The organism is Pseudoalteromonas prydzensis (genome assembly GCF_001661495.1).
GTDB classification, from domain to species: domain Bacteria; phylum Pseudomonadota; class Gammaproteobacteria; order Enterobacterales; family Alteromonadaceae; genus Pseudoalteromonas; species Pseudoalteromonas prydzensis.
In genome coordinates, this window is sequence record NZ_BDDT01000011.1 from 1 (window position 1) to 115,343 (window position 115,343).

Genomic DNA, 115,343 nt, shown 5'->3' on the forward strand with positions numbered 1-115,343 from the left:
TCTTCGTTTCGCTATCCGTGAAGGTGGCCGTACTGTAGGTGCTGGTGTAGTAGCAACTATCGTAGAGTAATAATTAACTTTTAAGTTAATTGTTAGAAAAAGGTCACTTCGGTGGCCTTTTTTAATGGCTTTAGAAAAGTTAGCGAGAGTAAAGTTAGCGAGCTGCTCGGTGTGAATTCAAACGCCATAGCTTGGGTTGAGTTTCGCTAAACCCCACCCAAGTAAGGTGTTGTTTAAAATTTATTTGTCATTTTGTTCTTTTAATTTCGAAATTAACTCAATAATGAGATTTTTGGGTGTTTCAGAATAGTTATTCACTTCCATTACGTTCAGTACATTTTCCCAGTCAGCTACCTTATTGGAATTAACTCCTTCTAAAATGGCTTTAGTGACAATTGGCAGTTCACTTAAGGCATTCTGAGAATTAAGTGAATTGATAAATTGGTCCAAGTCGCTTGCCTCATAAGTATCAACGACCATCCTTAGTGTTTTATTGTTGCGCATCTCAAAATACTCGAAACCAAAGTTATTAGTTATTACGAAAGCATTTCTATCATCTATCCTAATTGCTGTATTTGCTTTATTACCACGAGTATAAAGAGATTTTGTGGTAATCATAATAGATTGCTTTATGAGGGTATTCATTTCTTCTGGCGTGGTTATATTGCAATTAACATCATCAGGTGTAACAGATAGGCTCTCTTTAATTATTTCAAAAACAGTATCCGGGAATGGTGGTGGGAATTTTTCCTCAGCGCTTTGTGAGAGTAGTGAGTTGAAAAAGAGTATTTGAGATTTAAAAGCATCTTCGTCATCACCTTCATCCCGCTCCATTATGGTTAAGTTTGGGGAGTTACTGCCATATAAAGCACTATATTCTACGTTTTCAGTAACAATAATAGGTACTTCAAAGCAATTCATTTGAATTTTTTCAATAGCCATTAATTTACTCGTAGAGTAGTCACCCCAAACTAAATTGGCATTATTTTTCGCTTTTAGGATATTTATAAGTTCATGACATTGGGCTTTATAGTCATTTGCCATTGCAATAGTAGGAAAAATAATTAGTAGCTTTAGGATCAAATTGCAAAGTTTCATGTGCTTCTTCTATTTTTTGATTTTTATATAGCTTTAACAATGGTTGTATTTTGATCTTATATGCATCGCAAAGCAACTCTGAAGGTGTAATTTAAGGTACTGCTATTACAGTTACGTGCAACTATTTGTTTTTTAACTTTTTCTGTACGCGCTTTTGTTCTGCTTTTTTAACTACCGCCGGTTGCGTGCTTTTGCAGCATCTGTAACTTTTTTTGACTGCCAAATGCTTCATTAAGTAACGTTTTAACATCATTATCAGTGGGGTTGTTATATAAGCTTAAAAGATGCTGCGCTACTTGCTGGGTGTAGTCACTTTGGCCATTTTGTGCTTGATAGTATTGCATCACTAAACCTTGTACAGCTAAGCGGCGGACATAGTCGTTGTTATCGGTTTCTAATAATTGCGTAAACTTTTCGACAATCCGGTAATCGAGCACAGGTGTTTGTGCTACTGACTCGATTGCTTGTATTTTAAAATTACCATCTGTGCTATTGATTGCTAAATTAAAAACACTCTCAACAATTGCAAAGTCATATTCTGGCATGCTCTGCTTATTCAAGATATTCATACTTAGTTGCAGTTGATTTAGTGCTGCTAAACGTTCATCATCACTTTTATTTGGGTTAAGAATTTGCTCTCTTAACTGAGTTGCCATTTTTTGAGCATAGTGTGGATCTGATTTTATACGTAATTCATAGTCCTCTGGTAATTCAGAGTAAAATGCATGATAAGGGTTACTCGCTCGCATTTTAGCTTGCACTTGTTGCTCTTTTTCAGCAAGTACAGCTAATACGAGTTGTTTCAAGTCGCCTTGCTTATCTATGTAATTAGAAACCGTAAGTCGCTGCTGCTTTAACTCCATAACTTGCTGCTGTAGTTGGGTAACATTCTGTTGTAACTGATTAATTAACTCATCGTCAGCGGGTGCGTCGGCGCTCATGAATTGCGACTTTTGCACCGTCTTTGTACCATTCGCGGTTAATTTATTGATGATAACTAGGTTATAAATTGATATTGCCAGCGCACTTGCAGCTAGCAGGATAGTAACAGAACTTTTATTGATAGACATAAGCATACACTCCTTGTGCAAAATGCCAATTTATCTATTTTAGGTATAAAAGTCTGTTACAAGATGTAATTTTCGATGCGATGTTGGCTGCGTTTCGCTCAAGTCCACGCAGCTTAATGAAATTAGTTAACATACTCGTGTTGCTAATCGAACGATTTTTAACTGCCGCCCTCTGCGTATTTTTGCAGCTCAGCAAGCATGTTTTCATTACCAATCATTTCGTTTAATACCGAATAAACGTTAACGTCGGCTGAGTCTTGATATAGCGATAGAATATGTTGTGCAATTTGTTGGCTATAGTCGCTCCTCTCGCTCTGAGCTTGATAGAATTGAGTAACTAAACCTTGGCCAGCTAAGCGACGAATATACTCGTTAGAATCTTGCTCTAGCAGTGCTGTAAAACGCTCAGCTAAACGATAATCAAGCACTGGCGATTGAGTTGTAATTTCTATGGCTTGAATTTTAAATTTATCATCATGACTATTATCGGCCAGATCTAATACATTTTTAAAAACTTCATAATCATACTCAGGTATGTTGGCTTGATTTAAAATATATAAGTTCATTTGTAATTGAGCTAGCGCTGCTAATCTATCAATATCACTGACATTTTGGTCAAGAATGCGCTCACGTAATTGTACCGCCATATTTTCAGCATAGGCTGGTTCTGATTTTAAACGTAACTCATAATCTTTTGGCAGCTCAGCATAAAAATCATATAAAGGGTTACTTTTACGCATATCCTCTATTTCTTGTTGTTCTTTTTCATTGAGTACCGCAATTACCAGTTCTTTAAAATCGTCGTTATTAGCTGTTTCTGCAAGTGCCGGATTTTGTATTTTTAGATTAGCGAGTTGTAACTCTAACGCGGTAATCTTTTTATTTAATAGATCAATTGATAGCTCATTATAATCGGTATTTAATGGGATGTTAGTAACCACTATTTCCGAGCCATTTTGGTGTATAGCGTTTTGTTTTGTATGTGGGGTTACTATATGTTCTGCGAAAAAAGTACCGTAACACGATATAGCAATGGCAATTGTGGCGATAACAATTGCTACAGAGCCCTTATTGATAGGCATTAAAAATGTGCTCCAAAGATAAAACGCTAATTTACCTCTTTTGGCGAAAAAGTTCTGTTAAAAGGTGTAAGAAGGTAGGTACAAAAATGCATTTTTTAGTGGATAGGGCATAAGCTCCAGTTGCCCAGAGCTTAAAATTTACGGATTAGTGCTTTTTCGCATACTCTTCAGCTTGCTGCCATACGCGTAATACATTACCACTTAATATTTTTTTGATATCAGTGTCGCTGTAGCCTCTATCCATCAAGCCTTGTACAAGGTTAGGGTAGCTAGATACATCTTTTAAGCCTATCGGTAACGAATCGCCTACACCGTCATAGTCAGAGCCAATACCAACGTAATCGATACCAATAAGCTCAACAACGTGATCAATATGATCTAGCACTTGCTCAAGGCTGGCAAACGGGAATGGGTTTTTAGCACGATACGCGGCATCAAAATCTTTACTTAGTTTAACGCCTTGCTTTTTAGCATCGTCTTTTTTGTTATTGAGTTGGTCGTACCAACTGCGCGAGCTCGATGTAACAAAGCTTGAACCAAAGTTAATTTGAATAACACCGCCATTCTTTTTCAGTGCGAGCAGCATATCGTCATCCATATTACGCTCAAAGCCCGGCGTGTATTTACGTAGCGATGAGTGTGAGGCGATCACCGGCGTTTTAGATAGTTCTATTACTTGATAAAACGCATCATCTGAAATATGTGAAACATCAATCAGCATGCCGATGTTGTTCATCTCAGTAACCAGCTTTTTACCAAATGGGCTTAGGCCTTTCCATTTGCGGCGAATATCATACGACGAATCTGCAATATGGTTGCTTTGTGAGTGAGCTAGGGTGATATAGCGCACACCACGGTCAAAAAAGTGTTGTAGGTTTTTCATATCGCCTTCAATGGGCGAGCCGTTTTCCATACCCATGGCAAGTGACATTTTACCTTGCTTAAATTGCGCTTTAATATCAGCGGTGGAGCTTGCAATAGCAAACTTGTCTGGAGCACGTTGTGCAATCGCTTCCATGCTATCAATGAGTTGATTTGCTAATTGGTAGCTTTTACCTTTTCCTTCAAACTCTAAATGAGCTGGAATATAAATCGACATAAACGGCGCGTTCAAGCCACCTTGTACTGCGCGTGGGTAGTCAAAATCACCGTCATCAGTGGCTTTAGTCACATCAGCCCATTTCGCATGAATACGGTACGGCACATCGATATGAGTATCGATCAAAATAGTTTCTTGGGTGAGTTTGATTGCTTTAGCTGAGGGGGTAATTTCCGTAGCTTGTGCCCCTGCAACAGTAAGTGCAATGGCGCCAAGTGCTAAACGTATCTTCATGTTCTTACCTATCTTATTATAATAATGTCCTTGATTGTAACAACAATTGATTCGTCCTGCCTACTATCCGCTTATCCTCTTTTTTAGCCATTAATCATTTATTACCCTTTTACATCAAGAGTGCTCGTTATAGTCCTAGTCAACAAAACTCAGTATGCATGTAAAGCATATGACTACTTTAAAGGAGCAATACAATGCAGTTTACGACCGCAAATAAACACAGCAAGCTATTCATTAAACCGGTATTAGCAACATTATTATTAGGTATTTCATCAATCAGTTACGCTGATGAAATAGATCAAATCGACTCAGTACTTACATTTCAAGAAGGGTTTTCTATTGATTTTCAAACAGCAAAAATAAAAGGCGTGTTTGATGGTAATGGTGTCGGTATTAATTATCAGGCCTCATTAAGTGAGCTTGCTGAAGAGCAGCGTAATGGCAAAGTTGACCTTTATGGGCGTCTGCAGTATCAAATAAATGAAGATGGTCACAAAGCTAATTTAACTCAAACTGAAATCACCCTTGGTGTTAATTGGGCATATTCAGGTAAGACGTATTTTTACATTGAAAGTGCATTAATGAAGCAACAGCTTGATGTAAATAACAGCACTGATTCCCAAACATTTGATATAACTCGTGTGGGTGGTAAATATAATTTTTACAAAGATTTTGTGGTGAATGCAGCGTTAGAGCACCGCAAAGCGCTAAAAAGCGATACCGGCTATAAGCTTGCGCTTGAAACAACGAATATTAAATATGCTTTATTTAGCGCGGGTTATCTTAGCGTTGGTAATAACCAATCAATGTTTATTACTTTGATATCAAAGTTTTGAGTAGCAAACTAACAGAGCTTGAGTACAATACTGTTTATTATCAAAGGAGTGTGCTCATGCGAAATTATTGGCTTTGCCAGTTGTTGGTTTTTATTAGTATCGTATTTATAAATTATAGCTTAGGTGTTGCGTTATTAAATACATCAACAGATCACCACACTCATTTGTTTTTACGGACTATCTCGCATGCAAGTGTGTTTGTGCTATTAACGCATTTTATTCTTTATACCCTGGGCAATTGGCTGTGCGGTAAATTAAAAATAACACGGCTCAATATTTTTTTGCTAAGCGTATTATCTATTCTGCTAGCTATAATACAGACTCTAAATGTGGTTTATTTTACGCCTTTTATTTTACCTGATAGTGCCTCTAGTATGAGTATACAAATGTACAAAGAGACAACGGTTGATTTAGAAAATCAACAAGTTACTGGAATTATTTCAAGCTTTTTCAATGTCTTCGTAATGAGTTTAGTATGGAGTGGTTGCTATTTAGCAGTGGTATCACGAAGGGAGAAAAAGCTTATAATGAGTCAGCTAAAGGAGCAACAGCTGGAAAGTCTTAAAAACCAAATCAATCCCCATTTTTTATTTAATGCATTAAATTCGATTCGTGGCATGATTTATCAAGATCAAGATAAGGCAGCTGATATCGTCACTCAGCTTTCTGAGCTATTTAGATATAACCTAACCACAGACTTGCGAACCCATGTTAATTTTGAGCAAGAGTGGGCAATATGCGAGCATTATTTAGCGATAGAAAAAGTTAGGTTTGGTAAGCGGCTTTTAGTCTCAATGCAATGCGATGATTCATTAAAAAAAGTCGTGCTTCCAAGTATGGCTTTGTTAACACTGATCGAAAACGCAACCAAACATGGCATTGCCAATTTAGAAAGTGGTGGAGAAATAACAGTTAATGTAGTGAGAGTGGGTGAAACAGTGTCTATTACAGTTAGTAATCCTTTTGATGAAAAACAACTTAAGACCGGCACCCAATTAGGATTACAGAATATTCATTCAAGGCTTGAACTGATGTTTGCGCAAAGGGGGAAGTTGCTCATTCAAAAGCAGAACAGTCAGTTCAACGCAACTTTGGAGGTGCCATATGCTACATAGTAGGCCTAACATAACAGCATTAATTGTAGATGACGAAGTGCTTGCTCGAAATGAATTGACTCGGTTATTAAAGTCGCACAAACACGTAAATATAATCGCTGAAGCTGAAAATATTAGTCAAGCCAAGGAGTTAATAGAAAAACATAATCCAGATGTTATTTTTCTTGATATTGAAATGCCTGGAGGAACAGGTATTGAACTTGCAGAGCAGCTAGGTGGTGAAACTCATATTATATTTTGCACAGCATATAACGAGTTTGCTGTAGATGCTTTTAGTTTGAATGCTGTTGATTATTTATTGAAGCCCATTGTTAAAAATCGCTTAGAAAGCACATTAGCAAAGCTGGCAGGACTGCTGACGAAGCGTCCTGTTAGTTACTTGGAAGATGACTTTAAATTGATGGTTAAATTTTCTGATAATATGAAAATTATCCAACTGGCTGATATTTTACGATTTGAAAGTATTGGTAATCACGCGGCGATTTATACCGCCTTCGGGAAGGCTTATATTCACAGTTCTCTAAGTAAAATCGAAGCTCGCTTAAATCCTGATTATTTCTTACGAGCTAGCCGTAGTGACATAATACGACTAGACGCAATCACTGAACTTGAAGAAACAATAAATTATGGACTATTGGCAAAGCTAAGTAATGGTGCTGAGGTTGAAATATCTCGTCGCCAAGCAAGTAAATTAAAGCAGCAATTGAGCTTTAATTTATAGCTATTGTTGATGTTGCTCTTCACTTTGCAGTGCTTTAAATTCGCTCTTCGAAATAATAGTGACCGATTCGTGTAGTTCAGAGAAAAACACCAGCGCTTCGCCAGTGGTTAATTGCTGCTTTACTTGCGCCACTTTACTTTCAATGCTGAATTCTTGCTCACCGTAATCGGTGCCTTCACGCAAAACATAGCTTTCAATAAGGTTATACAATGTGTCTTTATCGAGTTGTTGGTGTGGAATGATCATAACGGCTCTTTTTTAACGATCTGATTGAAGTACTCAGGCACGATTTGCTCTAACCAGTAAACAGGTTTAAATGGGTTACTACCCGTTATAAAACCAACATGGCCGCCTTTTTCTGAGATACGCAGCGTAACATGCTCACTCACATCTTGCCTACTAGGTACGGCTTTAATCGACAGCATTGGGTCATCTTTAGCGTGAATAATTAAAGTCGGTGTGGCGATGTGTTTTAAATATGCCTTGGCACTGGCTTGCTGGTAATAGTCTTCAGCGCCATTAAAGCCATGCAGTGGTGCTGTGAGGTGTTCATCAAACAGCCATAAATCATCAATGGCCAGTAATTGCTCTGGCGTTAAATTAATTTGTTGCTTGATTTGCGGTAGTTTACGATGCATGGACTTCTTCATCCGATCGAGCAAATACTTCTGATAAATTTTTGCTAAGCTTTTACGTATTACTTGGCATGATGCCGATAAATCATAAGGTGCAGATACAACCGCTGCGCCATTAAGTAAACATTGCGACCCTTGTTCACCTAAATATTTTGCCAGTACGTTACCACCGAGTGAAAAACCAACTGCCAGCAAAGGTCGATCTGGAAACTGCTGTTTGAGCTGTTTTATAAAAAAATCAAGGTCGCCAGTTTCACCACTGTGATAAGCACGGGGTAGGCGGTTAGCTTCAGTAGAGCAGTTACGAAAGTGCATTAATACAACGCTAAAACCACTTTTTTTCAGGGCTTTCATCATACCTTTGGCATAAAAGCTATTTATGTTGCCCTCAAGGCCGTGCAGCACAATAGCCAGCGGGGCATCGTCATTTTTTGGTAGCGACCAAGCAAGCTCTAAAAAATCACCGTCTGGGGTATCAAGCTGTTCTAATTGGTAACGTGTATTATGAAAAGGGCGAAAAAAACGCGGCATAATTGTTTGCACATGACGATTACTCATCCACCACGCAGGCTTGAAATTTGTAAGCATAATTTAAAACATGTTTAGCTATTTGAATTGCTAGTGTAACAAATTTTAATAAAAAGCCCCTAATCAAACAACTTGATAAGGGGCTTTGCGCGTCGTGCTTAATTCTAATTGGGTGTTTGGTCGTCATGCACTTTCTTGATAAAAAAGTACACAAAGAAAAGGCATAAACTGATCACGACACCCAGAAAACCGAATGATAAAAATAGTACTGGGTCACTAAAAAAGTCTCTGAAGAATACGTCCATAAATGCCTCCTAATGTCTATGGGTTCATCATAGTGCGAGTTGGCAGAGGCTGATATGATCCAGATCAAGCTACTTTGTTGATTATAAAAAGCGTGATTGAGAAGTTGATTTGGATCAACAAAGTTAAGTCAAGTGGCGGAGTGACTGGTAAGGGGGTAGGCAAAGTAAAGTAAAACAAACTTGAAGTAAAAAAAGTTTGACATGTTTAAAAAATAGCCTTAACTTAGTTGGTGTCAAAAATATTTTACTTGGAGTTAATTGTATATGACTCGTTCAGAACAGTTGAAAGAGCTTTTACAAAGTATAAGCTTTAGAGAGCTTACGCTTAGTATCGATTTATTGGTCAGCGTATATATTTCGTTTTTTTATGTAGACAGCTTAATTAACGCAACTACAGAGCAGCTCGCTTCGGTCTCTTGGCTGTCAGGGTTACTGCTACAGGTATTAACTTACTCTGTGGTACTTATGGTATTGAGCTATTTATTGCTCGCATTCATTAGTGATAACGAGTTAAAACAGCCACTTGATGTTAGGGAAAAACAAATAAATTTAATTGGTTATAAGTATAAAGCGGTAATTTTACAAGTGGGTATTTGTATTGCTATTTTTCAATATCAAATTGAAGCGAATGGTTGGGGGCCTGCTATTGAATACAACATTCCTTATTTACCTATGCATGTGATGGTAGGTGCTTTTTTAATTGCTGAAATAACGAACTACATAGCGCAGTTATATAAAGGTAGAACGGGTGATATCTATGAGTGAATATGCAATCAGTAACTCTATTCGGACATTACGGTTTTTATACAATGAAATGACCCAAAAGCAACTCGCCGATGCTATTGGGGTAACGCGTCAGACTGTGATGGCGATTGAGGCAAATAAGTACTCACCGTCATTAGAAGTCGCCTTTAAAATTGCAGCCGTCTTTAAGTTACCTTTAGAGGAGGTATTTCAATATCGGGCGACCAATACGTAGCATGATATACGATATTAAAGTGGGGTTTAATGATAGGGGTTTACTGACTCTTCTATAAAGTACAGTGTCTACTTTATCTTTATCTGAGTTCGACGGCGCTGAGTTAATGATAGAAAAGCAGTTACAAGGTAATAAATTTCTGTAGGTCGTCATTTATGGCGATAATTTTTTTGAAGTAAAGTGATAAGCTAAATCATGGCTTTGCTTTACTCTTAAGCGAAGCGCCTCTAAATCTTTTTGTGAATAAGTTACTTAAGATCTTTTTGCACAAAGAGAAGAGAATGAGAAGTAAATGAGGGGAATGCAAAATTTATTTGCAGTAAAGTTGGCTCTGAGAAGCTTGTTAGAAATAGCATCTGTTTGGGCTTATAATTTCAACTTTATTTTTTATACCTAGTAATAATGGTGGTAGACATTGAAAATTACACGGATAGTTAAATATACTTTAGTGATTATGCTGCTGCAAATTGCTTTATCGACATTACTCAATATTGTTGCTGGTTTTGAGCGCGATGCATCATCGAGGCTTGACGATTATATTCTTATTGCAATCATCCCATCCAGTGTCTTATCTTTTTTACTATATAGTGTAATGGCATATCGCAGTGATAATTATGCTTGGCGATATGCATTTTATGTTTGTTTTTTAGGCTTTTTTCTTGGTGCAATAACTGTCTCATTGATCTTGCAAGAGTTTTACTTTTTCTCAAAAACTTCCATTATCGAGTTGCCCGTTTCATTGTTAGTTATTATTTTAGCAACCCTGACAGGGTTGAAATTGCAAAGAAAAACGAGCGCTTAAAGCTCACCAATATATAGTATTACATTAATGGTCTTGGAATCAGGCTCTAATGTTAATGTGTTAATTTTTTCCACCAGCACCTGCTGTTGTTGCTTTTTCAAGTTTGATCTCTTTACTGAGTTAATAATAAAGAAGTAGTTACAAGGTAATGAATTGCTGTAGGTCGTCATTTATGGCGACAATTTTTGCTGTAAGTCATTTAAAGGTCTTTTTGCACTAAGAGAAGAGCATGAGAAGTAAATGAGGGTGAATTTAAAGTTTATTCGCAGCTAAAGCTGGCTCCTACAAGATTTGGTTACCCGTAGGAAATGGCTTTAGCCATGAATTATTTTTGTTATTAGGATTGTCGCGCTAAAGCACGACCTACATGAGAGTTTTTACAAATATAACGATGTGTTATTTGGCGTGCTGCAAGGTGTTAGCGCAAAGCTATTAATTGTGGTTATTAACATCTGTTGTTGTTGTTTTTCTAGCTTTAACTCGGCGCTGAGTAGGTCTTTACGAATTGCAGCATAATCTGCAATTTCGGTGTGATTGGCTTTTAAATAGGCGCGGGAAGTACGTAGGGGCTTTAAAACCTGTTGATCAAATGCACTAATACATTGTTCAAGTTTGCTTAGCTGTGCTTGACTAATTGCTAGATTGAGAGAATCTAAATAGTACAGTAGCAGGCACAGGTTAACGTTTTTACCTTGCTGATTTTGGTAAGCCAACAGGCGTGCTTGCATATCACCTTCACTATAAAGCTGACATGCAAATTGCCAAAAATCGTTGCTGTTAAGCAAGTTCATCGGCAAACGCTTGTTCTTTTTCTTCCATCTCTTCAAGGGCCATGAGTAGCTCTTCTTCGATGTCATTTACTTTTGGCGTTAATGTCGCTTGCTTTGCTATTAGTTCTTTTAACTTTGTTTTGTTGTCATCGTTATAAAGGGTGTTATCGCCAAGTGCTGCTTCGATTTCTGCTAATTCAGCTGAATGTTTATCAAGTTGTTTTTCAAGCTTTTCAATCTGCTTTTTGAGTGGTTGAACCGCTTTTCTAAATTCGGCCTCTAGGCGCTTTTGCTCTTTACGATTTACTTGTGAGTTTGCTTTTGGTTCATCGTCAGCTTGAGTGGCTTTTGCCGCTTCTTTGTTGGCGTTGAGTAGCCATTGATAGTATTCGTCTAAGTCGTAGCCAAACTGGGTTACTTCACCGTTATCGACTAAGTAGTATTCGTCAGCGGTGTTTTTTAGCATATGTCGATCATGAGATACCGTTACCATCGCGCCTTCAAAGCCTTGCAGTGCCATAACCAGGGCATGACGCATCTCTAAATCAAGGTGGTTAGTAGGCTCATCCAGTAGCAGTAGGTTCGGTTTTTGATAAACCAGCATGGCTAAAACTAGGCGGGCTTTTTCGCCACCAGAAAACGGCGCAACTGGCTCCAGAGCTTTATCACCAATAAAGGCAAAACCACCTAAAAAGTCGCGTAGCGATTGCTCGCTGGCTTTTGGATTTAGGCGCTGTAAATGAGTGACTGCGCTGGCTTTTAAATCCAGCGACTCTAACTGATGCTGGGCAAAGTAACCAATGTTTAAACCCTGATGTTGGAACACTTCACCGGCTTGCGGTTGTAACTCACCTGATAGCAATTTGATTAACGTAGATTTACCCGCGCCATTACGACCAAGTAGGGCAATACGGCTACCCGGCACTAAGTTAAGTTTAATGCTGTGTAATATGGTGGTGTCGCCATAACCTGCTTGCGCTTTATCTAGCGTCATCAAAGGGTTTGGCAGCGCGATTGGCTCGGCAAATTCAAAGTCAAACGGTGAGTCGGCGTGAGCGGGGGCGAGTTTTTCCATACGTTCAAGCGCTTTAACACGGCTTTGTGCTTGCTTAGCTTTACTGGCTTTGGCTTTAAAGCGGGTAATAAACTGCTCAAGGTGGGCAATTTGTTCTTGTTGTTTTTCAAACATGGCTTGGTGCTGTAATAAGCGTTCTGCTTTTTGGCGTTCAAACTGCGAGTAATTACCTTTGTAGACATTGATCAGCTGCTTATCAATATGCCAAATTTGATCAACTACCGCGTCTAAAAACTCACGGTCATGCGATATTAATACCAGTGTACCTGTGTAGGCGCGTAAAAAGCGTTCTAGCCAATACACGGCATCTAAATCTAAATGGTTGGTTGGCTCATCCAGTAATAATAAATCCGCGTCGCGAATAAGTGCTTGGGCAAGATTTAAGCGCATCCGCCAACCACCGGAAAAATCACTCACTGGGTTTTCGATTTGGTTATTGGCAAACCCTAAACCATGCAGCAGTTCACCGGCTTTGGCTTCAATGCTGTAGCCTTTGATGTTTTCTAACTGGATATGAACTTTGGCTTGCGTGTCGCCATCGTTATTCTGTTCAGCCTCGCGCAGGGCAATACGCAAGGCGTAATAATCTGGGTGGCCTTGTAATACATAATCTATGGCGCTGATCTCAAGTGCAGGGGTTTCTTGCTTTACCGAGGCAATCGACCAATCTTTAGGAATGCTGCAATTACCTGCATCAAGCTGTAGCTCAGATTTTAATAAGCTAAACAGTGTCGACTTACCGCAACCATTTGCACCAACGAGGCCGACTTTGTGCTCTGGAAATAACGTTGCCGATGCATCTTTAAGCAGTGCTTTACCGCCGCGGAGTAATTCAATTTCTGAGATCTGGATCATGTATTATGCGCTTTACTGTGCCTGTGTGAACTTGGCGCTATCATAGCACGGAAGCTGGGCTATATTTCAATTGCTAGCGTATCAACTGAACAGTTATTGGGTTAAAATGCGGCGAGTTTCTTTTCTAACTGTGAGTAAGCGTAGTGAAGCAGAAAAAACGATTTATTGCAGGAGCAACCTGCCCAGAATGTAAAACAATGGATATGATGATGCTTTATAAAGAGCATGACGTAGAAAAAGTTGAATGCATGCAATGCGGCCATAAAATGGCGCAGCCAGAACAGGCAGTGCAAGCATCAACACGCCAATTTGAGCAAGTTATTGGCGTGTTTAAACCAGGCGATTAAGCCACTGCAATTAATAATGCGGTGGTGGTGGCTCTGGCATATTAGACATCATCGACGGTGATGATTGCGACTCTTTAATTTTTTCGGCCAGTAGCTCTGTTTGGCGTTTCATTTTCGCTAACAGCTGCTGGTGAACCTTAATTTCGTCATTTAAAATTTCAATCGTTTCATCTTGAAAGGCTATTTTAGCTTCAAGTTCTGTTAAGCGATGTTCAATTGTGTTCATTTTTATCTCGTCTAATAAAGCGCTCAGCTATTCCGCTGGAGCTTTCGGTTAACAACCTTGTATCGTTGTCAGTAAAAGCAACATCTAGCACCACCGCCGATTTAGGTCTGCTGCTTTCGCGCGGGGTGACATGCCAACTTTGAATTTTTTCACCGGTATCTAATTGCCATAACTCAACTAAGCGATTAGGCGAGCCGGTAGCAAGTAAGGTGCCTGCGTCATTAAAGCGTACCGCAGTGAAAATTTTCTGTCGGGCAATATACGCCAGTTTACTAACAAGATCACCTGTTGTCAGCTGCCATACATGTGCTTGTGCCATACTGTCTGCGGTAAATGCATAGCGACCTTGTGGATCAAGGGCCACTTGAGTCACTCTGGTTGGGTGATTAAAGCGATGGATCACTTGCCCTGTTCGCGTGTCCCAAAAGTAGGCGACGTAGTCGTTAGAGCCACTGAGGGCAAAATGTCCATTAGGGGATAAATCCACCGCGTTAATTTTTTCTTGGTGGCCAAGGAACTCTATGCGTCTACCGGTCTCTAACTCGAGATATACGACCACGCCATCGCTACGGCCGTATAAAACGCTGCGACCTTGGTTGCTAATAGCGATATCTCGAATGGTGGCGGTTTTGATTTTGTAATAGCCGGTATTTTTACCGCTAGCAATATCCCAAACTGCAAAAGTGGTTTTTTCTGCGGTGACAGCATGGCTATTGTCATACGCAATGGCGACAGTGTGGACTAAGCTATCTTGAGCTCGCTGCTGAAACCATTGGTATTTTAGTACTTGCTGTTGATTATCCCACAGGGCGACCCCATGGTGTATGGATGAGATCAGGCTGTATTTGCCATCATGGGATACCGCTGAGGCAAACGCACCTCTAGCTGCATGCTCATAGCTTGCAGTCGCTTGGTCTTTTTGTTCTGAGCAGGCAATTAGTAAGGTGCAGCACAGAAGATACAAAAAAGTACGAAATATCGACATATTACAGGTATTTCCCCTTAACTCTTAGTGATTGAGAGGTTAGACTAGGGCACGTTAAAGGCCAAGGTTGTTTATCTAATAACTTGAAAGTGAGCGGTAGCTTGCAATCAGCAATTAGATAAGTAGCCTATCATGGGCCGTTAATCATTAACTAGTAATAATACAATAAATGACATCTGCAAAGTGTGTCGGAGATTTAAAATGAAAAAGACGATTAAATTGTCATTGATTGCAGCGTCAGTTTTTGCGCTAACAGCTTGTAATCAAGAAGCAAAACAAGAACAAGCACCTGTTAAACTAGATACTGAAGCACAGCAACAAGCATACGGCATCGGTGCATCTGTTGGTAACTTCTTAAATAAAGATTTAGCTGACAAAAAAGAGTTAGGTATTGAGCTTGACCAAACGCTATTAATTCGTGGTTTTGAAGACGCCCTTGCTGGTGAAGCAAAAATTGATGAAGAAAAAATTCGTGAAGTATTAACTGCATTAGATACATCAGTGCGAACTAAACAAGAAGCTCAGGCTAAAATTGAAGCTGAAAAGAGCCAAGCTGCAGGTGTTAAATACCTAGCTGATAACGCTAAGAAAGAAGGTGTTACAGTTACTGAATCTGGCCTACAGTATGAAGTGATCACGCAAGGTGATGGCGAAAAACCAGTTGCTACCGATGTAGTAAAAGTACATTACAAAGGTACTTTATTGGACGGCACTGAATTTGACAGCTCTTATTCACGTAACGAGCCAACAACTTTCCCACTTAACCGCGTAATCGCTGGTTGGACTGAAGGTTTACAACTTATGCCTGTTGGCTCTAAGTACAAGTTCACTATTCCTGCTGAGCTTGCTTACGGCGACCGTGACTTAGGTAAAATTCCAGCTAACTCAACGCTTGTTTTTGAAGTAGAACTACTTGAAATTCAAGACGAAGAGAAGTCAGCTGCTGCAGAGTAATTAGTTATTCTGTATTGAAAAGGGGCTAATTAGCCCCTTTTTTGTTGCTAAATTTTAGCTAAATGCGGCTTCTTTCATGGTTAACGTACCCGCATCGGCATTAAGCTCAATTTGCGTACCGACGGGTAAAATAAATTGCCGTTTAATATGGCCAATCATCGCGCCGCGATAAGCAGGAATGCCCAGCGGTTTAATGTAATCTGCAAAAATCTCATCAAGGGTTAGTGAGCCATACCCTCTACCAGGCTTACAGTCATTACAATCACCAAATACAAAACCTGCTATTTTATCAAGTGCACCCATTAGCTTTAAAGTGCTAAGCATACGGTCAATGCGATAAGGTGCTTCATCAATATCTTCTAAAAATAAAATTGCCCCGTCAAAATCGGGTAAATAAGCTGAACCTGCCAAAGCTGTGAGTACCGTTAAGTTACCACCAATTAGTTGCCCTGTAGCTTTACCTGGCGTAATGGTTTGGGTGAGATACTGGCTATTAACTAGTTCGTCTTCAGCCTTAGGTAAGTTACTAAAATGCATGCGTGTTTGTTGTTCAAACATCTGTTTAAACTGCTTAACATGAAATGGGTTCCAGCTACTTGATGCATTGGGGCCATGAAAACTAACAATGCCAGCCTTTGCAAGCAGCGCATTGTGAAGTGCCGTAATATCAGAGTAGCCCATCAGTGGCTTGGCATTAGCACGGATCATGGCGTAGTCGAGTAACGGTAATATACGTGCAGCCCCAGAGCCACCTCGTAAGCAAAATATAGCATCAACGCTGCTGTCTCTAAACAGCGCATTAAGATCGTCAGCACGCTGTGTGTCAGTTCCAGCTAGGTGGCCACGTCTGGCCATAATATTGGGAGCTAACTTAGCTTGGTAACCGAGTGCCTCTATAACTTGCTTAGCTAAAATAATATCTTTTTGATTTGCTGTTGCCGCGGATGGGCTAGCCACACCAATTGTGCCTCTTCTTGGTAAGGCGTTCGGCTTTTTTAAACTCAACGCGGTTTGGCTTGATAGGTTAGCTGCTTGAACACTATTGCCAGCGAGTAATCCAGCACTGATGAGTGATAAAGACTTTAAAAATGTACGTTTATTCATAGCGAGCCTTTGTTATTTTTATACACAATAGCGCTATCATTACATTATGGAAATATAAATTTCAATTATTTGGGGTGATTTGGAATATTTAATTTTTATCGGTTGGGCTTAGGTTTAAAAACAAACAAGGAGCGGGGCTCCTTGTTGCATCGAAACTGTGCTAGTTAGGTATGATTAGAATACAAGTTATCGATTAACTCATCTTCTAACTCAAAGCGCAGCTCAAGTGCTTCGCCAAGTTTTGATAAGTCATCATCAAAATCTTTAAGTAAATCTTCTTTATCCACTTCCGCATATTTATCATTAAAATCAAGTGCAATATCGGTGGTTTCTGAAATTCGCGGATAAAGTTCACTTGCAAGCTGCTGGCTACTCGGGCCTTTTTGCTCGCATGCTTTGGCAATGTCGTCATACACTTCAAAATGCCCAGCAGATAAGTAATCCATCAAAATTTGACAAAAATTTTGGATCTGTAATTGATCTGGTAAAGCGTGGTCTTTTTGATCATACGGTGAAAAGCCAGCAATACGACAATATAAAACTAACAGCTCTTGACGTTCTGTAAGCCATTTATCGATAACGGTGTGGCTACCACCCCATTTTTGTTGAGCTTTTTCCAAACGCGTCAGCATTATCATTCTCCTTAGCTGGGTTGGTTTCTTCTATAACAATGAAATATGCAGTAAAGATCAACACATTTTTTAAATAATTTAGTAATAAAAGCTTAATGTATTGATATTTATGTAGTTATTATTACTACTTTGCAATTGTTTCAGGCAAGAAAAAACCACCATAAATGGTGGTTTAATTTCTTTTTCCGTGACCTGTTAAAACAAGCTTTCTTATTGTTATGGGAAGATTTTTATTTTTGTTGTTATTAAATTTTTATTGTTTTTATTGTTAACGCGGAACAAGTTATACCAAGCTTTTTACAATGTTGCAAACATATTAATAAAAAATTTCAAATGTTACTGCGTGTTGCTCGGTTTTTAAGCGAAAAATAAAACCCATGATCTATATCTATCCAAGTGCGTTTTGCTGTTATAGCGATAGAGCGCTGTGCGATATGGTGATACAATCTGCGCAATTTCATAAAAGCTTTAGGATCACTTACGCATGAGCGAATTAAAAAACGACCGTTATTTACGTGCATTACAAAAACAACCAGTTGATGTAACTCCGGTATGGATGATGCGCCAAGCAGGGCGTTATTTACCTGAATACCGCGCAACACGTGCACAAGCGGGCGATTTTATGAGCCTGTGTAAAAATGCTGAGCTAGCGTGCGAAGTGACACTTCAGCCACTGCGACGCTACCCATTAGATGCCGCTATTTTATTTAGTGACATTTTAACTATCCCTGATGCAATGGGTTTAGGCTTGTACTTTGAAACGGGTGAAGGCCCTAAGTTTGAGCGCCCGATTTCATCATTAGCTGATGTTAAAAAGATTCCAAAGTTAGACCCAACTGATGAACTTGGTTATGTAATGAATGCGGTGAGCACTATTCGCCGTGAGTTGAAAGGTGAAGTGCCGTTAATTGGTTTTTCAGGTTCGCCTTGGACTCTTGCGACTTACATGGTTGAAGGTGGTAGCAGCAAGGTCTTCGGTAAAATAAAAAAAATGGCATTTGCAGAGCCACAAACACTGCACTTATTGCTTGATAAGCTAGCCGACTCTGTGATCGATTACCTAAATGCGCAAATTAAAGCGGGTGCACAGTCACTCATGGTATTTGACTCATGGGGTGGCGTTTTAAGCCCACGTGATTACAACGAGTTTTCATTACAATATATGCATAAGATTGTTGATGGCTTAATTCGTGAATACGATGGCCGTAAAGTGCCTGTAACGCTGTTTACTAAAAATGGCGGCCAATGGATAGAAGCAATTGCTGCAACTGGCTGTGATGCCGTAGGCCTTGATTGGACTATAAATATTGGCGATGCCAAACGACGTGTTGGCGATAAAGTGGCGCTACAGGGTAATATGGACCCGTCAATGCTTCATGGCACACCAGAACGTATTCGCGAAGAAGTAGCAACAATTCTTAAGGATTTTGGTACCGGTAATGGTCATGTATTTAATTTAGGCCACGGTATTACCCCAGATGTAGATCCTGAAAATGCAGGTGTATTCATAAACGCAGTGCATGAATTTAGCGCGCAATACCATAAGTAATAATATGTTAAGTAACGAGTAATTAGTTATTTTTGTCATTAAAAAAGCCCGCTTAAAGTTAAGCGGGCTTTTTGTTGTCTTTTAAAGCTTCTTATTTAAACAAGCGATTCAAACCATTTAACGCCGCAACACGGTAGGCTTCAGCCATCGTTGGGTAGTTAAAAGTGGTATTTACAAAGTAATCAATATTATTACCGCCATTTTTTTGTTCCATAATGGCTTGGCCAATGTGCACGATTTCAGAAGCACGCTCGCCAAAACAATGCACACCTAGTACTTCTTTGGTTTCAGTGTGGAATAATATTTTTAAACTACCTACTTCGGTACCGGCAATCTGTGCTCGCGCTAAGTGTTTAAACTGCGCACGACCTACTTCATAGGGGATTTTAGCAGCAGTAAGCTGTTGCTCGGTTTTACCCACAGAGCTCATTTCAGGAATGGTATAAATACCTGCCGGAATATCAATAATGAGTTTTTCATCGCAGTTGCCACAGGCAATCGCATCGGCTGCAATGCGGCCTTGATCAAACGCCGCACTGGCAAGGCTAGGGTAGCCAATGACATCGCCCACCGCATAAATATTATCGATTTCAGTTTGGTAAGTTTCATTAACTTTTAACTGCCCACGGCCATCGGCTTTTAAGCCAACCGCTTCAAGGTTCAAGCCATCAGTGTTACCAGTACGGCCATTAGCAAATAAAATACAGTCAGCTTTTACGCGCTTGCCCGATTTTAAATGCATGACCACGCAGTCATCGCGGGTCTCAACACGATCAAACTCTTCGTTATGGCGAATAACAATACCGCTATTCCAAAAGTGATAGCTTAACGCATCTGAGATTTCAGCATCCATAAAAGCTAATAAGCGGTCGCGAGTATTAACTAAATCTACCTTTGCACCTAAACCCTTAAAGATCGAAGCGTATTCACAACCAATTACACCTGCACCGTAAATTAACACGCGATGAGGGTCATGCTCTAGCCCTAAAATAGTATCGCTGTCGTAAATACGTGAATGGCTAAAGTCGACTTCAGGTGGACGATATGGGCGAGAACCTGTAGCAATCACAATGGTTTTAGCTGTTAGTCGTTCGGTTGAACCATCAAGACGTTTAATTTCAATCGTGTGCTTATCAACAAAGCTGGCATCACCTTGAAACATATGAATGCGGTTACGGTCGTAAAAGCTACTGCGTAAATTTGATTGCTTAGAAATAACCGAGCTGGCGTGGCGCAAAATATCAGGAAACGTTAACCGACTAGGGCGCTCACCAACATTGAATAATGGGTTTGCTTTGTATTCTATATAGCGGCTAACAGAGTGACGTAGTGCTTTTGAAGGGATAGTACCCCAATGTACGCAACCACCACCAACGGCAGCTTGACGTTCGATAACGGCCACTTTTTTGTTGCTTTTAGACAGGTTCATGGCGGTACCTTCACCGCCAGGACCTGTGCCTATAATAATCGCATCATATTGAAATGATGGTTGTTCTTTCTTTACTTGTTGTTTGGCCACAGCCACTCCTACATTAACTAAAAGAGGCTTTTAATAACCTCGCATTGAGTGTAAGCCACGCCTGTTTTTGGTTTTCCCAGGCTGCTTCCAACTCATGATATTGTGTCATTAAAGCTGATTTTTCGCATTGTTGCAGCATGTTATTCTTTTTAACTTCTAATACCTGCTTTTTTAGTGCGCAATAGTGTTGTAGCTTTTTCAGCAATAAATCGTACTCTTGCTGCAATAATGTAAGCTTATCTTGGGCTAAAGGCAATTTCGCTAGGCGATTTTGCGTTCTATTCATTAACGTTTCGGCTTTAGCTTTTTCGATGCGCTCAACCGGTGTACGCTTTAATTTTTTAGCAAGACCAACAGCTGCAAAAGCGCGGATCATCCACTTTGTGGGATCATAATGAAACCATTTTATGCCATTACGATAGTCACTGGCAAAAATATGATGAAAATTATGGTAACCCTCACCATAAGTAAATAAGGCTAAAAAGCCGTTATCACGGGCGGTATTTTTTTCAGTGTAAGGACGAGAGCCCCAAATATGTGCTACTGAATTAATAAAAAAGGTAAAGTGCTGGCTCAGTACTAAGCGCAATAATCCTGCTAATAATAGCATGCCAATTACATCACCAATTACTAACCCCAGTAACAGTGGAATGCCAATATTAGTCGCTAACACTAATTTCATATAATGGCGGTGTTGCCACATCACTATTTTATTGCGTTGTAAATCACGACAATTACTGTAATCACCATAGCTGTCGCCTTGGTAATCACGAAGCATCCAGCCGATGTGGCTATACCAAAAGCCATTAGTTGCAGCATAAGGGTCTTTTACAGGGTCATCAACTTGGCCATGATGAACGCGGTGATCGCTACTCCAGTGCAGAGCACTATTTTGCAGTGCAAAAGCACCACCTAAAGCAAAAAAAGCTTCTACAACAGGATGAGCGTCGTAAGTTTTATGGGCCCACAAGCGATGGTAGCCAGCGGTAATCGACATACCGGCATAAAACATACAAGCAACGAAGGCAATCCAATGCGCGCTAGTAAACCCGTAGGTAATTCCATACCAAGGTACTAAGATGGCGGCTGCCAAAAAGGTAATGCTAAAAAACAGGACATTGGTCCAAATAATCGGTGGTTTTTTCATCTGTTCAAATCTGAGCGTACACTTGTAAGCTAAAATAATATTTCATTCTCCTGCCGTCAAGTATTAGACTGGGGAATTAAGATAAAAATCACCATAAATTGATTTAAATTAAATCAAGGAGTAGTTCATGTCGGGTGTTCGCGCGCAACAGAAACAAAAAACACGACAAGCTTTAATTGAGGCGGCATTTAATCAATTAAGTGCTGATCATAGTTTTTCTAACCTCAGTTTACGTGAAGTAGCTCGTGAAGCCGGTATCGCGCCAACCTCATTTTACCGCCACTTTAAAGACATGAATGAACTGGGTTTAACCATGGTGGATGAAGCTGGTCTAACACTGCGCCAATTAATGCGCCAAGCACGCCGACGTATAGCCAGTGGCGGCAGTATTATTACCACCTCAGTGGTAACATTTATGGAGTTTATCGATAATTCTAGTAACCAATTTAGGCTACTACTACGGGAACGTTCCGGCACTTCTAAAGCATTTCGTGCCGCTGTAGCCCGTGAAATTAAACACTTTATTTTAGAGCTTGCTCATTATCTTGAAAGCGAAACCCCGTGCGATGCAACTCATGCGTATATTCAAGCAGAGGCTATGGTCACGCTAGTATTTAATGCCGGTGCTGAAGCCCTTGATATTGAAGGCCAACAACGAGAAGAGTTAGTCGAGCGCTTAATTTGGCAATTACGCTACATTACTCGTGGCGCTAGCAATTATGTACGAGATGGGAATAAAGAGTAAAAAATAACAAAGAGTTAATCTAGGCGAAGGCTGTAAGCTGATTAGTTTAATAGACTTCTATTTTTGGTTTTTTGTATTTTTTTATGCTTTAAATTTATTTTTTTGGATTATTATTTCTTTTTATATGGTGTTAAATTCCTTTTCTTGGAAATATTATGCTTGCATGCACAGTTTTGAAGTGTTAAAAATAGGCTTCACTGAACACACACATTTAGTAAAGACGATGCAAAACACTCATTTAATTACATTAAAACTAAACCTCTTACTGCTAGCGCACGTGAGCGGGGATTAGTGTATTTGCATTAAGTAAACACAAAAAACCCCGCAATATGCGGGGTTTTTTTTATCTCGCAACCAGGGCAGCTGAGAATTAAGGGTAGATTATGCAAGAACAAGATAAAGTATGGATTTTCGACACCACCTTACGTGATGGTGAGCAAGCGCTGAAAGCAAGCCTGACTGAAGAAGATAAAATCCAACTGGCGCATACTATTAGCCGCCTAAATGTGGATGTGATGGAAGTGGGTTTTCCGGTTTCGAGCCCCGCCGATTTTCGTTCAGTACAACGTATTGCCACAGAAGTAAAAGGCCCGATTATTTGTGGTTTAGCACGCGCTGTTGCTAAAGACATTGAAGCTTGTGGCGAGGCACTTCGCAGCGCACAGCAAAGTCGAATTCATACTTTTATTGCTACTAGCCCGTTGCATTTAGAACACAAATTACGCATGAGCTTAGATGACGCCACAGCTATGGCAGTTAAATCAATTAAGCTTGCCCGTAATTATACCGATGATGTGGAGTTTTCATGCGAAGACGCAGGCCGTACCCCACATTGGGATTTATGCAGAATCGTTGAGCAGGCCATTAATGCTGGTGCATCAACGATTAACTTACCGGATACCGTTGGTTTTGTAACACCAGACGAATACGCTGCAATGATCCGCCATTTAATGAATAACGTGCCAAACATTGATAAAGCGCGGTTAAGTGTGCATTGCCATAACGATTTAGGTTTAGCCGTTGCCAATTCAATTGCTGCGGTACAAGCCGGTGCACGACAAATTGAATGTACCATTAATGGTATTGGAGAACGTGCAGGTAACTGTTCACTTGAAGAAGTGGCAATGATCATGAAAATGCGTAAAGACCATTTAAATGTGTTTACCGATATTCGTAGTGAAGAAATCTATCGCGCCTCACGCCAAGTGGCGAAAATTTGTAATATGCCAGTGCAACCTAACAAAGCGATTGTTGGCGAGAATGCGTTTGCCCATAGTTCAGGTATTCATCAAGACGGTGTATTAAAAGCCCAAAACACCTATGAAATTATGTCACCAGAAAGTGTCGGCGTGCCAAATAACCAACTAAACATGACCTCTCGTTCAGGACGTCATGTTATTGAGCACCGCCTTGAAGAATTAGGCTATCAAAAGTCTGATTATGATATGGATAGCCTATATGAAAGCTTCTTAACCCTTGCCGATCAAAAAGGTACTGTGTACGACTACGATCTTGAAGCGATGATTTATTTTAATCAAATCAGTGATAAAGACGAAAAGTACCAATTAGAGTTTGTTAACTCAACGTCTAACTCGCAGTCGGTTGCCAGCTCAACGATTGGGATGACGATTGGCGGAGAGTCAAAGCAAGAAGCGGCTACCGGTAATGGCCCTGTAGAAGCGTCATTCTTAGCGATTGAGCGCTTAACAGGCATGGCTGTTGAGATGATTGAATTTAATTTAGAGGCGACCGGTGAAGGTGCCAGTTCACTTGGCCAAGTCAATATTATAGCGAAATACGATGGCCGCCCTTATCACGGTGCAGGTATCGCGGCGGATGTGGTTGAGGCGTCAGTACGCGCCATGATCCGTGTTTATAACTTAATTTATCGCGCACAAAAAGTGTCAGATTTAAAACAACAAAGGAAAGCAGGATGAGTCAATCAAATTATAGCGTTGCCGTTTTAGCAGGCGACGGTATCGGCCCAGAGGTAATGGCAGCAGCAGAGCAAGTATTGGATGCTGTAAGCAGTAAATTTGGTTTTACTTTGACTCGCCACCCACATGCGATTGGTGGTGCTGCTATCGATGAATTTGGTAAAGCATTACCTGATACTACCTTAGCGGCATGTGAAAGCGCCGATGCAATTTTGTTTGGCTCTGTGGGTGGCCCTAAGTGGGAAAACTTACCGCCAAATGAGCAACCAGAGCGCGCCTCATTATTACCTTTGCGCAAGCATTTTGGCTTGTTTTGTAATTTACGCCCAGCTCAGCTATTACCAGCTTTAAGTGCTGCGTCGCCATTGCGTGCAGATATTAGCGCGCAGGGCTTTGATATTTTATGTGTACGTGAACTTACCGGTGGCATTTACTTTGGTGAAAAAGGTCGCAGTGGTGAAGGCGCAGATGAAGCCGCTTTTGATACGCAAACCTATTCGCGTAAAGAAATTGAACGTATCGCACGCTTTGCTTTTGAAGCAGCAAAATTACGCAACAATCATGTTACCTCGGTTGATAAAGCCAATGTACTCGCATCAAGCGTATTATGGCGCGAAGTGGTTACAGAGGTAAGCAAAGACTACCCAGAAGTGAGCCTAGATTATATTTACGTTGATAACGCTGCAATGCAACTAGTTAAACAACCAAGTCAGTTTGACGTATTACTGTGCGACAACCTATTTGGTGATATTTTGTCTGATGAATGCGCAATGATCACAGGTTCTATGGGCTTATTACCATCAGCTAGCTTAAATCAATCAGGCTTTGGCTTGTACGAACCTGCTGGTGGCTCTGCACCAGATATCGCGGGTAAAGGGATTGCTAATCCTATTGCGCAAATTTTAAGTGCAGCGTTAATGCTACGTTATTCACTTGGCCAAGATGAAGCCGCACGTAGCATTGAAAAAGCCGTTGCTGAAGCGGTCGAAGCAGGTGTTGGTACACCAGATATTTACCCAAATGCGGGTTATACCACCCAAGATGTTGCTGCTGCGATTGTCGCGAGAATATAAAACAGCAGGATTTAAACAATTATTCGCTCGCTGCACCGTCACGCAGCGGGTCAAACCAATTAGGGGATCAGCAAGTGGCCCAAACCTTATACGATAAAATTTGGCAAGCGCATGTCGTTGCTAGTATTAATGAGCAAACCGACTTACTTTATATTGACCGTCATTTAGTTCATGAAGTGACATCACCGCAAGCATTTGCAGGCCTACGTGAAAAAAACCGTACAGTACGTTGTCCTGAAAAAACCATCGCAACCATGGATCATAATGTATCGACCAAAAGCCGCTCATTAGATGCCGCAAGCGAAGTATCAAAAAATCAATTAATGGCGCTTGATGCCAACTGTAAAGAATTTGGCATTACGCTTTATGATTTAAACTCAATTAACCAAGGCATAGTACATGTCATGGGGCCTGAGCAAGGGATCACTTTACCTGGTACTACCATTGTTTGTGGCGATAGCCATACCTCTACTCACGGTGCATTTGGTGCACTTGCCCATGGTATTGGTACCTCTGAAGTTGAACATGTTTTAGCAACGCAAACCCTACAACAGAAAAAAGCCAAGTCATTAAAAATTCAAATTAATGGTGTATTACGACCAACTGTGACGGCCAAAGATTTGATCATGGCGGTGATTGGTAAACTAGGTACCGCCGGTGGAACTGGATATGTAGCTGAGTTTTGTGGTGAAGGCATTGCAGCACTGTCAATGGAAGCGCGTATGACATTGTGTAACATGAGTATTGAAATGGGCGCAAAAGCAGGTTTAATCGCACCGGATCAAATTACTTATGATTACTTAAAAGGTCGCCCGTTTGCACCGAAAGGCACAGATTTTGATGCCGCAGTTGCCTACTGGGAAACGCTAAAAACTGACGAAGGCGCACAGTTTGATCTAGTTGTTGAGCTAGAAGCGAGCAGCATTCAGCCGCAAATTACTTGGGGCACCAGCCCTGAGCAAGTTATTGGTGTTGATGAGTGTATTCCTGATCCAGATAAAGAGCCTGATTTAATTAAAGCTGATGCGATCCGCAGTGCACTTAAATATATGGGCTTAAACGCTGGTGATAAGTTATCGTCAGCGATGGTAGATACGGTATTTATTGGTTCATGCACCAACAGCCGTATTGAAGATTTACGCGCTGCAGCACAAATTGTTGAAGGTAAAAAAGTGGCTGCTGGTGTTGAGGCGTTAATCGTACCAGGCTCTGGTTTGGTAAAAAAACAAGCTGAAGATGAAGGCCTAGCTGATATTTTCAAAGCTGCTGGTTTTGAGTGGCGTGAACCGGGTTGCTCAATGTGCTTAGCGATGAACGATGACCGCTTAGGTGCAGGCAAGCGCTGTGCATCTACGTCTAACCGTAACTTTGAAGGCCGCCAAGGCCGTGGTGGTCGCACCCATTTAGTGAGTCCTGCAATGGCCGCAGCGGCAGCTATTCATGGTCGCTTTGTTGATATTAGAGGAGAAGCCTAATGAGCATTTTTTTTAGTGGCTTAATGGCCCCGCTTGATAAAAACAACGTCGATACTGACCAAATCATTCCCAAGCAGTTTTTAACTTCAACCAGCCGTGATGGCTTTGATGCGGCGTTATTTTATGATTGGCGCTATTTAGATAACGGCGAGCCAAACCCTGCGTTTATTTTAAACCGACCATGTTACCAAGGCGCGCAAATATTACTAACCCGTGATAACTTTGGCTGTGGCTCATCACGTGAACATGCACCATGGGCACTTAAGCAATATGGTTTTGAAGTGATTTTAGCGGAAAGCTTTGCCGATATATTCTTTAATAACTGCGGCAATAACCAGATGCTAGCTATTGCACTGCCCGCGCAAACATTGGAAGAGTTATTTGTACTGAGCGAGCAGCACGACGATATTCATATCGACATTGATCTTGAAAATCAGGTGCTTACCAGTAACAAGTTTGCGCCAATCAGCTTTGATATTCGCAAAGACGTAAAAGAGCGTTTATTAAGTGGCTTAGATTTTATCGGTGTAACCGAAACGCTAAATCCGCAAATCGACGCCTTTGAAGCAAAGCTTAACGCCGAGCGCCCTTGGCAATAAAGGTTTAAAAGTAACTAGTTAATGAAACGCGGCTAAGGCCGCGTTTACTACGTTAGTATGGTGGAAAACAAACTATTTGTCTTACATCACCGTCACCGCTATTGGTAATAACAACCTTGCATTGGTATCGCTTACTTCTGGCATACCGTTCGATTGCAGCTTCAATTTCTCTTACTCTTTCCCAGCGGTCCATTTCAGAAACTTTACTAATTTCAAAACCAAATTGACTGCCTCCTAAAGACATTGCGGATACGTCGTTCATGGTATCACATGATGATTGAGTTATTAAGCATAGACCAACGGGCTTTCTGTCGTTGCCGACAGTGATCACTTGAAATTGACTTGATTCACTTGTTTGATTTTGTGTAGCGGCATCAAAAACAGCATTAACACTTCTACTGCCTAAATTATTAGCAATACTTTCTAAAAGAGTATTGGCTAGGTCTTGCTTGCTTTTTATTGTTCTACGTTCTACAACAGGCTCATTACGAGAAAGTAATTTACTATTTTCTGTATTATCATTTTCTTCAAATGAGTAGTTTTCGTGACAATCAAAACATGGCCTCAGCTCAAAGTATTCGTAGTTTTCTTGATTCATTGTTGAATATACAAAATCGTAAAAAGCGTTATGCGGGTTCGTATTTTCGGGAACGGTGAAAGTATACTGTATAACCCCTGCGGTATCCCTTTTTGCAATTGCTTTAATTTCATCGCCATTAGCTGAGTTGAAATAAAATACTCTCGCCTCATTCGCCATTAGCTTATGAGGGAGTAATACCAACATGATAATGATAGCAAATAAAAATTTAATCATTTTTTATCCTTAACTTAATTTAAATAGTGATATCCTTTTGCTTGATTTTTGAGCGTAACTTTTTTGTTCCCATGTGTCAACTTTGGGTGCAATCGCTTTAGCACTATTGAGAAGTTCTTTGACACGACTATAGCTATTTGTTAAATCACAAGCTCAGGTTTAACTCGTATGGAGGCATTCAACGTTATCTGTGTTATGCGCCTTTGATCTATTAAATTTCCTTTATCAATGAGAAACCGCTAAGCTGCTCTTTTATATTTTTTGGAACATGCTATGAAATTATTAACTGCGGCGACCTTATTACTGGCATCCACTGCTGCATTTGCACGCCCAGCGCCTTTGGTGTCTATTCCAAGCCATGATGGCTTTTTTGATAATATTGCTGCTCACTGCGGTAAGGCGTATGAAGGAACTGTAACGGTTGATAATGCCACAGGACCAAGTTCGTTTGCCGGTAAAAAATTAGTCATGCATGTTCGTAAATGCACTGATAGCGAGTTACAAGTGCCGTTTCATGTTGGTGATGATGCGTCACGTACATGGATCATCACCAAAACAGGCAGTGGCTTGAGCTTAAAACACGATCATCGTCATAAAGATGGCACTGATGATATATCTACTATGTATGGCGGCCATACAATTGATGCGGGTTTTGAGAGCGTGCAGTCTTTCCCTGCAGATCAATATTCAAAAGAGTTGTTTGTCAGCCAAGGTATTCCACAGTCGATTGGTAATACGTGGCAAATGTATATCTACCCAGAAAAATTCACTTACCGTTTAATTCGCCAAGGTCGCGAGTTTCGCGTTGATTTTGATTTAACTAAACCAATTACACCGCCAGCAGCACCTTGGGGCTATAAAGACTAAAAAAGCAAAGGCTAGTCTTTTGTCGGTTCAGTCTCACATTGTAGTAATACTGTTAAAGGTGGCTGATATTTGCGGGGTTTGGTTGGGAAACGATCATACTCTTGTACACCATCAGTCACTTTTAGCATAAACGGATTTCCGCGACATAAACGATCAGCATGGCGCAGTAAAAACACGCTTTGGTTTTTAAAATGCTGATAGTCGTCAGACTGAATTTCTAGATGATAGTTATTATCGTCAATTTTAGTTTGGTAATAATGTACTTTTTCATCGAAATCATAGAGTTTTTCGGTCTCGCCTTTTTCAGCTAATGCAACATTACAACCTACAAGCAGCGCGAGTATGGTGGTAATTGTTAGGCTATTTAGCATTTTTCCTTTCATAAACCTTGAACTCCATTATTGTATTGCACCCTTGATTTAACTACAGTGGTGCCTCAGTTATGATTTAAGTCTAACACCCAAAAAGGGAAAATGTGATGTTCAAACAAATTAAACAGCTTTTTTCGTCATTTAGTGAACAGCCATCAATAATGCAAGAGCATGATCTGAAAACGGCGATAGCGGCACTATTGATTGAGGTGATGCGTGCTGATAGTGAGCAGCAAGCAGATGAACTCCAAACGTTAGCATTAACTTTAAAAAAATATTTTAATTTAAGCGATGAAGACGTTGCACAATTAACAGAGCAGGCCGGCGAAAGTTTAGATGAAGCGATTGATTATTTTCAGTTCTCTAAACAAATCAATGCTCAATGTAGTGCCGAGCAGCGCATTGAAATAATTGAATTGCTGTGGCGTTTAGCCTATGCAGATGGTGAACTTGATCCGCAAGAAGAATATGTCATTCGTCGGGTTGCTAGTTTATTGTATGTAACTCATGAAGACTTTATCGCCGCCAAATTGGCAGCGACAAAACTTTCATAAGCGGTTTATTTATTTAATTTGCTGGCTACGCCGACTAGTTGTTGGGCAAGACCTGCAACACGTTCCGCTGTCACAGGATCGCTAATGCGGCCATTTTCATCTAGCACGGTATGAATCGCGGGTACCGCTAATTGGTCGGCAAGTACTAGGCTACCAATACCTGATAAAATATCGCGAACGTGATTCAAGCCGCGTAGGCCGCCTAATCCACCAGGTGATGAGGCATATAACGCTGTTACCTTGTTACGAAATACAGGAACAGCACCTTGCTCTGTGCGTGATGCCCAATCAATGGCATTTTTAAGTACCGCGGTGATTGAACCGTTGTATTCAGGGCTTGCCAGTAAAATACCATCAGCAGCGCGAAGTTTGTCTTTTAGCAACTGTGCACCAACGGGTGTGCCTTGCGCTTCAATGTCTTCGTCAAACATGGGTAAGTTTAAATCAGCCAGTTTGATCACTTCTACTTCCGCACCGCTTTCTAATGCAAAGCGGGCTGCTTCATTGATCAATTTTTGGTTAAAGCTGTCTTTACGTAAGCTGCCTGCTAAGGCAATAATTTTTGGTGCAGTCATGATGTTCGCCTTAATTAATCTAGTTAGTTTGTCTGTTACGTACTTTAGCAAATATTTACTTGCAGAAAAGCCAAATAAACGCAAAACTTATGTGCATATACGCACACTGAAGGTTAAGGGTAAGTATGGCGATTCAATTTGATGACTGGCAAGACGTAAAAGTAGCCTATGAAGTTGCGCGGTTGGGTACGTTAACCGCAGCGGCTGAAAAGCTCAATGTCCATCACAGTACCGTACTTAGGCGGATTAATAATTTAGAACAAAGCTTAAATGCGCGTTTATTTCATCGCCACGCTCGGGGGTATAAGGTCACTGAGATTGGCGCTAAACTCTTTACAGCAGCACAGTCTATTAATAGTGAGCTTGAGCGCTTACACAACGATATTATTGCCGCAGATAGTACCTTGCGCGGCAGTTTATTGCTCACTACAGTCAGTGGTTTTATCGATGTGCTAAGTGACGTATGTGAGCAATTTCAAAGCCTGCATCCACAAGTACAGCTGGAAGTAATACTCGATCAAAATCGTTTACGTCTCGACCACGGTCAAGCACACATTGCGGTGCGCGCCGGCCCTCGTCCGGATGAAGGTGATTACATTGCTCAACACTTAGCGCACTTGTCATCGGGGTTTTATGCCTCTAAGCGTTATATTGATAAGCACGGTATGCCAAAAACCCTCAAGCAACTGCCACTGCATAATTTTGTGTCTGGAGTTGCGGGTTATAATGGCAAAGTGCCATATTTTGCCTGGGTAGATGAAAATATCCCCGCAGAGCAAGTAAAGCTGAGGGTTTCTGAAACCTCGGAAGCAACTAGAGCAATCGTTAAAGGCTTAGGGATTGGTGGTTTGCAGCATGATGTAGCAGCGCAATATCCAGATCTTATCCCCGTACTGAATAGTGAGCTGAGTTGGCCAACAGACTTATGGTTAGTGACGCATCATTTAGTGCACCGCACAGCAAAAGTGCAAGCGTTTAGCCAATTGCTCAAAGCATATTTTAAAGAATATAAGTTAGCTTAATGTGGCATTATAAAAACCTTGGTGATGCGATGTTGGCAGGCCCAGAGCTGAATCAAATAAAGCACAGTGCTGGTGCTAATCTGCGGCTATTTGTGCGTTATATCACGAAATATGGTTTGTATTGTGAAGTTATCGTGTATTTCCCGCCAGAAGCGAAAAGCGTGGCTAAACAATGTTTAGCCACGCCCTGTGTAGCGCCAAATGAAAGTGATTTAACGACCCTTTAAATTACGCATGTCTTTTTGACTGCAATCCCCAAACGCTTAGCGAGCCTGACTAGGTTTGCTCGATCAACCTGTAAAGTGCGTGCAGTTGCAGCCCAATTAAATTCATGTTGTTCTAGCTGTTGGCTGATTAAATGCTGTGTAAATGTATCCGTTGCTTGTTTGAGCGAGAGATTTTGGCTATTTATCTTATCGTTATCGGCAGTTGAAATTGCGACTGATGCAGGATTACTGGTACTGAGGTTAAGCTCACAATGTACTGGTTCAATAGTAATTATTGCTTGCTGCCACTGACTTTGCTTGGCTTTTAATGCAGCACGGCTGATCACATGTTCAAGCTCGCGTACGTTACCTGGCCAATTGTACTGGGTGAGTAGTAGTTGTGTTTCAACACTGAGTTTTAATTGTTTGATAGCCAGCTTGCGGGCGGTTTGTTCTACAAAGTAGCCTGCCAGTAAAATAACATCATTTTCACGCTGTTTAAGTGGCGCAACGTTGAGCGGATAAACACTTAAGCGATGATATAAATCGGCGCGAAAGCGTCCTTCGGCTACTTCATTTTTTAAGTTGCGGTTAGTGGCCGCAATAACCCGTACATCAACGTACTTTACTTCATCTTCGCCCACGGTTTGAATTTCACCACTTTGTAAGACGCGCAATAATTTACTTTGCATAGCCAGTGGTAGTTCGCCTATTTCATCTAAAAACAGCGTGCCACCATCTGCCAGCTGAAACTTGCCTTGACGTGCATTATGGGCGCCGGTGAAGGCTCCTTTGGCGTGGCCAAAAAATTCACTTTCAGCGAGGTTCTCTGGTAATGACGCACAGTTTAAGTGAATTAGCGGCTGTTCACTCCGTTTGGAGTGAAGGTGGATGTTGCGTGCAACCAGCTCTTTACCCACTCCTGTATCACCTTGTATCAACACGCTAAACTCAGAAGCCGCAACGAGTTTGATGTCGTTTTTAAGGGTTTGCATTGCAGGGCTTTGGCCGATAATTTCTATGCCATCACGGGTTAGTGCTTCACGGTTCAGCTCTTGTACTAAGGCACTGCTATGTTGCGCGTGGTTTTGATATTGCTGTAATTGCAGTGTGGTTTGTAAATGTGCAGCACACAACGCTCCTAGTTGCGATAAATCCGCTAGATTTAAATCGTCAAAGGCCTTGGCATCAAGGCTATCTAGGGTGATAACCCCAAGTAAGGCATTCGCATCGTTTAGCAGCGGTATTCCTAGGCAAGCATGCACAGGAATGTCTCCGGTTTTGCTTGATAGTAGGCCATCATAAGGATCGGGAATAGGGCAATCGTGGGCAAACTGCAGCGGTTGTTTGGCATTACAAATAGCGTGCAACCGAGGGTGATCATTAATCGAAAAGCGTCGCCCCAAGGTGTCGGGCATCAGACCATGAATGGCTTGCGGCTTTAATACATCGCCTTGCAGGGTCAGTAATGCAATCGCGTCACTTGGGATCAGTTGTTGAATGCAATCTATAAGTTGCTGAAAAGGCTGTGCTTGAGTATTAACTTGAGCAAGCGTAACGGCAGTATTCAATAAGCTTTGATTATCTATCATGTCAAAATGACTCAAACGTGTTTATTTGTCTTTTTTGATGCTGGGTCATAAAGACTTATCTGTCAAACGTTAAATAGTTAATCTATTGAATTTTATAGTTTTTAAATGTTGGCTTGGTCTGTGCAATAGCTAGTTATTCGATTCAATAGGTGAGTTAATTAAGCGAATGCAACCAATCAATTTAACCGAACTACTACCAGAAAAAATACGCTTATATCATGTGAGCCAATGGCCGTTATGGCTGTTGGCGTTTAGACCCTATTTTTTAGCAGCAGGATTATTAGCTGTATTGTCGATTGGCTATTGGTTAATGATCTTAACTGGCCATGCAAGCTGGACCCTAAATATGCCAGCAATGCTTTGGCATGCGCATGAAATGATGTTTGGTTTCGCAGGCGTTGTTGCGGTGGGGTTTTTACTAACGGCTGCACAAACTTGGACTGGGGTTGCGAGTATTAGTGGTAATAAATTGCTATGGCTAAGCGTAGTGTGGTTAGCGGCGCGAGGTGCATTTTTTATAACTGGTACTGGTATTGATAACTTTAATTTATATGCGGTGATCTTTTGTCAGTTATTTTGGTGGTTAGGAGCAATTACGGCCTTGGCTAATATGTTGCTTAAAGCAAACAACAAGAATAACTATCAATTTCTGCCGATTTTAAGTGCGCTGTGTTCGTTAAATATTATTTATTTATGGTTGTCTATTGAACAAAATATATTGTTGGCGCTTGCTGTTGTTGATACCGCTGTACTAGTAATGACCCTACTTGTAGGTGTGGTTGCAGGCAGAGTGCTACCCTTTTTTACTGCTCGTGGTTTAAGTTTAGCTGAGCAAGTTCGTACTCCGCGTTTAGATAAAATACTGCTTTACAGCTCGTTGTTTACTGTCGCGCTTTATTTTATTAGCCAGTTATTCATATCTAGTATTAATCCGGGGTGGGCTTTAGCTGTTGTTGCTGTATTGCATTTAAGCCGCTCATTGTTGTGGTGGAATTATAAAATGTTCAATGTTCCCCTGCTATGGTCGTTGCACTTTTCGTATCTAGCACTTGGGCTTGGACTAGCATTGGTTTCACTGAGTTTTTACAGCTCTGTTATTTTGTTTAAAGACGCATTGCATATGATCACCATAGGCACGATTGGGTTGATGATTTTAGCCATGATGACGCGGATATCTCATGGTCATACCGGGCGTCCTTTAACTATTCCTCACTTTATGGCAGTGGCATTTGCACTCGTGCTTGTGGCTGCCATTGTTCGTTCGTTATTACCTTTTATTATTGGGCCACACATCGCATGGCAGCTGAGTGCTGTACTGTGGATTGTGGCATTTTCGTTGTTCTTACTCCACTGTCTTCCAATATTAACGCGGCGTCGTGTTGATGGGCGTCGTGGTTAAAGGAAGTTGTATGTTATCTGATAAAACCATTGAAATAGTTAAAAGTACCGTGCCGTTATTAGCAGAGGCGGGTACGGTCGTTACTGAGCATTTTTATAGCCGATTGTTTAGCCATAATCCTGAGTTGCAGGATATTTTTAATATGACTAATCAGCGCAGTGGCCGTCAGCAATTTGCATTGTTTAATGCATTGGCCGCTTATGCACAAAATATTGATAATTTAGCCGTATTAAAAGAAGCGCTGGCGCGTATTAACCATAAACATGCCAGCATGCATATTTTACCTGAGCATTATCCGATTGTGGGTGGTCATTTAATAGGTACTTTAAAAGAGCTGCTTCCTGAACAATTTACAGCTGAAGTTGAATACGCATGGCGTGAGGCATACGCACTACTTGCTGATATTTGTATCACCGAAGAGGCGGCTCTATATGAGCACAGTAAAAATAACCACGGTGGTTGGGCGGGGACTCGTGAGTTTGTGATTGCTAACAAACACAGTGAGTCAGAGTTAGTAACCAGTTTTACTTTAGCTCCAGTTGATGGCAAAGCCGTAATAGCGCATAAACCAGGTCAATATTTAGGCATTAAAGTGAAACCCGATGATGCGCAATACAGTGAAATTCGTCAGTATTCAATTTCTCAACAAAGCAATGGTGAGAACTACCGCATTAGCGTGAAAAAAGAGTTATTGCCAGCTGCAGGGATTGTATCTAATTACTTGCATTCACTTGATGAGGGCCGTGTTGTGGAGCTTTACCCGCCAGCAGGAGACTTCTTTTTGCGCGCAAATAATAAACCTGCTGTATTAATTTCTGCGGGCGTTGGCCAAACACCTATGCTGGCAATGCTACAAACATTATTAAGCGATACATCGAATCAAGCGGTCACTTATTTACATGCGTGTGAAAATACCCAGCAACATTCATTTAGTCAGTTTTTGGCGGAGCAAGCCGCGGCTCATACTCGGTTAAATCATTATACTTGGTTGAATCAAGGTGGTGAGGGCGATGACTTTACTGGTTTGATGGATGTTAACGTTGTTGCAGAGCAATTACCGCTCACACAAGGTGATTTTTATATTTGTGGCCCAACTGGTTTTATGGCTGCCATTAAACAGCAACTACTAGGCCTTGGCGTGGATACCGCACGTATTCATTATGAGGTGTTTGGTCCACACCAAGATATTTAATAACAAAGTTAAATACAGATTTTAAGTAACAGGCGCGCAATGCGCCTTTTTATACTTTTTGGCTATTTAAAGTACAGTATTACTGCCTTTCGCCGCTAACGCTTGATTTTTCCATGCGGTGAATAGCTTTTGCTGTTTATCAGATATTTTTAAACCATAGGTTTTTTGCATATAAAAGTAGGCATCAGCGATACGTTTTCGGGCATGAAATGGCGGTTCTACTAGGCGTTGCTTAAAATCGACTTTCACTTGGCAGCGGCCATATTGGTTCGCATCACCTGTAATCATACCAAACCGATAGTTAGATCTATCGGCGTTTATCTCACCTATTGCTGGCGCCAAATTATTAATATCGGCTTCCATTTTACGAAACTGCTCACTGGTTTTAACGCAGTTTTTACGGCCGCCATTTTGCCAACACTGCAGCTGGTGGCCAAATTCCCAAGCTGGAACTATGTGTTCCCATTCAATCCGAACGGCACGAGCATTGGGCTTGCCTGAGCGGGTTACGGCGTTACGTGGTACATAACCGCACGCATTTGGATCGGGTATTAGCTTTTTACCTTGGCGTTTAATATTACAGCCACAATAGAGGCTGGTGGCGTTATCAGGAAGGGTTTTGATGAGGTGTTTTTTGGCGCTTGAGAAACTCGTAAATTGCTCTGCGTAAAGGTTAAAACTCAGGCAAAAAAAAGCGAGCGCAAGAAGAAAATGCGGCATATCCAATCACTTTAGTGAACTACAGGAAGCGCTATTTTAGAGTGATTATTCAAACGGGTAAATCAGTTGAATGGAGTATGTTGAGAGAAATGCAATGATACAACAGGCAAGGCACTTATAATGCCTTGCTACAATTTAAAGCTTACGGCGGCGTAGGCGTACATTTTGTAGTAAAAGTAGCATACCAGTGATGCAAAACAGTACGCTAGTCGCTGAAAAACTGATCAGTAAAGGATTGTTAAAGTCTTCACGCTCATCGTAATCCATAATATGTAACATCCAGAAAAAGTCGAATATGCGCCATATTGTGCTGCGAACGGTAATAACTTGGCCATTAAGTGCAGATAAATATAAAGTTGTGCTCCACAGATCATCAAATTGCACTTGCCATAAATTTGCTTTGTAGCCCACTTCTCTGGGGCCAACGTCAAGTTGCGTGATGTGTTTTACAGTTGCATCAATTAGCAGGTGGGCTTTGGCATTCGCAATGATGTTTTGTTGTGTTGGCGCAGCTAATAGCTGACCTGTGCGGCCATTAAAACTCGATTCTCCTTGTGCGGACGTTACTACAATAGTCGGGGTTGTTAAAAAATGACGATAGCTTATTTGCTGCGGTTCATTTATTTGCGCAACAATGCTATCGAGTGAAGCTGAGTAGTCTTGCTGTTTAAATGGGTTATCTAATTGACGTGCTGCCAAATGCTTTCCGTGTACTTTTTCAAGTGGTATTGCGCTCATCACTAAGCCGCCAAGCAACCATGCGAAAATTTGTAGTGCTAGTAGGTAACCTAGCCACTTGTGGAGTTTACGCGCATGTTTGAAAATGCGTTTATTCATTACTACTACCTGTTTATTATTATTAGTGCGCTATTGTATAAATTATATCGAGTTTGCCAATGTGGCAAATTGTCGCAGATAATAAAATCCACAGTTGATTTGGTATAAATGTAAAATTAGGTTAAAGTTTGCGTTGTTATTAACGCAGGGTAAAAATGAAACAATGTCGGAAATTCAATTTTTAAATGTAGATCTAGAACTGGAATCAAAGCAAGATATTAGTCTGCTAGTTGCGGACTTAAAAAAGAGTGCTGTAGTTTTGCATTATGATAAAGATGAGTACCGTCAACTTGCACGTATTGAGTCTAAAGAAGACGTTACCTCGCCAGATAAAGCCATTAACCATTTATGCGAATTGATTGAGTCTTGCTCGCGCAATGCATTAAAACAGTGGTTATCATGCTCAAGACGTACCTTTGATATTGGCTTTGAATCAGGCACTTCGCCAAAATGCTTTAATCAAGCGCTCAGTGCCGATACGTTATTGCGTATTTCAGCAATTGGTGCGGGCATTGAAATTACAATTTATCCACTCGAAAGTTAACCTTTACGCTCGACAACAGCTGCGGTCATTCTCGATACGCAGCATAGCTCTGCGCGACTATTAGTAATTTTTACTTCCCAGACTGACGTCCGTTTGCCTATATGCAGTGGTTTTGCGATTGCCGTTAAGGTGCCGTTGCGTGACGCTTTTAAATGGTTCGCGTTGATCTCTTGGCCAACACAATAAAACTTCGTAAAATCAACTACAAAGTTTGCTGCATAGCTGGCTACGGTTTCGGCAAGCACCACGTTTGCACCGCCATGTACCATGCCCATAGGATTATGGTGAGCTGGGATTGCAGGCATAGTGGCTGCTAAATAGTCATCGCCAATTTCACTAATTTCAATGCCCATGGTTTTCATTAAAGTGCCTTGGCCATTAATTCCTTCATCAAGTGCTTTGCACTGCGCTAGGGTTATCGGTTGGTACCAAATACTCATTACTTTACCTCATAAAATTATTTCTTAAATCAGTCTACACTTTTAAACACTTTTCTACAGTTAAGATCATAAAAATAGCTAAAATGTACCTTTATTATGTATTTGTTAATAGGCTTAAGGATGAAGTTAGGCGTATATAGATTGAGTGCAATGCTACTTGCGAGTGTATTTGTTCAGGCTCCAGTGGCAGCTGCTACACAGCATCAACTCGATATTGGTTTTACCGATTTGGGTGGTTTAGATGAATCATTTTTAGGGGCACGTTATCGCTATTTTGCTGAAGATCTTGAGCCTAAAACTGGACCATATGAACTTAGAGCCTATTTAAATCGAGTGAATAACTATGCCGTAGGTGGGTTTTCGAATGGTGATTTTAGCTATTTAAATATTGATGCTGCTGTTTATGGCCCTGAGGGGCTAGTTATGCAAGCCAGCCTGCAAAGAATTTCAGATGATAACAAATATTGGCAAGATACCGATTATTTAGCCAGTGCCGCGCTTGGTAAGCAGATGAATGAACAGCTTCAGCTTGGTTTTAATGCTTATTATAGTCGCGCTGAAAGCGACTATAATAACGGTAAGCAAAGTACTGAGCATGTGTCAGTAGAGTGGACTTATGCGCCGTATGTACGCTGGACTGATATTGATAATAACCAAGGCTGGGATTTAGAGTTAAAACAATTGGCGGGACGTTATCGCTATGTGCAAGGGCGGGCCATTTATTATGTAAATCAAGCTTGGTCAGTAGGGTTTATTGCCAATATCCGTAATACCGATAACCTCAGTGACAACTATGAACTGCAAACTCAATATTGGTTTAATAAACATGCCGCATTAAAGTTTGGGTTAGGCTCAGCGCTTGATTCTGGCAGTGGTTTAAATAGTATGAGTTTGTTATTAACAATGCGTTTATAAGCTAACTAAACTGAAATAGGTAAGCACACTTGTGCTTACCTGACGAGGGTTTACTGGTAACTAGCAGTAAGGCTTACGTTACTAAAAGCAGTATAACCTTTCACCATAATATAATAGCCACCAGAGCGGTTATCGCTACAACTTTCGTTATTGCCATTTTTATAAGGGCGACAGTCATAGTTGTTGCTTGAGGCTGCACCATTATACTTTACATATAAGTCTAGATCGCCCGTACCACCGGAGGTTGTAATAGTCACTTGCTGAGTACCGCTTGGCGCCGTAAAAGTAAATAGCTGTTCACTATTTTTTGCACCGTTTACAGTAATCGGCTGATTATTTTGTAGCTCATTACCACTTGGCGGTGGGGTGGTAGTTCCTGATCTGAAGTTAGCAATGGTTGGGTTGGTTAAGTTCAATACCCGAGCATTATCATGTTGTGTTGCAGTGCCCATCACCGCGCCGTTGTATGATTTGTTTGGATTTGACCAATAATTTATACGGGTGCAGTTGCTATTGCAATTATACGCCATAACTGAGCGCCATTGCGATTGAGGGTGCTGATAACCGTGGCCAAATGCATAAGGAGATGTTGATGGGTCATTTTCTGGATTATGGCGAGCACCCTGCAAATGACCAATTTCATGACCAAAAGAGTAATAGCCTGTCGCACAGTCATAATCGACCATTGCAAATGCAGTGCTTGCATTTGCGCCAATTGCATTCGCTTGACCGCAATAGCCATTTACATCATTGACTAAGATAACCACGTCAGCACCATATTGATCGCGCAAAGTATGTGCTTCATCCATATAACCATCATTTTTTGCGGCTAAACGATTTAAGTCCGTTGCTGAGTTTGCTGCCTCAGTGTAATTCACTTGGGCGACATGCGCTAAGCTCACTACAGCGTTTACGTCAGAGTTTTGGTAGCCTTGATTGGTTTCAACGATCGCAAGGTCTATTAAGCTATTAATATCCGCTGATTTTTGTGCAGCTGCCGCGGTGTACAAAACTAATAGAGTAATATTACTTTGTGCATTTGTAGCCAGTGCCGTTTGATAGTTTTGTGCTGTTAATATTTGCTCACTCACTGACAAACTTGGGCTTGACGGTTGATATCCTGGTGCATGTTCGTCGGGCTGGTTAGCAGGATCAAGTTCAATGAAGTTATGACCGGCGCGTTTGTTAGGTTGTAATTTATATACACGAGAATCTACCTTAACTGTGCCAGAGATGCCTTTTGTTGATTTTATCAAGGTGATCTCATCACCATCTAAGCTTTTACCAACCCAGATCAGATTACCCGTTGATGATGTGCTTGCAGTGCTTTTAATAAACTCGATATCGTTGCCTTGCACAGGTAAAAAGAAGCTAGCGGTATCAGTGTTAAGTTCAAAAAGTGGTTGCCCGAATTGAGTTTGGGCGACTGCTTGTGCGCTTTTTAATTGCACAAAGTTGCTTTGCTGCGCTTCAAAGAGGGGCACCTGAGCATAACTGTAACCGCTAAATAATAAGCTTAAAAATAGTGGTGTCATTTTTTTCATTTATAAATCCTTCTGTATTTAATTTGAGTACAGGTACAGATTTTCACATAAACAAATTATTATCAAGTTATTTACATTTAATATTCATTTAAGGTTCATCGATTGCGCTGGCTTTGTAAAAAATTAACTACAAAAAAAGAATTTATGTAATCAGCACCTATAGTTAACGGCCGACATTTAACTTTGTCAGTGTTACTACAAAATTTTTATAAGAAAAAACGGGCTTAATTATTCGGATTCATTTTTACAGTATTAATATTTGCGATTTTCAGATAACTGTATATACTCACAGTTAAATGTACTGTATGGAAAACCAGTTGTATGCGCCCATTAACGAATCGCCAAGCTCAAATTCTCGAACTTATAAAAGTATTTATTAAAGATACCGGTATGCCGCCAACCCGTGCTGAGATTGCGCAAACGTTAGGTTTTAAAAGTGCTAATGCAGCGGAAGAACATTTAAAAGCACTGGCTAAAAAGGGCGTAATTAAAATGAAGCCTGGCGCTAGCCGTGGTATCCAATTGGTTGAAGAAGAAGAGCCTGAGCAACTTGGTTTACCGCTAATTGGTCGGGTTGCTGCTGGAGAGCCAATTTTGGCAGAGCAGCATGTTGAGAGCCATTGCCAAGTTGACCCCTTATTATTTAAACCCGCAGCCGACTTTTTATTACGAGTGCAAGGCATGAGTATGAAAGATATTGGCATTATGGATGGTGATTTACTGGCAGTACACAGCACGCAAGTTGCTGAAAATGGCCAAGTGGTTGTTGCCCGTGTTGATGATGATGTAACAGTAAAGCGCCTTGAAAAAGCAGGTAAAAAAGTTTTTTTACATGCTGAAAATGATGAATTTGCACCTATTGAAGTCGATCTTGAGCATGAGTCTTTCAATATTGAAGGGTTGGCGGTTGGGGTGATCCGCAACGCAGACTGGATGTAAACCTATTTTGCACCAAACTGGTGAAGTTTGGTGCTTTGATTTTTTTTACCCCTTTAATGGCTAAATTTCATACTTAGCTATGCCTCTCAAGCCCTCGTAAACTCTACTTTTACGTTACTTTTGCCCTACTGTAGCTATCCTTGATAACAAAATAACGCGCTGATTTTTAGTTATTATTTATGCACCAAAAGAGAAATAAATTACTCCTAAAACTTGCTAATTGTTCGTTTTTTAACTAATTGGTTAATACACTGTGTTAACAACTGTCTTTAAAAGTTGCGATTTTTTGCGCAAAAACACTTTTCTGAGACTGAGTTAATGACCAGTTACAATAAAAAATAACGAATTGGCGTGAAAAAAGCAGTGCCGCCTTTTCGCTTTGCATCTTGCAATAGCATCAAAAGGAGCCGTCACATGGGTAAACTGAGCACTACCTTGTGGCTTATATTACTTATGCTTCCGCAGCATTTGTTGGCTAATAGCCGATTTAATATGCGCGAAGGCGTAACAGATATAAGTAATAATGTTTATCAATTACACATGACTATATTCATTATTTGTTGTGTGATCGGGGTGATTGTATTTGCCGCTATGTTTTGGGCGTTACTTCGTCACCGCAAATCAAAAGGGGCTATTCCAGCTCAATTCCACGAAAGCACTAAAGTTGAAATACTTTGGACTGCTATTCCATTTGTTATTCTCATCGCAATGGCTGTGCCTGCGACTAAAACGTTGATTGCGATGGAAGATGCAAGTAAGGCTGATCTGACTATTAAAATTACCGGGTCACAATGGAAATGGCACTATGAGTATATGGGCGAAGATGTTGCTTTTTACTCTATTTTATCGACTCCGCAAGAACAAATAACTAATCAAGCGGATAAAACAAGTACTTACCTACTTGAAGTAGACAAACCTTTAGTCTTACCGATCAATAAAAAAGTACGCTTTTTAATGACCTCAGATGATGTGATCCACTCTTGGTGGGTACCTGATTTTGCAGTTAAAAAAGATGCCAATCCAGGCTTCATCAATGAAACATGGACGAAAATAAATGAAGAAGGCATTTATCGTGGGCAATGCGCTGAGTTATGCGGCAAAGATCACGGCTTTATGCCTGTGGTGGTGGAAGCTAAATCTGAACAAGATTTTGCTGATTGGTTAGCCGATGCTAAACAAGCGAAGCAAAAAGCAGCCGCTGCGGATGCCGCTTTACTCGATCAAACATTACCGAAAGAAGAGTTAATGACACTTGGCGAGCAAGTATATATGGCCAGTTGTGCAGCATGTCATCAACCTACAGGGATGGGCTTACCAGGTGTGTTTCCTGCGCTTAAAGGTAATCCTGTGGTGCTTGGTGATATTAAAGATCATATTGATGTTGTGCTACATGGTCGTCCAGGTACTGCGATGCAAGCGTTTGCTAAGCAGTTATCAATTAAGCAGTTAGCAGCGGTTATTACTTACAAACGAAACGCGTGGGGTAACGATACCGGTGATGTTATTCAACCGAGTCAGATCCAAGCTGAGCTTGATGCAACATCGGAGGCTAAATAATGAGTAGCGTAACACAGCAACATGATAATACAGCTGCACATCATGATGATGGGCATCATCACCCAGCAAAAGGATTTAAGCGCTGGTTATATACAACCAACCACAAAGACATAGGTAGTTTATATTTAATTTTTTCGCTCACCATGTTTTTAATTGGCGGTGCGATGGCAATGGTGATCCGCGCTGAATTGTTCCAGCCGGGACTGCAGTTAGTCGATCCGCACTTTTTTAACCAAATGACCACAGTCCATGGTTTGATCATGGTGTTTGGTGCGGTTATGCCGGCCTTTACAGGACTGGCAAACTGGATGGTGCCCTTGATGATTGGTGCACCAGACATGGCATTACCACGAATGAACAATTGGAGTTTTTGGATTTTACCGTTTGCGTTTTTAATTCTATTAGCGTCATTGTTTATGCCCGGTGGCGGACCTGCATTTGGCTGGACATTCTATGCTCCGCTTTCTACCACTTACAGTAATGATAACACTGCGTTATTTGTGTTTGCCGTGCACATTATGGGTATCAGCTCAATTATGGGGGCAATTAATGTGATTGTGACCATAGTGAATATGCGCGCACCAGGTATGACGTGGATGAAACTGCCGCTATTTGTCTGGACTTGGCTAATTACCGCATTCTTATTAATTGCGGTTATGCCAGTGCTCGCAGGTGCGGTGACTATGGTACTCACTGATAAATACTTTGCTACTAGCTTTTTTGATGCCGCTGGTGGTGGCGATCCAGTGATGTTCCAACATATCTTTTGGTTCTTTGGTCATCCTGAAGTGTATATTATGATTTTGCCAGCTTTCGGTATTATCTCAACCATAGTGCCGACTTTCTCTCGTAAGAAATTATTTGGTTATGCCTCCATGGTATACGCCACCTCCTCGATTGCCTTACTAAGCTTTATTGTTTGGGCGCATCACATGTTTACTACGGGTATGCCGGTAGCTGCTGAGTTGTTTTTTATGTACGCAACTATGCTTATATCGGTGCCAACGGGAGTGAAAGTATTTAACTGGGTAGCTACTATGTGGCGCGGGTCAATTAGTTTTGAAGTACCAATGTTATTCAGTATTGCCTTTATCGTGTTGTTTACCTTAGGCGGTTTTTCCGGCTTGATGTTGGCGATCACCCCTGCTGATTTTCAGTATCATGATACCTACTTTGTGGTGGCGCATTTTCATTATGTATTAGTCACAGGCGCGGTATTTTCAATCATGGCAGGTGCCTATTATTGGCTGCCGAAATGGACGGGCAATATGTTTAATATCACCTTAGCGAAATGGCATTTTTGGCTATCTTTGGTGAGTGTGAACGTCTTGTTCTTCCCGATGCACTTTGTAGGACTTGCCGGTATGCCACGTCGTATCCCTGATTATGCGCTGCAATTTGCTGACTTTAACGCCATTATTAGTCTTGGTGGGTTTGCCTTTGGCTTATCGCAATTGTTATTTGTGGTAGTGGTATTTAAGTGCGCAAGAGGTGGCGATAAAGTGCCAGCGAAGGTGTGGGATGGCGCCGAGGGGCTGGAGTGGGAAGTGGATTCGCCAGCGCCATATCATACCTTTGAAACACCGCCGGAGATCAAGTAATGAGTCACGCACCACTGCTTAAGCGCTTAGTGTTGATATGCCTAGGCATGTTTGCTTTTGCCTTTGCCTTGGTGCCGCTCTATGACGTCTTTTGTGATGTAACAGGACTTAATGGCAAACCATCCTTAGAGCAAGCAAAGCAAAGCACCAGCATTAATGAAACACGCGAGGTGGATGTGAGTTTTACTACCCATGCACAAAGTGGTGCACCGTTTGCGGTGCAATCAGCTGAATACAGTGTTTCAGTGCAACCCGGAGCAATGCGCGAGGTACTGTTTAAAGCAAAAAACCTCAGCAATGAAGATAAAGTTATGCAGGCGGTACCTTCAGTGTCGCCGGGCAAAGCAGCCAAATATTTACATAAAATGGCCTGTTTTTGTTTTGATCAACAGCCATTGAAAGCCGGTGAAGAGGTAGAGTTCAAATTACTTTTTTACGTCGATACAGAATTACCAGACGATGTAGAAGAGCTGACTTTATCTTATACCGTGTTTGATATTAGTAGTCAGTTAGTGGCTAGTAATTAGGAGCAAGTGAGATGAATCAAAAATACGAAAAATACTACGTGCCGGCACAAAGCCCATGGCCAATAGTTGGCGCGTTTGCAATGTTTTTTATTGCTGTAGGCGCAGGCCTTACAGTTATGCAAGCACGTAGTGGCGGTGGTGCGGGTCATTATTTGTTGTATGCTGGAATTGGCGTACTGATATATATGCTATTTCGTTGGTTTAAAAATGTCATTGAAGAGTCTGACCAAGGGTTATATTCAGCACAAATGGATCGCTCGTTCCGCCAAGGCATGAGCTGGTTTATTTTCTCTGAAGTGATGTTTTTTATGGCCTTTTTTGGCGCCTTGTTTTATGCGCGAATGATTTCTGTACCTTGGCTTGGTGGCGCGGGTAATAACGCCATGACCAACGAAGTTTTATGGCCAACCTTTGAAGCAATGTGGCCGTTAGTCACAACTCCAGGCGGGGGCACTACGCAAGCCATGGGTTGGCAAGGTTTACCATTAATAAACACATTAATCCTACTTGCCTCATCGGTGACTTTACATTTTGCTCATGTCGCGATGGAGAATAATAAGCGTGGGCCATTAAAAGTATTTATGGCACTGACAATAGCACTAGGCGTGGTTTTTTTAGGGCTGCAAGTTTTAGAGTATATGCATGCCTACCAAGATTTGGGGCTGACCCTAGATGCCGGAGTATATGGCAATACGTTCTTCTTATTAACTGGCTTTCACGGTATGCATGTAACTTTAGGGACCATTTTACTACTAGTCATGCTTATCCGCATTTTAAAAGGTCACTTTAGCCCAGATAAACACTTTGCTTTTCAAGCAGCTGCTTGGTACTGGCACTTTGTTGATGTGGTGTGGCTATGTTTGTTTGTGTTTGTATATGTGTTGTAGGGTTGGCATTAGGGGAGATGTATCCTAACTTCAGCGCCGCAATAACAACAACGAGCACCACTACAGAAAACAACACGCGGCGGCCTAAATAGTGTGACATTGGCCGCCCATTATCTCGACCTGAAACCATAATAAATAATGCTCTAAACAAGTTAAAAAGTATAAATAATAACAACAGTACAATAATAATTTTTATAATCACTGGGTTCACCTTTATGCAGTTAATTTTATGGCGTAAACAAAAGCTTAGCTCAATTTTCATCGTTTGCGTGGTGATTGTTGTGGTATTGGTGTGTTTACGTTTAGGTTATTGGCAACTGCAACGAGCAGAAGCTAAAACACAGCAACTTGCCCATATCGCCAGCGTGCAAGCGCAAGGTGTAATGCAATGGCCGCAAGTGCAGGCACTGCCTAGTGATTGGAATAAAACCGGCGTTCAGGCGACTTTAACGGGCACGATAGACACTGATCACTACTGGTTGTTAGATAATCAAGTTTATCAAGGGCAGGTTGGTTACGATGTGTTAACGCTGTTTAAACCTGCAACCAGCAATAAACCGCTGTTAATTAATCTCGGTTGGGTTAAAGCTCCGATTTCACGCGAGCAGTTACCTTCTATCGAACTACCGAATAAACCCATTACAATCGATGTACAACTCAAGCAGGGTAAACTCAGTGGTTTCACCCTAGATAACACCTCATTAAACAAGCTCGAGGATGACAGTTGGCCCAAGCGGGTGCAAACCATCGATTTACAGTTATTCACTCAACAAGCAAAGCAGGCAATGGTTGATTTTATTGGCTATCGTCAAGGTGCTGGTGATGAACTCGGGATACCGCATTACCAAGCTGTGGTGATGAGTCCACAAAAACATTATGGCTATGCTGTGCAATGGTTATTAATTGCTTTGGCATGTGTTGTGGTGGCTATTTTTGCCAGTAAAAGAAGGAATTAAAATGAAAAATAAACCTATGGTAATTTTTATCGGTTGCTGTTTAGTGCCTTTAATGCTGGCTTATTTAGCATTAAAGTTAGATTGGATACCCTCTGCAGCGACCAATAATGGTGAGTTTTTAACAACAGAAGTAAAAGTTAAAGACTGGAAAAATACAGAACATAAACAATGGACTATTGCTTTAAACCATCCTGAGCAATGTCAGCAAGCATGTGCTCAGCAGTTGCTTGCACTTGATAACTTATATGTTGCTTTGGGTAAAAACCAAGGCAAGGTTGATATGGTTATCTTAGGTGCAGCTGGGCAAACAACGTCTGCTTGGCCGCAGCTAGCGAGTATTGATGAGCTTACACCAGCCAGCTTATATTTAATCGATCATATGGGCTTAGTGGTATTGCAATACCCCTATCATGAGGAGCCTCAACAAAATCGATTAACGCAAAAAGGCCTGCTTCAAGATTTAAAAAAATTACTTAATTATTCGCGTTCTAGCTGAGCAAAGGAGTGTTAACTATGTATAAAAATTATAAGCACTTAGTGTTAGCCACTTTTCTGTTATCCATTTTGGTTGTTGGCTTAGGCGCCTATACGCGCTTAAGTGATGCCGGTTTAGGCTGTCCTGATTGGCCCGGTTGTTATGGCTTTTTAACCGTACCAAAACATGCGGCTGATTTAGCTCATGTAGAGCAAAGCTATCCAGATATGATGTTTGAAACCGCCAAAGCGTGGAAAGAAATGATCCATCGCTACTTTGCCGGCACACTCGGCTTACTTATTTTGGCGCTATTTATTTTTGCTTTTATAAAGCGTCAGCATCCAGTCATGCCCGTTAAATTACCGTTTTTGTTACTTGCCTTAGTTATTTTTCAAGCTGCGCTAGGGATGTGGACGGTCACTATGAACTTGCAGCCATTAATCGTAATGGGCCACTTACTAGGTGGGTTCAGTATTTTATCATTGATTACATTACTGTATCTGCGGCTGACGGCTAAACCCATTTATGGTGGTGATACACCTGCACGGCGTTATTTCAAACTTAGCTTAGTGGCTTTAGCTGTATTGGTTATGCAAATTGCGCTCGGTGGCTGGCTTGCTGCTAATTACGCTGCACCACATTGCAATGGATTACCACTGTGTAGCTACGGTCAGCCGTTTTCACTGAGCAGCGTGTTTCAATTGCCGTTAGAGCACAGCACGTATGAATATGGAGTGTTATCGCAACAAGCCAGAATGTCGATTCATTTACTGCATCGTATTTGGGCGTTAGTTACTTGTGTGGTGTTAGCACTGATCATGTGGCGCATTTATAGCCGTGCAATTTCACGAAAAATTAAACAGTGCTGCGTTGCAGTATTGGTCGCACTACTGTGCCAAATTTGTTTAGGCTTGGCGGTTGTGCATTGGCATTTTCCACTAGGCATAGCACTGGCGCATAACTTAATGGCTGCCATACTATTATTAACGGTAGTTCGTTTATGTTTTTACTTAAAAGCACGTACTTAGGGGCAGTTATGACACAATTAATAGCAATAACAAAGTTAGCACCTCGCCAAATTAGCGGCTTAATAAATGATTATTTAGCGATTAGTAAGTTCAAAGTAGTGGCCATGTTAGTGTTAACTGCCTGGGTCGGCTTAGCACTGGCGCCCGATGTTGGCCGCGGTATTGGCGTACAATTTATTAGTTTATTGGGGATTGGTTTATTGTCTGCGGCAGCGGCTGTGATCAATCATGTAGTCGACAGTGAAATAGATAGCAAAATGGCACGAACTCGCCATCGCCCAGTGGCTAAAGGTCGGTTATCAAAATTGCATGCATTAAGTTTTGCCGCAGTCATTGGAGTGAGTGGGTTTCTAATGCTGATGATCTGGGCTAATACTTTAACTGCCATATTAACCCTATTTGCTTTAGTCGGTTATGCGTTTATTTATACGTCGTTTTTAAAGCGCGCAACACCGCAAAATATTGTGATTGGTGGGCTTGCTGGTGCAATGCCGCCCTTATTAGGTTGGGTGTCTGAAACTGGGCAAATGGCGGCCGCGCCTTGGTTATTGGTGATGATTATATTTACTTGGACTCCACCGCATTTTTGGGCATTGGCGATTGCCCGCAAAAGTGATTATGAGCGGGCCAAAATACCTATGTTACCTGTTACTCATGGTATCGACTTTTGTAAAACCTGTGTAGTTGCCTATTCAGTATTGCTTACCTTAGTGTGCGTGCTGCCTTATTTGATTGGCATGTCGGGAATTATCTATTTGATAGCTGCTACTTTGCTAAATAGTATGTTTACGTATAAAGCAGTTAAACTAAAATTGGCAGGAAATGACGAGACTGCAATGGACTTATTTCGTTTTTCGATTGTCCATTTAATGTTACTCTTTGTCGCCTTATTTATCGATAAATGGTTTCTGATATGAATAACTTAGCAGTTAAGTGTCGACCAGTGTGGTTGGCGCTGGGGTTACTGTTATTAACGGCATGCAGCGATAGCGCTATGCCTGAAGTGGAGGCTTTAGTATACGAACAAGCGCGGCCGTTAAGTGACTTTTCCTTGCAGGACCAAAATGCTCAGCCAGTGACGAAGCAAACATTACTCGGACAGTGGAATTTAGTGTTTTTAGGGTATACCAGTTGCCCTGATATCTGCCCGCTGACATTAGCTAAACTAAAGAGTGTTTATAACGCATTACACGCTGATTACCCCCTGCAAATCTGGTTTTTAGCGGTTGATCCCAAGCGCGATACCACAGCTAAACGCAAAGCCTATATTGATTATTTTAACCCTGATTTCTTAGCCGTTTCGGGAGAGCATAAAGACTTATTCCCACTGGTTCGAGAGCTGGGACTCATTTACGCCATTAGCAACAGTGATGAGCCTGAATATGCCGTTGACCACAGTGCTTCAATTGCAATGGTTGATCCACAAGGGGCGGTAAGAGCGATATTTAAACCTGAATTTAAACAAGGCAGTGTGCCATTAATTAATGCTAAATTATTAATCACAGAATTTAAGCAGATCGCCGATTATTACCAATAACTCAGCCAGAACATGTATTTTCGAAGAATATAGCGGGGCGTTAGCCCCCTTTTTTTGCTTTTCTTTTATCCTCTATAAATAAATTTGCTCTTTTTTCAACGCATTTATGGCATTTTTACTAACTCAGTCTAAGCTTTTGTTATGAATTGGTTAAACATGGAAAGTGCTAAGAATATGTTGAAGCTTCCCGCTGAATTAGCAATCACCCAAGTTGAAAATTTACACCAAGATTTATTACAAGAATTACATAGCAATGATGATGTGTGCCTAGATATAAGTGAGGTTGCACGCGCAGACACCGCTTCAATTCAACTATTGTGCGCTTTGCAGAAACATTTGTTATGTGTACAGCATAAAATTATTTGGGTTGGGCAAAGTGAGCCTTTAAAAAATGCCATTAATCGCTTAGGTCTAAGTGAATATTTAATACTTGAGAATGCAGAATAAGGGGTTCGTATGAAAAGAATTTTAGCCGTAGATGATTCTGCGTCGATGCGTCAAATGGTGGGGTTTACACTTAAAAAAGCGGGCTTTGATGTTACTGAAGCTAAAGATGGCAGTGAAGCACTTAATATAGCTAAACAGCAAGGTTTTGATGCTGTTATATCCGACGTCAATATGCCAGTAATGGATGGCATTACTTTGATCCGAGAGCTGAGAACCTTACCCAACTATAAATTTACCCCATTGCTAATGTTAACTACCGAATCAGGAATGGACAAAAAAGTAGAAGGCAAGGCGGCAGGAGCTACGGGCTGGATAGTTAAACCTTTTAATCCTGAGCAGTTATTAGCGGTATTAAAAAAAGTAATTCGCTAATTTGGGAGACGGGGTATGAGTATAGATTTAAGTCAGTTTTTTGAAGTGTTCTTTGAAGAAAGCTTTGAAGGCTTGGATGCTATGGAAGCTGAGTTATTAAACTTAGTTCCCGGCGAAGAAGATTTAGAAACAATTAATACTATTTTTCGTGCCGCACACTCAATCAAAGGAGGCAGTGGAACATTTGGTTTTAATTCTGTATCTGACTTTACCCATGTGCTAGAAACCCTGTTAGATCAAATACGCGAGGGTAAACGAGAACTTACGGCAGAGCATGTTAACTTATTACTTAAAGCTGTTGATTGCTTACGAGCTTTACTCAGTGCCCTGCAAGCAGAGCAAGATCCTAATTTAGAAGACGCGATTGCTCTGAGAATTAAATTTGAAGAAATTTTAGGGGTAAACCAAAGCGGTGCCACTAAAGTTGCGGCAGAAAAGCAACCAGCGCAACCTGAATTTAATACCTATCAAATTGACTTTAAGCCCCATCACCACTTATTTAAAACCGGTAACGAGCCCTTGTATATGATCAGCGAGCTTGCTGAACTGGGCGATTTAGAGACGCTGGCTTTTCATAATGAGCTCCCTGATATTACGGACTTAAGTGCCGATGATTGCTTTTTATCATGGCGATTCTTTTTAAATACAGTAAAAGACGAAAGCGCAATTCGAGAAATTTTTGAGTGGGTTGAAGATGATGCAGATATCAGTATCACGCTCTGTGGAGGCTTATTTGCAGAACAACAGCAGGCTACGATAGAGGAACCCGCTGTAGAAAATATCGAATCAAGCCCTGAAGTTGCTGAGGTTGCAGAAGTTGTCGCGGTTAATCCGAGTAAAAAAGCAGCTACAGCCAAAGTAACGACACCTGCCGCAGCGGAATCAACTTCAATTAGGGTGGGTATCGATAAGGTTGATTCATTAATCAATATGGTGGGTGAGCTGGTGATAACTCAAGCCATGTTGAGCCAAATTGGCGAACAAGAGATAACCGAAACGACTATTGCTTCTTTGCAAGAAGGTTTAGCGCAATTAGCACACAATACCCGAGATTTACAAGAAAGTGTAATGCGTATTCGCATGTTACCGATTAGCTTCGTATTTAGCCGATTCCCGCGTTTGGTAAGAGATATATCGCAAAAGTTGAATAAACAAGTTGAGTTAAAACTGCTCGGAGAGCAGACCGAACTTGATAAAACTGTGATGGAAAAAATCTCAGATCCTATGGTGCACTTAGTGCGAAACTCTCTAGATCATGGTTTAGAGACCGTTGAGCAGCGCATTGCTGCTGGTAAAGATCCAGTTGGTAAGGTAACCCTTAATGCGTTTCATCAAGGTGGCAATATTGTTATCGAAATCATGGATGACGGGCAAGGTCTGAATACCGAAAAAATAAAGAAAAAAGCCATTGCTAATGGGTTAGTAACTGAAGCAGACGAACTCGATGCTGATGAAATTAATGAGTTGATATTTATGCCTGGTTTTTCAACCGCAGATGAGGTGAGCGATATTTCAGGGCGCGGTGTGGGGATGGATGTAGTTAGACGTAATATCCAATCACTTAATGGTTCTGTTGAGGTGTCATCTGCCGCCGGTGTTGGCTCTACATTTACCATAAGACTACCTCTAACATTGGCTATTTTAGATGGCCAGTTAGTTCGAGTTGCGAAGCACACCTATATTATTCCACTCATTTCCATTGTTGAGTCCTTGCAGATTGATATCAGTAAGGTGAGTCGAGTAGGCAAAGACTTAGATGTGCTTAGGCTACGAGATGAATATATCCCGATCTTACGTTTATACACTATTTTTAATCATCAAGGGGCAATAGAAACGCTCGATAAAACGTTGTTGGTGGTGGTCGAAAGCGACAATCAAAAAATAGGTTTATTAGTTGATGATTTACTATCGCAACAACAAGTGGTGATCAAAAGTTTAGAAGCAAATTACCAAAAAGTAGATGGTGTTTCCGGTGCGACTATTTTAGGGGATGGGCGAGTATCCTTGATTGTCGATATTAGTGGCTTAATTAAATTATCAGGGCTTAGAAAACCAGGAAGCCAAGAGCTAATTATTGAATCGAAAGCAAGTTTGGAGGCGTCATGATCTCTGCGCATAGTGAAGTAGATAGCAAAATAATGCTAGAACAGGCGCAAGGAGTTAAGCAGTTTTTAACCTTTTTTATGGCTGATGAAGAATATGGCGTTGATATTTTAACGGTTCAAGAAATTCGTAGCTGGGAAGAAATCACTGAAATTCCCAATGCCCCTGATTATCTCAAAGGGGTCATTAATCTACGTGGCACGATAGTGCCAATTTTAGATTTAAGGTTACGTTTCGGCTTATCGGCGATTGATTATGGGCCACTGACTGTGGTGATTGTGGTGAAAGTCTATTTTGAGCAAAACAGTAAAATTATGGGCGTGGTCGTTGATGCTGTGTCGGATGTTTACAGCATCGCAGAACACGATGCGAAAACAGTGCCCAATTTTACAGATTCAGAGAACTCTGAATTTGTGGCGGGGTTGGTTAACGTTGGTGAGAAAATGGTCGCGTTACTTGATCTGAAAAAAACAATGGATATTTAGTGTCTTCACTAAATGAGCAAATGTAAATAAACAAAAAGGTGAAGGGCATGGGGTGGTTTAGCAATTCTAAAAATTCAAAATCGGACAACGATTTGGTGGTTGAGGCCTTAAATAAGTCGCTCGCAGTCATTGAGTTTGAGCCAAGCGGCGTCATTTTAACTGCTAATGATAATTTTTTAACGGTTATGGGGTATCGGCTTGAAGAAGTTCAAGGTCAACATCATGCAATTTTTGTTGCTGATGATGAATCGAAAAGTGCCGAATACCAAGCATTCTGGCAACGTTTACGTGCTGGTGAATTTATCTCTGATGAATTCAAGCGTGTTGATAAAAATGGCCGCAACGTGTGGATACAAGCAACCTATAACCCGGTGTTGGATGCGAACGGTAATGTGATTAAGGTGGTTAAGTTTGCCAGTGATATTACCGCCCAAAAAAATAAAGCTTATGAGATTGCTGGGCAAATTGAAGCTATTGGTAAGTCGCAAGCGGTCATTGAGTTTGAGCTAGATGGCACGATTATTTCGGCTAACGAAAACTTTCTCAACACGTTAGGTTATCAACTCGATGAAATTGTAGGCAAACATCACAGTATGTTTGTTGAATCAACACATGCGCAAAGTAAAGAATATCAAGCGTTTTGGCAAAAACTTGGTTGCGGCGAGTTTGATTCTGGCGAATATTTACGAATTGCAAAGGATGGCTCTACAGTTTGGATCCAAGCTTCTTATAATCCAATTTTTGATTTAACTGGCAAGCCCTACAAAGTGGTGAAATATGCCTCAGATATTACTGCGCAAAAGCAAGCCGAGGTCAAATCGTTACATGACGCGCAATTGTCTAGAGCACTGCAAGTGTGCCAAGCCAACGTGATGATCGCAGATAACAATTTAGAAATTGTGTATGTTAATGAGCAAGTGCAGCGTATGTTAAAAGCCCGTGAAGGGGCGCTTAAAACTGCATTGCCAAATTTTTCTGTAGCAAGCTTGGTTGGTACCTGTGTCGATGATTTTCATAAAAAACCAGAGCATCAAAGAAAACTACTCGCTGAGTTGCAACAACCACACAAAGCGCAATTACGCTTAGCAGGGCTTATTTTTAGTTTGATTGCGACTCCTTGGCTTGGCACTGATGGCGAGCGGCTTGGCACTATTGTTGAATGGGAAGATATTACTGATGAGGTAACGCGAGCGGAGCAAGAAAAGCTCGAAGCAGAAGAAAACTTGCGGGTGCGTCGTGCCCTTGATCGGGTTGCGACTAATACGATGATCGCTGATGCCAGTAATGACATTATATACATGAACGAAGCTGTGCTAAAAATGATGCAGGTAGCTGAGTCTGATTTACGTAAAGATTTACCCAACTTCGATAGTAGCCAGTTAATGGGGCAAAACATTGATGTGTTCCATAAAAATCCAGCCCATCAACGTAATATGTTGGCCAAGTTAGAGAAGACTTACAAAACAGAAATCCTTGTCGGTGGCAGAACATTTGGTTTGATTGCTAACCCTATTTTTACCCCTGAAAAAACACGCATTGGTACTGTTGTAGAGTGGACTGACCGTACCGCGGAAGTGGCAATCGAACAAGAGATGGCTGATTTAGTGAGTGCTGCGGGTAATGGTGAGTTGCAAGCTAGGGTCAAGGAAGGAGATAAAAAAGGCTTTTTCTTACGCTTAGCGCAAGGATTAAATAGTCTTGTTTCAATTGTAGATGCCGCGGTGTCTGATACGGCAACTATGCTAGATGCATTAGCAAATGGTGATCTATCGATTCGTATTGAAAAAGATTACCAAGGCTCATTTAATAAATTAAAACAGGATGCGAATGCAACCGCAGATAAATTGACGGAAGTGATCAACCGCATTAATACCTCCGCTACTTTAGTAGCCAGTGGGGCTGAAGAAATATCGCAAGGTAATGCTGATTTGAGTCAGCGTACTGAAGAGCAAGCCTCATCGTTAGAAGAAACCGCATCAAGTATGGAGCAGATGACCAGTACGGTCAGACAAAATGCCGATAATGCAAAAGTGGCGAATCAGCTTGCCGAAGAAACACAAAGTAAAGCGCAGTTAGGTGGTGAAGTTGTTAACCGTGCTGTGACCAGCATGTCAGCAATCAATGAGTCGAGTAAGAAAATTGCAGACATTATTAGTGTGATTGATGAAATTGCTTTCCAAACTAATTTACTTGCGCTCAATGCGGCTGTTGAAGCGGCCAGAGCTGGTGAGCAAGGTCGAGGGTTTGCTGTGGTGGCGGGTGAAGTGCGTAATTTAGCACAGCGCTCTGCAGGGGCTGCGAAAGAAATTAAAGAGTTGATCCGGGATAGTGTTGGTAAAGTTGAAGACGGCACATTGTTAGTGAATGAATCGGGTGCAACTTTGAAAGAAATAGTGATTGCGGTACAAAAAGTAACTGAAATGATTTCGGACATTGCACAAGCATCAGAAGAGCAAAGCTCTGGAATTGAGCAAGTAAATAAAGCGATATCGCAAATGGATGAAATGACTCAACAAAACGCAGCATTAGTAGAGGAAGCCTCTGCGGCAGGCGAGTCGATGGCAGAGCAAGCAAATGATATGCGTCGCTTACTTAACTTTTTCACTATAAATCAGCAAGAAGAGTTAACAACGATAACGCCAGCTAAAGCGACTACTGCACCAGCGCGTAGTACTAACATTCGTAGCAAAGCACGAGGCAACAACTTTGCTGATTCAGCAGATGAATGGGAGGAGTTTTAAGGCTGAGTTAACAATCACGCAAGTAAAGGCTCTATGTTATGCAACGTGAGAGCCTTTAGTTTGCAATTGTTTTAATGTCCAAGCGAATCCCTAACGTGCCTCTTATGAGTATTTGTAATGAAAGAGTTTTTATTAACGGACAGTGATTTTAAACAAATAGCAGCTATCGTTTATCAGGCGTGCGGTATTGTTTTGGGTGAACATAAACGCGAAATGGTGTATTCACGCCTTGCTCGTCGCATCCGAGTACTGGAGCTTACAACGTTTAAGCAGTATTTAACTTATTTAGACAATCACAAAGAGCAAGAGTTTAGCGATTTTATTAATGCACTAACCACCAATTTGACTTCTTTCTTTCGAGAACCACATCACTTTGAGTACTTGAAATCACATATTGTTCCTAAGTTGTTAGTATCCAATAAAAGTACCCGCCGAGTGCGAATATGGTCTGCTGGTTGCTCAACAGGCGAAGAACCTTACTCTGTTGCTATGACTTTGCATGGTTTATTCCCCGCTGATTGGGATGTGAAAATTCTTGCAACCGATTTAGATTCAAATGTATTAGCGAAGGCGCAGTCGGGCACTTATACGGCTGCGAATGTTAACGGGCTTGAGCCAAGGCAATTACAACGTTGGTTTTTAAAAAGTAAAGATGGCGCGCAGTTCAAAGTTAAACCTGAGTTACAGCAAGGGATCCACTTTAAACGATTGAATTTATTGCAAGATTGGCCAATGAAAGGGCCTTTTGACGTGATTTTTTGTCGTAATGTGGTGATCTACTTTGATAAAGAAACGAAAGATCAGCTGTTTACTCGTTACTACAATATTTTGTTCGAACAAGGGTATTTATTATTAGGTCACTCTGAAACGATAGGCAAGGAACATAGTGAGTTTAAAAACTTAGGTAAAACTATGTACCTTAAGGTGAGCTATGGAATGTAATTTTAAGCCTGTACTGCATGGCTTTGAGCATATCAAACGGTTTTGGGATTCAGGGCAACAGCGAGTTGTAGCTAAAGTCTTACCCGGTGAATTCTATGTATCAAAACATGATGAAGTAATTTCCACGGTACTGGGTTCGTGTATCGCAGCTTGTATTTATGATGACAAACTGGGGATTGGCGGCATGAATCATTTTATGCTTCCTATTGAAAGAGGTACAGAGCCTACCAGCGCGCATAGTTTAAATTGTCGCTATGGTAATTGGGCAATGGAGTTTTTAATTAATGAGGTGCTTAAAAACGGTGCTTCGAGGCAAAACTTAAAAATAAAATTATTTGGCGGTGGCAAGATTATTCGCTCGATGACCGATATTGGTCTTGGTAATATCCGCTTTGCCCATTCTTATGTGCAAGAGGAGGGGTTAAATTTGGTATCTCATGATGTGGGCGGTCCTTGGCCTCGCAAGGTTAACTTTAATCCGCAAACAGGCAAGGTACAGGTTAAGAAACTACGTGAGATGCACAGCGAAGCGATCGAAAAACGCGAAATCAATTACTTACATGATATCGAAAAACAAGATTCAAAAACCGATATCGAGTTATTTTAAGGGGCTAACTATGATCAAGGTGCTAGTGATTGATGACTCGCCATTAATACGGCGAGTATTAACGGAAATTTTGCATCAAGCAGATGATATTGAAGTAGTAGGAAGTGCAGAAGACCCTTATCAAGCACGGGAGATGATTAAGCAGCTTAACCCTGATGTGCTGACCTTAGACATTGAAATGCCAAAAATGGATGGCATTAGCTTTTTGAAAAATTTAATGCGCCTGCGGCCCATGCCAGTGGTGATGATCTCAACGTTGACCCAAAAAGGCTCGCCTATTACTTTGGAAGCATTAGAGCTAGGGGCGGTTGATTTTATTGCCAAGCCGAGCGTTAATGTCTCTGAGCAATTTACTCAGTACGCAAAAGTTGTGCAACAAAAGGTGCGTACTGCCGCAACTGCTCGGGTTCGTTCCTTTAAGCCCAGTGAGGTTAAGCCGCTGGAAACATTGCAGGGTGCCAAGTTTAGCCACAATAAAGTTCTGGCTATTGGCGCGTCCACGGGTGGTACAGAAGCAATCAAAGAAGTATTAATACGAATGCCAGAAAATTGCCCGCCAATTGTGATCACTCAGCATATCCCACCAGTGTTTAGTAGCTCATTTGCACAACGAATGGATCGCACCTGTACTATCAATGTTAAAGAAGCTGAGCATGGCGATAAGCTAGCAACGGGGTGGGCGTATATTGCACCTGGAGATCAGCATTTAAGGGTGATACAACAAGGCGGCAGTTTATACTGCCAACTTGATCAGAGTGAGCCGGTCAACCGTCATCGTCCAGCCGTTGATGTATTATTTAATTCGCTGGTTGAAGTATGCCCTAAAAACACTATTGCAGCCCTACTAACGGGTATGGGCAGTGATGGCGCTAAGGGATTACTAGCATTAAAACAGCATGCAGCGTATACCGTAGCGCAAGATGAGTTATCGTCAGTGGTATGGGGAATGCCTAAAGCCGCAATTGAACTTGGTGCGGCAATAGATGTTGTCTCTCTAGATAAGATTGCTCAGCAGTTATTGAGTCAAGCTGTTAAGTATTAATCAACAATAACCCACGGTTGTGAAAACCAATAATAGCTGCCCTTGTGATTGATTGATGGCGCTGTGCAGTTAAATCGAGAGCGGCCTTGAGCTAATGGCTTAGGTGAGTTTATAGTCACGGTATCAGTTGCTGACCAGTCTAGTTTTGCCTGACCAATGCCCGATACATAGCACGCTAGCTGACTTTTATGAAAGCCACCCATATTAAATTTAATGCTGATCTGAGGTGGGTTCTGGCTGGTCACGCTATCGATATAAGTAAGCTTTTGGATCGAAAACGCGCGCGAGTTAAGTTTAGTCACTAACGTATCAAGCTTGCTATAAAAACCAGAAGCTGGGAAGCGCGGCAAACGGCTAAAGTCAGAATCCTTGTTAACGGCCCCAGAATGCTGGCCAATCCCGATAAACCCCAGCTCTTTTACTAAACTTTGTAATTGATTGCTAAATTCACCATAGGGATATGCTAAGTATTTATAGTCATGACCAACTTCTTCTTTAATTCGCTGTTGTGATGACAAAATATCTTGCTTAATACGTGCTTGCCATTCGCTGGTGGTTTCATTGGCTAATTTACGGTGAAGATAATCATGTTGCGCACTGTGATTGCTGATCAGTGCGCCTTTTTTGGCAAGTTCTCTAAGTTTGTCCCAACCCATTACATAGCCTTTACCTTCATCAATCAATTTTGGATTAACAAAAATGGTGTAAGGATAATTAAATTTCTCTAAAATCGGTGCGGCTTGTTCATAATTATTGTTGTACCCATCATCAAAGGTAATCGCCACCGTTTTATCTGGTAAACTTTGCCCTTGCTGCAAGCTTGTAAGCAAATCATTTAATGCGATGACGTTAAAATCATGTTCTTTTAAATAGTTAAGGTGTTCAGTGAAGGTTTTAGCACTAACACTTGTGACGGCCGGTAGGGTTTCACTGACATGATGGTACTGTAAAATAACTGCACTGTGAGCAGGTAAAGATAGCCAAAATAGGATTGATAATACACTGTGAAAAAGTTTCTTAGTCGTCATAAAGCACACCATAAAAGCTTGCTGTTGTTAGCTGGTCCAATGATATTATCAAATATAACTGTGCCACTGTTAGGATTAGTTGATACCGCTGTAATTGGCCATCTCGGCAGCGCTCATTTCCTAGCTGGCATAGCATTAGGTGCCACCGTGATTTCGCTATTATTTTGGCTTGCGGGCTTTTTACGCATGAGCACTACAGGGTTAGTTGCCCAAGCTTATGGTAAAAAAGATTATCATCAATTAGCCGGGTTATTAAAACGCAGTTTAGTTTTAGCGCTACTCGTAGCCTTTACTTTAATTGCTTTATCGCCTTTGATCAAACATGTCATGGCGTATCTTTCGGGTTCGAGTAGCGAGGTACTTGCACAAGCCTATCGCTATTTTGAAATTCGTATTTTTAGTGCCCCAGCGGCACTTTGTAATTTGGTGTTATTAGCCTGGATGCTAGGGGTTCATTACGGCAAAGGGCCTTTTTATTTATTACTTGTCACCAACCTTACCAATATTGCTTTAGATATTTATTTTGTGGTGTTTTTAGATTGGCAAGTGGCTGGTGCCGCATGGGCATCAGTTATTGCTGATTATATTGCTTTTATCTTTGCGTTATTTTTAGTGCTTAAATTAGCTAAAAATATGGCTGTTCCACTGCTTGTGGGGGGCTGGTTCAGTGCACAAAAAATGTGGGCCTTGTTAAGTCTTAATCGTGATATTTTTATTCGCTCTTTAATATTGCAACTGTGTTTTAGCTTTATGACCTTTTATGGCGCACGGATCGGCGATATTACTTTGGCAGTTAATGCAGTCTTGTTGAATTTTTTAATGTTAGTGAGTTTTGCTTTAGATGGTATTGCCTATGCCAGCGAAGCAAAAGTGGGGCAAGCGAAAGGCCAGGGCAGTGTTCGACGTATCCACTTGTGGGTAAAAATAAGTGTATTCTGGGGAGCGCTTTTTGCGCTAGCTTACTGCGTGTTTTTTGCTTTACTAGGTTCGCAGATAATTACTTTATTAACGGATGTACCACAAGTGGTTAGTGCAGCAAATCGCTATCTGCCGTGGTTGATTTTTATGCCCCTTGCAGCAATGAGTTGCTTTTTGTTTGATGGTATTTTTGTTGGCTTAACACGTGCGAAAGATATGCGTAATACTATGGTGTTTTCAGCTTTAGTTGGCTTTTTTGGGGTGTTTTGGGTGTTTAGTAGTTGGCAAAATCACGGTTTATGGTTAGCGATGAGCTGCTTTATGTTGCTAAGAGGGGTAACCTTAATTGCCCGGTATTGGCAGTTGCGACAAACGAATCAATTGCTAAATTAAATAGATTATTTAATTCTATCGGTACATTTTACTAATTACGTGTGTTAATTTTTAGTTTCGACTATTCTTATCCTTTATGCAGAAGTTTGAAATAAAGGTAGAGAAAAAACATGTTGTATCGGCTGTTAGTGTTAGTTTGTATTTTTTGCTTTGTACGATGTGAAAATACCCAAGCAGCATTTCAACATTACGGCATAGAAGAAGGCCTATCACAAAGTGTGGTGTTTAATATTCAGCAAGACCAACAAGGGTTTATGTGGTTTGCTACTCAAGATGGCTTAAATCGGTTCGATGGCAATCATTTTGAAGTATTTAAAACGTCGACGAAAAACTCTAACTCACTGACTAATAATTATATTTATCCTTTGTTAGTAGATAGCCAAAATCAACTGTTTATAGGCACTCGCCATGGTGGCGTGAATCAGTTAAATTTATTTAATTATCAGTTTGCCCGCCCGCAGCTCGAAAATAAACGAATTACCGCATTACTAGCGTATAAACAGTGGCTGATAGTAGGCACTTTTGACGGCATGGTTTATCGACTTAACCAAGACTCCGGCGAGGTTAAGCGCATTGCCAATAAATTACTCAAGCCGGTGTATGCACTCACCAAAGTGAACAATGTGATTTGGATTGGTACACATGGTAACGGACTGCATCACTTTGATTTAAATACAAACCAGTTAGTACCAGACTATTTAGCTAAGGTGTTTGGTAGCGCACAAATTCCCGCCAGTATTTTTGCTATTAAACAAAGTAACGACTCCCATATTTGGTTGGCTACTCAAGGCAGTGGCTTGTATGAAATTAACTTGGCCAAAAGTAGCTATCAAAATTGGCGGCATCAGCCAAGTAATGCAAACTCTTTATCAAGTGACCAAATACGAGATATTGAATTTGATCAACAAGGGCGAGTTTGGCTGGCAACCCGTGGTGGGGGAGTCAATATCTATGATCGACAAAGCAAACAGTTTAGCCGTTTAGAGCACGATCCATTTGATCGTTATAGTCTTGCACACAATAGGGTGTATAGCGTGTTTCAGGACCAAACAGGGATTATGTGGTTTGGCACCGCCAATGGTATTAGTAAGCTTGATCCAACGACTCTCAACTTTAATAAATTGAAAAAGCCCAGCCCTCTTACCAGCAATGATGCATGGGCATTGTATGAAGACCCACAACAACAAATTTGGTACGGCAGTTGGGGTGGTGGCATTGATATATTAGACCGTCAATTTAACCGGGTGAAGCATTTAGATAAACAGTCGCAACCGTTGGCATTATCAAGTAATGCAATCAAGGCAATTACCCAAGATCAACAAGGCAATACTTGGATTGGCACTTGGGCTGATGGTATTGACGTGATCACTAAACAAGGTCAGCTGATCTCTTATAAAGCAGGCGTTGGTGAGCATGGCTTGACTGAAAATAGCATTTATTGCTTGTTAGTTGATAAGCACAATGATGTATGGGTGGGAACAAATGGCGGAGGGTTATTTCGTTTTGATAGCACGAGCAAGCAATTTATCAGTTATGCAACTAAGCAAGGCGACTCAAACTTAATAATAACGGCACCAAGAGTTACAAAAATTTACCAAGATAACGAGCAGCAATTATGGTTTGCCACTGATGGTGAGGGAGCTTACCGTTATGATTTTATTAGTAATGAATTAACCAATTACGCTAAACAAGAAAATGGCTTGGGGCTGAGTCATAACACAGTGCGAGCATTTTTACGCCGCGCTAATAATGATATGTGGTTGGCGACCTCTGATGGAATTAATATCATCACCGCAAGCTCAGGAGAAGTTATTCATTTAGGCCTTGAGCAAGGGTTACCCAATCAAGTTGTTTACGGTTTGATCAGTGATAAACAGCACAATATCTGGCTCAGTACTAACAATGGCTTAGTCAAAATAGACGGTCGGAGCATGCAAATAACTCACTTTCAAGCTAAAGATGGTTTACAAGGAAATGAATTTAACGCAGGTGCTTATTTAAAAAATAAAGTGGGTCAGATTTTTTTTGGTGGTACGCAAGGGGTGAGCGTGTTTCAGCCAGCAGAGCAAACACAAAATCAGGGTAGTGCAAAGTTAGCAGTGACAGAACTTAGTTTTGACGATAACGCATTAGTTAATCGATATAACAGCACGCTAGGTATGCATTATGAAGTCGAGAAAAATCGTCAGCTAGAGATTGCCGCCGATGTGCAGCGGGTGTCGCTAACGATTAATTACTTACATTATTTAGAGCCTGAAAAAAACCAGTATCGCTATCGTTTAACAGGGTTTGAGCAACAGTGGCGTACCGCACAGGGCAGCCATTTAAAAATTGATTACACCAATTTACCGCCGGGTCAGTATCAATTAATTGTCGAGGCATTCTCTAAAGCAGGGGTACCAGCATTAGCACCGGTACTCATTAATTTTCATGTGCTTACGCCTTGGTGGCGTTCTTGGGTATTTTATATTGGCTGCATTGTTGTTGGGATCGCGTTTATTTGGCTGTGCATAGTTTTATGGACACGTCGATTAAGGAAACAAAAAGCTGAACTGGAAGCGTTTGTTGCACTGCGCACCCAAGAAATAGCGCAGCAAAAAGAACTTATTGAACAGCAGGCTAATGCTCTTAGTGATACGTTAGAGAATAAAGTGCGTTTCTTTACCCATGCTTCCCATGAATTAAGAACTCCCCTGAGTTTGCTGGTCGCGCCGTTGCAAGCGTTGCTTGCCAATGAAAGTAGCGATAAAAAAAGGCATAACCTAAACTTAGCATTACGTAACTCTAAGCGATTGGAAAATCTAGTAGATAAGTTATTAACCCTAACGCGGTTTGATGAAAGCAGTGCTGATGAGGTTAAGTATATTTCGCTGTCGGCAATAGCCCGAGAAATCGCTGCTCAATTTAATGTATTGGGTGAGCAGCAATTACAATTTGACTATCAAATAGATGATGGCTTGTATGTGAATGCCAGTCGTGAAGGTTTGATTACTATTTTTAGCAACCTACTAAGCAATGCTTTTAAATACACCATAGAAGGTGAAATTGAGTTTATTGTTTCGCGACAAGCACAGCAGGCGAAAATTACAGTTCGTGATACTGGGCGCGGGATAGCAGAGGTCGAAAGAGATAAAGTTTATGACTTATTTTATCGCGCTAGTGGCCATTCTAATATAGAGGGCAGTGGCGTGGGGTTATCAATTGTAAAGCGCCTTATTGATAAATATAAAGGGTCTATAACACTCACGAGTACACTTTTAAAAGGCACTGAATTTACTGTGTTGCTAGATTTAGTTACACCATTGCCTAACCAATCAACAGCATCGTTGCAATATTTTACCCCCGAAGTAAGTGACGCAACCAGTAATAACATGGCAACTATTTTGATTGTTGAAGATAATGATGATCTACGTAATTATTTACATAGCGAGCTTAGTATTAAATACAAAGTACTGATCGCTGAAAATGGTAAAGTGGCGATGGAGTTACTACTTGAGTATGTGCCAGATCTAATCATTACGGACTTGATGATGCCTGAAATGGATGGTTTTAGTTTGTTACAGGAGTTACACCAATCGCATGTAACCTGTCATATACCCGCTATAATCTTAACAGCCAAAGGGGATCACGATAGTAAATTAAAAGGTTTAAATCATTATGCAATGGATGTAATAACGAAACCATTTGAGCGTGCCGAATTGCTACTGAAAGTAGATAACTGGGTGGCTTGGGTTGCTAAATACCACCAACAAAGAACAACGCAGAGCACTAATTCGCAGCTGGATACGGCAAGCGCGATCACCGATCCAAAAGATGCACAGCTATTAACAAACATCGATGCATTTTTAGCAGAAAACTACCACCGTCCCGAACTAACAGTACCGATGTGCGCAAAACAACTTGCCTTAAGTGAACGACAATTACAGCGTAAACTAAAGGTGCTGGTTAACCTATCTCCCACAGAATATATCCGTGATTACCGGCTAACAAAAGCGGCGGAGTTAATTCGCACTGGTCAGCAGATTAATTTAGTAATAGAAAATGTTGGTTTTACCTCACGCTCTCATTTTTCAAAAATATTTAAGGCTAAATATAATATGACAGCCAAAGAATTTCAGTGCTCTAATTAATTGAAATTTAATTAGTTGTCGTTAAAGAGAACATTTTAGTCGCAATAGAGAGCAGACTTTTTTTGAGTCTATTCTATGATGGTTGGTAGCGCAGCTAGAATATGTTGCGTTTATTAGTATCCGTTATTTTTGTATATGAAATTTCTCCTTAGGCAGAGGTTGGAGAGTAGGCCCGACCTTTGCCATTTTCGAGTTAAACCCATCACCATAGTTATCACATATTTAAGCCATAATTGCCTTAAATCAACTGTAAAAGTAACTACCTTCAGCAGAATAACAAAAAAATATTTTATTTTTTTAACATTTGTAACTCATTTAAATTATTGATATTTAATGGGTTGTCGCCAGTCGGCTCATTTTGGTCGTATATAAGCACCTTTATTTTATTAAATTAATCTACCCTATTTAATTAGCGCAAACCATTAAGGCATAAAAAACATTAAGCTCTTAGAGAACGGTTGTACAAGGATGTTCATAATTGCTGAACACCACTATTTTCTTCCTTGTATTTTCGTAACTGCTATTGCTGCCGCTGAAATGAACTGCACTGACCTAATGAAATAGACACATGCAGGCTGGTGAATCAAATATTGATGATGTGGACTGGTCCTGCTTTAAATAAAGGAAAATATAATGTACTCACAAAGCAGAATTAAAACGCTGGGAGTGGCGGCGCTGTTAGCCAGCTCACTTCACCTTGCTGGATGTGGCGGTAGTGATGATGATGACTCGCCAACTCCGCAACCAGCGAGTAATAATAAACCCACTGTGACTATTAGTAGTGATGCAGAGGTTACAGAAGGCAGCGATTTTAGCCTCACAGCAACGGCTACAGATAGTGATGGTAGTATTGCCAGCTATGCCTGGAAGTATATTTCAGGACCCCAAGTTGAGCTTTCAGGCACAGATGACAAACAAGTAAGCTTTACTGCGCCTGATATTGAAGTAGATGAACAATTGGTACTCGAAGTAACAGTCACGGATGACAAGGGCGCGACAGCAACCGCAACAGTGACAATCAATATCAAACGTAAAGTATTGAGCGTAACCATTACAGGTATTGTTACGGATGAGCCGATTGCCTCACCGAATGTTGTTGTGAAGATTGGCGATGAAGAGTTTCAAATCATTGCAGATGACAGTGGTAAATACAGCATTGAAATTGAAGTTGATGATTCGTATGCCAATAAGCTCGTGAAATTGGTTGCACTGGGCAATAACTCTATTAACCCAGAAGTTGAATTTATTTCTCAATTGCGTTCAGTGGCCACTTTAGTATCGCAAGCGGGGGATGATGGAAAACTGACTAAAGATGAAAATTTTGGCGTTAACATTACTAATGTGACTACGGCTGAGTTTGCTTTGATCAAACGTGATAATGGCGATGTCGAGGATGAGCAGGCGTTAAATAACGCACTGTTAGCCATTGATGCAGATGAAAAATTATTGTTAGCCGCACTGATTAAAATTGTCGTGGATAATGATAATTATGAGTTGCCAGAGGGAGTTGAATCGACATTAACACTTATTTCAAACGCTGAAGATATTGATAACTTTACGAATACAGTGCAAAGCCAAGATCCTGACTTAATCGAAGCAATCAAAGAAACGATTAAAGAAGATGGTGAGCTCGTAGATGAAACTGTCAGTGATGTTACTGGCGAATATATTCTTATGATGCCGCAATATTACCGAGCATCGGTTGGGCAATTAACCTTTAATGATGATGGCAGTGGTTATGTAAGTTTCGCTGATGTTGATGCAGGTTTTACTTGGCAACAACAAGGTCCGAGTGTTGATATTTCCTTAACAGATCCAGCTGTTGTGAATTGCGGATTTTATACAGATGAGAGCAATGAGCAACAAGAGCAATGTAACTATCTGGTTGATCTAAGCATGAGTATTTTGCTTGAAAACGATGCCAATAGAGCGGTTGAGTTGTACAGTAAATATGAAGATCGCTGGATGGCTTCGCAAGAAGTCGTAAATACTTCAGAATCTACCAGTAACTTTAGCTTAATAGATAAACAACAAACTATTGCTGTAACAGCTGAAGAGCTCGTGGGAACTTGGGTTATCGATGGCGGTAGTGATTTTTACGGCTTTAGTAATGCGGTTTCTTTTGACCTAGCAGCAGGTGGCACAGGTACTTTAAGAGATAATGATAAAGACCCTGTTAGTGTAACTTGGGAGCTAGCTGGTAATCGTTTATTAATTACTAGTACGGCAGAAACAGTTAATTTTGATTACGAGATTTGGTTAATTAAGAATGTGCAAGTGGGTTATCAATTTGCCGCTTCACTTAATGCTAAGTCTGACTCGGCTACACGCACTGCAACGGGTTTAATGGTAAAAGATAACATGCTTACATTCAGCAAAGCTGATTTACTAGGTAAGTGGACCGTTTATCAAGGTTACAATTCACCACAAACAGACTTGCATTATGATGTATATGATGATGGCTTAATGAATTTTAATTTAAATCAAAACTACCGCTCATGGCAAGTGAGTAATGATGGCGTATTCCTACGTTATAATTACTTTACTGATAATGGCATACAGCCTATTTGTCCACAAGGGCAAACTTGTCAGCCGTATAGTGAGTTCTCACAACGTTTGTTAGCAACCAATGATGGGCAAAACTTTACATACCGTAAATACCGGTTCTTCAATCCGGATGGCAGCGAGCGCTTTGAAGATTACTCTTCGCATTTACGTAACTTCTCGGTTGCTGACACTTATGGTGTGACACGTTTTGCACCTTATTGGTTAGAAGAAAACTCAGGTTTTGATCAGAATGGTTTCCCAACGAGTGCCAGCTTTATTGAACTCTATAACCCGAAAGGAAAAGGGGTAGAGGCAATTAAAATCGCTACTAATTATAATGAGGATACACAGCAAAATGAGTATCTGATTACATTTAGTTATCTTGGCGTAGCAACTAGTTATGAATATAGCTTAGCAGCAGGCAAGCTGTTGTTTAATGGCATGCAAACAGAAGTAACAGACTTTGATCGTGATTTCTTAACTGTATGCACTTACTCGCAAGGTGGCGTGTGCAACGAAGCTAATCAGCAGACTTGGTATTTCAATGAAGCAAAGGCTAGTGAACAAATCGAATTGGTTCGCCCTGAACCTGCCCACCCATTAGATGGTGCATGGCAGTTAGCTGATGAACCGGATGTGGTTGTTGTCTTGCGCGATGGTAAATGGGTGATGGCACAAACTATGTTTGATGAAGGTGTGGACGATGGTTTCCCTGGTTATGAATTTGGTGACTTTACATGGAATGCTGAAACTGGTGAGTTTACAGTTGATCTGGCAGAAGACACCAATGGCTCCTTTGGTTTAAGTGATACAGGAGGAATAACAGCAAACGTAAATGGCGATGTCATGACCTTGAATATCGAAGGTGAAGGCGAGATTATGTTTACTCGAATTTATGATCCAAGCAATCCGTTAGTAGGGGCATACATAGAAGGCTCTATTAGTGGCGGTGACTTCTTTATGGCAGTATTTAAAGAAGATGGTTATTTTATTGAGCTTGAACATACGCAAGAGTATGACCCAGGTATTACAGGAAGTACTTATACCGTTGCAAGTGATCCAAGTGGCGATCCTAGCACTTTGAGTGTCACTGTTGATTACTTTACTAACCAACTTGATGATCTCAGTGAAATTGACCCTTACTTTGTGGTACAGCCACTGGGTAATAAAATCATTTGGCATGATGGTGATGAGTTTGGCGTTATGCAGCGGGTAACTGATGTCGATGCAAACGAAATTGAGTTTACTGAAGCTGATGTTATTGGTGAGCACGTTCTTCGTTACATTACCGATGATGGTACAGGCACCATTGATTTAGTGTTAAGTGTAAATAGTGATAATTCTGCCAGCTTCTTTATCAATGGTGAGCAAAGAACTGTTGAGTGGTCACTTGAGCTGGGGCAGTTAAAGCTATATAGCCCATTAGAGCTTGAAGGCGATTCTGCTTATGGAGTAATGATTTCACCCCAAGCTGTGATAAATGAAGATGAAGGATTTGCAGTTTCGGCATTTGGCTTTGAAGCGCCAGATAATCATCCAGATAAAGAAGACCCTGAGTTGTTTATCAGTGTTATGGGCAGCATGCTCAAGCAATAATATAACCTTGATGTGCTAACTTCTGTGTTAGCACATCAATACCTAATTACCTTTTTAGCCCTTCCTCAAAATACCGCGGTTATTGTTCTTATAACGCTCTAGTAAATCTTTGCTTAAATGTTGTTTTAGAGTGTGTTACAAAGCAGTAACTTTATTTCTTTTTTAAATACCACTATGACAGAACTTTACCATTGGTTTGATCTAATAGGCATCGCAGTATTTGCAATGTCAGGTACTTTAATTGCCTATGATAAAAAAATGGACGGTTTTGGTGTCGTTGTATTGGCAACTGTCACTGCGATAGGTGGGGGAACAATCCGAGATTTAATTTTGGATGTACCTGTGTTCTGGTTGCACGATCAAAGTTATTTTATTGCTATTTTTGCTTCTGTATTTGTTACCGCTCGTTTGATTAACAAACAAAAATCAATTCCGCTTTACCATTTACAGGTTGCTGATGCGTTCGGTTTAGCATTTTTTGCTGTAATGGGCGCACAAAAAGCACTGCTTGCAGGTATGCCGGCAACAACCGCTATTATTATGGGAGTTGTCACTGGCTGTTTTGGTGGCGTTACTCGCGATGTACTTGCGGGTAATATTCCCATGCTGTTAAAAGGTGAGTTGTATGCTATTACCTGTATTGCTGGTGGTATCGTCTACACCCAAGGTATTGCCTTTAACGTGGCAACAGAAATGGCGATGATTTTAGCAATGTTAACTACTTTATTATTGCGCCTTGCAGCAATGAAATGGCAACTAACACTACACGTTTTTAAATATCCTGACTAAACTGTAAAGAATATAACGTTACAGGGACAAAGGATGTCATTAGCTCGGATTTATTCGCGTGCCCAAGTGGGTATTCAAGCACCTGAAGTGATCGTTGAAGTACATTTAGGCAATGGTTTACCGGCATTTCATATTGTTGGCTTGCCTGAAGCGTCTGTGAAAGAAGCCAAAGATAGGGTTCGCAGTGCATTAGAAAACTCTAAATTTGGCTTTCCTGATCAACGTATAACTGTAAATTTAGCGCCTGCCGATTTGCCTAAAGATGGCGGGCGTTTTGATCTTGCAATTGCGATTGGTATTTTAGTGGCATCAGGGCAAATCGTTTGCACAGATATTGAAAAGTATGAATTTTACGGCGAATTGGCTCTTAACGGCGAAGTACGTGGCGTGAATGCGATACTTCCTTCGGTGTTGGCTGCTAAAGCACAAGGGCGTTGCTGCTTTTTACCATTAGTCAATGATAGTTTAGCAAGCTTGGTGAATGGTGTTGAGCGTAAAGCTATCTCTTCTATTCAAGATGTGTGGAGTGATTTACTAAATCAACAGCCGTTACCGCTTAATATTAGCTACCCTGAACAGCAGCATAGCGGTGTTGAATTTTTAATTGATTTAAGTGATGTAAAAGGCCAAGCAGGTGCCAAAAGAGTGCTAGAGATCGCAGCCGCTGGTGGCCATAATTTATTATTTTTAGGACCTCCAGGAACTGGTAAGTCGATGTTGGCGCAACGTATGCCAACCATAATGCCTGGCATGTCTGATGATGAAGCGCTGGCTACCGCGGCGTTGTATTCGATTATAGGGCAAAGTGTTGATTTAACTAATTGGCGCAAACGCCCCTTTCGTAATCCTCATCACACTTGCTCTGCTGTGGCATTAGTTGGCGGCTCTTCAAATCCAAAACCAGGGGAAATTTCCTTGGCGCACAATGGTGTTCTGTTTCTTGATGAATTACCGGAGTTTGAGCGCAAAGTGCTTGATTCATTGCGCGAACCAATGGAAACCGGCACCGTCACTATCTCAAGAGCGGCGCGGCAAATGGAGTTCCCAGCTCAATTCCAACTCATAGCGGCACTCAATCCCAGCCCCACTGGCTGCCACAATGATAAACGCGCAACGCCAGATCAAGTAATGCGTTATTTATCACGGGTATCTGGGCCCTTTATTGACCGCATTGATCTGCAAATAGAGCTACCACGGTTAAACAGCACACAGCTGCAAAGTACCGACGCTGAAGAAACTAGTGCGCAAGTAAAAGCGCGTGTTGAGGCGGCATATAATTTACAACTAAATCGGCAAGGTAAAGTGAATGCACGGCTTAATAATAAAGAAATGAGTGTGCATTGTGCGCTGGCGCCCGCCGAATTGCAGTTTTTAGCCAAAGCTAGTGAGAAGTTAGCCCTGTCACCACGCTCTTATCATAGAGTCATTAAAGTTGCGCGCACGATAAGCGATTTAAAAGGGCAAACACATATTACCCTGAGCGAATTAAAAGAGGCGTTGAATTATCGCGCATTTGAGCGGTTACTCGCGCAATTGAGTCAATATTAGATGGATAACATATAGCCTTTACCACGTACGGTAACAATGCGTTTTTGGTCTTTTTCATCATTAAGTTTTTTACGCAGGCGACCAATCAGCACATCAACGGTGCGATCGTTCGGGCTCCAATCAGGCTGGCCAATTTCTTCTGATATTTTTTCACGAGAGGTTGCTTTACCCGCGTTACTGATCAAGCAAATTAGCACTTTATGTTCTGCTTCGGTCAAACGAGACTCAACCCCAGCGGCTGTAATTAGCGTACGGTTATCAGGATGTAGTTTAAAGTCAGCGTATTCAATAAACTCTTCACTTTCATCGTGGTTATTATTGCTTTTTAAGCGCTTATAAAGCGCTCGCATACGCAGTTCTAGCTCTAATAAATCAACCGGTTTGCAAATGTAATCATCAGCGCCTTGGGCAAGGCCTGCAATACGGTCGGCTTGAGAATCACGGCTTGAAAGCATGATCACACCGATATCGGTAAGCGTATTGAGCTCTTTTGCTAAATGAAGACCATCACGTTTAGGTAGCACTATGTCCACAACCGCTAATGAGATAGCATCAGGGTTATTTGCACGCGATTGCACTATGGCTAAGGCATCAGCGCCAGTAGCATCATTTTCAATGCGAAACTCAGTCCCTGTAAAATGATTGATTATACGTTTAACTAATAGCTCGTCATCTTCAACTAATAAAACATGAATAGTCATAGTATCTTAATTACCTTTAATGATGCCGCTATGTTATCACTCATTCGTAAATGGTGAGAAGGATGATTTTTAGTATTTATACACTATTTAGACGATTATTTGATAATTAACAATAGGCAAACCGAGCGGGTTTGCCTATTGCTTGCTGTTAAACTATTTTTCAGGGTATAAATACTGCCACCACTGCGGCTGCTCTTTTAAGTGTTTATCAAAGTATGCCAGCATCGTGTCCCACCAATTAAAGCGTTGATCTCGGGCGAATATTTGATGATCAGCTCCTTTGTATTCAATCAGCTCAACATCTTTGCCAAGTAGTTTAAGCGCGGTATACATATTATGACTTTCACCCACTGGCACATTGGTGTCAGCATCACCATGTAATAGCAGTAGTGGGGTTGTGACTTTGTCAGCGTGAAATACAGGGCTATGTTGGCTGTATAATTTGCTGTTATTCCACGGGTAGCTGTTTTTAGATGCTTCGCCTGAATATAAATAGCCCCACCAACCTTGCCCCCAGTATGAGGTGATATTAGAAATACCCGCATGGGCAATTGAGGCACTAAACATATCTGTTTTGGTGGTCAGTAGCATGGTCATAAAGCCACCGTAAGAGGCACCTAAGTTGCCTAAGCGTTGCTTATCAATAAATGGGTACTGTTTTAGGAGTGCTTGCGTGCCTTGCATTATATCGTCGGCAGTGTATTGTCCCCATGCATTGACGTGTTTTGCCGAAAACTGCTGGCCAAAACCTGTTGCGCCAGTCGGTTGCACTACATACACCACATAGCCATGCTCGGCCCATAAGTTAAACGGATACCGTCCAGTAAAGCCGCGTGTAACGGGTGAAGTACCACCATAGTAATAAACTAGCGCAGGGTACTGTTTGTTTTTATCAAGGTTGCTTGGAAAATAAACACGGCCTTTAATTTCAGTGCCTGCGGTATTGGTAAAGTTAAACTCTTCTAAGCTAGCTATATTGGTATTGGCGTATTCTTGCGGTTGTGAATCCCAAAGTGTGGTTGCTTTGTTTTTGCTAATAGTTAGCTGTTTTAATTGTTGTGGCGATGATGCATTAGAGCCACTCACTAAAATAGCTGGGCTGCGAGTAGTTGAATAACTAAATTGTTCAACCACATCAAACCCAGTATTCAGTTTGCTAAAGTGCTGTTTGCTTTTGTCGTATAAATACAATGCAATGTTATCTTGCTCGGTCACTTTAACAATGGCATCACCATTAGGTAACACTTCAAGTTGGCCAATGGCGGGATCAAACTCACGGCTTAAAGGTGCTGCATTTTTGCCATTGTCGGTTAATAGGTAAAGCTGCCCGTCGTAGTTATTTGCTAGCATATTCTCAGGCAAGTTTCTGCCTAAGCCCTCTTTAAAGTCAGGGCCTGCCGTGACATAAATATCATCGCCGCTGTATTTTGCTTGATTAAACGTAGCAAACTGACCGAGGACAGTGCTGTTTGCGTTGGCAATGTTCAACTCAATTAATTCTGTAGTTGGGTGTGTTGCAGCTTGCATGGCTTCAGTACCGCGACTGAGTAATACAGTGCCGCGTTTATTATTAAAATCTTCAATGCTGTGGCTAAGTGGTCCTTGGCTTAATGGTTTACTCAGGCCGGTGTTAATATCTAATAAATAAGCTTGTGAAGTAGTGCGAGCATATGACCAACGATCTTGCAGGCCTCGATAATGCTTAGTAAGGCTGCTATCTGCTGTTGGTGATTTTGACCAGCTAAAGATTAAGCTGTTGTTATCGTAATAAGCAAAACTGCTTGCACCCTCTAGATTGTTAGCTATCACCTTAAGGTTTAGGGTTTTGCGGTTTAGTTGAGTTAATTTGCCATCTAATAAATACACTAAATAATTGTTATCAGGGCTCCAAATAATGTTGCTTGGCTGGCCTGATTCAAAGCGGTAAATGGTTTGTTGGTCGTCATTTTTTAATTCAGTAATAACATTCGCTTGGTTGCCGGTGCTGTCTTGATAGTGACGTTTAGCTACTAAATAATGCTTGCCATCAGGGGATATTGACAGTGCGCTGACCGTGGTCGCATCAAACAATTGCTTGGCAGATAAACCATGTTGTTCTGTAGTGCTAAAGGTTAGCGTATCAATGTCAGTATTCGGACTGAAATCAACCTCAACATCGTGCCAGTTTGCAACTTGCTCAGCAATAATCACTATTTGGTGATCGCCTTGTGGTAATGCCAATTCATAACTTTGTTTTTTGGCAGTTTGTTTCTCACCATTGATAAACAGCTGGGCTTCTTCGATCCCTTTGAGAGTGAGAGTGCCTTGGCTAAAACGCTCTGCATGCGTGGAAAATTTTAGTGCTTGTAAGCCGCCAAGAGTTAACGCATTTACTTTATCTAAGTTTTGCCATTTTAATTTTTCGCCAAATACCGTGATGCTTGTTGTTGGTTGTTGAATGCTAGGTAAAAGGCTGTTAATAATCGCATCTTGATGTTCAGTTTGGTATGGCTTTAATTGCATATCAGCGCCAAGTGGGCCAATAAACTTAATATCGCTTTTATTTATTGGTGCAGCAAGTGCTACATTACTTAGTGTGCTAAAAGTTAACATCGCCAGTGCGGTTGTTAGGCGAGGAGCTGTACCGCGCCATGCTGAGCTATAATTCATAGTTGAGCCTAATGTAGGGAATTTAATTGAATATAGCATGGCGCCGAAGCACCAAAAAGCGCTCTGCGATGGATTTCAGTTTATCACTTACGGAGTTTGAGGTTGGCGCCCACAGTTGTTAAGGTGTATCTAATTGAATGACTAAGAGGTCACAGTGACATTATTAATCGTTTACATGGTCGTAGCGATCACGATTTCTTTTTTATGCTCCATTATGGAAGCGGTGCTGTTGAGCATTACGCCAAGTTATGTGGCCGTACTACGTAAAAGTAAGCCCAAATTAGCACTGCGGTTTGAGCACTTAAAAACAAATATAGATCAACCGTTAGCAGCTATTTTAACGTTAAATACCATTGCCCATACTGCTGGTGCAGCGGGCGTAGGAGCACAAGCTGCGGTGGTTTTTTCAGATGCTGCAGTAGGTATTGCCTCAGCGATAATGACTTTACTGGTACTCGTACTATCAGAAATCATCCCTAAAACCCTAGGGGCAAAACACTGGCGAGCGCTTGCACCTATAGTGACCCAAGCATTAAGGTATTTAGTCATCGCACTAAAACCCTTTGTATGGCTTGCTGAAAAACTCACTGGTATATTGGGCCGTAATTACAACGAAGCTTATTACATTCGCCAAGAAATAGAAGCTATGGCTGATATGGGCTCACAATCGGGGGCGCTGCACCAGGAAGAATCTGAAATCATCCGCAGCTTATTGCATTTTCGTCACGCCAAGTTAGATTCTTTAATTACTCCACGCACTGTATTATTTAAAGTACACAAGGATTTAACGGTTGATCAATACCTAGCGGAGCATGGTTCATCGGCGTTTTCTCGGGTATTAGTGTATGACAAAAATGGTGACGATATTATTGGCTTTGTGCATAAAAACGATATTATGTTGGCGTTTCATCGACTAGGTAAAGACTATAAAATCAGTAAGTTGGTCAAGCCTATTTATACCGTACCAGAGACTTTGTACGTACCCACGTTATTACATACTTTATTAGCTGAGCGCACGCATATATGCTTAGTGATAGATGAGTATGGTGATGTACAGGGGATTGTTACGCTTGAAGATATGATTGAGGCATTAATGGGATTTGAAATAGTTGATGAGCATGACCAATCTGCCAACATGCAAGCGGTTGCAAAGCAGCGTTGGCGCCAGCGCTTAGCAAATAGTAATACACTATTAAGTGAAGAGTTAAGTAAAGATGAATCAAACGCTGAAAAAAACTCACCGAAAGGCAAGCATTAACGGCGACTATTACTATTTAACGACACCATGTGCAGCCATGACTTCGCCCAGCGAATAAATTCTGTTTTGCCTTTGGGGCGGCTGATCAAAAAGCCCTGCATTAAAATATGTTCTTTGAAGCGATCTAAATATTCTAGCTCCTCAACACGCTCAATCCCTTCGGCCACAATATCTAGATCATCTTGAATCGCAATATGCACTAAGCTACTCACAATCACCTGAGAGAATAAGTCACTTTCGATATTGCTGATCAAAGTGCGGTCTATTTTTACCTCAGTAAAAGGCAAGGTTTTTAACTGCTGTATATTGGTAAAGCCAGTGCCAAAATCATCAAGCGAAATGCCAAAACCGCGCATTCTTAAGCGGTTTAACGTTTCTAATTGAGCCGAACTGGATAGCGCATGTTGTTCGGTGATCTCTAAAATAATTTCGCTTGGGGTAAGCTGATTGAGTTGTAGAATCAATGCCAGTTTATCTGGGCAGCTTAAATCTTCAAGCTGGCATGGCGATAAATTAAAAGCGAGTTTAAGTTTATAACCTAATTGTGTTTTTATTTCTGAAAAATCCCCAGTTGCTTTTTCAAACAACTGAAAGGTGATCAGGTTAATCAAATCTAAATCTTCAGCAACACAAATAAATCGCTCTGGTAAAATAATAACGCCGTGTTCGGGAGTCACAATTCGAGCTAATACTTCTATGCTGGCCACTTCATTGGTGATCCGGCTTACCTTAGGTTGGTAATAAGGGGTTATCTCGTTATGACTGATTGCATGCAGCAGTTGTGTTTCAGAAATTGGCTCGCTGGTTTTTTCGGTGTGGCAGGTTAAATACTCTAATTTCTTCAATAGCGTATAAACTTGGTTAAGTTGCACTGGCTTGGCAATATTGCCAATTAAGTGCACATTGTTTTTGCGTGCTAAGTCAGCGGCTAAATCAATTATCTTCGAATTCATTTCCGAGATAATAACAATAGCGCCGGGGTACTGGATTGTCCCAAGATGGCGAATTAGCTCCATGCCATCCATGTCGGGCATATTAAGATCAGTGAAAACGGCATCAAATAAAAGTAGATTTTCTTTTACTTTATTGAGCGCTTCTGCGGCGTCTAAGCAGGTTGTGACATTGGGTACATCAAGCTCATTTAAAATAGCTTGCATCACTATTAAAATTGCTTTTGAATCATCAACAACAAGAATATTACGTGCTGCTTTTGTCATTTCTATTCCCTGAAATAAAACATATTGGTAGTTTAAAAGTAGTAGATAATCGGCAACGTGTCAGCTTTATAACTGAAAATTTATTCCATAATCTCGTTAAAAAAATAGGTATACTAACGATATAATTTTTAAGGTTTAAAGTAACATCATGCAAATACAGCTGACCCTCGCCGATCAACAATTTAGTTTAGTGCTTGCTGGGCGACAAATAATAAAAATTTTTCAGCAACAACAAGCGATTGGCTTTGATAACCCGCGCGAAAACTATTTTGAATTTAAGCTAGACGATCAAGTGATTGGCCTAGACACCAGCGCTGTTGTTGAACAAAAATTATCGCTTTATATTAATCATCAGTTTGTCCAACAACTCACCTTACCGCCAATTGAAAAAACCAAACCAAAGCAAGGGTTACTCGGATTATTTGCTTTAGGTTTTAAGATTTTTAAAAGTGCTAAAGTCGTTAAAGTGGCGTTAGCTGGCGCCTCAGTGGCAGGCTATGCGTGGTTATTTACCTTTGAGTTTGCCTTGATGCTGATTGCCTGTTTAGTGATCCACGAATATGGCCATGTTAGAGCGATGCAATATTTTGGTATTAAAACCAAAGGCATTTACTTAATTCCGTTTGTTGGTGGCCTTGCCGTCAGTGACGATAAAATTACCACCCGTTGGCAAGATGTGGTTATCTCACTTATGGGGCCCGCATTTGGTTTGATCACCTCTGTTTTAGGTGTGGTGCTTTATTACGCCACCGAGATGGAAATTTTTGCAGGTGTCGCGGTACTCAGCGCATTACTTAACTTATTTAACTTATTGCCCATTCTTCCGCTCGACGGTGGTCATGTATTAAAAAGCATCAGCTTTTCAATGCGATCTTGGATAGGCTTAAGCGTGTGCTTGCTTGGTGTGTTATTTGGTTTATGGATAAGTTACACGTTTGGCCTCATGCTATTGGTGTTTTTCTTATTCATCGGTGCGCTGGAAATCGTGTTTGAATGGCGCGGCCGCCATTACTCGCATTTATTGCCACTGGACAAATACGGCCAAGGCTTTTCAGCGGTAATGTACGCACTCGTCGTTGCAGGGCACGTCGCGGTGATGATGCATTTTGCTGACTCAGAAAATCCGATTTTAAGCCTGCCGATGAAGATTTTATCGAGTTGATTTTTTGTGTTAAATTTTAACTGGTCAATGTGTTATCAGTGAAGGCCTGAGTTCACGCCAGTATTTTAGAAGCATGAGAATTTAATGGTTACTATTAAATGAAACCTATAAAGCTAAGAGGATAAATATGAGTGTGTTTGCTGTTATATTCGTTACGTCTACTGTTATTTATTTCTTTTATAAAAATCCTTATTTTTTGAATGAATCAATTTCAGGATCTATCAATAAGTATAAAAAAAATATTAGTAGAGATAGCAAAAGGATAGATTTTATTTTAATTTTTTTTAATATCATCGTATGTGCAATAGCTTCATATTTATCATCAATTCCTAATTGAGAGTGTGTTTTGAGCATATGCCTTAATTTTAATTTATCAACTTCAGTTCCTCTGATATTACAATCCGAAATTGCGGAATGAGGTCTTGCCTCTATGGCGAGGTGAGGTAAGGGCTTTTCATTGCTTTGAAACTTGGTTAATCTGCCTGCGAACTCTGTTTTTAGTCATTTTTTATTGGTTTAGTAAAGCGAGTCTTATATATTTTACCCGCCTTATTTTAAGGATAAAAACTTAACATCAGCGCAATAAACACGCCGGTTATAATTAACTGCACTAAACAAAAGCCCATGATATCTTTAGCTTTTAGGCCGGCAATTGCTAGCACTGGCAAGGCCCAAAATGGTTGAATCAGGTTAGTCCAAGCATCTCCCCACGCTACCGCCATTGCCACGCGGGGCATATCTGCACCAAGTGCCTGTGCGGCGGGTATTACAATGGGTGCTTGTACCGCCCATTGGCCGCCGCCTGATGGCACAAATATATTCACTAAGCCGGCACTTAAAAAGCTCCAAAACGGCAATGATTCTGCGCTGGCTATGGCGATAAAGCCTTGCGAAATTTGCTGTGCTAAACCGGTGTCGACCATAATGGCCATGATCCCTGCATAAAATGGGAACTGAATAATAATCCCTGCGCCGCTGGGCACTGCTTGTTGTAAGCTATTAAGTAAATTATATGGCGTTTGATGCAGTAAAATGGCTGAAAATAAAAATAGCGCAATCACACTATTTAAATTAAGTGAGCCACCACTAAAGATAAAATAATTAGCTAAATAAACTAGCCCAAGCATACCAATGCCCAGTCCTAATAATTTGCTGTGCTCAATTTTATCGGCAGGGCGGGTAGCATTGTTGGGTTTAGGTATCGGTTCTGCTAGTCGGCTTTTATCGACATAGATACTGTCTTCAGCGCTGGGTAACATATAGCGATTAACTAGCGGCATAATAATGAATAAGCCCACCACAATGGCGATATTAAAACCTGAGAACAAGGTGGTGCTGGTGTTTATCACGCCCATACTTTGCTCCGCAAAATGCCCTGGAGTAGCAATGGTTAATGGAATTGAGCCAGCTAAACCACCATGCCAAACAATAAAACCAGAATACGCACTGGCAACCAGTAAGCGATAATCGACCGGTGTCTGACGCGCAATTGCTTTGGCAAACAAAGCACCAATCACTAAACCAAAACCCCAGTTGATCCAACTGGCGAGCAATGACACAAAGGTGACTAAGATAATCGCTTTAGGCGCAGTATTTGCAAGTTTTGCCAATTGGGTTAGCAGGCGGCTCATAATTGGTGTGCTTGCTAGCATATAGCCGGTCAGAAGTACTAGTAGCATTTGCATAGCAAAACTGAGTAAGTTCCAGAAACCACTGCCCCATGCTGTTAAAACTTGCTGTGGGCTGGAAGGCGTAACTAGTGTTGCAATTATAAAAGTCAGTAAGGTGAGTAAAATTACAAAGATAAACGGATCGGGCAGATAACGTTCGACTAGTTTAGTAAATGGCTTGGCAATTTTATTGAGCATAATGATGTATTTTTATTATGTGTGTGTTTGCCAATTAATCACGAATGTACTTAATTGGCAAATGCGCTGGTCGTTTTAATATTATATCGCGTATCAAAAGCGTTAATTTAAACATTGGTGCTATTTTTGTTGTTCAAGCACCGCTTTTAAACGTGTTTGTACTTCTTCAACTAGTAAATCAGGCTGGAATTTAGATAAAAACGCATTACAGCCCACCTTTTCAACCATGGCTTGGTTAAAACTACCGCTGAGTGAAGTATTAAGTACCACATGGAGATTTTTTAGGCGGTTATCATTACGAATTTCGTGGGTTAACCGATAACCATCCATCGCTGGCATTTCAGCATCGGTGATCACCATCAGCAACTCTTTTTCTACATCCATGCCTTTATCGGCCCAGGCTTTAAGCATGTTCAGTGCTTCAAGGCCATTACTGGCAGGGATAATCTCAATACCTAACTGCGTTAATGTGTCGCTCACTTGTTTGCGCGCTGTGGGTGAGTCATCAGCATGAAGGATTTTGCGGCCTACAAATTCGTTCACAATGCTTTTATCAAGTATTTCATCAGAAATTTGTACTTCGTACTCAACAATTTCAGCGAGTACTTTTTCTACATCGATGATCTCGACTAATTGTTCTTGGCCATCGCGTTGAATTTTGGTCAATGCAGTCAAGTAATGGTTTTTACCAACAGAAGTCGGTGGCGGCATAATATCGGACCATGTCATATTGACGATTTGATCAACCTTACCTATTAAAAAGCCTTGCACGGTACGATTATACTCAGTGATAACTAGGTTACTGTCTTCAATGTGCTTGGCCGCAGGCATACAAATAGCTTGGCGCAGATCAATCACCGGAATAGATTCGCCACGAATGTTAGCAACACCAGAAATTTTCGGGTGAGCGTGAGGAATAATATTTAAGTGAGGCAGTTTAACCACCTCTTTTACCTTAAACACGTTAAGGGCAAATAGGTGTCGGCTGTGTAAATAAAACAGCAATAATTCTAAGCGATTTTCACCAACGAGCTGGGTTCGCTGATCAACAGAAGCTAATACACCTGACATAACACACTCGACTAAATAATTAATAATTCAAGTATAGCTTACACTGTTATGTTTAAAAAAAGCAGCCTAGATACTAATCTTAGTCGTTATGTGCTGCGCAGCCATTGCCATCATTTCAGCATTGCAGTAACTTATCGCATAATTGATAGCTAAATAACCAAGTGTGGGCATGCCATTTATATTTAAACGATTATTTTTATTAGTCAGAAATCATATTGATCAGGTTAGCTGGCAAGCTGTGGCTATCGCAACACTGCTGCATATGCTGTTGATCTGGTTGCTGTTGGGTTTAGCTGGTGAAACCGCATTAAGCCCCGTTAGCACCTTTGTTTACTACTATATAGTAACGACTTCAACGGTAGGCTATGGTGATTTTAGTGCCAGCACAGACTTGGGACGATGGATTGTAGCAGTACTGCAGATTCCATTTGGTTTGGCTTTATTTGGCGTTCTGTTAGGTAAAACAGGGCAAACAGTTACTTATTTAATTAGGCGCGCTATGACAGGTGATAAAAGTTTTTCGCATTTTAACAATCACATAATTATTTTTGGCTGGCATCAAATCCGCACTAAAAAAATGATTGATTATATCTTGGCTGATCAAAAACGTATGGATAGACGCATTTTGCTGGCGGTGACAGAGCAAATGGAACATCCCTTTTTAGCTAACGCCCATGTTGATTTTGTTCGCTTATCGAGTTTTACCGACTGTGAGGAGCTTGAACGTGTGGCGATTAAGCAAGCCGATAAAATTATTATTGATGGTCAAGATGATGACCAAACATTTACCACAGCACTGCGTATTAGCAAATTAGTAAAAGACGATTGCCACATTAGCGCGCATTTTAATGATGAGAGTAAAGTTGAAATGCTACTAGAGCACTGCCATAACGTGGAATGTTCGAGCGCTAAATCTGCTGAAATTTTAGTGCGTTCAATGCAAGATCCAGGCTCTAGTCGCGTACAAGAAGAGCTTTTATCAACTCTGCATGGTGATACCCAGTTTAGTTTAGTGATCCCCGCGGAGTTGGCAGAAATGGAGTTCGGCAAATTATTTCATCACTTTAAACACGATCATGATGCCATTTTACTCGGTGTTGCGCACAATCTAAGTGCTCAAAATATGGATTTAAATCCACCACTTAATTATCCCGTTAATAGTGGCGATATATTACATTACATCGCTGTTGATCGTGTATTAAGCAACGAAGTAGATTGGCAGGGATTGGCTAAGTAATGGGTGAAGTTGCGTTTTTAATTCTATTATTGAGCGCCTATATTCTACCTGTTGTAATAGTGCTCAATAGTAAGCGCACCCAAGGGCATGAAAAGAATGGTTGGTTAATTGGTATTATCTTTTTTTCATGGCTGGCACTGGTCATGTACTTTGCCATCATTCCTAAACATGGCCATAAAAAGAAAAAGAACAAGAAAAAATAAAGTGGTTAGCATTCATCTATATTACGAACCGTGCTTGATTTAACAAACACGGTTTTTTATTTTAAGCTGCTGGCTTTACTTTAACTGTTTTAGTTTGTGCTCTACTAAAGGATCATCAGGGGCGAGTTGCTGGGCTACTTCGAGCAGTTGAATTGCATCATTAGGGTGTTCATCTTGGTGCTTTAACGCAACATCAAGCAGAGGTTGAATATCAATTTTTGCTTGATGCTCTTGCACATGCGCTGCTTTTTCATCAATAAGAATATTGTGTGCTTTGCTTAATAGGGCTTGGCGATGTGCCGATTTAATATTCGCCTTATTGAGCCTTCGGTAATAGTCTTCCTTAAAGCGCAGGGTTTTGGTTTGTAAGCGAAATTGTGCAATATCAATTTGTTGGTGGCGAATAAAATCCACAGCCACATCTTTATAGAAACCAAACTTATTTAAGTAAGTTGCATGAACGCTGTGGCCCATACCAAATACCCGCAAGTGGTTTAATTGACCGTAACGTTTAGCGTGTGCGCGGTCAATTCGATTAGTCGGGTCATAGATAATGTAGCCTTTAGCACGCCCTAAATCTAGGTCGTGGTAATCTCCCGTCCAATCAAACTTTTGAGCAATTTCGGTACTTGAGCGGTCATCCCATGGTGCTTTTTCTATATTTTTTGTACTAACAGGATGAAATAGCAATACTTTATCGAGTTTTAACAGATTAGCAAATGCACCAACGGCAAAACCACCTCTGCTTAAGCCATAGCCTAAACGCTCTTTAAAGCCACCTATAAGGGGGGCTAACTGTTCAATGAAAAAGAGTAGATTACGATGCCTAAACCAGTTACTAATACCTAAGTGCTGAAAGGCAATAATATTCACATCTTGCTTTTTTGCGAGCTTGTAGGCCCACGGTGAGAAATCATCGGTAAGATCATGTTCTTGGTAGTTTGTACCAGCAGGAGAAAAGGTAAACAGCAGAGGCTTATTCGCATCGATGATATGGTATTTTACATACACATCACCGAGTAAATCGCCGCCGGTGAAGGGGGCTTGGTTTTGCTGCTCATCGCGGGGGAGGCTGGTCCATTCATCTAACCAATACAATAACTTCATACATCCCCCAAGATACCTCAATAATAAAGGTGGAGAATTATAGCAAAAATAGCGGCCTATTAAAAATGACTGCTATTTTTTTCACTCATGGTGATTATCTGTTGCCAGTCATGCTCTGTGACGGGCATGACTGATAAGCGTCCGCCTTTTTTAAGGGCAATCTCAGTGATGGCATTATTAGCCTTGATTGCTTGTAAGCTTACCAGTTTATTTAGGTGCGCTTTATAAGTAACATCAACGACAAACCAGCGCGGGTTTTCCGCATTAGCCTTAGCATCGTAGTAGTCACTGCTTAAATCAAACTGAGTAGGGTCAGCATAGGCTTCGCGGGTAACGGTAGCAATACCTGCAACGCCAACTTGTTTACAACTTGAGTGATAAATCATCACTAAATCACCGTGTTTTACCCCATCACGCATAAAGTTGCGGGCCTGATAATTACGCACGCCTTCCCACATGCTGGTTTGTGCGGGGGCATTTTTTAGGTCATCGATTGAAAACGCATCAGGTTCTGTTTTAAATAGCCAATAAGCCATTGTTATCTCCCTAAGATTTACATAATTATAGTCTATAGTATTATGTGGGTCTTGTCGGGATTGAGGATATATGAATGAGCCAAGTTTTAGATGATTTACTATCGTTATTAGCATTAGAAGAAATAGAGCAAGGCTTGTATCGCGGGCAAAGCCAAGATTTAGGGTTTGGTGCTGTGTTTGGCGGCCAAGTGATGGGGCAGGCGCTTTCTGCCGCTAAAGAAACTTTGCCACCAGGGCGCATTGTGCATTCATTGCATTCTTATTTTTTACGCCCAGGTGATGCCGCTAAACCGATTGTGTATGATGTTGAAACCATTCGTGATGGCAAAAGTTTTAGTACCCGTCGAGTTAAAGCGATTCAATACGGCAAACCGATTTTTTATATGACGGCGTCTTTCCAAGGTCTTGAGGAAGGGTTGTCACACCAAGCAACCATGCCCGATGTACCACAACCTGAAGAGCTTAAATCGTCACTTGAGTTTTACCAGGCAAATGCTAGCCATATTCCTGAAGTGATCCGCAATAAATTTATTCGTGAAGTGCCAATTGATATGCGCCCAGTAACATTCCACAACCCGTTTAAACCTGAGGTAATGGAACCTGTGAAGCATATTTGGTTTAAAGCCAATGGTGATATGCCAGATGATCAGCGTATCCACAATTATTTATTGGCGTATGCATCTGACTTTGAGTTTTTACCAACGGCGCTTCAGCCTCATGGTGTATCCTTTATGCAACCCAATATGCAGGTAGCAACCATTGATCACGCTATGTGGTTTCATCGTCCGTTTCGTTTGGATGATTGGATTTTATATACTGTTGATAGCCCAAGTGCCAGCTCTGGACGTGGTTTAGTGCGTGGCCAGTTCTTTGATCGTCAAGGCAATCTTGTTGCCTCAACGATCCAAGAAGGGGTTATGCGTCAGCGCTGATAGGCGATTTGCAGCTATTTTTGGTTACACTGCCCTTGTACAATATCACTAATTGACTGCCAGACCCGTGCTGGCAGTAATGCTTTAAGATGCATATACACTTCACACAGTTCTGTGCTGCCTCGTAAGCCATTCTCGGTTTCGCTAATTAACCCTTGCTCGCGTAAGTTGCTAATAAAACCTACCAATACTTTTTTGTCAAAAAACTCTGGAGTTTTAATGCCGTGCAATGTACCTAAACGCTCAGCCAGTACTTGGCTTTCCCGCTCTAGCTCTTCGCGCTCAATGCCTAAGCTTGTTTGAATAAAACCGGTCACAATCGCATAGCGTTGCAGCGTTAAACTCAGTGCTCGACCGAGAATTTCAAGTTTCGCTAAGCAGTCATTACTATTGGTAATTTTGATGTTATCACCATCAATTTCAATTAAATCTTGATCTACAAAACTGGCTAAAATACGGGAAATGTAGTTTTCATCGAGCTCATGTAAAAACCATTCCTTAGCAAATAACGGGTAAAAGCAGTTAATTAGTGCTTGGCATTGTGCAATGGTGGTTTTATGGCTTTTAAATATATGCAGTGCCAGTAAGCTTGGCACTGCAAAAACATGCAGAATATTATTGCGATAATAGTTAAACAGGGTTTTTTCTTTATCGCTAATAGCAATAATTTCGCCAAACTCATCGCTGATCACCTCAAACTTATTCAGTTTTAACGCATGCGCTAATAGTTGCTCTGGGCTTTCATCTGGAATGGTGATTTTTTCACTGTAACTCGCACTGCGTTGCAGGTGTAAGTAAAAATCTAGTTGTGCTAGCAACTTAGGTTTACTCAGTGCTTGTTTATCGTTTACTAGTAAGATCATGGCTAGTAAGTTAACCGAGTTAAGGGCGGCAGCACTGTTAATGTTAACCATGACTTTATCGGCTAAGGTCGCCACTTGCGGCCCAAGCCACTGCGGTTTTTGTACATCGGTAGGGTGAATAGAGTCACGCCAATCAGGTTGTTGCTCATTTAAATATTGATTGATTGAGATTGGATCGCCAAAGTTTAAATAACCACGACCATAATTTTTTAAATTTTTAATGGCTTTAAAAATACCAAAAATCGACTCGCCTTTTTTGTCGTCGCCCGCAAGTTCTTTCAAGTAAGTATTGATTTCCATGACGTGCTCGTAGCCAATATACACAGGCACAATCGAAATTGGGCGGTCGATGCCACGCAGCATTGCTTGCAGTGTCATAGCTAGCATGCCGGTTTTTGGTGGTAATAAACGCCCGGTACGGCTGCGACCACCTTCCGTGTAAAATTTTACAGAATAACCTTTAATAAATAGCTGACTTAAATATTCTTTAAACACGGCTGAATAGAGCTTGCTGCCTGCAAATGAACGGCGAATAAAAAACGCCCCTGAGCGGCGGAAGATGCCACCGGCAGGGAAAAAGTTTAAGTTAATACCCGCTGCAATATGGGGCGGTACTAAACCTAAATGATAAATAGAGTAGGTAAGGAGCAAATAATCCATATGCGAGCGATGGCATGGCATATAGATGATCTCATGACCTTTATTGGTTAAGTCATGAAGCTGTTCGGTATATTTAACTTCAATGCCGTTATACAGTTTATTCCACAGCCAAGTGAGTGCGCGATCGGCAACTCGAATTGTCGCGTCACTGTAATTGGCCGCTATTTCATCAAGCAGTTTTAGCGCATTTTGCTGTGCCTGTTGTTGGCTGATGTTTTTTTCTTTGGCTTCAGTTTGAATTGCTTTTTTGATGGTTGGTGAAGCTAATAACGAATTAAATAGTTGCTCGCGTGAGGGCATTTTTGGCCCCGTCGCCGCTAGCTTTTGACGACGAAAATGCACCCGAGCCACGCGCAGCAGTTTATGCGGCAACTCATCTACCTCGGCTTTTTCGTTCACCAACAGAGATAAATCTAAAGGCTGACTAAAGCGGATAAAGTTGTCACGGCCAGAAAACAGTAAAACAAAAAACTTACGAAACCAGCTTGGGGTAAGAGAGTGCGACACCAGCGTGCCTAATCCGGGCTTTTCTTTACCAGGGTTACGGCCCCATAGAATGGTTACCGGCAGCACTTGTACATTTTGCTCACCATTGGCTAGCAACTGGTCAATAATTTGCTTGCCTTGATTAAGCGCATCGGTTGGTTTGGCTTCGTCACCAAACAGTGGTGGCGGATTTTGTAAACCAATAAAGCGTTCTAATTCTTGGCCACCTAACAGTTGTGATTGCATCGGAGAAGGTAAGCCAAATTTTTTGCAGACTTTATCTAGCGCCGCTAAATCTGAGCGGGCATTAAGCTTCACGATATAAAAGGTTGGATATACCGGATTAAGGCCGTATTGTTCGATTGGGTTTTCAGGTAGCACCTTGCTTTTAACAAACAGGCTATTCATTACCTTAGAGACAAAATTCAAACAATAATTAAAAATACGCATCAACTCACCAACGTTAGAGGGTAAAAAGCAAAATTAGCGCAGATAATACCAAGTAATAACTGGACTGACCATTATCATTAATAGCGAGCACGATCATCTCGCTCTATCACTATAGATAACTTCCTGTATTGACGACACAATGACAGCCCTTTTTTACAGTATAAATAATCCTCATTCTGGCAGTTTGAAATAGTTGTTGCATTTATCACCAATATCACTATAATACGCAGGCTTTCAAAATTCCCTCGGGAACTTGGAAGGAACATTAAGCTTGGATTTCAAGCTAATAAAACAGGAGTTCCGATTTGGAACTCAACGTAGATATAAATCAACAACCGGCATCTTAAGTTTTTAAGATTGTTTCGGTCGTTTTTTTATGCTCTTTTAAATGCTCTTTATATTGAGGTTTAAGAATGTCAAATCAACGCATTCGTATTCGCCTAAAAGCTTTTGACCACCGTTTGATTGACCAATCAACGGCGGAAATCGTGGAAACTGCGAAACGCACTGGCGCACAAGTACGTGGTCCAATTCCACTACCTACACGCTTTGAACGTTTTACTGTACTTACATCACCGCACGTTAATAAAGACGCGCGTGATCAGTACGAGATCCGCACCCATAAACGTCTGATCGACATCGTAGAACCAACTGACAAGACTGTTGACGCACTTATGCGTTTAGATCTTGCTGCTGGTGTTGATGTTCAAATCAGCCTGGGTTAATCGAAAGATTAGAGAGGTTTTAGGAAAATGGCATTAGGTCTAGTCGGTCGTAAAGTGGGTATGACACGTATCTTCACTGAAGATGGTGTATCTATCCCTGTGACAGTTATTGAAGCGACACCTAACCGCATTGCTCAGATCAAATCTGACGCAACAGACGGTTATAACGCGCTTCAAGTAACCGCAGGCACTAAAAAAGCAAGCCGTGTAAACAAAGCAACAGCGGGTCACTTCGCTAAAGCTGGTGTTGAAGCGGGTCGCGGTCTGTGGGAATTCCGCCTAAATGGTGGTGAAGGCGATTTTGAAGTAGGCGCTGAGCTTACTGTTGAATTATTCAACGAAATCAACAAAGTTGACGTAACCGGTACTTCTAAAGGTAAAGGTTTCCAAGGTGGTGTTAAGCGCTGGAATTTCAGCATGCAAGACGCTACACATGGTAACTCTCTATCTCACCGTGCTCCTGGTTCAATCGGTCAAAACCAATCACCTGGTAAGGTGTTTAAAGGTAAGAAAATGGCCGGTCATATGGGTGCTGAGCGTGTAACGACTCAAAACTTAGAACTAGTACGCGTTGACGCTGAGCGTAACTTGCTTTTAGTTAAAGGTGCAGTACCTGGCGCTATCGGCGGTGACGTTATCGTTAAACCTGCTGTTAAAGCATAAGTCCTGGAGATTTAGTGATGGAATTAGCAATTAAAGACGCTTCTGGCGGTCTTGAAGTTTCTGAAGCTACTTTTGGACGTGAGTTTAACGAAGCATTAGTACATCAAGTAGTTGTTGCATACGCAGCAGGTGCTCGTCAAGGTACTCGTGCTCAGAAGACACGTTCTGAAGTAAGCGGTGGTGGTAAAAAACCATGGGCTCAAAAAGGTACTGGCCGTGCACGTGCTGGTACAATCCGTAGTCCAATTTGGCGTTCAGGTGGCGTTAGCTTCGCAGCTAAACCACAAGACCACAGCCAAAAAGTAAACCGTAAAATGTACCGCGGTGCGATCAAAAGCATTTTATCTGAATTAGTTCGTCAAGAGCGTTTAATCGTTGTTGAAAGTTTTGCTCTAGCAGCACCAAAAACTAAAGAACTAGTTGCTAAGCTTAAAGAACTTGAGCTTAAAGATGTTCTTATCGTAACTGAAGAAGTAGATGAGAATCTATTTTTATCGGCACGTAACCTGTACAAGGTTGACACGCGTGATGTAGCTGGTATCGACCCTGTAAGCTTAATCGCTTTCGATAAGGTACTTATTACAGCTGCTGCTGTTAAGCAACTTGAGGAGACGCTAGCATGATCCGTGAAGAACGTCTTTTAAAAGTGATCCTTGCTCCACATATCTCTGAAAAAAGCACTATTGCTGCTGAAGAAAACAACACTATCGTTTTCAAAGTAGTAAATGACGCAACTAAAGCTGAAGTTAAAGCAGCTGTAGAGAAGCTTTTTGAAGTGGAAGTAACTGGTGTTCGCACACTTAACGTTAAGGGTAAAACAAAACGTACTGGCGCACGTTTCGGTCGTCGTAGCGACTGGAAAAAAGCTTACGTTACTCTTAAAGAAGGCAGCGAACTAGACTTTGTCGGCGGCGCCGAGTAATAAGGGGAGTTAGAATTATGGCACTTCAAAAGTGTAAGCCAACTTCTGCGGGTCGTCGTCACCTAGTTAAAGTGGTAAACCCAGATCTACATAAGGGCAAGCCATACGCACCACTATTAGAGAAAAACTCTAAGTCAGGTGGTCGTAATAACAATGGTCGTATTACGGTTCGTCATATCGGTGGTGGTCATAAGCAACATTACCGTTTAATCGATTTTAAACGTACTAAAGATGGTATTCCAGCTGTAGTTGAGCGTTTAGAATATGATCCAAATCGTAGCGCAAACATCGCTCTTGTATTATATGCAGACGGTGAGCGTCGTTACATTATCGCACCAAAAGGCTTAAAAGCTGGCGATGCAATCCAGTCTGGTGTTGATGCACCAATCAAGCCTGGTAATGCATTACCTATGCGTAATATGCCTGTAGGTTCGACTGTTCACAACGTAGAATTAAAACCAGGTAAAGGTGCGCAAATCGCACGTTCTGCTGGTGCATACGTTCAAATCCTTGCTCGTGATGGTCAGTATGTAACATTACGTCTTCGTTCAGGCGAAGTTCGTAAAGTTGAATCTGATTGTCGTGCGACACTAGGTGAAGTAGGCAATGCTGAGCATATGCTTCGTTCACTTGGTAAAGCAGGTGCAAATCGCTGGCGTGGTATTCGTCCGACAGTTCGTGGTGTTGCCATGAACCCGGTTGATCACCCACACGGTGGTGGTGAAGGTCGTACGTCTGGTGGTCGTCATCCTGTGTCTCCATGGGGTAAGCCGACTAAAGGTGCTAAGACGCGTAAGAACAAGCGTACGGATAAATTTATAGTACGTCGTCGTACTAAGTAATATTGAGGAATAGCCATGCCACGCTCTCTCAAGAAGGGTCCTTTTATAGACCTACACTTGCTGAAGAAGGTAGAGAAAGCTTTGGAAAGCGGTGACAAGAAGCCAATTAAAACTTGGAGCCGTCGTTCAATGATCATACCTAACATGATCGGATTGACCATTGCTGTCCATAATGGTCGCCAGCATGTACCAGTTTTCGTTTCTGACGAAATGATCGGTCACAAACTAGGTGAATTTGCACCAACTCGCACTTACCGTGGCCACGCTGCGGATAAGAAAGCGAAGAAACGTTAAGAGGGGAATGATAAATGCAAGCATTAGCTAAACATAAATTCGCCTCTGGTTCGGCGCAAAAAGCACGTCTAGTTGCAGATCAGATCCGCGGGTTACCTGTCGATCGCGCACTAGAAATCCTGGCGTACAGCCCTAAGAAAGCGGCTGTATTAGTTAAAAAAGTACTTGAGTCTGCTATTGCTAACGCAGAGCATAACGAAGGTGCTGACATTGATGAGCTACGTGTAACAACGATCTTTGTGGACGATGGTCCAACAATGAAACGTATTATGCCACGTGCTAAAGGACGCGCAGACCGCATCCTTAAGCGTACAAGCCACATCACTGTTGTGGTTTCAGATAGCTAGGAGTATAAGTAATGGGACAAAAAGTTCATCCTACTGGTATTCGCCTAGGTATATCTAAACCTTGGGTTTCTACCTGGTACGCGAGTTCAAAAGATTTCTCTGCACAGCTTTTTGGCGATCACAAAGTACGTACATTCCTTACTAAGGAATTGAAAGCGGCTTCTGTGTCTAAAATCGTTATTGAGCGTCCAGCAAAATCAATCCGCGTAACAATTCACACGGCTCGTCCGGGTGTTGTTATCGGTAAAAAAGGCGAAGACGTAGAAAAATTACGTCAAGCGGTAACTAAGATTGCTGGTGTACCTGCTCAGATCAATATTTCTGAAGTACGTAAACCAGAACTAGATGCACAACTAGTAGCAGACGGCATTGCCTCTCAACTAGAGCGTCGTGTTATGTTCCGTCGCGCTATGAAGCGTTCGGTACAAAATGCAATGCGCATCGGTTCTAAAGGGATCAAAGTTGAAGTTAGCGGTCGTCTTGGCGGCGCAGAAATCGCACGTTCAGAATGGTATCGTGAAGGTCGTGTACCTCTACATACTCTTCGTGCTGATATCGACTACGCAACTTCTGAAGCCTTAACCACTTATGGTATCATTGGTGTTAAAGTTTGGATCTTCAAAGGCGAAGTTATTGGTGGTTTACCACTAGTACAAGAGCAAGAGAAGCCAGCTAAACGCGCACCAAAGAAAGCCAAGAAAAGTGCTAAGTAGAGGTAGCGAGTAATGTTACAGCCAAAACGTACAAAATTCCGTAAAATGCACAAAGGCCGCAACCGCGGTTTAGCGCAAAACGGTAACAAAGTAAGCTTCGGTACTTTCGGTTTGAAAGCTACTGGCCGTGGCCGCATGACTGCTCGTCAAATCGAAGCAGCTCGTCGTGCCATGACGCGTCACGTAAAACGTCAAGGTAAAATCTGGATCCGTGTGTTCCCAGACAAGCCAATTACGAACAAACCGCTTGAAGTTCGTATGGGTAAAGGTAAAGGTTCTGTTGAATATTGGGTTGCAGAAATTCAGCCTGGTAAAGTACTTTACGAAATGGAAGGTGTTTCTGAAGAGCTTGCTCGTGAAGCATTCAACCTTGCAGCGCGTAAATTACCATTCAAAACAACTTTCGTAACTCGGACGGTGATGTAATGAAAGCTAGCGAACTAAAAGACAAAAGCGTAGAAGAGCTAAATGCTGAACTTCTAGGACTTCTTCGTGAGCAGTTTAACCTGCGCATGCAAGCAAGCACTGGTCAGTTAGCTCAAACTCACACGCTAAGAACAGTACGTCGCGATATCGCGCGTGTAAAAACAATTATTAACCAGAAGGCAGGTCAATAATGAGCGATAAAATCCGTACTCTTCAAGGCCGTGTAATCAGCGACAAGATGGATAAATCTTTCACTGTTGCTATCGCACGTTACGTGAAGCACCCAATCTATGGGAAATTCATCAAACGTACGACTAAGTTACACGTACATGACGAAAATAATACAGTTCAGGCTGGTGACGTAGTTACTATCCGTGAATGTGCTCCTATCTCTAAGACTAAGTCTTGGACATTAGTAGATATTATTGAGCGTCCAAAACAAGCTTAATTTTTAATTAAGTCTGTTTTATAAAAAGCCCCGGCATTAGCTGGGGTTTTTTTTGTTTTTAAAAAACTACTTGACCTTAACCTAGCTCCAGCTTTTATGCTGTATTTTTTCACTCTTAATTAAATGCTATGTGTCCGATTCAAAATTACCTTTTAAGCTTAGGCCTTACCGAATATAGGCAATCTATAATGCAAGTTGTGGAGCTTGGTCGAGCGGTGGAGCGCTCAATTGCAAATAACAGTGAATTTGCAATTGCTGCGTTAGCATGGGTTGAGCAGCAAAAAAGATGCCCAACAATAACAAACAAAAGAGCATTAATTATATTTTTACTGCATAAATTGGGTTATAAAATTAGAGATCAAAAAAGCCTTTGCAAATGCAAAGGCTGATGTTTTTCTGCGCTGACCGCTGACCGCTGACCGCTGACCGCTGACCGCTGACCGCTGACCGCTGACCGCTGACCGCTGACCGCTGACCGCTGACCGCTGACCGCTGACCGCTGACCGCTGACCGCTGACCGCTGACCTTTACCAGATCATTTCTACAAACTCTGGGTGATCGACAAATGGATTGCGATTTCCTTGATGTTCATAAGCGGCTTGGTTTCTAACTAGTTCAAGCTGACTGACGGGATCGTCGTTATGCCAATTAACCAACATAGTCACTACCCAATTTTCAAACACTTGGTTTGATGTGCCATTAAGTACGGCATTACTAGCCGTGGTGTTATTTTGCCAACTACCAATGACGTTCTCATAGCGGGTTGCCATGTAAAAGTAGGCACGAGCAAAGTCACCCTTAAATTCATCAATAGGCTCAAATACCGTGCCTGAGTAATTAATCGAGCTTGCAGCGCTGCCAAGTTTACTGCCATTGCTTGAGGTATAGCTGGCGCTGCCTACTTCACCAAACGGGTAGTTGCTACGTTTTGAATTAACATAACCATCGGTTGCAAAAATATGGTGCACGTCTGAGTTCATCGGCTCATTTGTGCCGCCAAACCAGCTTTTTGGAAATGAATGCTCGCGGTTATAACAATCTCCCTCGCCTCGGTAGGTGCCGCATTGATCAGCGACAGCAACGTAATTATAACTGTCTTGGCCCGTTGGGTTTTCAGCATAGCGATCAAGAATTGAATTGTCGTTTTCAAAGTACTTATCTCGTGAAGCAATATCGTAAAAACTCCAAATTGCTGAATACCCCTGTGAGTTGTGGCCTTTAATAATGTTGTATAGCGCTGTTTTTAGAGCGTAGCCTGTTAAACCTTGGGCTGTGACATAATAACCGCTTGGCTCTGTAGGGGGCGTTTCTGGGTTGGTACCATCGCCCAGTGTGAATGGTGTTGCTTCGCTAGTTTGAAAGCTACTGCCGCTTGCAAGTTGTGTTTGTGCCGATGTGAGCGCGTAACTGCCGTTACCAAATGAGCAGCAAATACCATCGCCGTAACTATCAAAAATGCTAAAGGTATAATCGCCATCAACTAAGCAAGCTTGCTCAGTGTAGCTGTTGTTACCACTATAACCGCCACCAGATGCAACGGGTGTGCCTTGCGCATTAGTAATTTGCCAACTTGTCTCTTCGCCATAGTTATCTGTGGTGAGCGCTAAACTAACCGTATTATCGGCGCAGCCGTCTGGTGTTGGCGGTGTATTGCCAGCAGAATTTGGCATAAAACTATCTACGTAAACGGTTTCACTGCCATCAAAGCCGCTAACATCATAAAAGCGTAGGCCAACGCTAATGGTCGTGTTACTTGATGCTGTGTATGTATAGCTGAGCTGTTGCCATTGATTTAAAAGCGCAGGGTTTGAGTAGCCTTGATAACCGTCAGCAATGAGGCGCGCTTTAACACCGCCTTCAGTGTGGTAAACCCAACTAGAAAACTGATAGCTTTGGCCGGTTTCAACGTCCACCTGTTGTAGTAAATCTGTACTGCTTTGGCTCGCTGTATTCACCTCTACTTTTGCAGCGAGTGAGCCAGAATTGACGATAGAACTTGAAGGCGACAGCACTATACCTGAATCAATGGTACTCCAATTATTAGGGGTGTTGCCTGCCCAGTTTTCAAAATCACCATTATCAATGGCGGCTAAGCAAGGTAGTGCTGCTGATAAAACAGCACTGGCGAGTATGCATTTTTTATATGTCCCGTGTGACATAGTGTTTCCTTATTGTTATGGGCGCACAGAATGTGGCCAATTCCACTATAGCCTACCCGAGTTTTGTTGCAAAAAAGTTAATTGTTTATTTTGTTATCAAGCTTGGTCATTACTATTTTTGAGAGGTATTTATTGTGTTGGGTTTGCTGGCGGACACTCTTTTTAACTTTTAATCTGTTTTTACTGGTAAATTTATAAATTAATAACTAAATGGAATAACAAAGCAGATTCTATTCTTTTTTTATTGGCGCATACCCCGTTATTCTTCACACTCAGAGAAATCTTTAGGGCCTAGGTTATTTGCCTTAAAGTCGACACAAATTTTAGGCAAAGTGATGACTGCAATCAGTGATCATTTTGTAGATAACTTTCAGGGTTACGGGGAATTAATTCATGTTGTTAGGTCAACTCAATGCGCTAGCAAGTCCATTATCGCAAGAGCAAGTACAAAAGCTACAAGGTTTAGTGGCTGAGCTTAATCCAATTCAGCAAGCGTGGGTAAGTGGCTATCTTGCTGCGAATGCTAATTCCGCGGCTTTAGGTGGCGTTACAGCAGCTGTACCAAGTGCTGGCGAAGCAGCTGCCTTGACCATTTTATATGGCTCACAAACCGGTAATGCAAAAGGTGTCGCAACTAAGCTTAAAGAGCAGGCTGAGTCACGTGGTTTGGCTGTAAAGTTAGTGAGTATGGCTGATTACAAACCAACGGCCCTGAAAAAAGAAAAGTTCCTGAGCGTTGTTGTTTCAACTTACGGTGAAGGTGAGCCGCCGGAAGATGCAGAAACACTGCATGAATTTTTAGCGACTAAAAAGGCGCCTAAACTTGATGGTGTTAAAGTTGCCGTCATTGGTTTAGGTGATTCAAGCTACGAGTTCTTCTGTCAAACAGCAAAAGACTTTGAGCAACGCTTAAATAAACTCGGTGCAGAAACCGTGTATCAGCGTGCAGATTTAGACGTCGATTACGATGATGAAGCGGCTACTTGGATCACTGGCGCACTTGATGCGTTTGAACCTGATTTAAAAGCACAACAAAGTGCAACAGGTGGACAAGTTGTGTCATTTGGTGCACCAGCCATAGCAGCGAGCCAGTATACCAAGCAAAACCCGTTTGCAGCAGAGCTAAGTACAGTGCAAAAGATCACCGGTCGTGATTCAACTAAAGATGTGCGTCACGTTGAAATTTCCCTTGAAGGTTCTGATATTACCTATACCCCAGGCGACTCTCTAGGTGTGTACTTCTTAAATGATGAAGCATTGGTTGATGAAGTACTGACACTGACGCAAATTGATGCTGCAAGCAAAGTTAAAATTGCAGATGAAGAGCTTAGTGTGCGTGATGCATTGATTGAAAAATTAGAGCTAACTCAGTCATACCCTGGCTTTGTTGAAAAATACGCAATCGCCACAGGTACACCTGAGTTATTAAAGCTAGTTGAAGATAAAGCGGCAATGCGTGAATACATTGAACCTCGTCAAATCTTCGACGTGATCCGCCAAAACCCAGCCAAATTAGAAGCACAAACTTTAGTGGATTGTTTACGTAAACTACAAGCCCGTTTATATTCAATTGCTTCCAGCCAAGCTGAAGTAGAAGACGAAGTTCATTTAACCATTGGTTTGGTTGAGTTTGAAGCGTTTGGCAGCGAGCACTTAGGTGGTTGTTCAGGCTATTTAGCACGCCGTGCCGAAGAAGGCTGTAAAGTAAAAGTATATAGCGAGCATAATGATAATTTCCGTTTACCTGCTAACGACGACACACCGGTGATCATGGTCGGCCCTGGTACGGGTATTGCGCCGTTTCGTGCATTTTTACAAGAGCGTGATGCCCGTGAAGCAGCTGGTAAAAACTGGTTGTTCTTCGGTAACCCACATTTTACCCAAGATTTCTTATACCAAGTGGAAATTCAAGGCTATTTAAAATCAGGTTTATTGAGCAAAGTTGATGTGGCGTTTAGCCGTGACCAAGCTGAGAAAGTCTATGTGCAAGACAAGCTACGTCAAAACAGCCAAGCGGTATTTGAATGGCTAGAAGCGGGCGCGCATTTTTATATTTGTGGTGACGCAAATCGCATGGCGAAAGATGTACACCAAGCCTTGCTTGATATCATCAAAGAAAATAGCGGTAAAAACGATGAAGACGCTGAACAGTATTTAAAAGACTTACGTAGCGCAAATCGCTATCAGAAAGACGTTTATTAAAGTTAAACGTTGCTTACTTTGTTAAAAGTTAACAGCCGTCACTGTAACAAATTTAGGATTAAACATGAGCGAACAAGATAAAAACGTAAAGCTTTCTGATAACGAGCGTTTGAAAAGAGAAAGTAACTTTTTACGTGGCACCATAGAGCAAGATTTAAAAGATGAGATCACTGGTGGTTTTACTGCGGATAATTTCCAATTAATTCGTTTCCACGGTATGTACCAACAAGATGACCGTGATATTCGTGGTGAGCGAGCTAAACAAAAGCTAGAGCCATTACATAACGTGATGCTGCGTGCTCGTATGCCTGGCGGAATTATCAAGCCTGAGCAATGGTTAGCGATAGATAAATTTGCTGACGAAAAAACCAGCTATGGCAGTATTCGTTTAACTACTCGACAAACATTTCAGTTTCACGGTGTATTAAAGCCAAACATCAAAGGCATGCACCAAATGCTTAATAGCGTGGGCATTGACTCAATTGCCACCGCCGGTGATGTTAACCGTAACGTACTGTGTACTACAAACCCAGTAGAGTCTGAGTTACATCAAGAAGCATACGATTGGGCTGCGAAAATTTCAGAGCATTTATTACCAAAAACTAAAGCGTACGCAGAAATTTGGTTAAATGGTGAAAAAGCAGAGACCACAGAAGAGCCAATTTTAGGTTCTAACTATTTACCGCGTAAGTTTAAAACCACTGTGACTATCCCACCTAATAATGAAGTGGACGTACACGCGAATGATTTAAACTTTGTGGCAATTGCTGAAGATGGCAAGCTGGTTGGCTTTAACGTATTAGTCGGTGGCGGTCTTGCCATGACTCACGGTGATACCGCAACCTATCCACGTAAAGCCGATGATTTTGGTTTTATCGCCTTAGCAGACACACTAAAAATTGCTGAGCATGTGGTATCTGTACAGCGCGATTGGGGTAATCGTTCAAACCGTAAAAATGCGAAAACCAAATACACCCTAGATCGTGTAGGAACTGATGTATTTAAAGCCGAAGTAGAGCAACGCGCGGGTGTTAAATTTGCCCCAAGCCGCCCTTATGAATTTACGCACCGCGGCGACCGTATTGGTTGGGTTGAAGGTATTGATGGCAAACATCACTTAACACTATTTATTCAAAGTGGCCGTATTTTAGATTACCCAGATAAGCCACTAAAAACCGGTTGTCGTAAAATTGCTGAAGTTCACCAAGGTGACATGCGTATGACGGCGAACCAAAATTTGATTATCGCCGGCGTGCCTGCGGATCAAAAAGCGGTGATTGAAGAAATCGCCCGTAATCACGGTTTGATTGACGATAAAGACACAGAGCAACGTAAAAACTCTATGGCGTGTGTGGCATTGCCAACCTGTCCATTAGCAATGGCGGAAGCCGAGCGTTACTTACCAAGCTTAATTGAAAAAACAGAAGCGCTGCTTGCGAAGCACGGCATTCCTGATGACAGTATCATTATGCGTGTGGTTGGTTGTCCAAACGGTTGTGGTCGCGCCATGTTGGCAGAAGCAGGCCTTGTTGGTAAAGGCCCAGGTAAATATAACGTGTACCTTGGTGGTAACCTTGAAGGCACGCGTATTCCTAAATTGTATTTAGAGAATGTGGGTGAAGACGTGTATTTAGATGCCTTTGACAAACTAATTGGTCAATGGGCAAGTGAACGTAACGACGGCGAATGTTTTGGTGACTTTGTTATTAGAAAAGGCATTGTTGCTGAAGTTAAAGTGTCAGTCACCGATTTTCACGCTTAATTTAAAGCAAGCGAATGAGCTTGCTGAGGTTTGGAATTTACTATGAGTGAATTTAAAAACATATTACAGCTAGATAAAGAAAGCCAAGCGGCACTGCTTGCAGATGCAAACGGCGTATTAAAAGACTTGAGCGCTGAACAACGGGTGGCTTGGGCGCTGGAAAACTTACCAGATACCCAGTTTTTATCATCGAGTTTTGGTATTCAAGCTGCGGTGATGTTGCATTTAATGACATCACAGCGCCCTGATATTCCTGTGGTACTGACTGATACAGGCTATTTATTCCCGGAAACGTATCAGTTTATTGAGCAAATGACTGAGCGTTTATCACTTAATTTAAAAGTGTATAAATCAGCGCTGAGCCCAGCATGGCAGGAAGCTAAGTTTGGTAAGTTATGGGAGCAAGGTGAAGCGGGAATTAAGCAATATAACCAGCTTAATAAAGTAGAGCCTATGACTCGTGCGCTAAAAGAGATTAACGCCGGTACTTGGTTTAGCGGCCTGCGTCGTGACCAAGCATCGACCCGAGCTGAAAAGCAGATCGTTGAAATTAGCCGTGGCACAGTGAAGGTTTACCCAATTATTGAATGGTCAAATCGCGATGTGTACCAGTATTTAACGAAACATGATTTACCTTATCACCCATTGTGGGAACAAGGCTATGTGTCGATGGGGGATGTGCATACAACCCGTAAATTAGAGCCGGGTATGACTGAAGAAGAAACGCGCTTCTTTGGTTTAAACCGTGAATGTGGGTTACATATTGACGGTGACGGTATTTAACCCTAACACTGTTTAACCAGCTATTTGAATATTCCTAAAACGCAGCCTAGCTGCGTTTTGTGTTTTTGGACTACAATACAGTTAGGCGCTATAAATAGAAGTGCACATATTTTATGAAACTGTGTTACATAGTTTTTTTGTTATTATTTTCCAGCCATCTTGTTGCTGCAAATCTTCGTGTTGCGCTACCTGATGAAGATTATCCCCCCTTTCATTTTGTCAGCTCAGAAAATAAAGGTATTTTGCGTGATGTTATTACGGCATTTTCGAAGGCGTCAGGGATCCAAGTAGACTACATTTTTGTACCAGAAATGCGTTCGGCAAATATGGTGCAACACGGTGATGTGGATGCACGAATGGAATCTGAAGATTGGCAGGTTGGTAATGAACCATATTATTGGAGCCAAGAAATTATGCAGGTCGAAGATGTGATGGTGGCTGCGCGAGGTGTCCAGCTAATCGACCTAAAGCAATTAAATCGCTTAAAAAGTGGTGTGTTACTTGGGCGCTTTGGCTATGTTTACCCGACCTTTGAGCCGTTAGTGCAAAATAATATACTACATCGTGAGAATTTTTATTCGGATCTAGAAGTGCTACAAAGTTTGTATAAAGATACTCATTCTAGCCCGCGCTTTACTGTGATCTCGAAATCAGTTTTGAACTGGTACATACAGCATTACCCGGATTTTGCAGCGTTGGTCGTTAGTGACATTAACGTTGGCGTGGCACCTTTACAGTTGCAGTTTGCTTATAACTCCAAAGGTAAAAAGTATGCGCAACAATTTAATGATTTTTTACAAAAGTTGAAAGATAATGGCGAGCTGGATAAAATCATCGCTCGCTATCAATGATAGTTATGGAAAGTTTTAACGCAAAGGATTGAATATGAAGTACTTCGCCTACCTAGCAATTATGGTATTGCTGATTAGTGTTGCAGGATTATTTTATTTGCAGCGCCCAGATGGTCAAACATGGCTAACGAGTGATGAAATAACGCGCCAATCAAGTGGTATAAAAGAGCAAATGGTCTCGTTATCCAGTGACATGCTTTCCCGAGCAGTTAAGGTTGTCAGCGAAACCAGCCAAAAAATTGCAGAAACAATGACTTCGGATAGTTCGCCAGAGGCTATAGTCATTTACAAGTGGCAAGACGGACAAGGTCAATGGCACTATTCAGATCGCCCTAATCCCGATGGCAAAAGCCAGCAAATAGTACTCGACCCTAACGATATTACTGTTGTTGCAGCCGAGGATACCGCAATTCTCAAAGGCAGCGCTAAGGCTGCAAATATGTCGTCACTTTCACCAACACCACGTAGTGTTTATGACCCTGCGGTGATAAAAAAACTGTTTGAAGATGCAGAGCAAGTAAAGAGTACACTAGAGCAACGTACTAAGACGTTAGAAGCCGCTAAGTAATTAAAGCGGCGATTGTGCGCGCTTGTTGTGCTTGGCTTCCATATTCATCAGCACTATGGTGAGATAAATTTTAGTCGGTAATGAAAATAAAATGCCAATGGCAATAAATGTCGCACCGAGCATTATGCCATGAATACTATTTTTTTCGACTAACAGATCTGATACTAATAAGTAATGCCCCACTAAAATTAGTGATATACCGAGAACGATACATATTTTAAGCGTACTTATTAGTTTTTGCTCAGCCATTCAATGCACCTGTTGGTAATTAGGTGCATTCAGTGTAGGTAATATCTGGCAGGTTCAGCTTGTTTTACATCAATAAACTAAGGGCTAAGCAAATTAAATCTGCAAAGCCCTGATTAATTAATTGCTGAGCATATTACGTAGTACATACTGTAAAATGCCGCCATGCTTGTAGTAATCCCACTCTTTAGGGGTATCAATACGAACATCGGCGCTAAAACTAACTTGTTTACCCTCGCTGTTAGTAGCAATCACGCTTACTTCAGCAGTCTTGTCATACAGACCATCAATATCAAATTGCTCTTGGCCAGTTAAACCAAGGGATTCATGACTTTCGCCCTCTTTAAATTGCAGTGGCAGCACACCCATACCTATTAGGTTTGAGCGGTGAATGCGTTCATAACTTTGTGCTATTACTGCTTTAACACCCAATAATAGCGAGCCTTTTGCGGCCCAGTCGCGTGATGAACCTGTGCCATACTCAGCCCCTGCGAGTACAACAAGAGGTGTACCTTGCTGTTGATAGGCCATAGCAGCATCATAAATGCTGGCCAGCTCATCCTCAGGTTGTGTGCGAGTTACACCGCCTTCAGTGCCAGGGGCTAATAAGTTTTTTAACCTGACGTTGGCAAACGTACCACGCATCATCACTTCGTGATTACCACGACGTGAGCCATAAGAGTTAAATTGGGCTTTTTCAACCCCATTTTCTTGCAGGTATAGGCCTGCAGGTGCATCGGCCTTGATTGCCCCAGCTGGGGAAATATGGTCGGTAGTAACCGAATCGCCAAGTTTTGCTAAACAGCGTGCGCCGTTAATTGTTGGGATCCCCGGTGGCTCTGCAGTCATGCCATCAAAGAATGGCGCTTTTTTGATGTAAGTTGATGCATCATTCCAGTCATACAATTTACCATCAGGTATCTTAATTTGTTGCCAGCGATCATCGCCTTTGTAAACATTGCTATAGCTTGAGGCAAACATTTCTTTGGTAACAGTTTTTTTCACTAGTTCATTTACTTCGCTCACTGTAGGCCAGATGTTTTTCAGGTATATATCATTACCATTTGCATCTTGCGCTAGAGGCTCGTTGTATACATCGATATCAGTGCGCCCAGCAATTGCGTAAGCAACAACCAACGGTGGAGAGGCTAAAAAGTTCATTTTCACATCTTGGTGAATACGTCCTTCAAAGTTACGGTTACCTGATAAAATAGAGCTTACCACCAGTTTATGTTTTTGGATCGCGTCAGAGATTTCATCAGCGAGTGGGCCTGAATTACCAATACAGGTGGTACAACCATAACCGACTAAGTTAAAACCAAGGGCATCTAAATCATCCATTAAACCTGCTTTTTCTAAGTAGTCAGTGACTACTTGTGAGCCAGGTGCCAGTGATGTCTTTACCCAAGGTTTTACATTAATTCCTAATTGGCGAGCTTTTTGCGCAACTAAACCTGCGGCTAAAATCACACTTGGGTTAGAAGTGTTGGTACAGCTAGTAATGGCAGCAATCACACAAGCGCCATCTTTGAGCTCAAATTCTTGCTCTTTAAAGTTAACCTTTGCAGCCCCCATAAACTGTGCTTCGTTGACCGTATCGTCAGGGTTTATAGCGGGACCTTCACTTTCAATACGCGATTGCTGTTCGTCACTGTTGTCACGTTTTGCTAAGCGTTCATCTTGAAAGGTTTTTAAATGTTTGGTAATAATATCGCCGGCTTGATCCAGTGCAATTCTATCTTGTGGACGTTTTGGACCTGCAAGGCTTGGCACCACATCGCTGAGGTTTAACTCGAGTTTATCGGTGTAATTAGCTTCATCGCCATCATTACGCCACAACCCTTGATGTTTTGCGTAGTCTTCAATCAGTTTTAACTGCTCTTCATCGCGATTAGTTAAGCGCAAGTAACTAATGGTTTCATCATCAATAGGGAAAATACCACACGTAGCACCGTATTCAGGCGCCATATTAGCAATGGTTGCACGATCTGCTAATGGTAAGTCGGCTAGGCCATCACCATAAAATTCAACAAACTTACCCACCACACCATGTTTGCGCAGTATCTCAGTGACGGTCAGTACTAAATCTGTCGCTGTGGTACCTTCAGGTAAGCGGCCACTGAGCTTCATGCCCACAACTTGTGGGATCAGCAAGCTAATTGGCTGGCCGAGCATTGCGGCTTCAGCTTCAATACCACCTACACCCCAACCAAGTACGCCTAAACCATTGATCATGGTAGTATGAGAATCAGTACCAACTAAGGTGTCTGGGTAAGCAAATTTTTGGCCGTTACGGTCTTCGTTAAATACCACTCGTGCCAGGTATTCTAAATTCACTTGGTGAACAATCCCGGTGGCGGGTGGCACTACTTTTAAGTTATCAAAGGCTGTTTGCCCCCAACGTAAAAACTCATAGCGTTCTTTATTGCGTTCATATTCTAGCTTGGCATTTAAATCAAATGAGCCATCATTACCATAGCCATCTACTTGTACAGAGTGGTCAATTACCAACTCAGCAGGAGAGAGTGGGTTTATTTTTGCAGGATCGCCACCGAGTTTTTCCATGGCGTCACGCATTGCGGCTAAATCAACGATTGCAGGTACACCGGTAAAGTCTTGCATTACTACGCGTGCTGGCGTAAATGCTACCTCAGCAGTTGGCTTAGCTTGAGGATCCCAATCTAATAATGCATCGATATCTTGGGATTTGATATTTACGCCATCTTCATTGCGTAATAAATTTTCTAGTAGAATTTTCAGCGAGAACGGCAATCGTTTGGCTTTGTCGCCTAATCCTTGCAGTGAATGAATATGAAACTGCTCGCCATTAATAGTGAGTTGTTTTTGGGTATCAAAACTATTATTCATTATATGCCCCTAAAGTAGATGAATGTCCTTAAATGGTAAATGTAACCTCTTTTAAATATTAAAATGCAAACTGTATACCAGTATCAAATTGCACGATTATTGCGCAGTTAATGATACTGAGATGATGCTGAAAGTTTAGATTTCAAGCCATGGCTTGTAAAACCAATAAAAGCAACGCAAGCTTGCAGTGATGTTTTATCTCAGCCAACCCTGTTGTTTGCCACGATGACTAAGTTGTAATAATAAAACTGCGATGATGATCACCAGCAGTGGCATAAATACAGCACTTGCACCGAGTAATTCAATACTGTTAATGACAATAAAATTATAAAATTGCTGGATAAAAATCGCGATTAAAGACAACGCAAAGCACACTCGCGCAATGGCATTTTTAAGTAATAAGAAAATACAGCCTACTGTGCCAGCAAAAACGGCTACAGCAAATGCTAAGGTAGACCACAAAGGAGTATTTGAATATGCAGCTTGTTGATCTACAGGAAGTTTACTAATCATCTCAGGTGTCATAAGCAGTTGCATAATAAATGCAATGACCCCGAGTAAATTCCAAACTAATGCGGCCCAAGCAACACTTTTGAGCCAAGGAGGGGCTGTTGAAGTCGTCATAAAATGCTTTCTATTTGTCGTTATTTAGAAAGTAATTAAAGACGACCTCAAAGTGTTTTACAAGTTATGCTGGTGATTAACCAAATGAAATTGGACGACGACCCGTTTTTTCATCTACTTTCGGCTTTTTAGTACGTTTACGTTTGTTTTTAGGTGCCGCTGGTGTTTCTTGCACAGGGCTTTTTACACTCTCAGATTGAGTATTTTCCACAGCACGCTGCGCCGGTGTTGCATCTTCACTTAAAGTTAACTTAAAGAGCTCACCATCAAATTCAAGCACATCACCACTGTATAATTTTTTCCGTTTGATTGTACAAATTTCATGGTTAACACCCACATACCCCTCAGTGATGAGATTTTTTGCTTGGCCGCCACCTTCAACTAAATCAAGAACTTTTAAAAGTTTACATAACTCAATCGGTTCTTCTTCTAATTCAATTTCAATGTATTCGTCGTTCATGTTTGATCTCATTAAGGTAGGGCATAGCCTGTAGTATAAAGGCTATGCGCGGCTTTTGCATCAAACCTTCTAATCTCTGCGAGGCATTCAACAGAAAAAACCGAAAACTTTTTGGTATTTTTTACTGGCTTTAAAAAAACTGCAGTAATTGCGATGTAAGCTGCCATTGTAAAATCTGGCCTGTTATTTGCCATAGATGATGAAAATTAATAACCGCTAGATGCAGTAACTTAAGTGCTAACGCACTGAAAAATGGAGTAGAAGATGGGCGTAAGATTAGCAATGAGAAAAGAGTTAATGGGTTTAAATAACTCAGATATGTTAACAGCTGATGATGTCAGAGCGCATCTAACTCACCAGGTAAAGCAGCAGCCGCACAGTACGCACAAAGGTTTTTCGGTGATTTCAAAATTTAATGATAATCACAGTCAATTACTCAGTGGTGACAACAACCGAGAGCGTTTGTTGGAGTTTCAACGCCATCGTTTATTTAAAGATGTGTTATACACCAAGCAAAGTGTTGATGCTTGGTTAAATAGCCAAATAAATTAAGTTGCCTTAATGCGCTACCTCCAATAGACTACACTTGTAATCATTTGGAGGTACTATGCGAAACGGAATTTTAATCTGCATGTTGTTATTACTAACTGCCTGCCAACAACCAACAATATATGTATACACGCAAGCATTAACAGAGCTAGAAAAACAACAGCTAACAATACGCTTACAGCAACAACCATTACCGTATCAGTTTATTCAATTACCGATACCCAAAGAGTTTGCCGCTGCGACTCTATTAACTTCTGAAGATAAGCTACTCACAGCCGAAACCGAGCAGCTTGCTGGTATTATGCAAGCTATGGGCTATCAACCACAGATACACTATGTGTCGGCAGCAAATCATCATTATAGCAATGGCAATATTGGCTTTTACTTGCGTGGTGAGCAAATAGAGCTAGGTTTTGATGTGCCAGAACAAATGCGAACTACTGGTTGCGTTGAAGATCGCTACAATGGTCTCAAAGTTAAATTTGTTGATAACTTTGTTGAGTTTACTTTAGTAAATGGTGCCCGCGCTCAGTTAGGTTGGCAACGTTATGAAAATTATTTAGTCATCAATTATAGAGATACTTCGCAGTCATATACGCATTCAAGCCCTTTAGTTGCCACTCCTTTTGGGGAAAAGCCCTCAGACACATTTCGCTATAACGCACACATTGAAGGGCCACAATGGTTAAATTGCTCGCTGCAAGTTGTGTATATGGATTAGCCTCGTGAATCAAGGTAGTGACTAAGTTTGGCTATACGCTCGCTCATACCTTCGATAATACGGTCTTTGATTTTTTCGCGGATCACATTGGGGAGTCGTGTTAGTGCTTCAGGTGATATTGCGAGCACGATTGTGTCACTTTTTGCGCGGGCACTGGTGCTACGCTCACGGTTATTGATAAACGCACCTTCGCCAATAAACTCACCGGGCTCTATTGTGCCCAGTTCCATTAAATGGCTGTGGTTAAATACCACAATAGCGCCGCTGAGAACAATATACAGTTGTTTGTCGTTATCGAATTGTTTAAACACAAAGCGATTTTGACTTACTAAATATAAATGGCTGAATGATTCCAGTAAAATTTGCCGCTCGTTGAGGGTAAACTCTCTAAAAAAATTCAGCCTATTGAGTATTTCCATCTGCTTAATTAATGGAATATGTTCAATTAACTTCAACTTTTTTCCTTTTCAACAGGGAAGTTTAGTTGATATTGCGCTCTTTTAATTTGCGGGTCAATGTATTACGACCCCAACCAATTTTAACCGCCGCTTCTTGTTTATGCCCTGCACAGTTTGCCAACGCAGTTTTAATTAAGCGAGTTTCTAACTGCGCTTGAATATTCGGCCAAATATTTTCTTTACCTTGTTTTAGCTCTTGATTAAGCCACTGCTGGAATGAATCAAGCCAATCACCTTCTTGTTGAGCCTCATCAATTTCTAAAATTTCAGGCGGTAAATCTTGTTCACTGACTAATTCACCTGGGGCCATTACAGTAAGCCAGCGGCAGGTGTTTTCAAGTTGACGAACATTACCTGGCCAGTTAAATAGACGTAGTAAATCAGTAGCTTTAGCGCTGAGTACTTTACTTTCAACTTGTAAGTCTTTGGCGCTTTTATGCAAAAAATGTTGTGCTAAGCGTTCAATATCTTCGGTGCGCTCGCGTAGAGCGGGTAGGCGTAATCGTACTACGTTTAGGCGGTGAAATAAGTCATCCCTAAACTTACCTTGTTTGACCAAATCTTCAAGGTTTTGGTGGGTCGCAGCAATGATCCGCACATCAACTTTAATACTTTGATGACCACCAACACGGTAAAACTCGCCATCAGCTAATACCCGTAATAGCCGAGTTTGCACATCCAGCGGCATATCACCTATTTCATCGAGAAATAGCGTCCCGCCATTGGCTTGTTCAAAGCGGCCTTTGCGAACACTATCGGCACCGGTGAAGGCACCTTTTTCATGGCCAAATAACTCAGATTCTACCAATTCTTTAGGAATTGCCGCCATATTTAAGGCGATAAACTGGTTTTCTTTACGCGGACTGTGATTATGCAATGCACTGGCAACTAACTCTTTACCAGTACCAGATTCACCATTAATCAACACACTCATACTTGAAGCGGACAACTTGCCGATTGCCCGAAACACTTCTTGCATAGCGGGTGCTTCACCAATGATATGGGCGCTTTTTGGCGGGGCAGGTTTACGTTTGGTCTTTTTGGTGGAATTAGCTCGGCACGCACTTTCAACTAAGGCAACCGCTTCATTTAAATCAAACGGCTTGGCCAAGTATTCAAATGCGCCTTTTTGAAAGGCATTAACTGCAGAGTCTAAGTCGGAATGCGCGGTCATAATGATCACGGGTAGCCCTGGGTTTTGCTCTGCAATAAGCTCTAGCAATGCCATACCATCCATACCCGGCATTCTTACATCTGAGACCAACACGGTGGGCTGGCTAAACTTTAATGCACTGAGCACGTCTTGGGCATTAGCAAAACTTTCAACGTTGAAACCTGCGCGTGCTAGCGCCTTTTCAAGTACAAAGCGGATTGATGCATCATCATCAACAAGCCAAACTGTTTTCATGCGAACTCCAACAACCGATTAATCCACAAAAGGCAGATATATATTAAATTCTGTATGACCCGGCCAGCTATCACATTCGATATAACCATTGTGTTGATCGATCAAGGTTTGTGCAATCGAAAGACCAAGTCCTGAGCCACCTTCTTTATTGGTGATCATCGGGTAAAACAAAGTCTCTTTGATGCTAGGATCGATACCAGGTCCGTCATCTGATATTTGGATCAGCAGCGCTTTTTTAGGCGCTTTACCCGGGCGACGTTGTTGATGATTAATGCGTGTTTTAATTTTTATCACGCCACCATCGACTAACGCTTGTTGTGCATTACGAACAATATTAAGTACCACTTGCTGAATTTTACCTTGGTCAATAAATACATCCGGAATACTTGGATCGTAATCTTTTTCCAAACTAATATTGGCACAATTATCTAAGGTGCTTAACTTAATTACAGATTCTAAGGTTTGGTGAATATTACCGTAGGATTTTTGCGGCAATTGATTCGGCCCTAGCAATCTGTCTACCAGCTCTCGTAAGCGGTCAGCTTGTTCAATGATCAGTTCTGCACATTCATCCCGTTCTTGCTGATCAACTTCATACTGCAATAATTGCGCCGCTCCGCGAATTCCACCTAAAGGATTTTTAATTTCATGGGCAAGTCCGCGAATTAGGTTGCGGGCAGCTTGGTATTGATGCATTTGATTAGAAGCTTGGTCGTGGCGAATTTCATCGTCAGTTTGGCGACATTCAAATAAAATATAATACTCATTTTGTAGTTTTACGCGGCGTGAGCTGATCGCCAATTTTGCATGGCGGGAATCAACGAAAACCACGTCAGCTCTATGCTGGTGGCAATCTACACCATCCATTAGTGAATACTGAGCAATCCGTTTTAAGTCAATCGAATGATAGTTAAATAGAGTATCAAAAGGTTGATTAAGAATACGCTTGGAGCCTAATCCTAATAGCTCACTGGCACTATTATTAGCGTAAATAAGGGTGAATTGTTGATCAAGTAAGATCACCGCAGTCGACAGGTTTTGCCAAATGCTAGTGAGTAATTCAGGGCTAAAATTTTTATTATTGGGCATGGTTGCACCACTTTAGTGCGTTGATCTTAATTAGCAGCTTAGCACATAATTATTAAGCAAATTATTGTCTTTGTATAAGAAGACGATCTTTTTACAAAGATGATGCTCTATGCATAAAAAAAGTACTTATAGGGCTAACAGAGACTATTGAGCCTTGCGGATCAAATAGTTTAACTTGTAAGGTGTGTTCCCCGCGATTTACATCGCGCAGGGCAAACGTGCTGGTATTGCTAGGCTCTGCAAATGCAGTGCCATCAACCAGTAGCTGTATTTTAAAGCCATTCTCAAAACGAGGTGTAATACGACTAGTTACATACACTGAACCGGTATTCTCACGCACAGTACCTTGATCGGCAGGGGAAGAAATGACCACTTTATAGCTTTTCGCGGCAACAGGCTGCTGCTCATCTAAAATACGCGTATCAACGGTTGGCATAGTTAAAGTTTGGCTGGTGAGTTTTACTTCGGTAGCCCCCACTTTAGGTGTATCAGAAAATACCAATACGCCATTTTTATCTACCCAAGAATAAATTTTCTTATCACCGCTATAGCCATAAAAGCTGATTGAAATCAGTATTGTTAGTAATAAAAGCCTTGTTTTCACCTTGCCACCTTGCATTTTTTGCACTAACTAAACTTTAGTGGAGAATGGAAAAATTAGCCATAAAAAAAGCCCGCATAACGGGCCTTGAGAACACACATAAATTATCTATAACTAGATAATTTTAACTACAGCTGATTAACAGCTGTAGTACATTTCGAACTCAACTGGGTGAGTTGTCATGTTAAGTTTTTCAACTTCTTTAGATTTAAGTGCGATGTAAGCATCGATTAAATCATTAGTGAATACGCCACCTTGATTTAAGAACTCACGGTCTGCATCAAGTGCAGCTAGCGCTTCACCTAATGAAGAGGCAACTGTTGGAATTTCTGCTGCTTCTTCAGCTGGTAAGTCGTATAAATCTTTATCCATTGCATCGCCAGGGTGGATCTTGTTTTTGATACCGTCAAGGCCAGCCATAAGCATTGCAGAAAATGCAAGGTATGGGTTAGCTGTTGGATCTGGGAAGCGTACTTCGATACGACGTCCTTTTGCAGACGGAACCACTGGAATACGGATAGACGCAGAACGGTTACGTGCAGAGTATGCAAGCATTACTGGTGCTTCAAATCCTGGTACTAAACGCTTGTACGAGTTAGTTGACGCATTAGCAAACGCATTGATTGCTTTAGCATGCTTGATGATACCACCAATGTAGTAAAGCGCTTCTTCAGAAAGACCGCCGTACTTGTCGCCTGCGAATAAGTTAACACCGTCTTTAGCTAAAGACTGGTGACAGTGCATACCAGAACCGTTATCACCAACAACTGGCTTAGGCATAAAGGTTGCTGTTTTTCCATATAAATGAGCCATATTATGGATAACATATTTCATTTCTTGGATTTCATCCGCTTTTAATACCATAGTATTGAAGCGAGTAGCGATTTCGTTTTGACCAGCAGTTGCTACTTCGTGGTGATGTGCTTCAACCACTTGACCTAGCTCTTCAAGCACTAAACACGTCGCTGAACGCCAATCTTGGAAATCATCAACTGGAGCAACAGGGAAATAACCACCTTTTACGCCAGGACGGTGACCGGTGTTGCCACCTTCATATTCTTTATCTGAGTTCCAAGCAGCTTGCTTAGAGTCAATTTTATACATAGAACCTGACATGTCAGTTTTGTATTTAACATCATCAAATACAAAGAACTCTGGCTCAGGACCAAATAAAACTGTGTCAGCAATACCTGTAGAACGCATGTATTCTTCAGCGCGCTTAGCAACAGAACGCGGGTCGCGCTCATAACCTTGTAATGTGCTAGGCTCAACCACGTCACAACGTAAGATTAAAGTAGCTTCTTCTGTGAAAGGGTCTAATTTAGCTGATTCAGCAACCGGTAGTAATACCATGTCTGATTCGTTAATGCCTTTCCAACCTGCAATTGAAGAACCGTCAAACATTTTGCCGTCTTCAAAGAAGTCTTCATCTACTTGATGATGAGGAATAGAAACATGTTGCTCTTTACCTTTGGTATCAGTAAAGCGTAAATCAACGAACTTAACGTCATTTTCTTTAATAAAATCTAAAACCGATTGTGACATGTGTCCTCCAACTGTTGGGTTTTATTTTTGCTGCATAATTGCTTTTGCTTTCTAGTAAGCGGCTTCCATGCCATATTTATAATTTGTTGTTTTTAATGGTTAAAAAATGCCAGTACTTGCTATGTGTTAGTGTTTTTGCACCAACTTGGAACGTACTTTGATCATTTTGGTGCATGCGTTAAGTGAACGCTATTTGCAAACAATTTGTCTATATAATAAACACAGCTATTTTGTTAACTTACTTAGCAAATACTGCCAAATTATGACAATAATAGCTAGGAATGAGCAAAATAGTGGCAAATTGAAAAATTAAATTAATGAAAATGTCATATATAAAACAGATGCTTATTAGAAGTATGAAGAAAGTTGTGAAATATATATTGGATAAACTTTCATCCATGTCATTAATAAGGGATAATATGCGCCCTTTTAAATCCTATGCTGGGACATCTCGTGAAAACGCAGATGAGTGCGTAGATCTTGCAGGATCATTGAGAATTTAATTTCTCTGAGTAAAAATATGAGCATCGAAAAGTTAAGAAATATAGCGATTATCGCGCACGTTGACCATGGTAAAACAACACTGGTTGACAAACTACTTGAGCAATCAGGTACATTAGAAACACGCGGCGGTAACGAAGAGCGCGTGATGGACTCAAACGACATTGAGAAAGAACGTGGTATTACCATTTTGGCTAAAAACACAGCCATTTCATGGAATGACTACCATATCAATATCGTAGATACCCCAGGACACGCCGACTTTGGCGGTGAAGTTGAACGCGTACTTTCGATGGCTGACTCAGTATTACTACTTGTTGATGCTCAAGAAGGTCCAATGCCACAAACGCGTTTCGTTACGCAAAAAGCATTCGCGCAAGGCTTAAAGCCAATCGTTGTTATCAATAAAATTGATAAACCTGGTGCACGCCCTGATTGGGTTATGGATCAAATCTTTGATTTATTCGACAACCTAGGTGCAACTGACGAACAGTTAGACTTTAAAGTGATCTATGCATCAGCAATCAACGGCTGGGCAACACTAGATTTAGACGAGCCATCAGATAACATGGAACCTATGTTCAAGATGATCGTTGACGAAGTATCACCACCGGATGCAGATCCTGAAGGTGACTTCCAAATGCAGATTTCGCAACTTGATTACAACTCATATGTTGGTGTGATCGGTGTAGGTCGTATCAAGCGTGGTTCTGTAGCACCTAACCAACAAGTTACTATCATCAGTGCTGATGGCACTAAACGTAACGGTAAAATCGGTTCTGTACAAAGCTACTTAGGTCTTGAGCGTATCGAAACTGAACGTGGTTATGCTGGTAACATCGTAACTGTAACTGGTATCGGCGAACTTAAGATTTCAGACACTGTTTGTTGTCCTACTAATGTTGAAGCATTACCACCACTAAGTGTTGATGAGCCAACAGTAACAATGACGTTCTCTGTTAATAACTCTCCTTTTTGTGGTAAAGAAGGTAAGTTTGTAACATCACGTAATATTCGTGAACGTTTAGATAAAGAATTAGTACACAACGTAGCACTTCGTGTTGAAGATACTGCAAACCCAGATAGCTTCCGTGTTTCTGGCCGTGGTGAATTACACTTAGGTATCTTAATCGAGAACATGCGTCGTGAAGGTTACGAGCTAGCGGTTTCTCGTCCTGAAGTAATCTTACGTACTGTTGATGGCGTTCTTGAAGAACCGTATGAAACAGTAACGATTGACTGTCAAGAAGAGCACCAAGGTTCTATCATGGAGCAAATTGGTCTTCGTAAAGGTGAGCTTACTGACATGGCACCAGATGGTAAAGGTCGTATGCGTATGGACTTTATGATCCCAAGCCGTGGCTTAATCGGTTTCCAAACTGATTTTATGACGCTTACATCGGGTTCTGGCCTTATGTACCATACTTTCGATCACTACGGTCCGCACAAAGGTGGCGAGCTAGGTGTTCGTAAGAACGGCGTAATGATTGCAAACGCAACGGGTAAAGCACTGACTAACGCATTATTTAACTTACAAGAGCGCGGCCGTTTATTCATCGGTCACGGTGTTGAAGTATACGAAGGTATGGTTATCGGTATTCATAGCCGTGATAACGACCTTACAGTTAACGCGCTTAAAGGTAAGCAACTTACTAACGTTCGTGCATCTGGTACAGATGAAGCACAAACATTAACACCAGCACTTAACTATTCACTTGAGCAAGCGCTTGAGTTTATTGCTGATGATGAGTTAGTAGAAGTAACGCCATTAAACATTCGTATTCGTAAACGTCATTTAACTGAAAATGAACGTAAACGTGCGGGTCGTGCGCCTAAGTCATAATCTATTAATTTAGAACGATGATTTTAAAAGCCGCTGTATTTA

The 115,343-nt window shown here is 41.3% G+C and carries 113 protein-coding genes and 2 pseudogenes; 71 read left to right on the plus strand and 44 right to left on the minus strand.

Annotation, left to right across the window (positions count from 1 at the left end; all coding sequences use genetic code 11):
- Positions 1-70, plus strand: a 70-nt coding sequence (locus A7968_RS23240; protein ID WP_455710328.1) for an EF-Tu C-terminal domain-related protein, incomplete at its 5' end; no start/stop codon positions are given.
- A 170-nt stretch (positions 71-240) separates the two neighbouring features.
- On the opposite strand, the gene A7968_RS16515 is transcribed toward A7968_RS23240, so the two are convergent.
- From A7968_RS16515 to A7968_RS16530, 4 genes are all read right to left on the minus strand, one after another.
- Positions 241-1,098: a hypothetical protein gene (locus A7968_RS16515; protein WP_064667678.1), complete on the minus strand. Its 858-nt coding sequence runs from the start codon at positions 1,096-1,098 to the stop codon at positions 241-243.
- A gap of 167 nt (positions 1,099-1,265) precedes the next feature.
- On the minus strand, positions 1,266-2,168 hold the full coding sequence (locus A7968_RS16520; RefSeq protein WP_064667679.1) for a HEAT repeat domain-containing protein: 903 nt from the start codon (positions 2,166-2,168) through the stop codon (positions 1,266-1,268).
- Between the two features lie 158 nt (positions 2,169-2,326).
- Complete coding sequence (locus A7968_RS16525) at positions 2,327-3,250, minus strand: hypothetical protein (RefSeq protein WP_064667680.1); 924 nt, start codon at positions 3,248-3,250, stop codon at positions 2,327-2,329.
- Between the two features lie 145 nt (positions 3,251-3,395).
- A complete protein-coding gene (locus A7968_RS16530; protein WP_064667681.1) occupies positions 3,396-4,583 on the minus strand; it encodes a dipeptidase in 1,188 nt (395 codons plus the stop codon).
- 194 nt (positions 4,584-4,777) lie between these two features.
- On the opposite strand from A7968_RS16530, the gene A7968_RS16535 reads away from it, so the two are divergent.
- The 3 genes from A7968_RS16535 to A7968_RS16545 are packed head-to-tail and all read left to right on the plus strand — an operon-like array spanning position 4,778 to position 7,255.
- On the plus strand, positions 4,778-5,419 hold the full coding sequence (locus tag A7968_RS16535; RefSeq protein ID WP_064667682.1) for a hypothetical protein: 642 nt from the start codon (positions 4,778-4,780) through the stop codon (positions 5,417-5,419).
- 56 nt (positions 5,420-5,475) lie between these two features.
- A complete protein-coding gene (locus A7968_RS16540; protein ID WP_064667683.1) occupies positions 5,476-6,534 on the plus strand; it encodes a sensor histidine kinase in 1,059 nt (352 codons plus the stop codon).
- Positions 6,524-7,255 carry a LytR/AlgR family response regulator transcription factor gene (locus A7968_RS16545; protein ID WP_064667684.1) on the plus strand — a complete coding sequence of 244 codons (732 nt, stop codon included), beginning with the start codon at positions 6,524-6,526 and terminating at the stop codon, positions 7,253-7,255. The genes A7968_RS16540 and A7968_RS16545 overlap by 11 nt, the downstream gene beginning before the upstream one ends.
- Here A7968_RS16545 and A7968_RS16550 read toward each other — a convergent pair whose 3' ends face one another.
- Together A7968_RS16550 and A7968_RS16555 are read right to left on the minus strand one after the other, a co-directional pair.
- Positions 7,256-7,501 (minus strand): YheU family protein, encoded by a 246-nt coding sequence (locus A7968_RS16550; RefSeq protein ID WP_064667685.1) that lies wholly within the window; start codon positions 7,499-7,501, stop codon positions 7,256-7,258.
- Positions 7,498-8,478: a hydrolase gene (locus tag A7968_RS16555; RefSeq protein ID WP_064667686.1), complete on the minus strand. Its 981-nt coding sequence runs from the start codon at positions 8,476-8,478 to the stop codon at positions 7,498-7,500. Before A7968_RS16555 ends, A7968_RS16550 begins: the two co-directional genes overlap by 4 nt.
- A 509-nt stretch (positions 8,479-8,987) precedes the next feature.
- On the opposite strand from A7968_RS16555, the gene A7968_RS16560 reads away from it, so the two are divergent.
- From A7968_RS16560 to A7968_RS16570, 3 genes are all read left to right on the plus strand, one after another.
- Positions 8,988-9,488: a hypothetical protein gene (locus A7968_RS16560; RefSeq protein ID WP_064667687.1), complete on the plus strand. Its 501-nt coding sequence runs from the start codon at positions 8,988-8,990 to the stop codon at positions 9,486-9,488.
- On the plus strand, positions 9,481-9,702 hold the full coding sequence (locus A7968_RS16565) for a helix-turn-helix transcriptional regulator (RefSeq protein WP_064667688.1): 222 nt from the start codon (positions 9,481-9,483) through the stop codon (positions 9,700-9,702). The genes A7968_RS16560 and A7968_RS16565 overlap by 8 nt, the downstream gene beginning before the upstream one ends.
- Before the next feature lie 454 nt (positions 9,703-10,156).
- A complete protein-coding gene (locus tag A7968_RS16570; protein ID WP_064667689.1) occupies positions 10,157-10,504 on the plus strand; it encodes a hypothetical protein in 348 nt (115 codons plus the stop codon).
- A gap of 377 nt (positions 10,505-10,881) precedes the next feature.
- On the opposite strand, the gene A7968_RS16575 is transcribed toward A7968_RS16570, so the two are convergent.
- Entirely contained in the window at positions 10,882-11,295 is a 414-nt protein-coding gene (locus tag A7968_RS16575; protein ID WP_064667690.1) for a TIGR02444 family protein, read from the minus strand.
- A complete protein-coding gene (locus A7968_RS16580) occupies positions 11,282-13,204 on the minus strand; it encodes an ATP-binding cassette domain-containing protein (RefSeq protein ID WP_064667691.1) in 1,923 nt (640 codons plus the stop codon). The genes A7968_RS16575 and A7968_RS16580 overlap by 14 nt, the downstream gene beginning before the upstream one ends.
- Positions 13,205-13,347: 143 nt before the next feature.
- On the opposite strand from A7968_RS16580, the gene A7968_RS16585 reads away from it, so the two are divergent.
- Positions 13,348-13,551, plus strand: coding sequence for a YheV family putative zinc ribbon protein (locus A7968_RS16585; RefSeq protein WP_029216159.1), 204 nt, complete (start codon positions 13,348-13,350; stop codon positions 13,549-13,551).
- Positions 13,552-13,561: 10 nt separating this feature from the next.
- On the opposite strand, the gene A7968_RS16590 is transcribed toward A7968_RS16585, so the two are convergent.
- Together A7968_RS16590 and A7968_RS16595 are read right to left on the minus strand one after the other, a co-directional pair.
- The gene (locus A7968_RS16590; protein WP_064667692.1) at positions 13,562-13,777 is read right to left on the minus strand and encodes a SlyX family protein; all 216 of its coding nucleotides are present in this window, start codon (positions 13,775-13,777) and stop codon (positions 13,562-13,564) included.
- Positions 13,764-14,762 carry a WD40 repeat domain-containing protein gene (locus A7968_RS16595; RefSeq protein ID WP_064667693.1) on the minus strand — a complete coding sequence of 333 codons (999 nt, stop codon included), beginning with the start codon at positions 14,760-14,762 and terminating at the stop codon, positions 13,764-13,766. The genes A7968_RS16590 and A7968_RS16595 overlap by 14 nt, the downstream gene beginning before the upstream one ends.
- A 201-nt stretch (positions 14,763-14,963) precedes the next feature.
- Here A7968_RS16595 and fkpA point away from each other — a divergent pair, with 201 nt between their 5' ends.
- Entirely contained in the window at positions 14,964-15,716 is a 753-nt protein-coding gene (fkpA, locus tag A7968_RS16600) for an FKBP-type peptidyl-prolyl cis-trans isomerase (RefSeq protein WP_064667694.1), read from the plus strand.
- Between the two features lie 54 nt (positions 15,717-15,770).
- Here the strand turns inward: fkpA and A7968_RS16605 are convergent, their stop codons facing one another.
- Together A7968_RS16605 and A7968_RS16610 are read right to left on the minus strand one after the other, a co-directional pair.
- Positions 15,771-16,820 carry a S66 peptidase family protein gene (locus tag A7968_RS16605; protein ID WP_064667695.1) on the minus strand — a complete coding sequence of 350 codons (1,050 nt, stop codon included), beginning with the start codon at positions 16,818-16,820 and terminating at the stop codon, positions 15,771-15,773.
- 164 nt (positions 16,821-16,984) lie between these two features.
- Positions 16,985-17,452: an Rsd/AlgQ family anti-sigma factor gene (locus A7968_RS16610; RefSeq protein ID WP_064667696.1), complete on the minus strand. Its 468-nt coding sequence runs from the start codon at positions 17,450-17,452 to the stop codon at positions 16,985-16,987.
- 484 nt (positions 17,453-17,936) lie between these two features.
- Here A7968_RS16610 and hemE point away from each other — a divergent pair, with 484 nt between their 5' ends.
- Entirely contained in the window at positions 17,937-19,001 is a 1,065-nt protein-coding gene (gene hemE / locus A7968_RS16615) for a uroporphyrinogen decarboxylase (protein WP_064667697.1), read from the plus strand.
- Between the two features lie 91 nt (positions 19,002-19,092).
- On the opposite strand, the gene sthA is transcribed toward hemE, so the two are convergent.
- Positions 19,093-20,520, minus strand: a complete 1,428-nt coding sequence (sthA, locus tag A7968_RS16620) for a Si-specific NAD(P)(+) transhydrogenase (protein ID WP_064667698.1) — start codon at positions 20,518-20,520, stop codon at positions 19,093-19,095.
- 13 nt (positions 20,521-20,533) lie between these two features.
- A complete protein-coding gene (locus A7968_RS16625) occupies positions 20,534-21,667 on the minus strand; it encodes an acyl-CoA desaturase (protein WP_064667699.1) in 1,134 nt (377 codons plus the stop codon).
- A 127-nt stretch (positions 21,668-21,794) separates the two neighbouring features.
- On the opposite strand from A7968_RS16625, the gene fabR reads away from it, so the two are divergent.
- The 5 genes from fabR to leuD all read left to right on the plus strand — a co-directional run bounded on the left by fabR (position 21,795) and on the right by leuD (position 27,496).
- Positions 21,795-22,412 (plus strand): HTH-type transcriptional repressor FabR, encoded by a 618-nt coding sequence (gene fabR, locus A7968_RS16630; RefSeq protein WP_064667700.1) that lies wholly within the window; start codon positions 21,795-21,797, stop codon positions 22,410-22,412.
- 383 nt (positions 22,413-22,795) lie between these two features.
- A complete protein-coding gene (leuA, locus tag A7968_RS16635; protein ID WP_064667701.1) occupies positions 22,796-24,349 on the plus strand; it encodes a 2-isopropylmalate synthase in 1,554 nt (517 codons plus the stop codon).
- A complete protein-coding gene (gene leuB / locus A7968_RS16640) occupies positions 24,346-25,422 on the plus strand; it encodes a 3-isopropylmalate dehydrogenase (protein ID WP_064667702.1) in 1,077 nt (358 codons plus the stop codon). Before leuA ends, leuB begins: the two co-directional genes overlap by 4 nt.
- A 74-nt stretch (positions 25,423-25,496) precedes the next feature.
- On the plus strand, positions 25,497-26,897 hold the full coding sequence (gene leuC, locus A7968_RS16645) for a 3-isopropylmalate dehydratase large subunit (protein ID WP_064667703.1): 1,401 nt from the start codon (positions 25,497-25,499) through the stop codon (positions 26,895-26,897).
- The gene (gene leuD / locus A7968_RS16650; protein ID WP_064667704.1) at positions 26,897-27,496 is read left to right on the plus strand and encodes a 3-isopropylmalate dehydratase small subunit; all 600 of its coding nucleotides are present in this window, start codon (positions 26,897-26,899) and stop codon (positions 27,494-27,496) included. Before leuC ends, leuD begins: the two co-directional genes overlap by 1 nt.
- Positions 27,497-27,548: 52 nt before the next feature.
- Here the strand turns inward: leuD and A7968_RS16655 are convergent, their stop codons facing one another.
- A complete protein-coding gene (locus A7968_RS16655; protein ID WP_064667705.1) occupies positions 27,549-28,310 on the minus strand; it encodes a hypothetical protein in 762 nt (253 codons plus the stop codon).
- 273 nt (positions 28,311-28,583) lie between these two features.
- On the opposite strand from A7968_RS16655, the gene A7968_RS16660 reads away from it, so the two are divergent.
- Positions 28,584-29,177, plus strand: coding sequence for a hypothetical protein (locus A7968_RS16660; protein ID WP_064667706.1), 594 nt, complete (start codon positions 28,584-28,586; stop codon positions 29,175-29,177).
- 11 nt (positions 29,178-29,188) lie between these two features.
- Here A7968_RS16660 and A7968_RS16665 read toward each other — a convergent pair whose 3' ends face one another.
- Positions 29,189-29,560, minus strand: a complete 372-nt coding sequence (locus A7968_RS16665) for a hypothetical protein (RefSeq protein WP_064667707.1) — start codon at positions 29,558-29,560, stop codon at positions 29,189-29,191.
- A gap of 95 nt (positions 29,561-29,655) precedes the next feature.
- On the opposite strand from A7968_RS16665, the gene A7968_RS16670 reads away from it, so the two are divergent.
- Positions 29,656-30,102 (plus strand): tellurite resistance TerB family protein, encoded by a 447-nt coding sequence (locus A7968_RS16670; protein ID WP_064667708.1) that lies wholly within the window; start codon positions 29,656-29,658, stop codon positions 30,100-30,102.
- Positions 30,103-30,107: 5 nt separating this feature from the next.
- Here the strand turns inward: A7968_RS16670 and A7968_RS16675 are convergent, their stop codons facing one another.
- On the minus strand, positions 30,108-30,677 hold the full coding sequence (locus tag A7968_RS16675) for an NADPH-dependent FMN reductase (RefSeq protein WP_064667709.1): 570 nt from the start codon (positions 30,675-30,677) through the stop codon (positions 30,108-30,110).
- Between the two features lie 125 nt (positions 30,678-30,802).
- On the opposite strand from A7968_RS16675, the gene A7968_RS16680 reads away from it, so the two are divergent.
- On the plus strand, positions 30,803-31,699 hold the full coding sequence (locus tag A7968_RS16680; RefSeq protein WP_064667710.1) for a LysR family transcriptional regulator: 897 nt from the start codon (positions 30,803-30,805) through the stop codon (positions 31,697-31,699).
- Complete coding sequence (locus A7968_RS16685) at positions 31,699-31,926, plus strand: hypothetical protein (protein WP_064667711.1); 228 nt, start codon at positions 31,699-31,701, stop codon at positions 31,924-31,926. The genes A7968_RS16680 and A7968_RS16685 overlap by 1 nt, the downstream gene beginning before the upstream one ends.
- Here the strand turns inward: A7968_RS16685 and norR are convergent.
- Positions 31,923-33,497: a nitric oxide reductase transcriptional regulator NorR gene (gene norR / locus A7968_RS16690; RefSeq protein ID WP_064667712.1), complete on the minus strand. Its 1,575-nt coding sequence runs from the start codon at positions 33,495-33,497 to the stop codon at positions 31,923-31,925. The genes A7968_RS16685 and norR overlap by 4 nt on opposite strands.
- Positions 33,498-33,663: 166 nt before the next feature.
- Here norR and A7968_RS16695 point away from each other — a divergent pair, with 166 nt between their 5' ends.
- Complete coding sequence (locus A7968_RS16695) at positions 33,664-34,896, plus strand: NnrS family protein (protein ID WP_064667713.1); 1,233 nt, start codon at positions 33,664-33,666, stop codon at positions 34,894-34,896.
- A gap of 10 nt (positions 34,897-34,906) precedes the next feature.
- Positions 34,907-36,088 carry an NO-inducible flavohemoprotein gene (gene hmpA, locus A7968_RS16700; RefSeq protein ID WP_064667714.1) on the plus strand — a complete coding sequence of 394 codons (1,182 nt, stop codon included), beginning with the start codon at positions 34,907-34,909 and terminating at the stop codon, positions 36,086-36,088.
- Between the two features lie 66 nt (positions 36,089-36,154).
- Here hmpA and A7968_RS16705 read toward each other — a convergent pair whose 3' ends face one another.
- Both A7968_RS16705 and A7968_RS16710 read right to left on the minus strand, forming a co-directional pair.
- The gene (locus tag A7968_RS16705) at positions 36,155-36,808 is read right to left on the minus strand and encodes an endonuclease (RefSeq protein WP_064667715.1); all 654 of its coding nucleotides are present in this window, start codon (positions 36,806-36,808) and stop codon (positions 36,155-36,157) included.
- 135 nt (positions 36,809-36,943) lie between these two features.
- A complete protein-coding gene (locus A7968_RS16710) occupies positions 36,944-37,645 on the minus strand; it encodes a hypothetical protein (protein WP_064667716.1) in 702 nt (233 codons plus the stop codon).
- Positions 37,646-37,808: 163 nt separating this feature from the next.
- Here A7968_RS16710 and A7968_RS16715 point away from each other — a divergent pair, with 163 nt between their 5' ends.
- Positions 37,809-38,189, plus strand: coding sequence for a hypothetical protein (locus A7968_RS16715; protein WP_064667717.1), 381 nt, complete (start codon positions 37,809-37,811; stop codon positions 38,187-38,189).
- Here the strand turns inward: A7968_RS16715 and A7968_RS16720 are convergent.
- Complete coding sequence (locus A7968_RS16720; protein WP_064667718.1) at positions 38,186-38,629, minus strand: PaaI family thioesterase; 444 nt, start codon at positions 38,627-38,629, stop codon at positions 38,186-38,188. The genes A7968_RS16715 and A7968_RS16720 overlap by 4 nt on opposite strands.
- Positions 38,630-38,749: 120 nt before the next feature.
- Between A7968_RS16720 and A7968_RS16725 the strand changes: the two genes are divergently transcribed.
- Positions 38,750-39,544 carry a porin family protein gene (locus tag A7968_RS16725; RefSeq protein WP_064667719.1) on the plus strand — a complete coding sequence of 265 codons (795 nt, stop codon included), beginning with the start codon at positions 38,750-38,752 and terminating at the stop codon, positions 39,542-39,544.
- Positions 39,545-39,594: 50 nt separating this feature from the next.
- On the opposite strand, the gene A7968_RS16730 is transcribed toward A7968_RS16725, so the two are convergent.
- The gene (locus A7968_RS16730; RefSeq protein ID WP_064667720.1) at positions 39,595-41,088 is read right to left on the minus strand and encodes a pre-peptidase C-terminal domain-containing protein; all 1,494 of its coding nucleotides are present in this window, start codon (positions 41,086-41,088) and stop codon (positions 39,595-39,597) included.
- Between the two features lie 321 nt (positions 41,089-41,409).
- Here A7968_RS16730 and lexA point away from each other — a divergent pair, with 321 nt between their 5' ends.
- The 5 genes from lexA to A7968_RS16755 all read left to right on the plus strand — a co-directional run bounded on the left by lexA (position 41,410) and on the right by A7968_RS16755 (position 46,599).
- Entirely contained in the window at positions 41,410-42,027 is a 618-nt protein-coding gene (lexA, locus tag A7968_RS16735) for a transcriptional repressor LexA (protein WP_064667721.1), read from the plus strand.
- A 414-nt stretch (positions 42,028-42,441) separates the two neighbouring features.
- Complete coding sequence (coxB, locus tag A7968_RS16740) at positions 42,442-43,584, plus strand: cytochrome c oxidase subunit II (RefSeq protein ID WP_064667722.1); 1,143 nt, start codon at positions 42,442-42,444, stop codon at positions 43,582-43,584.
- Positions 43,584-45,185, plus strand: a complete 1,602-nt coding sequence (ctaD, locus tag A7968_RS16745; protein ID WP_064667723.1) for a cytochrome c oxidase subunit I — start codon at positions 43,584-43,586, stop codon at positions 45,183-45,185. The genes coxB and ctaD overlap by 1 nt, the downstream gene beginning before the upstream one ends.
- Positions 45,185-45,712, plus strand: coding sequence for a cytochrome c oxidase assembly protein (locus tag A7968_RS16750; protein WP_064667724.1), 528 nt, complete (start codon positions 45,185-45,187; stop codon positions 45,710-45,712). The genes ctaD and A7968_RS16750 overlap by 1 nt, the downstream gene beginning before the upstream one ends.
- An 11-nt stretch (positions 45,713-45,723) precedes the next feature.
- Positions 45,724-46,599: a cytochrome c oxidase subunit 3 gene (locus tag A7968_RS16755; protein WP_064667725.1), complete on the plus strand. Its 876-nt coding sequence runs from the start codon at positions 45,724-45,726 to the stop codon at positions 46,597-46,599.
- Here A7968_RS16755 and A7968_RS23755 read toward each other — a convergent pair.
- Positions 46,499-46,861: a DUF2909 family protein gene (locus A7968_RS23755; RefSeq protein WP_307569908.1), complete on the minus strand. Its 363-nt coding sequence runs from the start codon at positions 46,859-46,861 to the stop codon at positions 46,499-46,501. The two genes, A7968_RS16755 and A7968_RS23755, sit on opposite strands and share 101 nt — an antisense overlap.
- Here A7968_RS23755 and A7968_RS16760 point away from each other — a divergent pair.
- The 13 genes from A7968_RS16760 to A7968_RS16820 all read left to right on the plus strand — a co-directional run bounded on the left by A7968_RS16760 (position 46,815) and on the right by A7968_RS16820 (position 59,334).
- The gene (locus tag A7968_RS16760; protein WP_064667726.1) at positions 46,815-47,555 is read left to right on the plus strand and encodes an SURF1 family protein; all 741 of its coding nucleotides are present in this window, start codon (positions 46,815-46,817) and stop codon (positions 47,553-47,555) included. The genes A7968_RS23755 and A7968_RS16760 overlap by 47 nt on opposite strands.
- Before the next feature lies 1 nt (position 47,556).
- Positions 47,557-48,051: a redox-active disulfide-containing membrane protein gene (locus A7968_RS16765; RefSeq protein ID WP_064667727.1), complete on the plus strand. Its 495-nt coding sequence runs from the start codon at positions 47,557-47,559 to the stop codon at positions 48,049-48,051.
- 17 nt (positions 48,052-48,068) lie between these two features.
- Entirely contained in the window at positions 48,069-49,058 is a 990-nt protein-coding gene (locus tag A7968_RS16770) for a COX15/CtaA family protein (protein WP_064667728.1), read from the plus strand.
- Between the two features lie 8 nt (positions 49,059-49,066).
- On the plus strand, positions 49,067-49,975 hold the full coding sequence (cyoE, locus tag A7968_RS16775; protein ID WP_064667799.1) for a heme o synthase: 909 nt from the start codon (positions 49,067-49,069) through the stop codon (positions 49,973-49,975).
- Positions 49,972-50,595, plus strand: a complete 624-nt coding sequence (locus A7968_RS16780) for an SCO family protein (RefSeq protein ID WP_064667729.1) — start codon at positions 49,972-49,974, stop codon at positions 50,593-50,595. Before cyoE ends, A7968_RS16780 begins: the two co-directional genes overlap by 4 nt.
- A gap of 141 nt (positions 50,596-50,736) precedes the next feature.
- Entirely contained in the window at positions 50,737-51,042 is a 306-nt protein-coding gene (locus tag A7968_RS16785) for an STAS domain-containing protein (RefSeq protein WP_503826082.1), read from the plus strand.
- A gap of 9 nt (positions 51,043-51,051) precedes the next feature.
- Complete coding sequence (locus tag A7968_RS16790; protein ID WP_064667730.1) at positions 51,052-51,414, plus strand: response regulator; 363 nt, start codon at positions 51,052-51,054, stop codon at positions 51,412-51,414.
- 15 nt (positions 51,415-51,429) lie between these two features.
- Positions 51,430-53,520 carry a chemotaxis protein CheA gene (locus A7968_RS16795; protein WP_064667731.1) on the plus strand — a complete coding sequence of 697 codons (2,091 nt, stop codon included), beginning with the start codon at positions 51,430-51,432 and terminating at the stop codon, positions 53,518-53,520.
- Entirely contained in the window at positions 53,517-54,002 is a 486-nt protein-coding gene (locus tag A7968_RS16800; protein WP_064667732.1) for a chemotaxis protein CheW, read from the plus strand. Before A7968_RS16795 ends, A7968_RS16800 begins: the two co-directional genes overlap by 4 nt.
- A gap of 47 nt (positions 54,003-54,049) precedes the next feature.
- Entirely contained in the window at positions 54,050-56,743 is a 2,694-nt protein-coding gene (locus A7968_RS16805) for a methyl-accepting chemotaxis protein (RefSeq protein ID WP_064667733.1), read from the plus strand.
- Positions 56,744-56,860: 117 nt separating this feature from the next.
- A complete protein-coding gene (locus tag A7968_RS16810; RefSeq protein WP_064667734.1) occupies positions 56,861-57,685 on the plus strand; it encodes a CheR family methyltransferase in 825 nt (274 codons plus the stop codon).
- A complete protein-coding gene (cheD, locus tag A7968_RS16815) occupies positions 57,675-58,292 on the plus strand; it encodes a chemoreceptor glutamine deamidase CheD (RefSeq protein ID WP_064667735.1) in 618 nt (205 codons plus the stop codon). Before A7968_RS16810 ends, cheD begins: the two co-directional genes overlap by 11 nt.
- Positions 58,293-58,302: 10 nt before the next feature.
- Positions 58,303-59,334 carry a protein-glutamate methylesterase/protein-glutamine glutaminase gene (locus A7968_RS16820; RefSeq protein WP_064667736.1) on the plus strand — a complete coding sequence of 344 codons (1,032 nt, stop codon included), beginning with the start codon at positions 58,303-58,305 and terminating at the stop codon, positions 59,332-59,334.
- Here A7968_RS16820 and A7968_RS16825 read toward each other — a convergent pair.
- Positions 59,331-60,362 (minus strand): polysaccharide deacetylase family protein, encoded by a 1,032-nt coding sequence (locus A7968_RS16825; protein ID WP_064667737.1) that lies wholly within the window; start codon positions 60,360-60,362, stop codon positions 59,331-59,333. The genes A7968_RS16820 and A7968_RS16825 overlap by 4 nt on opposite strands.
- Between A7968_RS16825 and dinF the strand changes: the two genes are divergently transcribed.
- The 5 genes from dinF to A7968_RS16850 all read left to right on the plus strand — a co-directional run bounded on the left by dinF (position 60,339) and on the right by A7968_RS16850 (position 72,283).
- Positions 60,339-61,673, plus strand: coding sequence for an MATE family efflux transporter DinF (gene dinF, locus A7968_RS16830; protein ID WP_084448230.1), 1,335 nt, complete (start codon positions 60,339-60,341; stop codon positions 61,671-61,673). The genes A7968_RS16825 and dinF overlap by 24 nt on opposite strands.
- A gap of 110 nt (positions 61,674-61,783) precedes the next feature.
- The gene (locus A7968_RS16835) at positions 61,784-65,803 is read left to right on the plus strand and encodes a hybrid sensor histidine kinase/response regulator transcription factor (protein WP_064667738.1); all 4,020 of its coding nucleotides are present in this window, start codon (positions 61,784-61,786) and stop codon (positions 65,801-65,803) included.
- A 633-nt stretch (positions 65,804-66,436) separates the two neighbouring features.
- Entirely contained in the window at positions 66,437-69,946 is a 3,510-nt protein-coding gene (locus tag A7968_RS16840; RefSeq protein WP_064667739.1) for a PKD domain-containing protein, read from the plus strand.
- 174 nt (positions 69,947-70,120) lie between these two features.
- The gene (locus A7968_RS16845; RefSeq protein ID WP_064667740.1) at positions 70,121-70,735 is read left to right on the plus strand and encodes a trimeric intracellular cation channel family protein; all 615 of its coding nucleotides are present in this window, start codon (positions 70,121-70,123) and stop codon (positions 70,733-70,735) included.
- Positions 70,736-70,768: 33 nt separating this feature from the next.
- Positions 70,769-72,283 (plus strand): YifB family Mg chelatase-like AAA ATPase, encoded by a 1,515-nt coding sequence (locus A7968_RS16850; protein ID WP_064667741.1) that lies wholly within the window; start codon positions 70,769-70,771, stop codon positions 72,281-72,283.
- On the opposite strand, the gene A7968_RS16855 is transcribed toward A7968_RS16850, so the two are convergent.
- Complete coding sequence (locus A7968_RS16855) at positions 72,280-72,984, minus strand: response regulator transcription factor (RefSeq protein ID WP_064667742.1); 705 nt, start codon at positions 72,982-72,984, stop codon at positions 72,280-72,282. The two genes, A7968_RS16850 and A7968_RS16855, sit on opposite strands and share 4 nt — an antisense overlap.
- 153 nt (positions 72,985-73,137) lie before the next feature.
- On the minus strand, positions 73,138-75,633 hold the full coding sequence (locus A7968_RS16860) for an alpha/beta hydrolase family protein (RefSeq protein ID WP_064667743.1): 2,496 nt from the start codon (positions 75,631-75,633) through the stop codon (positions 73,138-73,140).
- 154 nt (positions 75,634-75,787) lie between these two features.
- Between A7968_RS16860 and A7968_RS16865 the strand changes: the two genes are divergently transcribed.
- Positions 75,788-76,891, plus strand: coding sequence for a CNNM domain-containing protein (locus A7968_RS16865; RefSeq protein ID WP_064667744.1), 1,104 nt, complete (start codon positions 75,788-75,790; stop codon positions 76,889-76,891).
- Here A7968_RS16865 and A7968_RS16870 read toward each other — a convergent pair.
- Positions 76,888-78,108, minus strand: coding sequence for an EAL domain-containing response regulator (locus A7968_RS16870; protein WP_064667745.1), 1,221 nt, complete (start codon positions 78,106-78,108; stop codon positions 76,888-76,890). The genes A7968_RS16865 and A7968_RS16870 overlap by 4 nt on opposite strands.
- Positions 78,109-78,253: 145 nt before the next feature.
- Between A7968_RS16870 and A7968_RS16875 the strand changes: the two genes are divergently transcribed.
- The gene (locus A7968_RS16875) at positions 78,254-79,270 is read left to right on the plus strand and encodes a metalloprotease (protein WP_064667746.1); all 1,017 of its coding nucleotides are present in this window, start codon (positions 78,254-78,256) and stop codon (positions 79,268-79,270) included.
- A gap of 554 nt (positions 79,271-79,824) precedes the next feature.
- On the opposite strand, the gene A7968_RS16880 is transcribed toward A7968_RS16875, so the two are convergent.
- Together A7968_RS16880 and A7968_RS16885 are read right to left on the minus strand one after the other, a co-directional pair.
- A complete protein-coding gene (locus A7968_RS16880) occupies positions 79,825-81,138 on the minus strand; it encodes a short-chain fatty acid transporter (RefSeq protein ID WP_064667747.1) in 1,314 nt (437 codons plus the stop codon).
- 120 nt (positions 81,139-81,258) lie between these two features.
- A complete protein-coding gene (locus tag A7968_RS16885; protein ID WP_064667748.1) occupies positions 81,259-82,209 on the minus strand; it encodes a chemotaxis protein CheV in 951 nt (316 codons plus the stop codon).
- A 169-nt stretch (positions 82,210-82,378) separates the two neighbouring features.
- On the opposite strand from A7968_RS16885, the gene A7968_RS16890 reads away from it, so the two are divergent.
- Both A7968_RS16890 and A7968_RS16895 read left to right on the plus strand, forming a co-directional pair.
- Positions 82,379-83,446 carry a potassium channel family protein gene (locus A7968_RS16890; protein WP_064667749.1) on the plus strand — a complete coding sequence of 356 codons (1,068 nt, stop codon included), beginning with the start codon at positions 82,379-82,381 and terminating at the stop codon, positions 83,444-83,446.
- The gene (locus tag A7968_RS16895; RefSeq protein ID WP_064667750.1) at positions 83,446-83,649 is read left to right on the plus strand and encodes a hypothetical protein; all 204 of its coding nucleotides are present in this window, start codon (positions 83,446-83,448) and stop codon (positions 83,647-83,649) included. Before A7968_RS16890 ends, A7968_RS16895 begins: the two co-directional genes overlap by 1 nt.
- A gap of 75 nt (positions 83,650-83,724) precedes the next feature.
- On the opposite strand, the gene A7968_RS16900 is transcribed toward A7968_RS16895, so the two are convergent.
- Positions 83,725-84,756 (minus strand): hypothetical protein, encoded by a 1,032-nt coding sequence (locus tag A7968_RS16900; RefSeq protein ID WP_064667751.1) that lies wholly within the window; start codon positions 84,754-84,756, stop codon positions 83,725-83,727.
- 59 nt (positions 84,757-84,815) lie between these two features.
- Positions 84,816-85,292: an EVE domain-containing protein gene (locus A7968_RS16905; RefSeq protein ID WP_064667752.1), complete on the minus strand. Its 477-nt coding sequence runs from the start codon at positions 85,290-85,292 to the stop codon at positions 84,816-84,818.
- Between the two features lie 74 nt (positions 85,293-85,366).
- Between A7968_RS16905 and tesB the strand changes: the two genes are divergently transcribed.
- Entirely contained in the window at positions 85,367-86,224 is an 858-nt protein-coding gene (gene tesB / locus A7968_RS16910) for an acyl-CoA thioesterase II (RefSeq protein ID WP_064667753.1), read from the plus strand.
- A 14-nt stretch (positions 86,225-86,238) separates the two neighbouring features.
- Here tesB and plsB read toward each other — a convergent pair whose 3' ends face one another.
- Positions 86,239-88,683 carry a glycerol-3-phosphate 1-O-acyltransferase PlsB gene (plsB, locus tag A7968_RS16915; protein ID WP_064667754.1) on the minus strand — a complete coding sequence of 815 codons (2,445 nt, stop codon included), beginning with the start codon at positions 88,681-88,683 and terminating at the stop codon, positions 86,239-86,241.
- A gap of 413 nt (positions 88,684-89,096) precedes the next feature.
- Here plsB and rpsJ point away from each other — a divergent pair, with 413 nt between their 5' ends.
- From rpsJ to A7968_RS16975, 12 genes are all read left to right on the plus strand, one after another.
- Positions 89,097-89,408 carry a 30S ribosomal protein S10 gene (rpsJ, locus tag A7968_RS16920; RefSeq protein WP_002957900.1) on the plus strand — a complete coding sequence of 104 codons (312 nt, stop codon included), beginning with the start codon at positions 89,097-89,099 and terminating at the stop codon, positions 89,406-89,408.
- 27 nt (positions 89,409-89,435) lie between these two features.
- Complete coding sequence (gene rplC / locus A7968_RS16925; protein ID WP_054206125.1) at positions 89,436-90,071, plus strand: 50S ribosomal protein L3; 636 nt, start codon at positions 89,436-89,438, stop codon at positions 90,069-90,071.
- A 17-nt stretch (positions 90,072-90,088) separates the two neighbouring features.
- Entirely contained in the window at positions 90,089-90,694 is a 606-nt protein-coding gene (gene rplD / locus A7968_RS16930; RefSeq protein ID WP_054206126.1) for a 50S ribosomal protein L4, read from the plus strand.
- Positions 90,691-90,993 (plus strand): 50S ribosomal protein L23, encoded by a 303-nt coding sequence (gene rplW / locus A7968_RS16935; RefSeq protein ID WP_054206127.1) that lies wholly within the window; start codon positions 90,691-90,693, stop codon positions 90,991-90,993. The genes rplD and rplW overlap by 4 nt, the downstream gene beginning before the upstream one ends.
- Before the next feature lie 17 nt (positions 90,994-91,010).
- On the plus strand, positions 91,011-91,835 hold the full coding sequence (rplB, locus tag A7968_RS16940; RefSeq protein ID WP_064667755.1) for a 50S ribosomal protein L2: 825 nt from the start codon (positions 91,011-91,013) through the stop codon (positions 91,833-91,835).
- 15 nt (positions 91,836-91,850) lie between these two features.
- Positions 91,851-92,129, plus strand: a complete 279-nt coding sequence (gene rpsS / locus A7968_RS16945) for a 30S ribosomal protein S19 (RefSeq protein ID WP_010561269.1) — start codon at positions 91,851-91,853, stop codon at positions 92,127-92,129.
- Positions 92,130-92,143: 14 nt separating this feature from the next.
- Positions 92,144-92,476 carry a 50S ribosomal protein L22 gene (rplV, locus tag A7968_RS16950; RefSeq protein WP_004588690.1) on the plus strand — a complete coding sequence of 111 codons (333 nt, stop codon included), beginning with the start codon at positions 92,144-92,146 and terminating at the stop codon, positions 92,474-92,476.
- A gap of 11 nt (positions 92,477-92,487) precedes the next feature.
- A complete protein-coding gene (gene rpsC / locus A7968_RS16955) occupies positions 92,488-93,189 on the plus strand; it encodes a 30S ribosomal protein S3 (protein ID WP_054206128.1) in 702 nt (233 codons plus the stop codon).
- A gap of 12 nt (positions 93,190-93,201) precedes the next feature.
- The gene (gene rplP / locus A7968_RS16960; protein ID WP_064667756.1) at positions 93,202-93,615 is read left to right on the plus strand and encodes a 50S ribosomal protein L16; all 414 of its coding nucleotides are present in this window, start codon (positions 93,202-93,204) and stop codon (positions 93,613-93,615) included.
- Positions 93,615-93,806: a 50S ribosomal protein L29 gene (gene rpmC / locus A7968_RS16965; RefSeq protein WP_004588692.1), complete on the plus strand. Its 192-nt coding sequence runs from the start codon at positions 93,615-93,617 to the stop codon at positions 93,804-93,806. The genes rplP and rpmC overlap by 1 nt, the downstream gene beginning before the upstream one ends.
- Complete coding sequence (gene rpsQ / locus A7968_RS16970; protein ID WP_064667757.1) at positions 93,806-94,063, plus strand: 30S ribosomal protein S17; 258 nt, start codon at positions 93,806-93,808, stop codon at positions 94,061-94,063. The genes rpmC and rpsQ overlap by 1 nt, the downstream gene beginning before the upstream one ends.
- A 188-nt stretch (positions 94,064-94,251) precedes the next feature.
- Positions 94,252-94,452, plus strand: a complete 201-nt coding sequence (locus tag A7968_RS16975; protein WP_064667758.1) for a hypothetical protein — start codon at positions 94,252-94,254, stop codon at positions 94,450-94,452.
- On the opposite strand, the pseudogene A7968_RS23820 reads toward A7968_RS16975, so the two are convergent.
- The 3 genes and pseudogenes from A7968_RS23820 to A7968_RS16980 all read right to left on the minus strand — a co-directional run.
- Positions 94,390-94,569: pseudogene (locus A7968_RS23820) on the minus strand (hypothetical protein); the annotation flags it as partial. The gene A7968_RS16975 and the pseudogene A7968_RS23820 overlap by 63 nt on opposite strands.
- Positions 94,526-94,630, minus strand: a pseudogene (locus A7968_RS23825) (hypothetical protein); the annotation flags it as partial. The pseudogenes A7968_RS23825 and A7968_RS23820, both read right to left, overlap by 44 nt.
- On the minus strand, positions 94,591-96,222 hold the full coding sequence (locus tag A7968_RS16980; RefSeq protein ID WP_064667759.1) for an endonuclease: 1,632 nt from the start codon (positions 96,220-96,222) through the stop codon (positions 94,591-94,593). The gene A7968_RS16980 and the pseudogene A7968_RS23825, both read right to left, overlap by 40 nt.
- A gap of 393 nt (positions 96,223-96,615) precedes the next feature.
- Between A7968_RS16980 and A7968_RS16985 the strand changes: the two genes are divergently transcribed.
- The 5 genes from A7968_RS16985 (at position 96,616) to A7968_RS17005 (ending at position 102,388) form a co-directional block, all read left to right on the plus strand.
- A complete protein-coding gene (locus A7968_RS16985; protein ID WP_064667760.1) occupies positions 96,616-98,424 on the plus strand; it encodes an assimilatory sulfite reductase (NADPH) flavoprotein subunit in 1,809 nt (602 codons plus the stop codon).
- Positions 98,425-98,488: 64 nt separating this feature from the next.
- Positions 98,489-100,186, plus strand: a complete 1,698-nt coding sequence (cysI, locus tag A7968_RS16990; protein WP_064667761.1) for an assimilatory sulfite reductase (NADPH) hemoprotein subunit — start codon at positions 98,489-98,491, stop codon at positions 100,184-100,186.
- Between the two features lie 42 nt (positions 100,187-100,228).
- Positions 100,229-100,969 carry a phosphoadenylyl-sulfate reductase gene (locus tag A7968_RS16995; protein ID WP_064667762.1) on the plus strand — a complete coding sequence of 247 codons (741 nt, stop codon included), beginning with the start codon at positions 100,229-100,231 and terminating at the stop codon, positions 100,967-100,969.
- Positions 100,970-101,106: 137 nt separating this feature from the next.
- Complete coding sequence (locus A7968_RS17000) at positions 101,107-101,820, plus strand: substrate-binding periplasmic protein (protein WP_167542980.1); 714 nt, start codon at positions 101,107-101,109, stop codon at positions 101,818-101,820.
- Positions 101,821-101,854: 34 nt separating this feature from the next.
- Positions 101,855-102,388, plus strand: coding sequence for a DUF4124 domain-containing protein (locus tag A7968_RS17005; protein ID WP_064667764.1), 534 nt, complete (start codon positions 101,855-101,857; stop codon positions 102,386-102,388).
- On the opposite strand, the gene A7968_RS17010 is transcribed toward A7968_RS17005, so the two are convergent.
- From A7968_RS17010 to A7968_RS17025, 4 genes are all read right to left on the minus strand, one after another.
- A complete protein-coding gene (locus A7968_RS17010) occupies positions 102,389-102,637 on the minus strand; it encodes a hypothetical protein (RefSeq protein WP_064667765.1) in 249 nt (82 codons plus the stop codon). It lies immediately after the preceding gene.
- 117 nt (positions 102,638-102,754) lie between these two features.
- A complete protein-coding gene (gene acnA / locus A7968_RS17015; RefSeq protein ID WP_064667766.1) occupies positions 102,755-105,502 on the minus strand; it encodes an aconitate hydratase AcnA in 2,748 nt (915 codons plus the stop codon).
- Positions 105,503-105,697: 195 nt separating this feature from the next.
- Entirely contained in the window at positions 105,698-106,126 is a 429-nt protein-coding gene (locus tag A7968_RS17020) for a hypothetical protein (protein ID WP_064667767.1), read from the minus strand.
- Between the two features lie 76 nt (positions 106,127-106,202).
- Positions 106,203-106,586, minus strand: a complete 384-nt coding sequence (locus A7968_RS17025) for an RNA-binding S4 domain-containing protein (RefSeq protein WP_064667768.1) — start codon at positions 106,584-106,586, stop codon at positions 106,203-106,205.
- A gap of 264 nt (positions 106,587-106,850) precedes the next feature.
- On the opposite strand from A7968_RS17025, the gene A7968_RS17035 reads away from it, so the two are divergent.
- Together A7968_RS17035 and A7968_RS17040 are read left to right on the plus strand one after the other, a co-directional pair.
- Positions 106,851-107,138 carry a hypothetical protein gene (locus tag A7968_RS17035; RefSeq protein WP_064667770.1) on the plus strand — a complete coding sequence of 96 codons (288 nt, stop codon included), beginning with the start codon at positions 106,851-106,853 and terminating at the stop codon, positions 107,136-107,138.
- A gap of 55 nt (positions 107,139-107,193) precedes the next feature.
- Positions 107,194-107,856 (plus strand): hypothetical protein, encoded by a 663-nt coding sequence (locus A7968_RS17040; RefSeq protein WP_064667771.1) that lies wholly within the window; start codon positions 107,194-107,196, stop codon positions 107,854-107,856.
- On the opposite strand, the gene A7968_RS17045 is transcribed toward A7968_RS17040, so the two are convergent.
- The 5 genes from A7968_RS17045 to glnA form a co-directional block, all read right to left on the minus strand.
- Positions 107,853-108,311 carry a cyclic nucleotide-binding domain-containing protein gene (locus A7968_RS17045; protein WP_064667772.1) on the minus strand — a complete coding sequence of 153 codons (459 nt, stop codon included), beginning with the start codon at positions 108,309-108,311 and terminating at the stop codon, positions 107,853-107,855. The two genes, A7968_RS17040 and A7968_RS17045, sit on opposite strands and share 4 nt — an antisense overlap.
- A gap of 25 nt (positions 108,312-108,336) precedes the next feature.
- Positions 108,337-109,722, minus strand: a complete 1,386-nt coding sequence (ntrC, locus tag A7968_RS17050) for a nitrogen regulation protein NR(I) (protein WP_064667773.1) — start codon at positions 109,720-109,722, stop codon at positions 108,337-108,339.
- A gap of 18 nt (positions 109,723-109,740) precedes the next feature.
- Positions 109,741-110,811, minus strand: a complete 1,071-nt coding sequence (glnL, locus tag A7968_RS17055) for a nitrogen regulation protein NR(II) (protein WP_064667774.1) — start codon at positions 110,809-110,811, stop codon at positions 109,741-109,743.
- Positions 110,812-110,902: 91 nt separating this feature from the next.
- Positions 110,903-111,415 (minus strand): DUF4124 domain-containing protein, encoded by a 513-nt coding sequence (locus A7968_RS17060; RefSeq protein WP_157586779.1) that lies wholly within the window; start codon positions 111,413-111,415, stop codon positions 110,903-110,905.
- Between the two features lie 135 nt (positions 111,416-111,550).
- Positions 111,551-112,957 carry a glutamate--ammonia ligase gene (gene glnA / locus A7968_RS17065; protein ID WP_064667776.1) on the minus strand — a complete coding sequence of 469 codons (1,407 nt, stop codon included), beginning with the start codon at positions 112,955-112,957 and terminating at the stop codon, positions 111,551-111,553.
- A gap of 520 nt (positions 112,958-113,477) precedes the next feature.
- Here glnA and typA point away from each other — a divergent pair.
- On the plus strand, positions 113,478-115,301 hold the full coding sequence (gene typA / locus A7968_RS17075) for a translational GTPase TypA (RefSeq protein ID WP_064667778.1): 1,824 nt from the start codon (positions 113,478-113,480) through the stop codon (positions 115,299-115,301).
- Positions 115,302-115,343 lie beyond the last annotated feature (42 nt).

What these genes read in the sequence shown, in the direction of transcription:
- A7968_RS16795 (WP_064667731.1), top strand. Translation starts at nt 51,430, where the DNA reads ATGAGTATAGATTTAAGTCAGTTTTTTGAAGTGTTCTTTGAAGAAAGC.
- A7968_RS23755 (WP_307569908.1), bottom strand. Translation starts at nt 46,861, where the DNA reads ATGAAAATTGAGCTAAGCTTTTGTTTACGCCATAAAATTAACTGCATA.
- A7968_RS16995 (WP_064667762.1), top strand. Translation starts at nt 100,229, where the DNA reads ATGAGTGAATTTAAAAACATATTACAGCTAGATAAAGAAAGCCAAGCG.
- A7968_RS16980 (WP_064667759.1), bottom strand. Translation starts at nt 96,222, where the DNA reads ATGTCACACGGGACATATAAAAAATGCATACTCGCCAGTGCTGTTTTA.
- A7968_RS16520 (WP_064667679.1), bottom strand. Translation starts at nt 2,168, where the DNA reads ATGTCTATCAATAAAAGTTCTGTTACTATCCTGCTAGCTGCAAGTGCG.
- A7968_RS16675 (WP_064667709.1), bottom strand. Translation starts at nt 30,677, where the DNA reads ATGACTGCACCAAAAATTATTGCCTTAGCAGGCAGCTTACGTAAAGAC.
- A7968_RS16820 (WP_064667736.1), top strand. Translation starts at nt 58,303, where the DNA reads ATGATCAAGGTGCTAGTGATTGATGACTCGCCATTAATACGGCGAGTA.
- A7968_RS16540 (WP_064667683.1), top strand. Translation starts at nt 5,476, where the DNA reads ATGCGAAATTATTGGCTTTGCCAGTTGTTGGTTTTTATTAGTATCGTA.
- typA (WP_064667778.1), top strand. Translation starts at nt 113,478, where the DNA reads ATGAGCATCGAAAAGTTAAGAAATATAGCGATTATCGCGCACGTTGAC.
- rplV (WP_004588690.1), top strand. Translation starts at nt 92,144, where the DNA reads ATGCAAGCATTAGCTAAACATAAATTCGCCTCTGGTTCGGCGCAAAAA.
- A7968_RS16625 (WP_064667699.1), bottom strand. Translation starts at nt 21,667, where the DNA reads ATGAAAAAACCACCGATTATTTGGACCAATGTCCTGTTTTTTAGCATT.
- A7968_RS16610 (WP_064667696.1), bottom strand. Translation starts at nt 17,452, where the DNA reads ATGCTGACGCGTTTGGAAAAAGCTCAACAAAAATGGGGTGGTAGCCAC.
- A7968_RS16890 (WP_064667749.1), top strand. Translation starts at nt 82,379, where the DNA reads ATGCCATTTATATTTAAACGATTATTTTTATTAGTCAGAAATCATATT.
- A7968_RS16545 (WP_064667684.1), top strand. Translation starts at nt 6,524, where the DNA reads ATGCTACATAGTAGGCCTAACATAACAGCATTAATTGTAGATGACGAA.
- rpsJ (WP_002957900.1), top strand. Translation starts at nt 89,097, where the DNA reads ATGTCAAATCAACGCATTCGTATTCGCCTAAAAGCTTTTGACCACCGT.
- A7968_RS16595 (WP_064667693.1), bottom strand. Translation starts at nt 14,762, where the DNA reads ATGTCGATATTTCGTACTTTTTTGTATCTTCTGTGCTGCACCTTACTA.
- A7968_RS16680 (WP_064667710.1), top strand. Translation starts at nt 30,803, where the DNA reads ATGGCGATTCAATTTGATGACTGGCAAGACGTAAAAGTAGCCTATGAA.
- A7968_RS16905 (WP_064667752.1), bottom strand. Translation starts at nt 85,292, where the DNA reads ATGGCTTATTGGCTATTTAAAACAGAACCTGATGCGTTTTCAATCGAT.
- A7968_RS16810 (WP_064667734.1), top strand. Translation starts at nt 56,861, where the DNA reads ATGAAAGAGTTTTTATTAACGGACAGTGATTTTAAACAAATAGCAGCT.
- norR (WP_064667712.1), bottom strand. Translation starts at nt 33,497, where the DNA reads ATGATAGATAATCAAAGCTTATTGAATACTGCCGTTACGCTTGCTCAA.
- A7968_RS16515 (WP_064667678.1), bottom strand. Translation starts at nt 1,098, where the DNA reads ATGAAACTTTGCAATTTGATCCTAAAGCTACTAATTATTTTTCCTACT.
- A7968_RS16825 (WP_064667737.1), bottom strand. Translation starts at nt 60,362, where the DNA reads ATGACGACTAAGAAACTTTTTCACAGTGTATTATCAATCCTATTTTGG.
- A7968_RS16725 (WP_064667719.1), top strand. Translation starts at nt 38,750, where the DNA reads ATGAAGTTAGGCGTATATAGATTGAGTGCAATGCTACTTGCGAGTGTA.
- A7968_RS16790 (WP_064667730.1), top strand. Translation starts at nt 51,052, where the DNA reads ATGAAAAGAATTTTAGCCGTAGATGATTCTGCGTCGATGCGTCAAATG.
- glnA (WP_064667776.1), bottom strand. Translation starts at nt 112,957, where the DNA reads ATGTCACAATCGGTTTTAGATTTTATTAAAGAAAATGACGTTAAGTTC.
- A7968_RS16715 (WP_064667717.1), top strand. Translation starts at nt 37,809, where the DNA reads ATGTCGGAAATTCAATTTTTAAATGTAGATCTAGAACTGGAATCAAAG.
- A7968_RS16760 (WP_064667726.1), top strand. Translation starts at nt 46,815, where the DNA reads ATGCAGTTAATTTTATGGCGTAAACAAAAGCTTAGCTCAATTTTCATC.
- A7968_RS16720 (WP_064667718.1), bottom strand. Translation starts at nt 38,629, where the DNA reads ATGAGTATTTGGTACCAACCGATAACCCTAGCGCAGTGCAAAGCACTT.
- glnL (WP_064667774.1), bottom strand. Translation starts at nt 110,811, where the DNA reads ATGCCCAATAATAAAAATTTTAGCCCTGAATTACTCACTAGCATTTGG.
- leuD (WP_064667704.1), top strand. Translation starts at nt 26,897, where the DNA reads ATGAGCATTTTTTTTAGTGGCTTAATGGCCCCGCTTGATAAAAACAAC.
- A7968_RS16575 (WP_064667690.1), bottom strand. Translation starts at nt 11,295, where the DNA reads ATGAACTTGCTTAACAGCAACGATTTTTGGCAATTTGCATGTCAGCTT.
- A7968_RS16570 (WP_064667689.1), top strand. Translation starts at nt 10,157, where the DNA reads ATGCTGCTGCAAATTGCTTTATCGACATTACTCAATATTGTTGCTGGT.
- A7968_RS17025 (WP_064667768.1), bottom strand. Translation starts at nt 106,586, where the DNA reads ATGAACGACGAATACATTGAAATTGAATTAGAAGAAGAACCGATTGAG.
- A7968_RS17035 (WP_064667770.1), top strand. Translation starts at nt 106,851, where the DNA reads ATGGGCGTAAGATTAGCAATGAGAAAAGAGTTAATGGGTTTAAATAAC.
- ctaD (WP_064667723.1), top strand. Translation starts at nt 43,584, where the DNA reads ATGAGTAGCGTAACACAGCAACATGATAATACAGCTGCACATCATGAT.
- acnA (WP_064667766.1), bottom strand. Translation starts at nt 105,502, where the DNA reads ATGAATAATAGTTTTGATACCCAAAAACAACTCACTATTAATGGCGAG.
- rplW (WP_054206127.1), top strand. Translation starts at nt 90,691, where the DNA reads ATGATCCGTGAAGAACGTCTTTTAAAAGTGATCCTTGCTCCACATATC.
- A7968_RS16880 (WP_064667747.1), bottom strand. Translation starts at nt 81,138, where the DNA reads ATGCTCAATAAAATTGCCAAGCCATTTACTAAACTAGTCGAACGTTAT.
- A7968_RS16580 (WP_064667691.1), bottom strand. Translation starts at nt 13,204, where the DNA reads ATGATCCAGATCTCAGAAATTGAATTACTCCGCGGCGGTAAAGCACTG.
- A7968_RS16835 (WP_064667738.1), top strand. Translation starts at nt 61,784, where the DNA reads ATGTTGTATCGGCTGTTAGTGTTAGTTTGTATTTTTTGCTTTGTACGA.
- hemE (WP_064667697.1), top strand. Translation starts at nt 17,937, where the DNA reads ATGAGCGAATTAAAAAACGACCGTTATTTACGTGCATTACAAAAACAA.
- A7968_RS16850 (WP_064667741.1), top strand. Translation starts at nt 70,769, where the DNA reads ATGTCATTAGCTCGGATTTATTCGCGTGCCCAAGTGGGTATTCAAGCA.
- A7968_RS16985 (WP_064667760.1), top strand. Translation starts at nt 96,616, where the DNA reads ATGTTGTTAGGTCAACTCAATGCGCTAGCAAGTCCATTATCGCAAGAG.
- rpmC (WP_004588692.1), top strand. Translation starts at nt 93,615, where the DNA reads ATGAAAGCTAGCGAACTAAAAGACAAAAGCGTAGAAGAGCTAAATGCT.
- A7968_RS16840 (WP_064667739.1), top strand. Translation starts at nt 66,437, where the DNA reads ATGTACTCACAAAGCAGAATTAAAACGCTGGGAGTGGCGGCGCTGTTA.
- rplC (WP_054206125.1), top strand. Translation starts at nt 89,436, where the DNA reads ATGGCATTAGGTCTAGTCGGTCGTAAAGTGGGTATGACACGTATCTTC.
- cyoE (WP_064667799.1), top strand. Translation starts at nt 49,067, where the DNA reads ATGACACAATTAATAGCAATAACAAAGTTAGCACCTCGCCAAATTAGC.
- A7968_RS16565 (WP_064667688.1), top strand. Translation starts at nt 9,481, where the DNA reads ATGAGTGAATATGCAATCAGTAACTCTATTCGGACATTACGGTTTTTA.
- A7968_RS16695 (WP_064667713.1), top strand. Translation starts at nt 33,664, where the DNA reads ATGCAACCAATCAATTTAACCGAACTACTACCAGAAAAAATACGCTTA.
- A7968_RS17010 (WP_064667765.1), bottom strand. Translation starts at nt 102,637, where the DNA reads ATGGCTGAGCAAAAACTAATAAGTACGCTTAAAATATGTATCGTTCTC.
- A7968_RS16710 (WP_064667716.1), bottom strand. Translation starts at nt 37,645, where the DNA reads ATGAATAAACGCATTTTCAAACATGCGCGTAAACTCCACAAGTGGCTA.
- leuA (WP_064667701.1), top strand. Translation starts at nt 22,796, where the DNA reads ATGCAAGAACAAGATAAAGTATGGATTTTCGACACCACCTTACGTGAT.
- A7968_RS16900 (WP_064667751.1), bottom strand. Translation starts at nt 84,756, where the DNA reads ATGAAGTTATTGTATTGGTTAGATGAATGGACCAGCCTCCCCCGCGAT.
- rpsQ (WP_064667757.1), top strand. Translation starts at nt 93,806, where the DNA reads ATGAGCGATAAAATCCGTACTCTTCAAGGCCGTGTAATCAGCGACAAG.
- A7968_RS16730 (WP_064667720.1), bottom strand. Translation starts at nt 41,088, where the DNA reads ATGAAAAAAATGACACCACTATTTTTAAGCTTATTATTTAGCGGTTAC.
- A7968_RS16765 (WP_064667727.1), top strand. Translation starts at nt 47,557, where the DNA reads ATGAAAAATAAACCTATGGTAATTTTTATCGGTTGCTGTTTAGTGCCT.
- A7968_RS16885 (WP_064667748.1), bottom strand. Translation starts at nt 82,209, where the DNA reads ATGTCAGGTGTATTAGCTTCTGTTGATCAGCGAACCCAGCTCGTTGGT.
- A7968_RS16755 (WP_064667725.1), top strand. Translation starts at nt 45,724, where the DNA reads ATGAATCAAAAATACGAAAAATACTACGTGCCGGCACAAAGCCCATGG.
- coxB (WP_064667722.1), top strand. Translation starts at nt 42,442, where the DNA reads ATGGGTAAACTGAGCACTACCTTGTGGCTTATATTACTTATGCTTCCG.
- plsB (WP_064667754.1), bottom strand. Translation starts at nt 88,683, where the DNA reads ATGCGTATTTTTAATTATTGTTTGAATTTTGTCTCTAAGGTAATGAAT.
- rplP (WP_064667756.1), top strand. Translation starts at nt 93,202, where the DNA reads ATGTTACAGCCAAAACGTACAAAATTCCGTAAAATGCACAAAGGCCGC.
- rplB (WP_064667755.1), top strand. Translation starts at nt 91,011, where the DNA reads ATGGCACTTCAAAAGTGTAAGCCAACTTCTGCGGGTCGTCGTCACCTA.
- hmpA (WP_064667714.1), top strand. Translation starts at nt 34,907, where the DNA reads ATGTTATCTGATAAAACCATTGAAATAGTTAAAAGTACCGTGCCGTTA.
- A7968_RS16805 (WP_064667733.1), top strand. Translation starts at nt 54,050, where the DNA reads ATGGGGTGGTTTAGCAATTCTAAAAATTCAAAATCGGACAACGATTTG.
- cheD (WP_064667735.1), top strand. Translation starts at nt 57,675, where the DNA reads ATGGAATGTAATTTTAAGCCTGTACTGCATGGCTTTGAGCATATCAAA.
- A7968_RS16655 (WP_064667705.1), bottom strand. Translation starts at nt 28,310, where the DNA reads ATGATTAAATTTTTATTTGCTATCATTATCATGTTGGTATTACTCCCT.
- fabR (WP_064667700.1), top strand. Translation starts at nt 21,795, where the DNA reads ATGTCGGGTGTTCGCGCGCAACAGAAACAAAAAACACGACAAGCTTTA.
- A7968_RS17005 (WP_064667764.1), top strand. Translation starts at nt 101,855, where the DNA reads ATGAAGTACTTCGCCTACCTAGCAATTATGGTATTGCTGATTAGTGTT.
- rplD (WP_054206126.1), top strand. Translation starts at nt 90,089, where the DNA reads ATGGAATTAGCAATTAAAGACGCTTCTGGCGGTCTTGAAGTTTCTGAA.
- A7968_RS16550 (WP_064667685.1), bottom strand. Translation starts at nt 7,501, where the DNA reads ATGATCATTCCACACCAACAACTCGATAAAGACACATTGTATAACCTT.
- A7968_RS16895 (WP_064667750.1), top strand. Translation starts at nt 83,446, where the DNA reads ATGGGTGAAGTTGCGTTTTTAATTCTATTATTGAGCGCCTATATTCTA.
- A7968_RS16555 (WP_064667686.1), bottom strand. Translation starts at nt 8,478, where the DNA reads ATGCTTACAAATTTCAAGCCTGCGTGGTGGATGAGTAATCGTCATGTG.
- rpsS (WP_010561269.1), top strand. Translation starts at nt 91,851, where the DNA reads ATGCCACGCTCTCTCAAGAAGGGTCCTTTTATAGACCTACACTTGCTG.
- ntrC (WP_064667773.1), bottom strand. Translation starts at nt 109,722, where the DNA reads ATGAAAACAGTTTGGCTTGTTGATGATGATGCATCAATCCGCTTTGTA.
- A7968_RS16705 (WP_064667715.1), bottom strand. Translation starts at nt 36,808, where the DNA reads ATGCCGCATTTTCTTCTTGCGCTCGCTTTTTTTTGCCTGAGTTTTAAC.
- A7968_RS16785 (WP_503826082.1), top strand. Translation starts at nt 50,737, where the DNA reads ATGAATTGGTTAAACATGGAAAGTGCTAAGAATATGTTGAAGCTTCCC.
- A7968_RS16855 (WP_064667742.1), bottom strand. Translation starts at nt 72,984, where the DNA reads ATGACTATTCATGTTTTATTAGTTGAAGATGACGAGCTATTAGTTAAA.
- A7968_RS16860 (WP_064667743.1), bottom strand. Translation starts at nt 75,633, where the DNA reads ATGAATTATAGCTCAGCATGGCGCGGTACAGCTCCTCGCCTAACAACC.
- A7968_RS16525 (WP_064667680.1), bottom strand. Translation starts at nt 3,250, where the DNA reads ATGCCTATCAATAAGGGCTCTGTAGCAATTGTTATCGCCACAATTGCC.
- A7968_RS16560 (WP_064667687.1), top strand. Translation starts at nt 8,988, where the DNA reads ATGACTCGTTCAGAACAGTTGAAAGAGCTTTTACAAAGTATAAGCTTT.
- A7968_RS16685 (WP_064667711.1), top strand. Translation starts at nt 31,699, where the DNA reads ATGTGGCATTATAAAAACCTTGGTGATGCGATGTTGGCAGGCCCAGAG.
- A7968_RS16750 (WP_064667724.1), top strand. Translation starts at nt 45,185, where the DNA reads ATGAGTCACGCACCACTGCTTAAGCGCTTAGTGTTGATATGCCTAGGC.
- A7968_RS16605 (WP_064667695.1), bottom strand. Translation starts at nt 16,820, where the DNA reads ATGAATAAACGTACATTTTTAAAGTCTTTATCACTCATCAGTGCTGGA.
- A7968_RS16870 (WP_064667745.1), bottom strand. Translation starts at nt 78,108, where the DNA reads ATGACAAAAGCAGCACGTAATATTCTTGTTGTTGATGATTCAAAAGCA.
- rpsC (WP_054206128.1), top strand. Translation starts at nt 92,488, where the DNA reads ATGGGACAAAAAGTTCATCCTACTGGTATTCGCCTAGGTATATCTAAA.
- cysI (WP_064667761.1), top strand. Translation starts at nt 98,489, where the DNA reads ATGAGCGAACAAGATAAAAACGTAAAGCTTTCTGATAACGAGCGTTTG.
- A7968_RS16590 (WP_064667692.1), bottom strand. Translation starts at nt 13,777, where the DNA reads ATGAACACAATTGAACATCGCTTAACAGAACTTGAAGCTAAAATAGCC.
- A7968_RS16770 (WP_064667728.1), top strand. Translation starts at nt 48,069, where the DNA reads ATGTATAAAAATTATAAGCACTTAGTGTTAGCCACTTTTCTGTTATCC.
- lexA (WP_064667721.1), top strand. Translation starts at nt 41,410, where the DNA reads ATGCGCCCATTAACGAATCGCCAAGCTCAAATTCTCGAACTTATAAAA.
- A7968_RS16670 (WP_064667708.1), top strand. Translation starts at nt 29,656, where the DNA reads ATGTTCAAACAAATTAAACAGCTTTTTTCGTCATTTAGTGAACAGCCA.
- A7968_RS16780 (WP_064667729.1), top strand. Translation starts at nt 49,972, where the DNA reads ATGAATAACTTAGCAGTTAAGTGTCGACCAGTGTGGTTGGCGCTGGGG.
- A7968_RS16665 (WP_064667707.1), bottom strand. Translation starts at nt 29,560, where the DNA reads ATGAAAGGAAAAATGCTAAATAGCCTAACAATTACCACCATACTCGCG.
- A7968_RS17020 (WP_064667767.1), bottom strand. Translation starts at nt 106,126, where the DNA reads ATGACGACTTCAACAGCCCCTCCTTGGCTCAAAAGTGTTGCTTGGGCC.
- A7968_RS16535 (WP_064667682.1), top strand. Translation starts at nt 4,778, where the DNA reads ATGCAGTTTACGACCGCAAATAAACACAGCAAGCTATTCATTAAACCG.
- A7968_RS16800 (WP_064667732.1), top strand. Translation starts at nt 53,517, where the DNA reads ATGATCTCTGCGCATAGTGAAGTAGATAGCAAAATAATGCTAGAACAG.
- tesB (WP_064667753.1), top strand. Translation starts at nt 85,367, where the DNA reads ATGAGCCAAGTTTTAGATGATTTACTATCGTTATTAGCATTAGAAGAA.
- A7968_RS16845 (WP_064667740.1), top strand. Translation starts at nt 70,121, where the DNA reads ATGACAGAACTTTACCATTGGTTTGATCTAATAGGCATCGCAGTATTT.
- A7968_RS16660 (WP_064667706.1), top strand. Translation starts at nt 28,584, where the DNA reads ATGAAATTATTAACTGCGGCGACCTTATTACTGGCATCCACTGCTGCA.
- A7968_RS16975 (WP_064667758.1), top strand. Translation starts at nt 94,252, where the DNA reads ATGCAAGTTGTGGAGCTTGGTCGAGCGGTGGAGCGCTCAATTGCAAAT.
- A7968_RS17040 (WP_064667771.1), top strand. Translation starts at nt 107,194, where the DNA reads ATGCGAAACGGAATTTTAATCTGCATGTTGTTATTACTAACTGCCTGC.
- fkpA (WP_064667694.1), top strand. Translation starts at nt 14,964, where the DNA reads ATGAAAAAGACGATTAAATTGTCATTGATTGCAGCGTCAGTTTTTGCG.
- leuB (WP_064667702.1), top strand. Translation starts at nt 24,346, where the DNA reads ATGAGTCAATCAAATTATAGCGTTGCCGTTTTAGCAGGCGACGGTATC.
- A7968_RS16530 (WP_064667681.1), bottom strand. Translation starts at nt 4,583, where the DNA reads ATGAAGATACGTTTAGCACTTGGCGCCATTGCACTTACTGTTGCAGGG.